The organism is Pseudomonas sp. LBUM1646 (genome assembly GCF_059716165.1).
In genome coordinates, this window is sequence record NZ_CP166810.1 from 4,504,542 (window position 1) to 4,619,884 (window position 115,343).

The 115,343-nt window shown below is 60.2% G+C and carries 93 protein-coding genes, 4 tRNA genes and 4 pseudogenes (2 of these 101 cut by a window edge); 50 read left to right on the top strand and 51 right to left on the bottom strand.

The features are described from left to right. Nucleotides 1–357: the 5' end (the start) of an oxidoreductase gene (locus tag ACA071_RS20610; protein WP_497640848.1), read on the bottom strand. Its footprint begins 1,683 nt before the window's first position; the window shows 357 of its 2,040 coding nt (coding positions 1–357); its start codon is at nucleotides 355–357; its stop codon lies beyond the left edge, outside the window. Nucleotides 358–567: 210 nt separating this feature from the next. Here ACA071_RS20610 and ACA071_RS20615 point away from each other — a divergent pair, with 210 nt between their 5' ends. After that, nucleotides 568–1,698, top strand: a complete 1,131-nt coding sequence (locus tag ACA071_RS20615; protein ID WP_497640849.1) for a carbon-nitrogen hydrolase family protein — start codon at nucleotides 568–570, stop codon at nucleotides 1,696–1,698. Nucleotides 1,699–1,701: 3 nt separating this feature from the next. Beyond that, nucleotides 1,702–2,742, top strand: coding sequence for an AraC family transcriptional regulator (locus ACA071_RS20620; RefSeq protein WP_497640850.1), 1,041 nt, complete (start codon nucleotides 1,702–1,704; stop codon nucleotides 2,740–2,742). A gap of 350 nt (nucleotides 2,743–3,092) precedes the next feature. On the opposite strand, the gene ACA071_RS20625 is transcribed toward ACA071_RS20620, so the two are convergent. The 11 genes from ACA071_RS20625 to ACA071_RS20675 form a co-directional block, all read right to left on the bottom strand. Beyond that, nucleotides 3,093–3,920: a DUF2242 domain-containing protein gene (locus ACA071_RS20625; protein ID WP_497640851.1), complete on the bottom strand. Its 828-nt coding sequence runs from the start codon at nucleotides 3,918–3,920 to the stop codon at nucleotides 3,093–3,095. Between the two features lie 294 nt (nucleotides 3,921–4,214). Then, nucleotides 4,215–6,086: a SurA N-terminal domain-containing protein gene (locus ACA071_RS20630; RefSeq protein ID WP_497640852.1), complete on the bottom strand. Its 1,872-nt coding sequence runs from the start codon at nucleotides 6,084–6,086 to the stop codon at nucleotides 4,215–4,217. 233 nt (nucleotides 6,087–6,319) lie between these two features. Further along, nucleotides 6,320–6,592 carry an HU family DNA-binding protein gene (locus ACA071_RS20635; protein WP_002552737.1) on the bottom strand — a complete coding sequence of 91 codons (273 nt, stop codon included), beginning with the start codon at nucleotides 6,590–6,592 and terminating at the stop codon, nucleotides 6,320–6,322. 148 nt (nucleotides 6,593–6,740) lie between these two features. After that, a complete protein-coding gene (lon, locus tag ACA071_RS20640; protein WP_497640853.1) occupies nucleotides 6,741–9,137 on the bottom strand; it encodes an endopeptidase La in 2,397 nt (798 codons plus the stop codon). Nucleotides 9,138–9,298: 161 nt separating this feature from the next. Then, the gene (clpX, locus tag ACA071_RS20645; RefSeq protein WP_497640854.1) at nucleotides 9,299–10,582 is read right to left on the bottom strand and encodes an ATP-dependent Clp protease ATP-binding subunit ClpX; all 1,284 of its coding nucleotides are present in this window, start codon (nucleotides 10,580–10,582) and stop codon (nucleotides 9,299–9,301) included. 111 nt (nucleotides 10,583–10,693) lie between these two features. Next, on the bottom strand, nucleotides 10,694–11,329 hold the full coding sequence (clpP, locus tag ACA071_RS20650) for an ATP-dependent Clp endopeptidase proteolytic subunit ClpP (RefSeq protein ID WP_008148423.1): 636 nt from the start codon (nucleotides 11,327–11,329) through the stop codon (nucleotides 10,694–10,696). Between the two features lie 93 nt (nucleotides 11,330–11,422). Then, nucleotides 11,423–12,733, bottom strand: coding sequence for a trigger factor (tig, locus tag ACA071_RS20655; protein WP_497640855.1), 1,311 nt, complete (start codon nucleotides 12,731–12,733; stop codon nucleotides 11,423–11,425). A 403-nt stretch (nucleotides 12,734–13,136) separates the two neighbouring features. Continuing rightward, nucleotides 13,137–13,212, bottom strand: a tRNA-His gene (locus tag ACA071_RS20660). A 78-nt stretch (nucleotides 13,213–13,290) separates the two neighbouring features. After that, nucleotides 13,291–13,375 (bottom strand) — tRNA-Leu (locus ACA071_RS20665). Nucleotides 13,376–13,431: 56 nt separating this feature from the next. Further along, nucleotides 13,432–13,507: transfer RNA gene (locus ACA071_RS20670), tRNA-His, on the bottom strand. 32 nt (nucleotides 13,508–13,539) lie between these two features. Continuing rightward, a tRNA-Arg gene (locus ACA071_RS20675) sits at nucleotides 13,540–13,616 on the bottom strand. 274 nt (nucleotides 13,617–13,890) lie between these two features. Between ACA071_RS20675 and folD the strand changes: the two genes are divergently transcribed. Then, nucleotides 13,891–14,745 (top strand): bifunctional methylenetetrahydrofolate dehydrogenase/methenyltetrahydrofolate cyclohydrolase FolD, encoded by an 855-nt coding sequence (gene folD, locus ACA071_RS20680; RefSeq protein WP_497640856.1) that lies wholly within the window; start codon nucleotides 13,891–13,893, stop codon nucleotides 14,743–14,745. 551 nt (nucleotides 14,746–15,296) lie between these two features. Continuing rightward, nucleotides 15,297–16,235: a D-alanyl-D-alanine endopeptidase gene (gene pbpG / locus ACA071_RS20685; protein WP_497640857.1), complete on the top strand. Its 939-nt coding sequence runs from the start codon at nucleotides 15,297–15,299 to the stop codon at nucleotides 16,233–16,235. A 63-nt stretch (nucleotides 16,236–16,298) separates the two neighbouring features. Here pbpG and ACA071_RS20690 read toward each other — a convergent pair whose 3' ends face one another. The 5 genes from ACA071_RS20690 to ACA071_RS20710 all read right to left on the bottom strand — a co-directional run bounded on the left by ACA071_RS20690 (nucleotide 16,299) and on the right by ACA071_RS20710 (nucleotide 19,004). Continuing rightward, a complete protein-coding gene (locus tag ACA071_RS20690; RefSeq protein ID WP_497640858.1) occupies nucleotides 16,299–16,514 on the bottom strand; it encodes a hypothetical protein in 216 nt (71 codons plus the stop codon). A gap of 17 nt (nucleotides 16,515–16,531) precedes the next feature. Then, nucleotides 16,532–16,738, bottom strand: a complete 207-nt coding sequence (locus ACA071_RS20695) for a DUF6021 family protein (protein WP_497640859.1) — start codon at nucleotides 16,736–16,738, stop codon at nucleotides 16,532–16,534. Between the two features lie 102 nt (nucleotides 16,739–16,840). Further along, nucleotides 16,841–17,569, bottom strand: coding sequence for a peptidase C39 family protein (locus ACA071_RS20700; protein ID WP_497640860.1), 729 nt, complete (start codon nucleotides 17,567–17,569; stop codon nucleotides 16,841–16,843). A 413-nt stretch (nucleotides 17,570–17,982) separates the two neighbouring features. Next, the gene (locus tag ACA071_RS20705; protein ID WP_497640861.1) at nucleotides 17,983–18,732 is read right to left on the bottom strand and encodes a TerC family protein; all 750 of its coding nucleotides are present in this window, start codon (nucleotides 18,730–18,732) and stop codon (nucleotides 17,983–17,985) included. Between the two features lie 29 nt (nucleotides 18,733–18,761). Continuing rightward, the gene (locus ACA071_RS20710) at nucleotides 18,762–19,004 is read right to left on the bottom strand and encodes a hypothetical protein (RefSeq protein WP_497640862.1); all 243 of its coding nucleotides are present in this window, start codon (nucleotides 19,002–19,004) and stop codon (nucleotides 18,762–18,764) included. A 134-nt stretch (nucleotides 19,005–19,138) separates the two neighbouring features. On the opposite strand from ACA071_RS20710, the gene nhaR reads away from it, so the two are divergent. Further along, nucleotides 19,139–20,038, top strand: coding sequence for a transcriptional activator NhaR (gene nhaR, locus ACA071_RS20715; RefSeq protein ID WP_497640863.1), 900 nt, complete (start codon nucleotides 19,139–19,141; stop codon nucleotides 20,036–20,038). On the opposite strand, the gene ACA071_RS20720 is transcribed toward nhaR, so the two are convergent. Further along, nucleotides 20,025–21,185: an MFS transporter gene (locus ACA071_RS20720; protein WP_497640864.1), complete on the bottom strand. Its 1,161-nt coding sequence runs from the start codon at nucleotides 21,183–21,185 to the stop codon at nucleotides 20,025–20,027. The genes nhaR and ACA071_RS20720 overlap by 14 nt on opposite strands. Before the next feature lie 331 nt (nucleotides 21,186–21,516). Between ACA071_RS20720 and sstT the strand changes: the two genes are divergently transcribed. Then, nucleotides 21,517–22,749 (top strand): serine/threonine transporter SstT, encoded by a 1,233-nt coding sequence (gene sstT / locus ACA071_RS20725; RefSeq protein WP_497640865.1) that lies wholly within the window; start codon nucleotides 21,517–21,519, stop codon nucleotides 22,747–22,749. A 117-nt stretch (nucleotides 22,750–22,866) separates the two neighbouring features. Here sstT and ACA071_RS20730 read toward each other — a convergent pair whose 3' ends face one another. Further along, on the bottom strand, nucleotides 22,867–23,376 hold the full coding sequence (locus ACA071_RS20730) for a DUF1993 domain-containing protein (RefSeq protein ID WP_497640866.1): 510 nt from the start codon (nucleotides 23,374–23,376) through the stop codon (nucleotides 22,867–22,869). Nucleotides 23,377–23,517: 141 nt separating this feature from the next. Here ACA071_RS20730 and ACA071_RS20735 point away from each other — a divergent pair, with 141 nt between their 5' ends. After that, on the top strand, nucleotides 23,518–24,165 hold the full coding sequence (locus ACA071_RS20735; RefSeq protein ID WP_497640867.1) for a YceH family protein: 648 nt from the start codon (nucleotides 23,518–23,520) through the stop codon (nucleotides 24,163–24,165). A gap of 181 nt (nucleotides 24,166–24,346) precedes the next feature. Here ACA071_RS20735 and ACA071_RS20740 read toward each other — a convergent pair whose 3' ends face one another. Continuing rightward, nucleotides 24,347–24,865, bottom strand: a complete 519-nt coding sequence (locus ACA071_RS20740) for a cupin domain-containing protein (RefSeq protein ID WP_497640868.1) — start codon at nucleotides 24,863–24,865, stop codon at nucleotides 24,347–24,349. Between the two features lie 164 nt (nucleotides 24,866–25,029). Continuing rightward, complete coding sequence (locus ACA071_RS20745) at nucleotides 25,030–25,848, bottom strand: shikimate 5-dehydrogenase (RefSeq protein WP_497640869.1); 819 nt, start codon at nucleotides 25,846–25,848, stop codon at nucleotides 25,030–25,032. A 245-nt stretch (nucleotides 25,849–26,093) separates the two neighbouring features. Here ACA071_RS20745 and ACA071_RS20750 point away from each other — a divergent pair, with 245 nt between their 5' ends. The 3 genes from ACA071_RS20750 (at nucleotide 26,094) to ACA071_RS20760 (ending at nucleotide 27,168) form a co-directional block, all read left to right on the top strand. Further along, nucleotides 26,094–26,453: a hypothetical protein gene (locus tag ACA071_RS20750; RefSeq protein ID WP_149662255.1), complete on the top strand. Its 360-nt coding sequence runs from the start codon at nucleotides 26,094–26,096 to the stop codon at nucleotides 26,451–26,453. Between the two features lie 236 nt (nucleotides 26,454–26,689). Then, nucleotides 26,690–26,884, top strand: coding sequence for a hypothetical protein (locus tag ACA071_RS20755; RefSeq protein WP_123409983.1), 195 nt, complete (start codon nucleotides 26,690–26,692; stop codon nucleotides 26,882–26,884). 101 nt (nucleotides 26,885–26,985) lie between these two features. Further along, nucleotides 26,986–27,168, top strand: coding sequence for a hypothetical protein (locus tag ACA071_RS20760; protein WP_497640870.1), 183 nt, complete (start codon nucleotides 26,986–26,988; stop codon nucleotides 27,166–27,168). Here ACA071_RS20760 and ACA071_RS20765 read toward each other — a convergent pair. Beyond that, entirely contained in the window at nucleotides 27,165–28,226 is a 1,062-nt protein-coding gene (locus tag ACA071_RS20765; protein ID WP_497640871.1) for an AI-2E family transporter, read from the bottom strand. The two genes, ACA071_RS20760 and ACA071_RS20765, sit on opposite strands and share 4 nt — an antisense overlap. A 178-nt stretch (nucleotides 28,227–28,404) precedes the next feature. Here ACA071_RS20765 and trhP point away from each other — a divergent pair, with 178 nt between their 5' ends. Further along, nucleotides 28,405–29,730, top strand: coding sequence for a prephenate-dependent tRNA uridine(34) hydroxylase TrhP (gene trhP / locus ACA071_RS20770; protein WP_497640872.1), 1,326 nt, complete (start codon nucleotides 28,405–28,407; stop codon nucleotides 29,728–29,730). 36 nt (nucleotides 29,731–29,766) lie between these two features. Here trhP and ACA071_RS20775 read toward each other — a convergent pair whose 3' ends face one another. Next, the gene (locus ACA071_RS20775) at nucleotides 29,767–30,630 is read right to left on the bottom strand and encodes a LysR family transcriptional regulator (RefSeq protein ID WP_497640873.1); all 864 of its coding nucleotides are present in this window, start codon (nucleotides 30,628–30,630) and stop codon (nucleotides 29,767–29,769) included. Between the two features lie 98 nt (nucleotides 30,631–30,728). On the opposite strand from ACA071_RS20775, the gene ACA071_RS20780 reads away from it, so the two are divergent. Then, nucleotides 30,729–31,628 (top strand): DMT family transporter, encoded by a 900-nt coding sequence (locus ACA071_RS20780; protein ID WP_497640874.1) that lies wholly within the window; start codon nucleotides 30,729–30,731, stop codon nucleotides 31,626–31,628. A gap of 201 nt (nucleotides 31,629–31,829) precedes the next feature. Here ACA071_RS20780 and ACA071_RS20785 read toward each other — a convergent pair whose 3' ends face one another. Continuing rightward, nucleotides 31,830–32,060 carry a hypothetical protein gene (locus tag ACA071_RS20785; RefSeq protein WP_497640875.1) on the bottom strand — a complete coding sequence of 77 codons (231 nt, stop codon included), beginning with the start codon at nucleotides 32,058–32,060 and terminating at the stop codon, nucleotides 31,830–31,832. 93 nt (nucleotides 32,061–32,153) lie between these two features. Beyond that, nucleotides 32,154–32,867: a FadR/GntR family transcriptional regulator gene (locus ACA071_RS20790; RefSeq protein WP_497640876.1), complete on the bottom strand. Its 714-nt coding sequence runs from the start codon at nucleotides 32,865–32,867 to the stop codon at nucleotides 32,154–32,156. Nucleotides 32,868–33,139: 272 nt separating this feature from the next. Between ACA071_RS20790 and ACA071_RS20795 the strand changes: the two genes are divergently transcribed. Both ACA071_RS20795 and gudD read left to right on the top strand, forming a co-directional pair. After that, nucleotides 33,140–34,483 carry an MFS transporter gene (locus tag ACA071_RS20795; protein WP_497640877.1) on the top strand — a complete coding sequence of 448 codons (1,344 nt, stop codon included), beginning with the start codon at nucleotides 33,140–33,142 and terminating at the stop codon, nucleotides 34,481–34,483. Between the two features lie 25 nt (nucleotides 34,484–34,508). Then, nucleotides 34,509–35,852, top strand: a complete 1,344-nt coding sequence (gudD, locus tag ACA071_RS20800) for a glucarate dehydratase (RefSeq protein ID WP_497640878.1) — start codon at nucleotides 34,509–34,511, stop codon at nucleotides 35,850–35,852. A 23-nt stretch (nucleotides 35,853–35,875) separates the two neighbouring features. Here gudD and ACA071_RS20805 read toward each other — a convergent pair whose 3' ends face one another. Beyond that, nucleotides 35,876–36,757 (bottom strand): LysR family transcriptional regulator, encoded by an 882-nt coding sequence (locus tag ACA071_RS20805; protein WP_497640879.1) that lies wholly within the window; start codon nucleotides 36,755–36,757, stop codon nucleotides 35,876–35,878. Between the two features lie 136 nt (nucleotides 36,758–36,893). On the opposite strand from ACA071_RS20805, the gene ampC reads away from it, so the two are divergent. Next, nucleotides 36,894–38,063 (top strand): class C beta-lactamase, encoded by a 1,170-nt coding sequence (gene ampC, locus ACA071_RS20810; protein WP_497640880.1) that lies wholly within the window; start codon nucleotides 36,894–36,896, stop codon nucleotides 38,061–38,063. 67 nt (nucleotides 38,064–38,130) lie between these two features. Here ampC and ACA071_RS20815 read toward each other — a convergent pair whose 3' ends face one another. Next, complete coding sequence (locus ACA071_RS20815; protein ID WP_497640881.1) at nucleotides 38,131–39,261, bottom strand: MFS transporter; 1,131 nt, start codon at nucleotides 39,259–39,261, stop codon at nucleotides 38,131–38,133. Nucleotides 39,262–39,456: 195 nt separating this feature from the next. Between ACA071_RS20815 and ACA071_RS20820 the strand changes: the two genes are divergently transcribed. The 4 genes from ACA071_RS20820 to ACA071_RS20835 all read left to right on the top strand — a co-directional run bounded on the left by ACA071_RS20820 (nucleotide 39,457) and on the right by ACA071_RS20835 (nucleotide 46,973). After that, nucleotides 39,457–40,251 carry an SDR family NAD(P)-dependent oxidoreductase gene (locus ACA071_RS20820; protein ID WP_497640882.1) on the top strand — a complete coding sequence of 265 codons (795 nt, stop codon included), beginning with the start codon at nucleotides 39,457–39,459 and terminating at the stop codon, nucleotides 40,249–40,251. Between the two features lie 234 nt (nucleotides 40,252–40,485). After that, nucleotides 40,486–41,109, top strand: a complete 624-nt coding sequence (locus ACA071_RS20825) for a response regulator (RefSeq protein ID WP_497640883.1) — start codon at nucleotides 40,486–40,488, stop codon at nucleotides 41,107–41,109. Nucleotides 41,110–41,112: 3 nt separating this feature from the next. Further along, a complete protein-coding gene (locus ACA071_RS20830) occupies nucleotides 41,113–44,673 on the top strand; it encodes an ATP-binding protein (RefSeq protein ID WP_497640884.1) in 3,561 nt (1,186 codons plus the stop codon). Nucleotides 44,674–44,777: 104 nt separating this feature from the next. After that, nucleotides 44,778–46,973 (top strand): autotransporter outer membrane beta-barrel domain-containing protein, encoded by a 2,196-nt coding sequence (locus ACA071_RS20835; RefSeq protein ID WP_497640885.1) that lies wholly within the window; start codon nucleotides 44,778–44,780, stop codon nucleotides 46,971–46,973. Between the two features lie 53 nt (nucleotides 46,974–47,026). Here the strand turns inward: ACA071_RS20835 and ACA071_RS20840 are convergent, their stop codons facing one another. Further along, nucleotides 47,027–47,590, bottom strand: coding sequence for a DUF4174 domain-containing protein (locus tag ACA071_RS20840; RefSeq protein ID WP_497640886.1), 564 nt, complete (start codon nucleotides 47,588–47,590; stop codon nucleotides 47,027–47,029). Nucleotides 47,591–47,824: 234 nt separating this feature from the next. Between ACA071_RS20840 and ACA071_RS20845 the strand changes: the two genes are divergently transcribed. Then, nucleotides 47,825–48,292: a GNAT family N-acetyltransferase gene (locus ACA071_RS20845; protein WP_497640887.1), complete on the top strand. Its 468-nt coding sequence runs from the start codon at nucleotides 47,825–47,827 to the stop codon at nucleotides 48,290–48,292. Between the two features lie 165 nt (nucleotides 48,293–48,457). Here ACA071_RS20845 and ACA071_RS20850 read toward each other — a convergent pair. The 5 genes and pseudogenes from ACA071_RS20850 to ACA071_RS20870 form a co-directional block, all read right to left on the bottom strand. Next, a pseudogene (locus ACA071_RS20850) lies at nucleotides 48,458–48,592 on the bottom strand (ATP-binding protein); the annotation flags it as partial. Between the two features lie 25 nt (nucleotides 48,593–48,617). Further along, nucleotides 48,618–48,686 (bottom strand): annotated as a pseudogene (locus tag ACA071_RS20855) (hypothetical protein); the annotation flags it as partial. 79 nt (nucleotides 48,687–48,765) lie between these two features. Next, on the bottom strand, nucleotides 48,766–49,365 hold the full coding sequence (locus ACA071_RS20860; RefSeq protein ID WP_497640888.1) for a biliverdin-producing heme oxygenase: 600 nt from the start codon (nucleotides 49,363–49,365) through the stop codon (nucleotides 48,766–48,768). A 381-nt stretch (nucleotides 49,366–49,746) separates the two neighbouring features. Continuing rightward, complete coding sequence (locus ACA071_RS20865; RefSeq protein WP_497640889.1) at nucleotides 49,747–50,532, bottom strand: sulfite exporter TauE/SafE family protein; 786 nt, start codon at nucleotides 50,530–50,532, stop codon at nucleotides 49,747–49,749. 222 nt (nucleotides 50,533–50,754) lie between these two features. Beyond that, nucleotides 50,755–51,492: a hypothetical protein gene (locus tag ACA071_RS20870; protein ID WP_497640890.1), complete on the bottom strand. Its 738-nt coding sequence runs from the start codon at nucleotides 51,490–51,492 to the stop codon at nucleotides 50,755–50,757. Nucleotides 51,493–51,728: 236 nt separating this feature from the next. Here ACA071_RS20870 and ACA071_RS20875 point away from each other — a divergent pair, with 236 nt between their 5' ends. The 3 genes from ACA071_RS20875 to ACA071_RS20885 all read left to right on the top strand — a co-directional run bounded on the left by ACA071_RS20875 (nucleotide 51,729) and on the right by ACA071_RS20885 (nucleotide 55,022). Continuing rightward, complete coding sequence (locus tag ACA071_RS20875) at nucleotides 51,729–52,877, top strand: aldose epimerase family protein (RefSeq protein ID WP_497640891.1); 1,149 nt, start codon at nucleotides 51,729–51,731, stop codon at nucleotides 52,875–52,877. Nucleotides 52,878–53,700: 823 nt separating this feature from the next. Continuing rightward, nucleotides 53,701–54,522: an aldo/keto reductase gene (locus tag ACA071_RS20880; protein ID WP_497640892.1), complete on the top strand. Its 822-nt coding sequence runs from the start codon at nucleotides 53,701–53,703 to the stop codon at nucleotides 54,520–54,522. 29 nt (nucleotides 54,523–54,551) lie between these two features. Further along, nucleotides 54,552–55,022 (top strand): DUF1810 domain-containing protein, encoded by a 471-nt coding sequence (locus tag ACA071_RS20885; protein ID WP_497640893.1) that lies wholly within the window; start codon nucleotides 54,552–54,554, stop codon nucleotides 55,020–55,022. On the opposite strand, the gene ACA071_RS20890 is transcribed toward ACA071_RS20885, so the two are convergent. Further along, complete coding sequence (locus ACA071_RS20890; RefSeq protein WP_497640894.1) at nucleotides 54,987–57,347, bottom strand: DNA polymerase II; 2,361 nt, start codon at nucleotides 57,345–57,347, stop codon at nucleotides 54,987–54,989. The two genes, ACA071_RS20885 and ACA071_RS20890, sit on opposite strands and share 36 nt — an antisense overlap. A 386-nt stretch (nucleotides 57,348–57,733) precedes the next feature. Between ACA071_RS20890 and ACA071_RS20895 the strand changes: the two genes are divergently transcribed. Next, on the top strand, nucleotides 57,734–58,174 hold the full coding sequence (locus tag ACA071_RS20895; protein ID WP_497640895.1) for a CBS domain-containing protein: 441 nt from the start codon (nucleotides 57,734–57,736) through the stop codon (nucleotides 58,172–58,174). Nucleotides 58,175–58,291: 117 nt separating this feature from the next. Here ACA071_RS20895 and ACA071_RS20900 read toward each other — a convergent pair whose 3' ends face one another. Beyond that, nucleotides 58,292–58,915, bottom strand: coding sequence for a glutathione S-transferase N-terminal domain-containing protein (locus tag ACA071_RS20900; protein ID WP_497640896.1), 624 nt, complete (start codon nucleotides 58,913–58,915; stop codon nucleotides 58,292–58,294). A gap of 146 nt (nucleotides 58,916–59,061) precedes the next feature. Here ACA071_RS20900 and ACA071_RS20905 point away from each other — a divergent pair, with 146 nt between their 5' ends. The 13 genes from ACA071_RS20905 to ACA071_RS20965 all read left to right on the top strand — a co-directional run bounded on the left by ACA071_RS20905 (nucleotide 59,062) and on the right by ACA071_RS20965 (nucleotide 74,385). Further along, nucleotides 59,062–59,856 carry a DUF4349 domain-containing protein gene (locus ACA071_RS20905; RefSeq protein WP_497640897.1) on the top strand — a complete coding sequence of 265 codons (795 nt, stop codon included), beginning with the start codon at nucleotides 59,062–59,064 and terminating at the stop codon, nucleotides 59,854–59,856. 14 nt (nucleotides 59,857–59,870) lie between these two features. Continuing rightward, nucleotides 59,871–60,470: a GNAT family N-acetyltransferase gene (locus tag ACA071_RS20910; protein WP_497640898.1), complete on the top strand. Its 600-nt coding sequence runs from the start codon at nucleotides 59,871–59,873 to the stop codon at nucleotides 60,468–60,470. Between the two features lie 1,272 nt (nucleotides 60,471–61,742). Further along, entirely contained in the window at nucleotides 61,743–62,558 is an 816-nt protein-coding gene (locus tag ACA071_RS20915; RefSeq protein ID WP_497640899.1) for an energy transducer TonB, read from the top strand. A 50-nt stretch (nucleotides 62,559–62,608) separates the two neighbouring features. Continuing rightward, nucleotides 62,609–63,313 (top strand): MotA/TolQ/ExbB proton channel family protein, encoded by a 705-nt coding sequence (locus tag ACA071_RS20920; RefSeq protein WP_497640900.1) that lies wholly within the window; start codon nucleotides 62,609–62,611, stop codon nucleotides 63,311–63,313. After that, nucleotides 63,313–63,714 (top strand): ExbD/TolR family protein, encoded by a 402-nt coding sequence (locus tag ACA071_RS20925; protein ID WP_497640901.1) that lies wholly within the window; start codon nucleotides 63,313–63,315, stop codon nucleotides 63,712–63,714. Before ACA071_RS20920 ends, ACA071_RS20925 begins: the two co-directional genes overlap by 1 nt. Nucleotides 63,715–63,921: 207 nt before the next feature. Continuing rightward, a complete protein-coding gene (locus ACA071_RS20930; RefSeq protein ID WP_497640902.1) occupies nucleotides 63,922–66,645 on the top strand; it encodes a TonB-dependent receptor in 2,724 nt (907 codons plus the stop codon). Nucleotides 66,646–66,758: 113 nt separating this feature from the next. Continuing rightward, the gene (locus ACA071_RS20935) at nucleotides 66,759–68,630 is read left to right on the top strand and encodes an extracellular solute-binding protein (RefSeq protein ID WP_497640903.1); all 1,872 of its coding nucleotides are present in this window, start codon (nucleotides 66,759–66,761) and stop codon (nucleotides 68,628–68,630) included. Between the two features lies 1 nt (nucleotide 68,631). Then, on the top strand, nucleotides 68,632–69,699 hold the full coding sequence (locus ACA071_RS20940) for a microcin C ABC transporter permease YejB (protein WP_497640904.1): 1,068 nt from the start codon (nucleotides 68,632–68,634) through the stop codon (nucleotides 69,697–69,699). Then, on the top strand, nucleotides 69,699–70,721 hold the full coding sequence (locus ACA071_RS20945; RefSeq protein WP_497640905.1) for an ABC transporter permease: 1,023 nt from the start codon (nucleotides 69,699–69,701) through the stop codon (nucleotides 70,719–70,721). Before ACA071_RS20940 ends, ACA071_RS20945 begins: the two co-directional genes overlap by 1 nt. A 1-nt stretch (nucleotide 70,722) precedes the next feature. Beyond that, complete coding sequence (locus ACA071_RS20950) at nucleotides 70,723–72,327, top strand: ABC transporter ATP-binding protein (RefSeq protein ID WP_497640906.1); 1,605 nt, start codon at nucleotides 70,723–70,725, stop codon at nucleotides 72,325–72,327. Between the two features lie 195 nt (nucleotides 72,328–72,522). Continuing rightward, the gene (locus ACA071_RS20955; RefSeq protein WP_497640907.1) at nucleotides 72,523–73,044 is read left to right on the top strand and encodes a DUF3455 domain-containing protein; all 522 of its coding nucleotides are present in this window, start codon (nucleotides 72,523–72,525) and stop codon (nucleotides 73,042–73,044) included. A 112-nt stretch (nucleotides 73,045–73,156) separates the two neighbouring features. Next, nucleotides 73,157–73,681 carry a sigma-70 family RNA polymerase sigma factor gene (locus tag ACA071_RS20960; protein ID WP_497640908.1) on the top strand — a complete coding sequence of 175 codons (525 nt, stop codon included), beginning with the start codon at nucleotides 73,157–73,159 and terminating at the stop codon, nucleotides 73,679–73,681. Next, nucleotides 73,678–74,385 carry an anti-sigma factor gene (locus ACA071_RS20965; protein WP_497640909.1) on the top strand — a complete coding sequence of 236 codons (708 nt, stop codon included), beginning with the start codon at nucleotides 73,678–73,680 and terminating at the stop codon, nucleotides 74,383–74,385. The genes ACA071_RS20960 and ACA071_RS20965 overlap by 4 nt, the downstream gene beginning before the upstream one ends. A gap of 5 nt (nucleotides 74,386–74,390) precedes the next feature. On the opposite strand, the gene ACA071_RS20970 is transcribed toward ACA071_RS20965, so the two are convergent. Beyond that, complete coding sequence (locus ACA071_RS20970) at nucleotides 74,391–75,011, bottom strand: cysteine hydrolase family protein (RefSeq protein ID WP_497640910.1); 621 nt, start codon at nucleotides 75,009–75,011, stop codon at nucleotides 74,391–74,393. Nucleotides 75,012–75,237: 226 nt separating this feature from the next. On the opposite strand from ACA071_RS20970, the gene ACA071_RS20975 reads away from it, so the two are divergent. Beyond that, nucleotides 75,238–75,678 carry a phage infection protein gene (locus ACA071_RS20975; RefSeq protein WP_497640911.1) on the top strand — a complete coding sequence of 147 codons (441 nt, stop codon included), beginning with the start codon at nucleotides 75,238–75,240 and terminating at the stop codon, nucleotides 75,676–75,678. Between the two features lie 79 nt (nucleotides 75,679–75,757). Here ACA071_RS20975 and ACA071_RS20980 read toward each other — a convergent pair whose 3' ends face one another. Next, the gene (locus ACA071_RS20980) at nucleotides 75,758–76,849 is read right to left on the bottom strand and encodes a DUF1615 domain-containing protein (protein ID WP_497640912.1); all 1,092 of its coding nucleotides are present in this window, start codon (nucleotides 76,847–76,849) and stop codon (nucleotides 75,758–75,760) included. A 387-nt stretch (nucleotides 76,850–77,236) separates the two neighbouring features. Between ACA071_RS20980 and ACA071_RS20985 the strand changes: the two genes are divergently transcribed. The 3 genes from ACA071_RS20985 (at nucleotide 77,237) to ACA071_RS20995 (ending at nucleotide 81,656) form a co-directional block, all read left to right on the top strand. Further along, nucleotides 77,237–79,435 carry a TonB-dependent receptor gene (locus tag ACA071_RS20985; protein ID WP_497640913.1) on the top strand — a complete coding sequence of 733 codons (2,199 nt, stop codon included), beginning with the start codon at nucleotides 77,237–77,239 and terminating at the stop codon, nucleotides 79,433–79,435. Nucleotides 79,436–79,528: 93 nt separating this feature from the next. Next, the gene (locus ACA071_RS20990) at nucleotides 79,529–81,052 is read left to right on the top strand and encodes an FAD-dependent oxidoreductase (RefSeq protein ID WP_497640914.1); all 1,524 of its coding nucleotides are present in this window, start codon (nucleotides 79,529–79,531) and stop codon (nucleotides 81,050–81,052) included. A 175-nt stretch (nucleotides 81,053–81,227) separates the two neighbouring features. Beyond that, nucleotides 81,228–81,656, top strand: coding sequence for a hypothetical protein (locus ACA071_RS20995; RefSeq protein WP_497640915.1), 429 nt, complete (start codon nucleotides 81,228–81,230; stop codon nucleotides 81,654–81,656). A 192-nt stretch (nucleotides 81,657–81,848) separates the two neighbouring features. Here the strand turns inward: ACA071_RS20995 and hemB are convergent, their stop codons facing one another. The 3 genes from hemB to ACA071_RS21010 all read right to left on the bottom strand — a co-directional run bounded on the left by hemB (nucleotide 81,849) and on the right by ACA071_RS21010 (nucleotide 84,568). After that, a complete protein-coding gene (gene hemB, locus ACA071_RS21000) occupies nucleotides 81,849–82,823 on the bottom strand; it encodes a porphobilinogen synthase (RefSeq protein ID WP_497640916.1) in 975 nt (324 codons plus the stop codon). 180 nt (nucleotides 82,824–83,003) lie between these two features. Beyond that, the gene (locus tag ACA071_RS21005) at nucleotides 83,004–83,846 is read right to left on the bottom strand and encodes a PhzF family phenazine biosynthesis protein (protein ID WP_497640917.1); all 843 of its coding nucleotides are present in this window, start codon (nucleotides 83,844–83,846) and stop codon (nucleotides 83,004–83,006) included. A 23-nt stretch (nucleotides 83,847–83,869) separates the two neighbouring features. Beyond that, on the bottom strand, nucleotides 83,870–84,568 hold the full coding sequence (locus ACA071_RS21010; protein ID WP_497640918.1) for a glutathione S-transferase family protein: 699 nt from the start codon (nucleotides 84,566–84,568) through the stop codon (nucleotides 83,870–83,872). A gap of 382 nt (nucleotides 84,569–84,950) precedes the next feature. Between ACA071_RS21010 and ACA071_RS21015 the strand changes: the two genes are divergently transcribed. After that, entirely contained in the window at nucleotides 84,951–85,625 is a 675-nt protein-coding gene (locus ACA071_RS21015) for a histidine phosphatase family protein (protein ID WP_497640919.1), read from the top strand. A gap of 92 nt (nucleotides 85,626–85,717) precedes the next feature. Continuing rightward, complete coding sequence (locus ACA071_RS21020) at nucleotides 85,718–86,773, top strand: permease (protein WP_497640920.1); 1,056 nt, start codon at nucleotides 85,718–85,720, stop codon at nucleotides 86,771–86,773. 138 nt (nucleotides 86,774–86,911) lie between these two features. Here the strand turns inward: ACA071_RS21020 and mnmH are convergent, their stop codons facing one another. From mnmH to ACA071_RS21035, 3 genes are all read right to left on the bottom strand, one after another. Beyond that, entirely contained in the window at nucleotides 86,912–88,015 is a 1,104-nt protein-coding gene (mnmH, locus tag ACA071_RS21025) for a tRNA 2-selenouridine(34) synthase MnmH (RefSeq protein ID WP_497640921.1), read from the bottom strand. After that, a complete protein-coding gene (gene selD, locus ACA071_RS21030; protein WP_497640922.1) occupies nucleotides 88,015–89,049 on the bottom strand; it encodes a selenide, water dikinase SelD in 1,035 nt (344 codons plus the stop codon). The genes mnmH and selD overlap by 1 nt, the downstream gene beginning before the upstream one ends. 264 nt (nucleotides 89,050–89,313) lie before the next feature. Beyond that, nucleotides 89,314–99,765, bottom strand: coding sequence for an autotransporter-associated beta strand repeat-containing protein (locus ACA071_RS21035; RefSeq protein WP_497645362.1), 10,452 nt, complete (start codon nucleotides 99,763–99,765; stop codon nucleotides 89,314–89,316). A gap of 471 nt (nucleotides 99,766–100,236) precedes the next feature. Between ACA071_RS21035 and ACA071_RS21040 the strand changes: the two genes are divergently transcribed. Further along, nucleotides 100,237–101,193, top strand: coding sequence for a nucleoside-specific channel-forming protein Tsx (locus ACA071_RS21040; protein WP_497640923.1), 957 nt, complete (start codon nucleotides 100,237–100,239; stop codon nucleotides 101,191–101,193). Nucleotides 101,194–101,255: 62 nt separating this feature from the next. Further along, on the top strand, nucleotides 101,256–102,290 hold the full coding sequence (locus tag ACA071_RS21045) for a purine-nucleoside phosphorylase (protein ID WP_497640924.1): 1,035 nt from the start codon (nucleotides 101,256–101,258) through the stop codon (nucleotides 102,288–102,290). An 84-nt stretch (nucleotides 102,291–102,374) separates the two neighbouring features. On the opposite strand, the gene ACA071_RS21050 is transcribed toward ACA071_RS21045, so the two are convergent. The 3 genes from ACA071_RS21050 to ACA071_RS21060 form a co-directional block, all read right to left on the bottom strand. Beyond that, complete coding sequence (locus ACA071_RS21050; protein ID WP_497640925.1) at nucleotides 102,375–103,331, bottom strand: quinone oxidoreductase family protein; 957 nt, start codon at nucleotides 103,329–103,331, stop codon at nucleotides 102,375–102,377. A gap of 31 nt (nucleotides 103,332–103,362) precedes the next feature. Beyond that, nucleotides 103,363–103,536: a DUF1427 family protein gene (locus ACA071_RS21055; RefSeq protein WP_497640926.1), complete on the bottom strand. Its 174-nt coding sequence runs from the start codon at nucleotides 103,534–103,536 to the stop codon at nucleotides 103,363–103,365. 294 nt (nucleotides 103,537–103,830) lie between these two features. Next, complete coding sequence (locus ACA071_RS21060; protein ID WP_497640927.1) at nucleotides 103,831–104,598, bottom strand: AraC family transcriptional regulator; 768 nt, start codon at nucleotides 104,596–104,598, stop codon at nucleotides 103,831–103,833. A 145-nt stretch (nucleotides 104,599–104,743) separates the two neighbouring features. On the opposite strand from ACA071_RS21060, the gene ACA071_RS21065 reads away from it, so the two are divergent. After that, on the top strand, nucleotides 104,744–104,971 hold the full coding sequence (locus tag ACA071_RS21065; RefSeq protein WP_497640928.1) for a DUF6555 family protein: 228 nt from the start codon (nucleotides 104,744–104,746) through the stop codon (nucleotides 104,969–104,971). 75 nt (nucleotides 104,972–105,046) lie between these two features. Here the strand turns inward: ACA071_RS21065 and ACA071_RS21070 are convergent, their stop codons facing one another. The 3 genes from ACA071_RS21070 to ACA071_RS21080 all read right to left on the bottom strand — a co-directional run bounded on the left by ACA071_RS21070 (nucleotide 105,047) and on the right by ACA071_RS21080 (nucleotide 106,389). Then, nucleotides 105,047–105,211, bottom strand: a complete 165-nt coding sequence (locus ACA071_RS21070; protein WP_497640929.1) for a metallothionein — start codon at nucleotides 105,209–105,211, stop codon at nucleotides 105,047–105,049. Between the two features lie 225 nt (nucleotides 105,212–105,436). Next, on the bottom strand, nucleotides 105,437–105,895 hold the full coding sequence (locus tag ACA071_RS21075) for a DMT family transporter (RefSeq protein WP_497640930.1): 459 nt from the start codon (nucleotides 105,893–105,895) through the stop codon (nucleotides 105,437–105,439). Further along, on the bottom strand, nucleotides 105,895–106,389 hold the full coding sequence (locus tag ACA071_RS21080; RefSeq protein WP_497640931.1) for a DMT family transporter: 495 nt from the start codon (nucleotides 106,387–106,389) through the stop codon (nucleotides 105,895–105,897). Before ACA071_RS21080 ends, ACA071_RS21075 begins: the two co-directional genes overlap by 1 nt. A 265-nt stretch (nucleotides 106,390–106,654) precedes the next feature. On the opposite strand from ACA071_RS21080, the gene ACA071_RS21085 reads away from it, so the two are divergent. Then, the gene (locus ACA071_RS21085) at nucleotides 106,655–107,590 is read left to right on the top strand and encodes a LysR family transcriptional regulator (protein ID WP_497640932.1); all 936 of its coding nucleotides are present in this window, start codon (nucleotides 106,655–106,657) and stop codon (nucleotides 107,588–107,590) included. A gap of 155 nt (nucleotides 107,591–107,745) precedes the next feature. Here the strand turns inward: ACA071_RS21085 and ctpM are convergent, their stop codons facing one another. Continuing rightward, nucleotides 107,746–109,428, bottom strand: coding sequence for a methyl-accepting chemotaxis protein CtpM (gene ctpM, locus ACA071_RS21090; RefSeq protein ID WP_497640933.1), 1,683 nt, complete (start codon nucleotides 109,426–109,428; stop codon nucleotides 107,746–107,748). A 154-nt stretch (nucleotides 109,429–109,582) separates the two neighbouring features. Continuing rightward, nucleotides 109,583–110,899 (bottom strand): Na+/H+ antiporter family protein, encoded by a 1,317-nt coding sequence (locus ACA071_RS21095; protein ID WP_497645363.1) that lies wholly within the window; start codon nucleotides 110,897–110,899, stop codon nucleotides 109,583–109,585. A 615-nt stretch (nucleotides 110,900–111,514) separates the two neighbouring features. Between ACA071_RS21095 and ACA071_RS21100 the strand changes: the two are divergent. The 3 genes and pseudogenes from ACA071_RS21100 to ACA071_RS21110 all read left to right on the top strand — a co-directional run. After that, a pseudogene (locus ACA071_RS21100) lies at nucleotides 111,515–112,585 on the top strand (cache domain-containing protein); the annotation flags it as partial. 264 nt (nucleotides 112,586–112,849) lie between these two features. Continuing rightward, nucleotides 112,850–113,443 (top strand): annotated as a pseudogene (locus ACA071_RS21105) (methyl-accepting chemotaxis protein); the annotation flags it as partial. A 324-nt stretch (nucleotides 113,444–113,767) separates the two neighbouring features. Further along, nucleotides 113,768–115,343, top strand: the 5' portion of a protein-coding gene (locus tag ACA071_RS21110; protein ID WP_497640934.1) for an MFS transporter. It continues 101 nt past the right edge of the window; 1,576 of the gene's 1,677 nt are visible here — the first part of the coding sequence; it begins with the start codon at nucleotides 113,768–113,770; its stop codon lies beyond the right edge, outside the window.

The window sequence follows — 115,343 nt, forward strand, 5'->3', positions numbered from 1 at the left end:
TGCTACCTGTTTCGGGCTGTAGGCATAACGCCCGGCATGAAGGATCTGCATGCAGATCTTGCCGCCCGCCTCGTGCACCGCGCGGGTGACGATCTGGTGCTTGAGCGCTTCTTCCTCGGTGGTCAGCTTGGCCGCGCCGGAGTAAACGCCGCCCTCATCGTTCGGACCAATGCCGCCGGTGACCATCAGGCCAACGCCGCCCAGGGCACGTTCGGCGAAATACGCCGCCATGCGCTCGAAGCCGCCGGGCTTTTCTTCCAGGCCGGTGTGCATCGAGCCCATCAGGGTGCGGTTGCGCAGCGTGGTAAAACCCAGGTCCAGCGGGGCCAACAGGTGCGGGTAATGAGCGGCGGCCATCGGTAACTCCACATCGAGCGATCACGGAAAAAGTGCAGGAGCTCTTCGGCCCCCGTCAGTCATGTTGGACAGACTAAGAGTCGCACCGCTGTCACTCAATGACCCAAACTGACAACTTATTGATCCAAATGCGCAGCGCCTCTTGGCAAGCGCCGACCGGGGCCCTACCCTAGTCGACGAATCCTGCACACGGCTGTTGACTGCTTTCCCATGCGCAAACTTTTGTACCTGACCTTTTCCATGGCGTTGATCGCCGCCCTCACGACCTACGCCATGTGGGCCGCGGACCGTCCGGTGGGTCATTACCTGTCGGACCTGCGGATCAATCTGGCGGTCGATCAAGGCACCCCGGCCGATCGCGGCAACCTGCTGGGCATCCAGCCCGAGTTGTTCCCCACCGATTACCAAAGCCCCGAGCGACTGCACCGCAAGCTCGCGGCCTATCTGCAAAAGGCCCAGGACCAAGGTCTGTTGAACGAAAAGACCATCGTCGTGCTGCCGGAACATGTCGGCACCTGGCTGATGGTCAGCGGTGAGAAAGATGAGCTGTACCAGGCCAGCACCCTCAAGGAAGCCATGAACTGGCTGGCGGCGAGCAATCCGTTGCAGTTTGTCCGCGCGTTGATCAGCGCCAAGGGTGCTAGTCGCCTCGACGACGCTCATCTGCGCATGAAGGCCAAAAGCATGGCCAAGGATTATCAGGCGCTGTTCGGCGGCCTGGCGAAAGAATTTCACGTGACCCTGGTGGCCGGTTCCATCGTGCTACCAGAGCCGAGCGTCAGCGACGGCACTTTGAAAATCGGTCACGGCGCGCTGTTCAACAGCACCGTGGTGTTCGGTCGCGACGGCTTGCCCATCGGCCAGCCCCAGCGCCAGATGCATCCGATCTTCGCGGAACAGGAGACCCTCGCCGCAAATACCGATCACACGGTTAACGTGATCGATACTCCGGCTGGACGTTTGGGCATCCTGATCGGCAGCGACAGTTGGTACCCGGACAACTACCGCAAACTCGATGAACAGGGCGCGCAGCTAGTGGCGGTCCCGGCGTTCGTCGTCGGGCGCGGGACCTGGGACAAACCGTGGCGCGGTTACAAAGGCTTGTCGACACCCGGCTCCGTCAGTCTCAAGGCCGGCGAACTCAGCGAAGGCCAGGCCTGGCATCGCCTGACCCTGATCGCCCAGCCACCCAGCAGCCAGGCGATTGCCGGCATGAGTGTGTTCCTGCGCGGGCAGTTCTGGGACAAGGGTAGCGCCGGCCAGAGCTTTCTCAGTCGCAACGGCCAACACTCCGGCGACGGCAATGACCGTGGCGCGCGTTTGTTGAACCTCTGGTTGTAAACCATGAAACCGCTGCCGATGCGCCTTGGGGATTTGTCGGTGGGCTTTGTTCATAGCCTGGCCGACGCGGTGCACAGCCACGGTGCCGACCCGCAGCCTTTGCTCGATCAGTACGGCCTCGACGCGGCGCGCCTGGGTGAGGCTGGCGCCCGACTGTCGATCCCGCGCTACATGCGCCTTGGCCACGGGGCGATTCAACTGACCGGCGACCCGGCACTGGGCTTGCGCATGGGCCAGCTCAGTCGCCTTAGTCAGGCAGGTTTAGCCGGCGTCACCGCGGCCCAGGCCCCGACAGTCCGAGAAGCGGCGCGTTGTCTGATCCGCTTTGAAGCCTTGTACGGTTCCAACTATCGCGGCCAGTCGAGCTTCCACGAAGATGCCCGCGGCGCGTGGCTGCGCTTCTATTCCATCAGCCCCTACAACGCGTACAACCGCTTCGTGGTCGACTCGATCATCGCTGGCTGGTTGCAGCAATTGTCCAGCCTGAGCCCTGCCCCATTGCGTGCCGAACGCATCGAGATCGAGTTCGAAGAGCCGGATTATCGGGATGCCTACAGTGTCTTGGGCGATTGTCCGATCCAGTTTGGCGCCGAACACAATCAACTGCGCCTGAGCCTGGCCAGTCTCGCCCAGCGCAACCCACAACACTGCCCGAGCACCTGGCGGCACCTGCTGCAATTGTGTGAACGGGAACTGGAACAGCTGACACGCACCCGCAGCCTGCGTGAACGCATCACTCAGTTGCTGGGGCCGTTGCTCAATGGTGGCCGGGAACCCGACCTGGAAGAAGTGGCGGCACGCCTGAAGCTGCCCACCTGGACCTTGCGTCGCAAACTCGCCGAGGAAGGCACGCAATTTCGCGCGATTCTCAACGACACTCGCCGCGACCTGGCCATGACTTACATTCGCGATACCGAACTGGCGTTCGGAGAAATCGCCTACCTGCTCGGCTTTGCCTCAGCCGAAGCCTTTCAACGGGCCTTCAAACGCTGGAACGGCCAGACACCCGGCGAGTTTCGCCGCAGTCATCGCCAATCCGCGTAAAGCCTTACAGCTCGGTGGCGTCTTCGGCTGGTTCCAGCGGATCCAGTTCAAACGCCGAATACTCGAGCAACTCTTCTTGATATTCGTCCATTGTGGTGTCCCCCATCGCTCATTAAAAATGGCCTGATCAAATGACCAGCGCCTTGAGCATAAAGTGCCCGCGTGAAAGAAAAATGACGCTCACACGACACTCTGCCGCTACTGAATAAAACGTAGCAGGTGGTCAGGAATTTATCACAGGATTTTTTCGATACAGGCCGTAGGACAACGGCCTGGTTTGACGTGGATCAATCTGGATGGCCGTTACGGGCGTCGTGCCGTCTGACACGCCCCCGTAACGCCTGGAGCGCTTACTGGGCCGGGATTGGTTCGCTTGGAGGTGGCATGTTGTCCGGGTGCGACGGTGGCGTGATGGTCTCGGTGGCTGGAGCTGGCTCGGAGGTTTCAACCGGCGTGATCGGGGTGGATTCCGGTGGTGGAGCGACGGGCTCTGAAGCGGCAGGGGCCGCTTCGACAGGTACCGGCGCCGCTACAGGCTCTGCGGCAGGTGCGGGCGCTGGCGTTGGCACCAGTGGTGCTGGTGCTGCCTTGGCTTCAGGCACGCCCAGATCAGTTTTCGGTTTTTCGACAATGTGCGCGGCTTTCTTCGCTTCCGGCGGCAGGAACAACTCCACCAAGGTAAAGAAGCGCTCGTAAAACTTGGCCGAGGACACGGTTTCGCTGGCCACCTTGACCATCGAATCATCGGACGAGCCGATCGGCATCGATACCGAGCCCAACACACCCACGCCCAGGCTGGCGGAGTTATTGGTCTTCTTCAGCGCATAGCGATCCTGCAAGGCGTTGGCGAACATGGTTGCATGGTGCCCTTCGGAGCCGTCATCGGCACAGACCACACTGAAGCTGATCTCCATGTGGGTCTCGCCGGTCTGCTGGAAGCTCTTGTGCCCGCTGACCAGTTTCGGATCGCTGCTGGTGATGATGTAGCCCTGGCTGAGCAAGGCACGTCGAGCGGCTTCGCAGGTCTGCGCGTCGGTCACCGGGTAGTTGCGCGAAAACGTTCCGGAATCGTCGAAGTTCTCATGCTCATAGATGGCGGCTTTTTTCGACGAACAACCGGCAGCAACGGCCAGCACCAGTGCCAGCCCGACAACACGCATGGGAATTGATCTAAACATTGAACATCCTGAGAGAAAACGGTCCGGGGCGTATTGTGCAACAGAACGATGCTTAGCGTCGCATCGATTAGTGTCTTAAAACGGTTACAGGTGTGTTGACCGTTATATGCGGGAAAAGTCGCACATCGTCGTTGTTTTCCGATGGGGGGGGGGAAAGCAAAAGATCGCAGCCTTCGGCGGCGCCCACAGGCGCGTAGGAGTTGCCGAAGGCTGCGATCTTTTGCTTTTTGCTCTCCCCAAAAAAAACCGGCCTTTCGGCCGGGTTTTTTGTGTAGCCAGAAACTCAGTCAGCCATCAAAAACGCTTGATGTCCGCTTCGCTTTCCAGCTGCTTGCGGTAGGCCGCAAAGTCTTGCTGGCCAATGCGCGAAGCGAGGAAGCGACGGTATTGAGCCTTCTCTTCATCGGTCGGCGCTGCGGCTTCGTTCACGCCGTTCAAGCGCACGATCACCAAGCTACCATCGGCCAGGGTCACGCTGCTGAAGGTCGGCTTGTCCTTGGCGGCAGGTTTTGGCATGCGGAACAGTGCTTGCAGCACGGCTGGGTCAACCCCTTCCTGCGCGCGAGTGGCCGCTGCGGTGACTTTCCAGTTCTGGCCGTCGATAGCCTTGTCCAGCGGTGTCTTGCCGTCACGCAGGCTGGCGATCAACTGATCAGCCTTGGTCTTGGCGGCAGCACTCGCGTGCTCCTTGGCCAATTGCGTGCGGATGCTGGCGGCCACGCTTTCGAGCGGCAACTGCGCAGGCTTCAAGTGCTCCTTGGCGCGCAGCACGATCACGGTTTCCGGATCGAGCTCGATGGCGGTGCTGTTGGCACCTTCATCCAGCACTTCAGGACTGAACGCTGCAGTGACCACGGCACGGTTGGCCGCAACACCTTCGCCACCTTCACGGCCAAACGGCGCGGAGGTGTGGACGGTCAGCTTCAAGTCTTGCGCCGGTTGGGCCAGGTCAGACGCTTCGAACGACGAATCTTCCAGTTGCTTGGTCGCCTCAACGAAACGCTGCTCAACCTGCTGGGTTTTCAGCTCACGGATCAGCTTGCCTTTGAGGCTGGCCAAAGTCGGGACTTCCGGTGCTTCAACGCCCAGCAGCTTGATCAGGTGAAAACCGAAGTCAGTGCGGATCGGCTCGGACACCTGATCCTTGTTCAACGAGTACAGCGCTTTTTCGAACGCTGGGTCGTAGACGCCAGGACCGGCGTAACCGAGATCACCGCCGTTGTTCGCCGAACCCGGATCCTGGGAGAATTCCTTGGCCAATGCCTCGAACTTCTCGCCCTTGGCCAGACGCGCCTGAACTTCTTCGATCTTCGCCTTGGCTTGCGCTTCGGTCACCTTGTCGTTCACTTCGATCAGAATGTGCGCAGCCCGGCGTTGTTCGGCCAGGTTGGCGGTTTCTTTCTGATACGCCGCTTGCAGGTCTTCGTCCTTGACGGCGACCTCATCAAAGAAGGAAGCCTTCTTCAATTCCAGGTAATCGATGACCACCTGATCCGGCGTCATGAATTCCTTGGCGTGTTCGTCGTAGTAAGCCTTGACCTCATCGTCGGTCAGCTTCACAGCCGCCGGGTCAACCTTGATGTTCAGGGCAGCGAAATCGCGGGTCTGCTTTTCCAGACGGGCGAAGGACAGCACCTGTGCATCGGTGACGAAACCACTGCCGGCCAGGCCAGCGCGCAACTGACCGATCAGCATTTCCTGAGCCAGCATCTGGCGGAATTGCATACGGCTGTAGCCCAGCTGACGGATCACCTGGTCGAAACGCTCAGGGCTGAACTTGCCGTCGGCCTGGAATTCAGGCGTCTGCAGGATCACCTGGTCCAAAGCGGCTTCGGAGAAAGCGAATTTCGATTTTTCTGCGCCTTGCAGCAGCAGTTTGCGATCGATCAGGCCTTTGAGGGCCGATTCGCGCAGCATTTTTTCGTCGAGCAAAGAAGCGTCGAAATCCTTGCCCAGCTGTTGCATCAGCTGACGGCGTTGCATGTCGACGGCCTGGCTCAGTTCGTTCTGGCTGATTTCTTCGCCGTTGACCTTGGCCGCATCCTGGCTGTTGGTCGTCGCCTGGAAAATGGCCTCGATACCGGTGAAAGCCATCAGTACAACGATGATTCCGATAATGGTCTTGGCAATCCAGCCTTGTGAATTGTCCCTGATATTCTGCAGCATGCGTCCCCCAGAAACGGTTGAACTTCAAAATTAGGCAACCGTGGAGCGTGGGTAGAATCCGGATAGAAGAAAGGCGCATCCGGGGATGCGCCTTCTCGTAACTGGCGGAACGGACCGAGGGTTCGAACTTGCGACCCTCGGTGTCTCAGATCAACGATGTGTTGGCTGGACTACCGCTCCGCTGCCAGGTCAGGCATGACCCCGACCCGGATAGGCAAAAACCTGAATCGAACTTAGTTGACAGCTTCTTTCAGTGCTTTACCGGCTTTGAAACCTGGTTTTTTGGCTGCAGCGATTTCCAGCGTCTTACCGGTCTGTGGGTTACGACCGATGCGAGCAGGACGATCGGTCACGGAGAACGTACCGAAACCAACCAGAACAACGGAGTCGCCAGCCTTGAGAGCGCCAGTGACGGATTCGATTACAGCGTCCAGCGCACGGCCAGCAGCAGCTTTCGGGATATCAGCGGATGCAGCGATAGCATCAATCAGTTCCGACTTGTTCACTCTAAGTCCCCTTATATCTATTTGAGTATGATTCTAAGTTTTTTGGTGAAAGCAAAAACGAGTGCTGAATGGCCTACAGACACTTAAGAGCCGCTTTATAACAAGGGCTCTAAAAAGCTGTCAAGGAAGCCCCCCAGGCAAATGCGTACTAATGCGTGCTAATTCTTTCCTTAGAGTCAGACTCGCGTTTTTCATCCTTTGCAACTATCTCCGGAGCCACATCCGGCAAGGGCTCCGGCGCGTATTGCAGCGCAATTTGCAGGACCTCGTCAATCCATTTAACTGGTTTAATCTGCAGATCTTGCTTGATGTTGTCAGGAATTTCCTTCAGATCGCGTACGTTCTCTTCAGGAATGATCACCGTCTTGATCCCGCCACGGTGAGCCGCCAGCAGTTTTTCCTTCAAACCGCCGATCGCCAGCACTTGGCCACGCAGGGTAATTTCGCCGGTCATGGCGACGTCCGCGCGTACAGGAATCCCGGTCAATGCCGACACCAGGGCCGTGCACATGCCTACACCAGCGCTAGGGCCGTCCTTCGGGGTCGCCCCTTCCGGCATATGGATGTGCGTGTCGCGCTTCTCGTGGAAGTCCAGGGGGATCCCCAGGCTCTTGGCACGGCTGCGGACCACGGTCAGGGCGGCGGTGATCGATTCGACCATGACATCGCCCAGGGAACCGGTCTTGATCAACTGGCCTTTACCCGGTACGACAGCGGCTTCGATGGTCAACAACTCGCCGCCCACCTGAGTCCAGGCCAGGCCGGTCACTTGACCAATCTGATCCTGCGATTCGGCCAGGCCGTAGCGGAATTTGCGCACACCCAGGAAGTGTTCCAGCATCTCGGCAGTGACCTTCACCGAGAAGCGTTTTTCCAGTGCGTGCTCTTTGACCGTCTTGCGGCATACCTTGGCAATCTGGCGCTCAAGCCCCCGTACACCGGCTTCGCGGGTGTAGTAGCGGATGATGTCGCGGATCGCTTCAGCTTCGAATTCCAGCTCGCCTTTCTTCAAGCCGTTGGCAGCAATCTGCTTCGGCGAGAGGTATTTGACGGCGATGTTGATCTTCTCGTCTTCGGTGTAGCCCGGCAGACGAATCACTTCCATCCGGTCCAGCAGCGCCGGTGGAATGTTCATAGAGTTGGAGGTGCAAAGGAACATCACATCGGACAGGTCGTAATCGACTTCCAGATAGTGATCGTTGAAGTTGTGGTTCTGCTCCGGATCGAGCACTTCCAGCAACGCCGACGCCGGGTCACCACGCATGTCGCTGCCCATTTTGTCGATTTCATCGAGCAGGAACAGCGGGTTACGAACCCCAACCTTTGTCATCTTTTGAATCAATCTTCCTGGCATCGAACCGATGTAAGTCCGGCGATGACCACGAATTTCCGCTTCATCGCGCACGCCACCGAGGGCCATACGGACGAATTTGCGGTTGGTGGCGTGAGCAATCGACTCCGCCAGGGAAGTTTTACCCACCCCAGGAGGACCGACAAGGCATAACACCGGACCACGAATTTTCTTCACGCGCTTTTGCACGGCGAGGTATTCGAGGATGCGTTCTTTGACTTCGTCCAGACCGTAGTGGTCGGCGTCGAGAATGTCTTCGGCACGGGCCAGATCCAGACGCACTTTGCTCTGAGCCTTCCACGGCACCTGAACCAACCAGTCGATGTACGAACGCACCACGGTCGCTTCCGCAGACATTGGCGACATTTGTTTCAGCTTGTTCAGTTCGCCCTGGGCTTTAGCCAAGGCATCTTTTGGCAGACCCGCGGCATCGATGCGCTTTTTCAGCTCTTCGATTTCGTTGTGGCCTTCCTCGCTGTCGCCGAGCTCTTTCTGAATGGCCTTCATCTGCTCATTCAGGTAGTACTCGCGCTGACTGCGCTCCATTTGTTTTTTGACACGACCGCGAATGCGTTTTTCGACCTGCAGCAGGTCGATTTCGGCATCCAGCAACGCCAGGACGTGCTCGACCCGGGCCGACAAATCGATGATTTCGAGGATTTCCTGCTTCTGCTCGATCTTCAGGGCCATGTGCGCGGCCATGGTGTCGACCAGACGCCCAGGCTCGTCGATGCTGTTGAGCGACGACAGGACTTCAGCCGGGACTTTCTTGCCCAACTGCACATACTGTTCGAACTGAGCCAGCAGGCTACGGACAAACACTTCCGACTCGCGCTCAGGCGCGTCGACTTCGTCGATCAGCGAGACTTCGGCACGGCAGTGGCCGTCCACTTCGCTGAAGCGCTCCACGGCGCCCCGCTGCTCGCCTTCGACCAGAACCTTGACGGTGCCGTCAGGCAGCTTGAGCAGTTGCAGAACGGTGGCGATGGTACCTACGCGATAAAGTGCTTCTTCACCGGGATCGTCGTCAGCAGGGTTCCGCTGAGCCAGCAGAAGGATCTGCTTGTCGCCCGTCATCGCAGCCTCGAGGGCTTCGATGGATTTCTCGCGCCCCACGAACAGCGGGATAACCATGTGCGGATAAACCACGACATCACGCAATGGCAAGAGAGGCAATTCGATGGTTGTCTTCATGATTTCGCCTCTACGGCGGCCATAAGGCCGTAAACAGATGGAAGTAAGCTTGAAACCAAGATGGGGGCTGCTTTCAAAAAAAACAAGCGCAAAGAGGGTGTTAAAACGCTTTAAAAGAAAAGGGGCCCGAAGGCCCCTTCTTTATTCCAGCTGCGTGACGCTTATGCGTCTGGCGCGGCCTTGGCTGCCGGTTCACTGTTTTCGTAGATATACAGTGGCTTGGACTTGCCTTCGATTACGCTTTCATCGATCACTACTTTGCTCACCTCGGACTGCGAGGGGATTTCATACATAGTGTCGAGCAATACACCTTCGAGAATCGAACGCAGTCCACGGGCACCGGTCTTGCGTTCCAGGGCACGTTTGGCGACCGATTTCAGTGCGTCCGCCCGGAATTCCAGGTCCACGCCTTCCATCTCGAACAGCTTGGCGTACTGCTTGGTCAGAGCATTTTTCGGCTCGGTAAGGATCTGCATCAACGCAGCCTCATCAAGCTCGTCCAGCGTGGCGAGGACCGGCAGACGACCGACGAATTCCGGGATCAGACCGAACTTGACCAGATCGTCAGGCTCGACTTCACGCAGGGATTCACCGACTTTCTTGCCTTCTTCCTTGCTGCGCACCTCGGCGTTGAAGCCGATGCCGCCACGGGTGGAGCGCTGTTGAATAACCTTCTCCAGACCGGAGAACGCGCCACCACAAATGAACAGGATGTTACGGGTGTCGACCTGAAGGAATTCCTGCTGCGGATGCTTACGACCACCTTGCGGTGGAACGGAAGCGACCGTGCCTTCGATCAACTTGAGCAAGGCCTGCTGCACGCCTTCACCGGAAACGTCCCGGGTGATCGACGGGTTGTCAGACTTGCGCGAAATCTTGTCGATCTCATCGATGTAAACAATGCCCATCTGGGCTTTTTCTACATCGTAATCGCACTTCTGCAACAGTTTCTGAATGATGTTCTCGACATCTTCACCTACATAACCCGCCTCGGTGAGGGTGGTTGCGTCGGCGATGGTGAACGGAACGTTCAGCAAACGGGCCAGTGTTTCGGCAAGCAGGGTTTTACCCGAGCCTGTCGGGCCGATCAGCAAGATGTTGCTTTTGCCGAGTTCGACGTCGTCATTCTTTTTGTCACGCTGGTTCAGGCGTTTGTAGTGGTTGTACACCGCTACGGCCAGAACCTTTTTCGCACGCTCTTGACCAATCACATACTGATCAAGGATGCCGCTGATTTCTTTAGGCGAAGGCAATTTATGCGCGCTGCTCTCGGCCTGGGCTTCCTGCACCTCCTCACGGATGATGTCATTGCACAGGTCGACGCACTCGTCGCAGATAAAGACCGAGGGGCCGGCAATCAATTTGCGCACTTCATGCTGGCTTTTGCCACAGAAGGAGCAATAGAGCAGCTTGCCGTTGTCCTCGCCGTTGCGGGTGTCAGTCATTCGTTCGATCCAAATCCGATAGGCTTGCAACACAAGATGAAGGCTATTGCGGGCTTTTTCAAGCCCGCTAGTGATCGGAGCGGCCGACCAAGCCTATTTTGTGCTGCTTATTTAAGCGGGGCGCTGGCTGATCACTTCATCGATCAACCCGTACTCACGCGCGGCTTCTGCACTCATGAAGTTATCGCGGTTGGTGTCGCGCTCGATTTCTTCAAGCGTGTGCCCGCTGTGCTTGGCCATCAGCGTGTTGAGACGCTCACGAATGAACAGGATTTCCTTGGCATGGATTTCGATATCCGATGCCTGGCCCTGGAAACCGCCCAATGGCTGGTGAATCATCACACGCGAGTTCGGCAGGCAGAAACGCTTGCCAGCGGCACCGGCCGTCAGCAGGAAAGCGCCCATGCTGCACGCTTGACCGATACAAGTAGTCGATACGTTGGGTTTGATGAATTGCATGGTGTCGTAGATCGACATGCCTGCTGTCACCGAACCGCCCGGGGAGTTGATATAGAGATGGATGTCCTTGTCCGGGTTTTCCGCTTCAAGGAACAGCAGTTGCGCACAGATCAGGTTGGCCATGTAGTCCTCTACTGGGCCAACCAGAAAGATCACTCGCTCCTTGAGAAGGCGCGAGTAAATGTCGTAAGCGCGCTCGCCACGAGCAGACTGCTCGACAACCATCGGGACCAGGCCGCCTGCGGCCTGGATATCAGAGTTCTGCTGAATATACGAATTACGGAACATGCTCTGCAGTCACTCCCAAATAGTTATGTCTTGAATACGCATAAGCCAGCACGAAGGCTGGCTTATGGTGATTACTTCTTAGCGTAAAAGCGATCAGTCGGCTTGTGGAGCTTCTACCGGCTTGACTGCTTCTTCGTAAGAGACCGCTTTGTCGGTCACGTTAGCCTTCTGCAGAACAGTATCCACAACTTGTTCTTCCAGCACAACCGAACGGACTTCGTTCAGTTGCTGGTCGTTCTTGTAGTACCAGGACACAACCTGCTCAGGCTCTTGGTAGGCCGAAGCCATTTCCTGAATCATTTCGCGAACGCGGGCTTCGTCAGGCTTGAGGTCGAATTGCTTGACCACTTCAGCCACGATCAGACCCAGCACAACGCGGCGCTTGGCTTGTTCTTCGAACAGCTCGGCCGGCAGTTGGTCAGGCTTGATGTTGCCGCCGAACTGCTGAACAGCCTGCACGCGCAGACGGTCAACTTCGTTGGACAGCAGAGCCTTTGGCACTTCGATCGGGTTGGTGGTCAGCAGACCGTCCATTACCTGATTCTTGACCTTGGATTTGATCGCCTGACGCAGCTCGCGCTCCATGTTCTTACGAACTTCGGTGCGGAAGCCTTCCAGACCGGTTTCCTTGATGCCGAATTGAGCGAAGAATTCTTCGGTCAGTTCTGGCAGTTTTGGCTCGGAAACAGTGTTCACGGTCACGGTGAACTCAGCAGTTTTACCTGCCAGGTCGAGGTTCTGGTAGTCCTCTGGGAAGGTCAGGTTCAGAACGTGCTCTTCGCCGGCTTTAGCGCCAACCAGACCGTCTTCGAAACCAGGGATCATACGGCCGGAACCCAGAACCAGCTGAGTACCTTTGGCGGAACCGCCAGCGAACACTTCGCCGTCAACCTTGCCAACGAAATCGATGTTCAGTTGGTCTTCGTTCTGGGCAGCACGATCGGCTACTTCAAAACGAGTGTTCTGCTTGCGCAGGATTTCGAGCATTTTGTCCAGGTCAGCGTCAGCCACGTCAGCGCTCAGGCGCTCAACGGTGATACCGTCGAAACCAGCAACAGTGAACTCCGGGAACACTTCGAAAATCGCGACATATTCCAGATCTTTGCCAGCTTCGATCGATTTAGGCTCGATCGAAGGAGCGCCAGCCGGGTTCAGCTTCTGCTCAACAACAGCTTCGTAGAAGGAGGACTGGATTACATCACCAACAGCTTCCTGACGTGCATCAGCGCCAAAGCGACGCTTGATTTCACTCATTGGCACTTTGCCTGGACGGAAGCCAGCAATCTTGGCCTTTTGGGCGGTCTGCTGCAGACGCTTGTTGACCTGAGTCTCGATGCGCTCAGCCGGCACAGTGATGCTCATGCGGCGCTCAAGAGCAGAAGTATTTTCAACAGAAACTTGCATGGATATTCCTCGTTGCACAGACGTTAGCCGGCCGTTTCCGACCCCAGAATCAAGGGCATGCATTCTAGTGGGTCAAACTCAAGAAGTCACCCTACTGAAAACGGGTAAAAAAGCAGCAGGCAATTTATAGGCGAGGGACAAACGGTTGTGCCTCGCCCTGTTAGCAAATACAGCCAGTGAAACCAGGGCTCTGCACCAACCCTTCTATATATAGAAGAAGTTGCCAATTATCTCCCTGACAGCCGATCTTGCGAGCAAGGCCGGCGGGCGGCGCGGCATCATCGAGAAACATAAATACGACGAAACACCCCACCCCGGCGACCCAGAACCTGCAGCCGCTGAACACTCGAACCGCTAAAACAAAAAAGGCGCCAGACTGTTAAATCTGGCGCCTCTCGAAATATGGGGTGGACGAAGGGGATCGAACCCTCGACAACGGGAGTCACAATCCCGTGCTCTACCAACTGAGCTACGCCCACCATATTGCCTTACAAAGAAGCCAAACAACTTCCTTGCTGCGCTCCAACCCTGGCCAATGGCCTGAGTGAAGCTTTATTTGGTGCGGATGAAGAGACTCGAACTCTTACACCTTTCGGCGCTGGAACCTAAATCCAGTGTGTCTACCAATTCCACCACATCCGCAGTTGAAGCTGTTAAAGCAAAGGCGCCAGACTGTTAATCTGGCGCCTTTTGAAATATGGGGTGGACGAAGGGGATCGAACCCTCGACAACGGGAGTCACAATCCCGTGCTCTACCAACTGAGCTACGCCCACCATATAACGCTACTTGTGCCAAAGCTGCCTAATGGCGCACCCGGCAGGACTCGAACCTGCGACCATCCGCTTAGAAGGCGGATGCTCTATCCAGCTGAGCTACGGGCGCCTTATTAATCTGTACTCTTGGAGGACTACAAACTAAGTGCTTCCAGCCTCACAGAACCGTAATCCTGCTTGACCTTCTCATCCAGTGCTAGGCTGTGCCCGACAAGTGCGACGAATAATATAGAGCGCCCCAAAGGCCGTCAAATCCTTTTTAAAAAAAATTCATTTAATTAAAGGGCTTAGAGGAATTTGCAGACCAAGCGCCTTTGCCCTTGCCGCCTGACATGCGAGAATGCGCCCTCTTTTTTTCCCCTCTCGATGGTTAATCACGCGCAATGACTGCACAACTAATCGACGGCAAATCGATCGCCGCCAGCCTGCGCCAGCAGCTCGCCAAACGAGTTACCGAGCGTCGCCAGCAAGGCCTGCGTACGCCCGGCCTTGCGGTGATCCTGGTCGGCAGCGATCCTGCCTCTCAGGTTTATGTCTCGCACAAGCGTAAAGACTGTGAAGAGGTCGGCTTCCTGTCCCAGGCCTACGACCTGCCTTCTGAAACCACTCAAGAAGCGCTGACCGAGCTGATCGATGGCCTGAACGACGACCCGGCAATCGACGGCGTCCTGCTTCAGCTTCCTTTGCCTGCCCACCTGGACGCCTCCAAATTGCTGGAGCGCATTCGTCCGGATAAAGATGTCGACGGGTTCCACCCTTATAACGTCGGTCGCCTGGCCCAACGCATTCCGCTGCTGCGCCCGTGCACACCCAAAGGCATCATGACCCTGCTGGAAAGCACCGGTGTTGATCTTTACGGGATGGATGCTGTGATTGTCGGCGCCTCCAACATTGTTGGCCGCCCGATGGCGATGGAATTGCTGCTGGCCGGCTGCACCGTCACCGTCACCCACCGCTTCACCAAGGATCTGGCCGGTCACGTCGGCCGCGCCGATCTGGTCGTGGTAGCCGCCGGCAAGCCGGGCCTGGTTAAAGGTGAGTGGATCAAGGAAGGTGCGATCGTGATCGACGTCGGCATCAACCGCCAGGAAGACGGCAAGCTGGTCGGTGACGTGATCTATGAAACCGCGCTGCCCCGCGCTGGCTGGATTACCCCGGTACCGGGGGGCGTCGGCCCGATGACCCGCGCCTGCCTGCTGGAAAACACGCTGTACGCCGCAGAAACGCTGCACGGCTGATTCCATCGGCTACGCCGAACAGACAAGAAACCCCGCCATTGGCGGGGTTTCTTGTTTTCAGACACGGGACACTCAACGCCTTTTATCCTGCCAGCCCCGAGAACCCCACCTTCAAATCCCCTTTAATCTACAAGCTAGTTTGCCACCCGTTGTACCTGAGGTTTCTGATGGCGCTCTGAGCGACACCGGACATGACGGCCGAACACTTTCTGTTTGCGCGGCTCGACACTCTTAACATCCTGATCGGGGCGCATTTTGAATAAAAAGAACTGTTAGATCCGTTTAGTGAACAAGACCGACGCGATCAGCAGAACGTCGCCATGCTGGCGCCCCTGATCAAACGCAAACCCGACCCGCGGCGAACGATCAAAAGTGAGTCACTCCGGCGCCTGCTCGGCAACGGCAGGCATCAAAAAACATTAAATTTTCTTCATATAAAGCGCTCGTCATACAGGCGCCTAGCACTTTCGTGGCTCATACTCATAAAATGCGTCGTTTTTAAGAAACAGCCCGTAACAAAACGGCATATCCACCCTTATGAGTCCGCCCGCGTGAAAATCCGTCTTTCCATCCTGAGCCTATTTTTTGCGTTGACAGGGACTGTTATCACGCCAATGACCCACGCTGCGGAAACCACCGCAGCACCACGCGACGCCTCGCAACTCAAGATTGCTTCCGGCAGCGCTCTGCTGATGGATCTGCAGACCAACAAAATCATTTATTCCAACAATCCCGACGTGGTGGTGCCCATCGCCTCGGTCAGTAAACTGATGACTGGTCTGGTGGTGGTTGAAGCCCATCAGAACATGGACGAATACATCAACGTCGACATCAGCCATACGCCGGAAATGAAAGGCGTGTTCTCCCGGGTCAAGCTCAATAGCGAGCTACCGCGCAAGAAGATGTTGCTGATTGCGCTGATGTCCTCGGAGAACCGCGCTGCCGCCACCCTCGCCCACCATTACCCAGGCGGCTACGTCGCGTTCATTGCAGCCATGAACGCCAAGGCCAAGGCGCTGGGCATGTCCAGCACCCACTTCGTTGAACCCACCGGGCTTTCCCCGCGCAACGTCTCGACGGCTCGCGACCTGAGCAAATTGCTGATCGCTGCGCACAAATACCCGCTACTGACCGAACTGACCACCACCAAAGAAACCACCGTGGCGTTCCGCAAACCCAACTACACCCTGGGCTTTCACAACACCGATCATTTGGTGAAAAAGGCCAATTGGGACATCAAGATCACCAAGACCGGCTTTACCAATGAGGCCGGTCATTGCCTCGTCCTGGTGACCAGCATGGGCAATCGTCCCGTGGCGCTGGTAATTCTCGATGCATTCGGCAAGTACACACACTTTGCCGACGCCAACCGAATCCGCAGCTGGGTCGAAACGGGTCGCAGCACCGATGCGCCCTCCGTTGCCTTGCAATACAAAGCCGCGAAGAATCTGAAGCATCGTCAGAGTGGTGTGGTTGAAGCCTCGAAATAGGCCGGCGCCAGCAATAACAAAGCCCCGATTTGTCGGGGCTTTTTTTTATCGCGGATCCGTGGACTAATCGTTGGGCAGCGGCATCTGGTCGTCATCTGGAATGCCGTCCCCGGCACTCGGGTCTTTGTGGCCTTGCGGATGCTCCGTCGGTACCACCATGGGACGCGCCAACGGATCCCTCAGCGGGCTGTCCGGATCCAGCACAGGGTCGATGTCATCTTCGGGGGTAGTCGGGACGCTGTCCGGACGTTTGTCGTCAAAACTCGAATCGGTAGACATAAACACCTCACTGCACGTCAGGGTTTGAGATCAGCCAGTGGGTCATACGGTTTCGCCGGCTTCTTGTCGTCGTCGCCCGGTTTGATATCCCTGGGCGCCTTGGCAGGACCGACGGGATCGACCTGAGGGTCAGCGAGGTCCGGCGAGTCGGGATCGAAACCCAGCTCATTGCCAGAAGAATGCTCGGAAGAATGCGGACCGTCTGGGGTGGTGGAATGTGCCATGGACGCCTCCTTGAGTCTGGCCCGGAGAAATCCGGGCCCTACCCATAAGAGGCCAAGGGCACGCGACGGTGCCCTGGAGATGACGAACGGAGCTCACGAGACTTACTGAGCCTTCAACGCCTTGGTCGCCCGCGCCGCAGCCTGCTCTTGACCCGCCTGCCCCAGATCGCTCGCGGCCTTGAGCCAGCGTTGTTCATCGACCCTGGCCGGAATCTGGTTCGGCTTCTGGATCAGCACGGCCCAGCCGCCAGCATCCTTGAAGGATGACTCAAACGAATTGAAACCCATCAACAAGCGACGGTTCATCCCGGACCGCAACAACACCGTCTGCTTTTGACGGTTGTATCCGGCGAGGATGGCGTAGCGCGGTTCGGCCCAGAACGCCGAGCCTTCCGTGAAACGCACCATGACCGGATAACCGGCGGCGACCTGGGTCAACAACGCCGGCAGATTGCTATCGAGGGGATACACCACCATGCCGTATTCGCGGGCCAGGTTCTGCATGTTCTGCTGCAACTGAGCCTCGGCGCCCGGCAAATGCAGGGGTTTTTCCAGCAGCCCCGGCGTAATCACCACGCCTTGCTGGGACAACATGCTGGCGAGGACTTGCGGCCCGCTTTGATTGGCCTGGCCGCGGTAGAACGTACCGCTGAGTTCGACACGTTCCGGCAGACGCTTGACCTCCGGCGCCACGCTGCCCGCGCAACCCGCCAACAGGCTGACGCAGCCCATCACCAGCACTGCAGAACGAATTCGAGAAAATACCCGCACCATCATCACTCTCTTGTTCAGACGCCAGGCAATCGTGCCCCCGGCTTGGCCATTGATCATAGGACGCCATGCGACAGCGGTATAGCCTTAACCGGCAGTTGTTTGCATTCGATAGAGCGAAGTGGTTGGTGACAGGCGACCTTTGGTCAATAGCCTGAAACACAGCAGCGACTAGACTGTCACTTGCATAGCGTGTGCGCCCGCAGCAGGGCAAAGAGGAGGCACCGATGAGCCTGACAATGACAATCGTAATGCTGATTTCCGGCTGGCTGGCCGTTGCCGCCGCCATGTTATGGGGAGTCCTGCGTATCACCCGCCGGCACCATCACCACCCGGTGCAATCGGCACCTGCGAAACCCGATCAACCAACGGCGCGCCCCGCCACAGCGCACTGACCGGCGCTTTCAGCCCGCCAAACAAAAACGGCCGCCTGGACTCTTTCGAGTGCAGGCGGCCGTTCTGTTTAGCGCCGGTTAAGCTTCAGCAGCGATTCGCTTCTGCTTGGCCCGCCGGGACATCATGTTCAACCCCTCGATCGTGGCCGAGAACGCCATCGCCGCATAAACGTAGCCTTTCGGTACGTGGGCACCGAAGCCTTCGGCGATCAGCGTCATGCCGATCATGATCAGGAAGCCCAAGGCCAGCATCACTACGGTCGGGTTGTCGTTGATGAACTTGGCCAGCGGATCAGCGGCCAGCAACATCACCAGTACCGACACCACCACCGCGATGATCATGATCGGCAAATGCTCGGTCATGCCGACGGCGGTAATGATGCTGTCGATGGAGAACACCATGTCGAGGATCAGGATCTGCCCGATCGCCGCCGCAAAACCCAGGCTGACGCCGGAGGTGGCCGACTTCGGATCGTCCGGCGCCGGGTCCATGCTGTGATGGATTTCAGTGGTCGCCTTCCACAACAGGAACAAGCCACCGGCGATCAAAATCATGTCCTTCCAGGAGAACGTCTGGCCGAGGATGTCGAGCACCGGTTCGGTCAGCTGGACGATGAAGGCGATGGTGCTCAACAGCGCCAATCGCAGGATCAGCGCCATGCCGATACCGATGCGGCGCGCTTTCTGCCGATGCTGTTCCGGCAGTTTATTAGTCAGGATCGAAATGAAGATCAAGTTATCGATGCCGAGCACGATTTCCATGACGATCAACGTGGCCAGGGCGACCCAGGCGGTGGGGCTGGCGGCTAGTTCTACAAGGTATTCCATGGGTCAGTCCTGACTCGCTGTAAGACGGATTAGATTTCCTGAGACGAAGATTCGGATTTCTCTTTATCTTCGCCCGCTTGCTCTTTCTTGCTGATCAGGCCGCCGGTGGCGTCGCTGAGGGCCTGTTCGGCGGCCTTATGGGTGTCGTCGATGGCCTGTTTGGCGGTCTCGGTGGCCTTGCCCATCAGTTGTTGGGCGCTCTTTTCGGCTTGGTCGCAACCGGCCAATACCAGTAAAGACGTGATTAACACTGCCGTAGCGGTAAGTTTCATGGGCTTTCCTCGTTAGAACGGACAGGCGCGAAAAGGCACCCCGTCGATAGCGAGGCATTCTATGCAGGCGAACACTTCAGGAAAATTCGTTTTTTTAACGGGTATACTTCGGGTTTAACGAAGTGTAGGTCGCCATGCTGAATTATCGACAGCTGCATTACTTCTGGGTGGTGGCCAAGACCGGCAGCATCGTCCGCGCCTGCGAGCAACTGAACCTGACGCCACAAACCATCAGCGGGCAGATTTCCCTGTTCGAGCAAACCTACGGCATCGAGTTGTTTCGCCGGGTCGGCCGTAATCTGGAACTCACCGAGGCCGGGCGCCAGACCCTGCCCTACGCCGAGCAGATGTTCCAGCTCGGTGGCGAACTGGAGCTGATGCTCCGCGCCCAGCCCAATGAGCAGCAGATTCTGTTCCGGGTCGGCGTAGCGGACGTGGTGCCAAAATCCATCGTCTATCGACTGATCGCGCCGACCATGGAATTGAGCGAGCCGCTGCGCATCACCTGCCGCGAGGACAAACTGGAACGTTTGCTCGCCGACCTGGCGATCCAGCGCCTGGACCTAGTGATCTCCGACAGCCCGATGCCGTCGCACCTGGACATCAAGGGCTACAGCCAGAAACTCGGTGAATGCGGGATCAGTTTTTTTGCGACAAAAGAATTGGCGGCGCAATACGGCCAGGATTTCCCGCGCAGCCTGCACGGCGCACCGCTGCTGATTCCCGGGCCGGAAACCGTGGTGCGCAGTCGTTTGCAGCGCTGGTTTGCCGAGCAGCAGATTCAGCCGCGGATCGTCGGTGAGTTCGACGATAGCGCGTTGATGCAGGCCTTCGGTCAATCCGGCAGCGGGATTTTCATTGGCCCGAGCGTGATTGCCGACGAGGTGAAACGCCAATACGGCGTGGAATTGATCGGCCAGACCGACGCAGTGACCGAGTCGTTCTATGCCATTTCAGTGGATCGCAAGGTCAAGCACCCCGGCATTGTCGCCATTACCGAAGGTGCCCGACGCGAGCTGTTTACTGAACTATGACCGGCTCACGCGGCTTCATGGTCATCAGCGCCATGGCTAGCAGGATCGAAGCCAGGATGAAAGCAGCCGCCGCAAAACCCAGGCCACTCAGGCCGACAGCGTTGATCACCCGACCGCCAACCATCGCGCCGAGGCCAATCCCGAGGTTGGCCCCGGCGATGTTCAGCGACGCGGCAAAGGCCGGCGCCTCGGGAGCGGCTTTCATCAAACGCACATGGCTGACCAAAAACAGGGCTGCTTGAGTGATCCCCCAAATGCCCATCGCCGCCGCCAGACCGAGCGGCGAATGAATGTTCGGCACCAACGCGATCATGCCGGCAATCAAGAACGCGCAGAACATCATCGACGCGATCAGCGGATGACGATCCACCGCACGGCCGCCCCACCAGTTGCCGATCAGCCCCACCGCACCGAAGCCCATCAGGCACCAGCCGACCAGTGTGCCATTGAAACCGGCCAGGCGTTCAAGAATGTCCGCCAGGTAGGTATAAGCGGTGAACATGCCGGTAAACACCAGAATCGACAGCAGCACATGACCGATCATCAACGGGCTGCGCAAGATTTTGAACTGTGAACGAAAGCTCACTTGATTCTGATGCAGGATGGTTCTCGGCAAGTAGATAAACAGCAGCAAAGCCTTGGCAAACGCGATCACCGCCAGAATGCCGAAGGCGCTGCGCCAGCCGAATGCATCGGAAATCAGCGTACCGACCGGAATGCCAAACACCATGGCGCAGACAATCCCGAACCCGATCTTGGAAATGGCCCGTCCAGCATGATCCGGTCCGACGATGTCCACCGCTGTTTCACTGGCCAGGGCCCAGAACACCGGTAAGCCTAGCGCTGGAATCAACCGGGCAAAGGCCATCACCCAGATATTTGGCGCTAACGCTGCGACGGTGTTGGCCACGCCAAACATGATCAGCACCGAGATGAACAGTTTGCGCCGCTCGAACCGGGCGAAGTACGCCGTCAGGAACGGGCCGAACGCGGCCACGGTAAAGGCGAACAAGGTCACCAGCAATCCTGCTTGGGGAATGCTGACCTCAAGGTCCCGAGCGAGCGCCGGCAACAGGCCGACGATGATGAATTCCGTGGTCAGCACCGTGAAACCGGCGGCCGACAACAGAAGAATGGGCAGCAGCATGTGGAACTCCAGAAAACGACGACAGCAGCGATAGCCCGAAGGCCCGCTGGCAGAACTTGAAAATGAGGAGGGCGAATCTTAACAGAGTGTTTCCGAACCGGGTTGCATGAACCTGCCTATTGCGTTGAAACCTGAGTGGCAGATCGTCACAGGTCTGAAGGATCGAGACGACCCTGTGATAAAGTCCGCGCCCTGCGATTCGTACACCCTGTTCATCGGCCAGTTGCTGGCATTGATGTCGCGATACCCCCTCGGTTCCTCCATGTAGCCTGCCCTGCTTACTGCTGCGTGACCTGCGGAACCCTGTACCTAAAAAATCAGAGATACCGTTATGAGCGCTTCATCCCCTTCCCTACTGCACCGTTTGAAACGCACCAGCCTGGTCACGCAAATCGTCATCGGCCTGATCGCCGGCATCGCCCTGGCCCTGTTCGCACCGGAAGTGGCGAAGTCCACCGCGTTCATCGGCAAAGTGTTTGTAGCGGCCCTTAAAGCCGTCGCACCGATCCTGGTGTTCGTGCTGGTCATGGCCTCGATCGCCAACCACAAACACGGCCAGGAAACCCACATCCGGCCGATTCTGTTTCTTTATCTATTGGGTACCTTTGCTGCCGCCGTGGTCGCGGTGGTTGCCAGCACGCTGTTCCCGTCGAGCCTGGTGCTGGCGACGCATGATGTTGCGGTAACTGCGCCGGGCGGTATCGGTGAAGTGCTGCAAAGTCTGCTGCTGAGCGTGGTCGACAACCCGGTCAGTGCGCTGATGAACGCCAACTTCATCGGCATTCTGGCGTGGGCAATCGGCATGGGCGTTGCCATTCGCCACGCCGGTGACACCACCCGCGAGGTACTGGGCGACTTGTCCAACGGCGTGACCTTGATCGTGCGTCTGGTGATTCGCTTTGCGCCACTGGGGATTTTCGGGCTGGTGGCTTCGACCCTGGCGACCTCGGGTTTTGGTGCCCTGATCGGCTACATGCACCTGCTGGCGGTATTGCTGGGCTGCATGGTGTTTGTGGCGCTGGTGATGAACCCGGCCATCGTGTTCTGGAAACTGCGGCGTAATCCTTATCCGCTGGTGCTGATGTGCCTGCGGGAAAGCGGCATCACCGCGTTCTTCACCCGCAGTTCGGCGGCGAACATTCCGGTCAATCTGGAATTGAGCAAGCGCCTGGGTTTGCATGAAGACACCTACTCGGTGTCGATCCCGCTCGGTGCGACCATCAACATGGCTGGTGCGGCGATCACCATCACCGTGTTGACCCTGGCGGCCGTGCATACGCTAGGGATTACTGTGGATATTCCGACGGCCATTTTGCTCAGCGTTGTCGCAGCAATTTGCGCCTGTGGCGCTTCGGGCGTGGCGGGTGGTTCGTTGTTGCTGATTCCACTGGCGTGCAGCCTGTTTGGCATTCCGAGTGAAATCGCCATGCAGGTGGTGGCGGTGGGTTTCATTATTGGTGTGTTGCAGGACTCGGCGGAGACGGCGTTGAATTCGTCTACCGATGTGTTGTTTACCGCCGCAGCGTGTTTGGGCGAAGACGAGAAAGCCCGGCGTTTGGTGTAAAAGATCAAAAGATCGCAGCCTCGTTTCACTCGACAGCTCCTACAGAGTGAAACGAGGCTGCGATTTTTTGACTCAAAAAAAATCCCGCCAAGGCGGGATTTTTTGTAGCCGGGTGTTTTAGAACGCGCCCATGTAATCGCGCTTGCCCACTTCTACACCGTTGTGACGCAGCAAGGCGTAGGTGGTGGTGACGTGGAAGAAGAACTGCGGCAGGCCGTAGCTCAGCAGGTAAGCCTGGCCGCTGAAGCGCTTCTCTTTCGGCGTGCCTGGACGGGTGACGATCTCGATGCCTTCCTTGCCATCGATCTGCTCAGGCTTGATCTCGCCGATGTAAGCCAGAACTTTGGTGATCAATGCTTGCAGCTCGGCGAAGGTGGTTTCGGTGTCTTCGTATTTCGGTACTTCGATCTCGGCCAGACGAGAAGAAACACCCTTGGCAAAATCAACGGCGATCTGCACCTGACGCACCAGGGGGAACATGTCAGGGTACAGACGGGCTTGCAGGAACGCGTTCGGGTCGATGTTCTTGGCGGTGGCGTGGGCTTCAGCCTTGTTCAGGACATCGCTCAGGGCGTTGAGCATTTGTTGGAAAACCGGGACGGAAGCGGCGTACAAAGAAATGGTCATGGCAGTCTCGTGTTGTGGCGGGTGTGAAAACGTGGAGCGATTATAGCCATGCTTGATGACCGGGCGGCTTGCCTTTTGTTTCGCAAGGATTAGGCTAGGCGGCTTCGACTGCACGCTTCGACAGCAAAGGGAAAAGCGCGAATGAGCACTGAGCAAGAGACGACCTTCGACGAGCCGCGCCTCAACAGCGCGGAAATCCGCATTCTGGGCTCCTTGATCGAGAAACAGGCCACCAGCCCGGAAACCTATCCGCTGACCCTCAATGCGCTGGTCATCGCCTGCAACCAGAAAACCAGCCGCGAACCGGTGATGAACCTCACCCAGGGCCAGGTCGGCCAGAGCCTGCGTGCCCTCGAAGGGCGCGGGTTTACCCGACTGGTGATGGGCAGCCGTGCCGATCGCTGGGAACACAAGGTGGACAAGGCGCTGGAGCTGGTGCCGGCCCAGGTGATCTTGACCGGGCTGTTGTTTTTGCGCGGCCCGCAAACGGTCAATGAACTGCTGACCCGCAGCGGCCGCATGCATGAGTTCGAAGATGCCGAGCAGGTGGTGCATCAGCTGGAACGCTTGATCGCTCGCGGTTTGGCGCTGTTGATTCCGCGTCAGGCGGGGCAGCGTGAAGACCGTTATATGCATGCATTGGGCGATCCGGCGGATATCGAAGTGATCCTCGCGGCCCGGCAGAACCCGGTGGAACGTGGCGCTGGCAGCGGCGTATCGGTGGAGCGGATCGAAGAGCTGGAAGCGCGGATTGCCGCACTGGAAGAACGACTGGCACGCCTCGAATAATGAGGCTGTTCGTAGCAGCTGCCGAGCCCGCGAGGCTGCGCTCGAGGACGAAGTCCTCGCAAATCCTGCGCTCGCGGTCTACCTGAAATGACCGTGGAGCCTGATTTTACGACTGCTCCGCAGCCGAACGCAGCCTCGCGGGCTCGGCAGCTGCTACAAAAAAATGGATCGATCGGGAATATTACTCGCCGTTCCAGTAGTCGATCCCGTCGGCCTGTCTGGCCACGGCGACGAAACCTGAAGTGTTGCCTTCAGCGTCGACCTTGAAATCATCCATCACCACGTACTTGCCTGAATCCGGGTACTCACAAATCTCCGGTGATTGCTGGGTGCTGACCGCCAAATAACGCAATTCGGCGTTGCTGCTATTGATGATCTGATGCGCCATTTCAGGACCGCCCGGCGGGCAGGCGATCACGTCACCGGCGCGGATCGGGAAGCGCTCGGCGCCGAGGCGGACCTCGCCTTCCCCGGCGACGACGTAAAACATCTCCTCATTGACCCGATGGCTATGAAACGGACTGCCACGCATCCCCGGCTCCAGCGCATACAAACGATAACCGAGCTTCTGCGCGCCCAGTTGCTGGCCGATGCGGGCCATGCGTTGTTGATAGCGGTCGGCGGTGTCGCCCTCCGGGGCCACCGCTTCAGGCAGCGGCAACAGCTCGGCCTGATCCAGATTAAGAATGGCAGGATGCATGGAGACCTCGATCACGGTGATGTGGGTGGCAAGTCTTTGCTTGCTGATGGCCAGTATAGAACCGGCCCAATGCAAAAGATCGCAGCCTTCGGCAGCTGCTACATGGATTGTGTACACCCTGTAGGAGCCGCCGGAGGCTGCGATCTTTTGACTTTTAGCCGTAATCAGCTCCGGGCAAACGCCACCGCCGCCTGGAACTGCTCAGCCGTCGGCCGCACACCGGTATAAAGCACAAACTGCTCCAGTGCCTGGATCGCAATCACTTCCAGCCCGGTAATCACCCGCTTGCCTTCGGCCCGACCGCGCACGATCAGCGGTGTTTCCGAGGGGATAGCTACTACATCGAATACAGTCTCTGCAGACTTGATCACCTCAGCGTCGAATGCCAGCTGATCGGCCTCCGGCCCGCCAGTCATGCCGATTGGCGTGACGTTGATCAGCATCTGCGGGCGCCTGGCGCCCAGTTCGGCTTGCCATTCATAGCCCAGCGACTCGGCCAAAGCCCGCCCGGCGCGCTCGTTTCGGGCCACGATCAAACCGTTTGCGTAACCGCCATCGCGCAAGGCACTGGCCACCGCTTTAGCCATGCCGCCGCTGCCGCGCAGGGCAAAGCTTGAGTCCTTGGGCACCTGGTGGGTTTCGAGTAATTGGGCGATGGCGATGTAATCGGTGTTGTAGGCCTTGAGGTGGCCATCGGTATTGACGATGGTGTTGATCGACTGAATGGCCGCGGCGGAGGCGTCCAGTTCATCGACCAGCGCGATACAGGCTTCCTTGAACGGCATCGACACGCCGCAACCGCGAATGCCCAAGGCGCGGATGCCACCGACCGCGCCGGTCAGGTCCTTACTGCTGAAGGCCTTGTAGTAAAAATTCAGCCCCAACTGTTCGTACAGATGATTGTGAAATCGCAGGCCAAAGTTCCCGGGGCGCCCTGAGAGCGACATGCACAGCTGGGTGTCTTTGTTGGGGTTCATCTGCATGAAACTTCTCCTTCCAATGTACTTTCGGATAGACGGGATTAGCCATGCCATCCTGTTCTGTTCGATCATAAGGCCTGTCTGCACGGGGCTTTGCAGGACCGTAAGGAAGCCGGTACAGACCTTACACAAAATTTACCTAACGGCCGTGCTGTTTTTCAAAAAAGCGCTGTCTTAGAAGTATCCCCGCGACAATCCTTGGGTCTATTGCAGATTCAAGCGCCGGGTCGAAGAACCGAGGAATTATCATGATCCGTAAAATCCCCACAGTAGCCTTGTTGATTGGTGTACTGGCTGTCGCAGGACAGGCAGAGGCCCATGGCGGTGGCGGTTGGCAAGGTCCAGCGGTGTTTGGTGCTATCGTTGGCTCGGCCATCGTCGGCTCGGCCCTCATCAACGCCAATCGGCCCGTCTATGTAGAGCAGGCGCCGGTTTACGTTCAGCCACAACCGGTTTACGTACAACAACCGCCACCACCGGTTTACTACCAGCCGGCCCCGGTGTACGTGCAGCAACCGGTCTACTACCGCCCGGCGCCGGTTTATTACGGCCCACCACGCGGCTATTACGGCCGTCCCCATGGTTACTATGGTGGCCCACGCTACTAACTGACTTATCAGGCCCCGCCTTAAAAGCGGGGCCTTTTTTATGCCCGCCACTCGGGCGAAGTCTGAATAAATCTCGTCAAGGTCGCTGTCGGGACAGTGTCGGCGGGTAAAGTAGGCAAGATTGACTGGACCGCCCTACCCTTACTTTGGGAAAAACGGTCATATTTATGTCATGACAGGTCCGCACAGTTGGAGCTGTCCGTAAACAACAGGTTGATAAAAACAAGGACGACCTCATGCCCACGCAAAACCCGCACCGCAATGTCGGCTTGTGCACATCCAGTAAGGTGTACAACGCATTGACCGAACTCAAGCACCTGGAAGGCCATCGCAGCGCCAAGTTTCTTTCGCTGCTGGCCGAAAACCTGGTACGTAAAGGCCTGCTCAACGAGCAGGAAGTCGTGCATATGCTCGATCTGGTCGTGGATTGACCGCCACACTCGCTGGCGTCAATGACCACTATCGAGAACGTTGATTATCCGTCGAACCGCTTGGTCCGTAAGGTAGCCCCCATAGATTGATGGAGGTACTTATGTCCCAGGTTCAGATCATGTCCGTTATCGGCAGCGCCGTTCCCGCATCACTCAGAGAGCTGGGATTGCTCGCCTGTTGGTATGTGATGCGCGACGGCGAACCGGTCAGCGGCCCGCTCACCTCGCTTCCCGCTGCCCAGGCCCTTTCGCAACGCATCGGCACCGTCCAGCTCATCGCCTAAGGTAGCTGCACCCGCGGTTTGGTTTCGACGAAGATCGCCCAGCTCGACATGAAGAGCGCGGCAATCAACGGCCCGATCACAAACCCGTTCAGACCGAAGACGGCCATGCCACCCAAGGTCGAGATCAGGATCATGTAATCGGGCATGCGAGTGTCTTTGCCCACCAGGATCGGCCGCAGCACGTTGTCCACCAGGCCAATCACAAACACCCCGAACAGCCCCAGCACCACGCCCTGCCAGATCGACCCGCTGAGCAGGAAGTACAAGGCCACCGGCGCCCAGACAATCCCCGCCCCGACCGCTGGCAACAACGACAGAAACGCCATCAACACCGCCCAGAGCAGCACACTGGGGATGTCCAGAAACCAGAAAATCAAACCACCCAACGCACCCTGCGTGATGGCCACCAGCAGGTTGCCTTTGACGGTGGCCCGCACCACGCGATTAAACTTGAGCTGCAAGCGGCGTTTCTGTTGTTCCTGCAACGGCACGGCGGTGCGGACTTTGCGCGCCAGCTCGGCACCGTCCCGCAGAAAGAAGAACAACAGGTACAGCATGATGAAAAAGCTGACGATAAACTCGAATGTCCCTTGGCCCACACTGAACACCTGCGTGGCAACGAATTGATTGCCCTGCATCGCGCCCTTGACGATTTTGTCCTGCACCCCCTTCAACTCACCCACGCCGAACCGATCAAGCAAATGCTGCAAATACGGCGGCAAGCCATGCTTGAACTGCGACACATACCCCGCGATATCCAGCTCACCGCTTTCGATGCGGTTGTACAACGACGTGCCCTCCTGAACCAGCAAGACGCTGATGATGATCACCGGCAAAATCGCGATCACCAGACAGATGCTCAACGTGCAGAGGGAGGTCACGTTGCGCTGCCAGCCGAACTTCAATTGCATCCGCCGCTGCAAGGGCGCGAAGACGATACCGAGGATCACGGCCCAGAACACCGCACCGTAAAACGGCAAGAGAATCCAAATAAAGGCGAGGGTCACTACCAGCAGTAATACGAGCAGCGATCTGTTTTGTAGCGTGATTTCTTTCATGTCCAATCCATGTCAGTGCGCAAAGGGACGCCTGCTCTTGTATTGAAGAGCCGTCCTGATGCTTAGTCCGCCACGGTTCGCGCGAGTGCCATCCGTTTATTCATCAAGCATAGATCCAGATCAGTAAACCCTTGGCGCAAGCCGCTTACCCTGCCGGGCTTTTGCGGTCGACCTCCTCATGCCCCTCATCGCCCCTGAACTGCTCGCCCCCGCCGGCACCCTGAAAAACATGCGTTATGCCTTCGCCTACGGTGCCGATGCGGTGTACGCCGGGCAGCCGCGCTACAGCCTGCGGGTGCGCAATAACGAATTCGACCACGCCAACCTCGCCCTCGGCATCCGCGAAGCCCAGGCGCAAGGCAAGCGCTTTTACGTGGTGGTGAACATCGCGCCGCACAACGCCAAACTCAAAACGTTTTTGAAAGACCTCGAACCGGTGATCGCCATGGCGCCGGACGCGCTGATCATGTCCGACCCTGGCCTGATCATGCTGGTACGCCGGCACTACCCGCAGATGCCGATACACCTGTCGGTGCAGGCCAATACGGTGAACTGGGCGAGTGTCGAGTTCTGGCAGCAACAGGGCTTGAGCCGGATCATCCTCTCGCGCGAATTGTCACTGGAAGAAATCGCCGAGATCCGCCAGCAAGTGCCCGCCATGGAGCTGGAAGTGTTCGTTCACGGTGCGTTGTGCATGGCCTATTCCGGCCGCTGCCTGCTGTCGGGCTACATGAACAAGCGCGACGCCAACCAGGGCAGCTGCACCAATGCCTGTCGCTGGAAGTATTCGGCACAAGCGGCCACGGAAAATCAGCTCGGCGAGATCGTCCAGCAGTTCCAGCCTGAGCCGACCCTGGGCATTGGCGCACCGACCGATCAGGTATTCCTGTTGCAGGAAGCCAATCGCCCGGACGAACTGATGCCGGCGTTCGAAGACGAACACGGCACCTACATCATGAACGCCAAGGACCTGCGCGCTGTGCAGCACGTCGAACGCCTGACGCAGATGGGCGTGCACTCATTAAAGATCGAAGGCCGAACCAAGTCCCACTTCTACTGTGCGCGCACCACCCAGGTGTATCGTCGGGCCATCGACGATGCGGCGGCGGGTCGGCCGTTCAACCGCAGTCTCATGACCGACCTGGAATCCCTGGCCCAGCGTGGCTACACCGAAGGCTTCCTGCGTCGGCATGTGCACGACGAATACCAGAACTACCAGAACGGCAGCTCGGTGTCGGAGCGCCAACAGTTTGTCGGGGAATTGACCGGTGAGCGGCGCGATCGACTGGCGGAAGTAAAGGTCAAGAACCGCTTTGGCCTGGGCGATCACATGGAGCTGATGACGCCCAAGGGCAACTTTCACTTTGACTTGCATCAGTTGCAGAACGTCCGCGGCGAGCCCATCGAGGTGGCGCCGGGGGATGGGCACACGGTGTATGTGCCGATCCCGGATGCGGTGGATTTACGGTTTGGATTGTTGATGCGCGATATCAGCGGGAGCTGAAGCGCTTCAAACAACTCAAAACCCTGTAAGGGCAGGCTAGGCGAACTCTTCGCGCAACATCCCCACAAACGCCTCCCGCGCCGGGTGAACCCCGGCGTTTTCATGCCAGTAGAACAAATTCTCCACCGCCGTCAGTTCGGGGAACTCATAACCCGCGCAACCGGCGCCTTTGGCGTACTGATCAAACACCCCTTTCGGCACCAGCGCCACCCCGGCCCCGGCACTGACACAACCAACAATCGCCCCATAACTGGCCAGGCTGACAATCGGCAACGCCTGCCCTTGGCGCAGCAACCAATGCTCCAGCGCCGCGCGATACGGACAGCCCGGCGGCCACATGAACACGGTTTTGTCCTGCAAATCGGCAATATCGCGTACCGGCCCCAGCGACGTCGAAGCAATCAGCAGCAGGTCTTCGCGGTACATCGGCGTGCGCTTGAGTTGTGAGCGCTCGACATCGACTGCGACGATCGCGCCGTCGAGACGGTGATTGGCGGTGTCGTCGAGCAATTGGCTCCAGGTGCCGGTGGTCAGTTCCAGGGCCACGCCGGGATAACGTTTGTGGAACTTGGCCAGCAACCGCGGCAAGCGCCCGGTGGCCGAGGATTCAATGGCGCCGATGCGCAACGGCCCGGACGGCTCGGCGGACGGGTCCACGGCACGTTTGGCTTCAGCCGTCAGCGCCAGAATCTTCGAGGCGTACACCAGAAAGGTTTGTCCCGACGGGCTGATTCGCAAGCCCCTGCCCTCGCGCAGGAACAGCGCCACTCCCAATTCGGCCTCCAGCGCTTTGATCCGCGCCGTGATATTCGACGGCACGCAGTGCAACAGCTCGGCCGCCCGGGCGATGCTGCCGACGTCGGCGACGGTCTTGAACATGCGAATCTGCGCCAGCTCCATAATGCTCACCAAAAGTGATGTATTGACGCAGTATAAGTCAGTTGTGGCGAATGGTTGGTGTTCTGATACTGGGCGCATCAACCTACAGGTACCTGACCATGCCGCGACTTTCGCCCGCCCTCAAAATCTTCCTCGCCATGGCGTTTGTTGTGGTGTGCTGGGGTTACTCTCCGACCGGCATCCACATTGGCCTGCAGGCGTACGAGCCCGGCCATCTGGCGCTGCTGCGGTTTCTGGTGGCGTCGGTGTTCATGGCGATGGTCGCGGTATGGCGAGGTATCAGCCTGCCAAAAATCCGCGATCTGCCGTTCTTGATTACCCTCGGTTTCTTTGCCGTGAGCCTGCACCATGTGTTGTTGAATTTCGGTCAGCAAGGCGTCAGTGCCGGGGCCTCCAGCGTATTGGCGCAATCGACGCCGTTGTTCAGCACGCTGCTGGCGCGGTTTGTGTTCAAGGATCGGGTGAGCGTCTGGCGTTGGGGTTGTGTGTTGCTGGGGCTGATTGGCGTGGTGATTGTGGTGGCCGGCGATAAAGGGTTAGGCAGCATTGATGCGCACGGCTTGCTGATCTTGCTGGCGGCGGTGTCTTGGAGTGTTTACTTCGCCCTGCAAAAGCACCACACCGGTCGTTATGACGGTTTGACGCTGACCTGCTATTCGGTGTGGTCCGGGACCGTGCTGTTGCTGGTTTATCTGCCGGGGTTGGCGGATCAGGTCGCGAAGGCGCCCGTCGATGTGCAGATGGCAGTGATTGGATTGGGCGTTTTTCCGAGCGCCCTGGCGTACCTGGCCTGGGCGTTTGTGCTGGCGCATGTGGATTTGAGTCGTGCGGCGATGACGCTGTATCTGGTGCCGCCGACGGCGATGGCGATTGCCTCGGTTGCATTGGGGGAACGGCCGGCGTTGATGGTGATCGTTGGTGCGGTGGTGGTATTGATCAGTGTGCTGGCGTTGAATCTTGAGCGCAGGCCGGCGGTGGTTCGCGTGATGGAGGTCTAAAGGAACCCCTGGCGCTCCGGGTACTTGTAGCAGCTGGCGAAGCCTGCGTTCGGCTGCGAAGCAGTCGTGAGATCAGCCGGCGCGGTGCTTCAGACAGACCGAGTGCTCAGGTTTTACGACTGCTTCGCAGCCGAACGCAGGCTTCGCCAGCTGCTACAAGTTACATTGCGGCTGGCTGACTGCATTCGGCATTTGGCTCATCTACCGCAGGTCATCCGATAGCGGTGTCTCTTCATCCGCTGCGGGTACATCTTCATCGGCAGCCGGGTCCTTCCAGTCTTCAGGACGATCAGCATCAGTCAAGGTCGGGTCTCGCGAAGGGTCCAAGCCGGATGGCGCATCCTGGTCCAGCGTCGGTTCGTCCGTGCCGGGCATGGGTCTGGTCGGGTCGGTATTGGGTGTTGCGCCCTGGAACATCGAATCGTTAGCCATGATGCACCTCACTGATGAGGTCCAGTAAATCTGGGCCGTACAGATTGGAAGCGGGGCGCAGGATCGGCGTGCTATCGACTAGACCAACGGTTGTCAGCCCTGGGCCAGAAACCGGTCGCGACTGTTGGTCAGGTGCAGCCACATCGCCGCTCGCGCCGCATCCGGGTCCTGGCGCTTAATGGCATTGAGGATCGCCTCGTGTTCCTGATTGGCCAATTGCCCGAGCTTGCTCAAATCCGTCGCACCGCGCTCGGCCGCATTGACCCGTGTCCGCGGGATCATCGCACCGCCCAGGTGCTGCATGATTTCGCTGAAGCACACATTGCCGGTGGCCTCGGCGATCAACAAATGAAAACGCTTGTCGGCATCCACGCAGCTGTCGTTGTTGGCCAGCAGGCGCTGATAGTCATCCAGCGCCTCGCGCATGTGCGCCAGTTGTTGTTCGCTGCGGCGGGTTGCAGCCAGGGCGGCGGCCTGGGTTTCCAGGCCCATGCGCAACTCCAGAATGCTGCGCACCCCTAGCGCAGTGTCGACGTTCAGCCGCAGTCCCTGCTCCGCCACGCGCTCAATCACAAACGTGCCGATGCCGTGCCGAGTCTCCACCAGCCCCGAGGCCTGCAACTTCGAGATCGCCTCGCGCACCACCGTGCGGCTGACGCCGTGCTCCTGAACAATCGTGTTTTCCGACGGCAGCTTGTCCCCCGGCAGCATCTGGCCGAGCAGGATGCTCTGGGTCAGTTTGGCCACCAGGTCATGGGCAAGGTTGTGGCTGCGCTTGCGGGCAGGTGCGTCGAGGTCTTCTTGCATGGCGATCATCCGAAAAGCAGGGCTATCGCGATCGTAGCACCGGTCACTGCAAAAAACAGCGGCCAACTTGTATGACAACACTCAAGAAAACCGTTGTAAACGCCTATAAAATCACTAAATCCAATCAAATAAAGAATAACAAACTGCCCTGCAAGCGCGATTTCACTGGATAACACCTCTTGCGCGACGAAAAACCGTAGTTGTATGATGTCTATCAACATCGCAGCACTCAGCCACACCCCGCATAAAAATAATCAGTGGGAGAAACGCAAGTGAATACATCCATATCCGGGATGAACGATGGCACCGATTCGGTCCTCAAGTCCGCCATCTCGAAAGTCAAACGTCATGTCCTGCCGCTGTTCGTGATCATGTTCATCGTCAACTACATTGACCGCGTGAACATCGGCTTCGTCCGCGCCCACATGGAGCAGGACCTGGGCATTGGCGCTGCCGCCTACGGCCTCGGTGCCGGCCTGTTCTTCATCGGTTACGCGCTGTTCGAAGTCCCTTCCAACATGCTTCTGCAAAAAGTCGGCGCGCGCATCTGGCTGACCCGCATCATGCTGACCTGGGGCCTGGTCGCCGCCGGCATGGCGTTCATCCAGAACGAAACCCACTTCTATATCCTGCGCTTTCTCTTGGGCGTGGCCGAAGCCGGTTTTTTCCCAGGGGTGATCTACTACTTCACTCGTTGGCTGCCAGGGGTCGAACGCGGCAAGGCGATTGCGATCTTCCTCAGCGGCTCGGCGATTGCGTCGCTGATCTCCGGTCCACTGTCCGGGATGCTCCTGCAAATCAACGGCCTGGGCCTGCACGGCTGGCAATGGATGTACTTCATTGAAGGCATGTTCTCGGTTGGCCTGTGCGTATTCGTCTGGTTCTGGCTTGACTCCAAACCCCACGACGCCAAGTGGCTGAGCCGCGAAGAACAGGACGCGCTGGTCAAGGCCATCGACGATGAACAACTGGCTCGCGAAGCCGCCACGCCGATCAAACCGTCGCTGGGCAAACTGCTCAAGGATCGCCAGATCATTCTGTTCTGCCTGATCTACTTCTTCATTCAGCTGACCATTTACGCCGCGACCTTCTGGCTGCCGAGCATCATCAAGAAGATGGGCGACCTCAGCGATATTCAGGTCGGGCTGTTCAACTCGATCCCATGGCTGCTGTCGATTGTCGGCATGTACGCCTTCGCCGCGTTCTCGGCCAAATGGAAACACCAACAAGCCTGGGTCGCTGCGGCGCTGCTGATTGCGGCCGCCGGGATGTTCATGTCCACCACCGGTGGACCGATCTTCGCCTTTGTAGCGATCTGCTTTGCGGCACTGGGTTTCAAATCGGCATCGTCGTTGTTCTGGCCGATTCCCCAGGCGTACCTGGATGCACGAATCGCTGCGGGTGTGATCGCGTTGATCAACTCTGTGGGCAACCTTGGTGGTTTCGTCGCGCCGACGACCTTCGGCCTGCTGGAAGAACACACCGGTTCGATTCAGGGCGGGCTTTATGGCTTGGCTGCAACCTCGATCATCGCCGCGATCATCGTCTTCTCTGCGCGCAATACGCCCAAACCAGCACCCGCCGTCGTCGGCCAAGCCACTTCCAGCCACGCCTGAATCTTAGTTTTCAAGGACAATAAAAATGAATGCACAAGACACTGCCAAAGCGCCGATCATCACTAGCATGCAGGTGGTTCCGGTGGCCGGCCACGACGGCATGCTGCTCAACCTGAGCGGCGCCCACGGGCCGTTTTTCACCCGCAACATCGTGATCCTCACCGACAACGCCGGGCACACTGGTGTCGGTGAAGTGCCGGGCGGCGAGCGTATTCGTCAGACCCTGGAAGATGCGCGTTCGCTGGTGGTCGGCAGCCCGATCGGCACCTACCAGAAGATCCTCAATCAAGTGCGCCAGACTTTCGCCGACCGCGATGCCGGTGGCCGTGGCCTGCAAACCTTCGACCTGCGCATCACCATTCACGCGGTCACCGGGCTGGAAGCCGCCCTGCTCGATTTGCTCGGCCAGCATCTGGACGTGCCGGTTGCCGCACTGCTCGGCGAAGGTCAGCAGCGTGATGAAGTAAAGATGCTCGGTTATCTGTTTTATGTGGGTGACCGCAACGAAACCGACCTCGCTTACCGCAGCGAAGCCGATGCCGACAACGACTGGTTCCGCGTCCGTCACGAGAAAGCCATGAGCGCCGACGCTGTGGTGCGCCTGGCCGAGGCCGCCCACGCGCGTTATGGCTTCAAGGACTTCAAGCTCAAGGGCGGCGTACTCAGCGGCGATGAAGAAATCGAAGCGGTTACCGCCCTGGCCGAACGCTTCCCGGATGCGCGCATCACCCTCGACCCGAATGGCGCCTGGTCACTGAAAGAAGCGATCCGCCTGTGCCGCGATCAGCATCATGTGCTGGCCTATGCCGAAGACCCGTGCGGTGCCGAAAACGGTTACTCCGGTCGTGAGGTCATGGCTGAATTTCGCCGCGCCACCGGCCTGAAAACTGCGACCAACATGATCGCTACCGACTGGCGGGAAATGGGTCACGCGATCCAGCTGCAATCGGTGGACATTCCGCTGGCCGACCCACACTTCTGGACCATGCAGGGTTCGGTGCGCGTGGCGCAGATGTGCCATGAATGGGGCCTGACCTGGGGCTCGCACTCCAACAACCATTTCGACATTTCCCTGGCCATGTTCACCCACGTCGCGGCGGCTGCGCCGGGTGAAATTACCGCCATCGACACCCACTGGATCTGGCAGGACGGCCAGCGTTTGACCAAGGCACCACTGCAGATTGTCGGCGGTTGCGTGCAAGTGCCGAAGAAGCCTGGGCTCGGCGTGGAACTGGACCTGGATCAACTGGCCAAGGCCCATGAATTGTATAAAGGCATGGGGTTGGGTGCGCGGGATGACAGCGTGGCGATGCAGTTCCTGATTCCGGGCTGGAAATTCGATAATAAGCGGCCGTGCCTGGTGCGCTAATCCCCGAGAACACCGCACCGCTCCTAAGGGGACTTATGGGCGGCTTGCAGTAACCACGCCTTGAACGCCGCCATGGCTGAGGTTTCCGGACGCGACTGCAAGCGGGTCAACCAGTAGCTGCCGGTGGTGATGTGAATGGCGAATGGTTGCTCGATGGCACCCGCCGCCAGTTGCCGGGCGAACATCAGTGGCGGCGCCAACGCCACCCCCGCACCTTGCAGCGCCGCCTCCATCATCGCCAACGACGAGTCGAAGACGATGCTCTGGGGCACTGCGGCGTGGGTCGAGAGGCCGGAAGCGGCGAACCAGTCCGGCCATTCATCGGTGCGATAAGAACGCAGCAGGGTTTGCCCAGACACATCGGCCGGCTCACGCAGTTGCCGGGCAATCTGGGGCACACACAACACCGACAGCGGCGCCTCGATCAGCCGCACCGCTTCAATCCCATGCCACGCCCCCGCACCGAAACGGATCGCGTAATCCAGCCCCTCAGCCGCCACATCCACCCGGTTGTTATTGGTCGACAGGCGCAAATCTATGAACGGATGTTTCCCCTGGAAGTCCGCCAGTCGCGGCAACAGCCAACCCACCGCAAACGTCCCCACAGCGCCCACCGTCAACACTTCCCGGTAATGTCCGCCTTCCAGTCGTTCGAGGGTTTCGGCTATTTGATCAAAGGATTCACGCAACACCGGCAACAGGGTTTCACCCTCGCTGGTCAGCATCAGGCCACGGGGCAGGCGTTTGAACAGGGTTACGTTAAGCTGCGCCTCAAGGCTCTTGACCTGATGACTCACCGCCGCCTGGGTGACGCACAACTCCACCGCAGCCCGAGTGAAGCTCAAATGGCGCGCCGAGGCTTCGAAGGCGCGCAGTGCGTTCAACGGTAATTGAGGCCGGATCATGCCCACTCCCAAATTTTTCTAATGGCTCGTGCGAATTATCATCGGTTGTCGATCAGCGGCAGACTGCCTAGATTTGCCACGCCGTTGACCGGGAAGTCTACCGGTCAGCCGCCTCAATTCGCAGGGAATAGAAGCAATGACGAACATAATCAACACAACCAAACGGACTGTTTTCGGGGCTTGCGTCGCATTGCTCAGCGCTGGCCCATGCCTGGCGCAGGGTCAGACCGATCAGCAGGTTCAAAGCGTTGTCGATGCCGCCATTAAACCCGTGATGCAAGCCCAAGGCGTTCCCGGCATGGCCGTGGCCGTCACCGTCAACGGCAAGCCACATTACTTTAACTACGGCGTCGCCGACAAAGAAAACGCCAAAGCGGTCACAGAAAACACCTTGTTTGAAATCGGCTCGGTGAGCAAAACCTTCACCGCCACCCTCGGCGGCTACGCTTACGCAACGGGCAAACTGTCCCTGACGGACAAGGCCAGCAAGGTCCTGCCAGATTTGCGCGGCAGTGCATTCGATAACGTCAGCGTGCTGCAACTGGGCACCTACACTGCCGGTGGTTTGCCGTTGCAGTTTCCTGTTGCCGCGGATCATGCGGACAAGATGCTCGGCTATTTCAAGCAGTGGAAACCGGTGTATGCGGCGGGCACGCAGCGGCAATATTCGAACCCCAGCATCGGGTTGTTCGGTTACTTGGCCGCTCATCAGCTAGGCATGCCGTTTGATGAGGCCATGGCGAAAACCTTGCTACCCAAACTCGGGCTGACACACACCTTCCTGCGGGTACCGCAGGATCAGATGAGCGTTTACGCCCAAGGCTACGACAAGAATGACAAACCCGTGCGGGTCGAGCCGGGGGCGCTGGATTCAGAGGCCTACGGCGTGAAAACCAGTGCGGCGGACATGATTCGCTACGTTCAGGCGAACCTGAAACCGACGTCACTGGAAAAACCGTTGCAGCAAGCCATCGCCACGACTCACACCGGTTACTACACCGTTGGCGACATGACTCAGGGCCTGGGCTGGGAGCGCTACACCTACCCGATCACTCTCGACAAATTGCTGGAGGGCAACTCGACGCCAATGGCGATGCAAGCGCATAAAGTGCAATGGCTGAACCCGCCGCAACCCGAGCCGAAAAGCGTGTTGCTCAACAAAACCGGTTCGACCGGTGGCTTCGGTACTTACGTGGCGTTTGTGCCCGCCAAAGACATCGGCATCGTGATCCTGGCCAACAAAAACTTCCCGATTCCGGAGCGGATCAAGGCGGCGCACCAGATTTTGAGCGCGTTGGCCGAGTAATCCCGCCTGGCTACAGGTGAAGAACCGGCATAAAAAATGGGCGACCCATTGAGGTCGCCCATTTTCGTCAGGGTCTTTCCACCGCACCCTTTTTGCGCTCCAGGCAAGCCAGCGCACTGGCCGCCAGACACAACGCGGCTACCGTATACACCCACTCCGACGGCGCCACTGGCAATAGAAACCCGGCCAACAACGGCCCCACGCCCGCCCCGATATCCCGCCACACCGCATTCCCCGCCAGCGCCCGCACCCGTCCGCTATCGGGATGACGTTGCGCGATGACGGTCACCACCAACGGCAGTTGCAACGCGCGCAACACCAGCACCAACGCCCCGCCGACCACCAGCCAGTGAAAGCCAAAGCCGATCAGCGCCATCGACGTCAGCAATGAGAAGACGATCAGCATCCGCGTCGCCCCCCAGCGCTGGGCCGCCATCCCGCCCAAGGGGCTGAGCAACAGCTCCGAGACATACCGCAACGCCAGCAGCGTCCCGGCGACCACCACAGCGTTGCCTGCCAGCAGGTGTTGCGCCAGCAACGAGAGGCCGATGATGAACAGTCCATCGAGGGTCAGCCCTTCAATAAACGACCACATCGCGACACTGTCGGGACGCTTGAAGCGGCGGGTCGACGCCGACATCGGATGCGGCGTCGACGGCAAACCCAACGCCAGCCACATCGCGATCAACGAGGTGGCGAACATCAGGAAAAAAATCACCCGCGGCCCATACGCCACGCTCAGCAGTGCCCCCAACGGCAACGCCAGCATCGGCCCCGCCGCAATCACCGCCCGCGAACGCCCGGTGCGACGCGCAGCGCCCAAGGGCTCAGCAGTCGCCATGACCTGCGTCGACAAATTCAGCGCGGCATAGGACAAACCCCAGCCCAGGCGCAACAGCAACAACCACCAAAATCCCGACAAGGTCGCGTAGCCCAATGCGCACAACGCGGCAGTCCCGGTGGCCAGCAACAACGCCGGGCGATCACCCTGGCGGGTATAAAACTCCATGACGTAGCGATAGCCGAAAATCCGCACCAACCGATTCGCCGCCAGCAAAATGCCCGCTTCAGCCAGGCTGATGCCAAACGCCTGCGGCTGCATCGGCAACAGCAGGTACAACAAGACGTCGCCAGGTAGACACAGGGCCAATACAGATGCGGCTCGGGCGGAGTGTTTGTCGGCGGTTTTTTCTGACATGGGGGCGGAAGGCCTTGGTAGAAATCGGCGGCCCCTCAGACTGGCGTGAAGAGATGCCGCTGACAAACTTTTTAACAACAAATGATCGGCCCCACCAATGTCGGGACAGGATGGAAAGTTGGGCGATCTTCTCTTGAACTAGGCTAACCGCCACGCAGTCCTCCCTCTTACCTCCCCTTCAAGAGCGCGATCCCCATGAACATCGATCTATCCAACAAAACTGCCCTGGTCACCGGGTCCACCCAAGGCATCGGTTTCGCCATCGCCAAAGGCCTGGCCCAGGCTGGCGCCGAGGTGGTAATCAACGGCCGCAAGCAGGACGCCGTGGATGCCGCCGTCACCCAACTCAAGCACCTGCTTCCATCAGCCAAGGTGCGGGGTGTCGCGGCCGATGTCGGCACCGCCGAGGGTTGCAAGGCAATGGTCGCCGCCCTGCCCCAAGTCGATATCCTGGTGAATAACGTTGGGATCTACGGCCCGCAGGATTTCTTCGAAACCGAAGACGACGTCTGGGAAAAATTCTTTGAAGTCAATGTGATGTCCGGTGTGAGGCTGTCCCGTGCCTACCTGCAAGACATGGCGAAGAACGGCTGGGGCCGGGTGGTATTCATTTCCTCGGAGTCGGCGCTGAACATCCCGGCGGACATGATTCATTACGGGTTTACCAAGACGTCCAACCTGTCGATTTCCCGGGGTCTGGCCAAGCGCATGGCCGGCACCGGGGTGACAGTGAATGCGATTCTGCCGGGGCCGACGCTGTCCGAGGGACTGCAGGATATGCTCAAGGACGAACAGCAGAAGTCCGGCGAGTCGATTGAAAAAGTGGCCGCCGACTTTGTCATGGCCAATCGTCCGACGTCGATTATTCAGCGGGCGGCGAACATGGAGGAAGTGGCCAACATGGTGGTTTATGTGGCTTCGCCGCAGGCATCGGCCACCACCGGTGCGGCCTTGCGAGTGGACGGTGGCGTCGTGGACACCCTCGCCTGACCGGACCCACACTCCCTGTGGCGAACCCCCTCGCCACAGACGGTGGCGGCGCCAGCTACTGATTTTCGCAAATGCCCCAGCGTTTCGCGCAATCGCTGCGCGCCCGCCCCTATCGCCCCGCCACGCAAACCGCGTAGGATCGCCCCCTTTTTTACCGTCCTCGCCACGCATCAGGCCCTCTGAGCCGTTTCTCAGCTCCGGGGCTATGCTGAATCTGGGCACGAGGGCTGACCGATGAAAGTATTACTGGTCGATGATCACGCAGTGGTGCGCATGGCAATCGGGATGATTCTGGCCCGTGAGGGCCATGAGATTGTCGGCGAATGCGACAACGGCGTGGATGCCCTGAGCAAGGCGTTCGAGCTCAAGCCGGACGCGATTGTGCTGGACCTGGACATCCCGCAGCTCGACGGCATGGCAGTGATCGACCGCTTGCGTATCGGCGGCAGCAAGGCCCATGTGTTGATCCACACCGGCCTGAAAAGTCAGGCCTATGCGGCGCAATGCATGCGGGCCGGTGCCTCGGCCTTTTTGTCGAAAGTCGACGACCCGGGAGAAATCGTCACAGCCCTTAAGGCCGTCGCCAGTGGCAAAACCTGGTTCCCCATCGGCACGTTCGCCTCGGTACGCCAAAGCGATTTCGCCCAGAACGATGCACAGTTGCTGAGCGCCATTACCCGTCGCGAACTCAAGGTGTTGCATGGCCTGGCCTTGGGTAAAAGCAACAAGCAGATTGCCGACGACATGCTGCTGAGCAACAAGACCGTCAGCACTTACAAAACCCGGCTGATGCAAAAGCTCAGCGCCTCCACGTTGCTGGAACTGATCGAATTCGCCAAACGCAACCATCTGGTCTGAACCATGATCCGTCGAATCCTGTTAGGCGTGCTGATGCTGACGTCGCTGATAGCGTCTGCCGAACCGCTGACGCTGCTCAGCCGCGCCTCCAACAGCAGCGTGACGCCCACACTCAGCGCCTCGCAACGGCAATGGCTGGCCAACAAAAGCGTGGTCAATGTCGGTATCTACCTGCCCGACCGACCGCCGCTGGACATGACATCCAACCAAAAAGACTACGAAGGCCTGTCCGCCGACTACCTCGATGTGTTGGCTCGTGGGCTGGGCGTACGCTTGCAAGTCAATCGCTATCCGACCCAGCAACAGGCGCTGGCCGCCCTGCAACAAGGGGAGGTCGATCTGGTGCCGCGCATCAATCACCTCGAACCGATCCACAGCGATATTGTGCTCAGTGCGCCGTATGCCTACGACCAAGCGGTGTTGATCAGCCGCTTTGGCACCCACTGGCCCAACGACAAATTGCCCCCCGGCACCACTGTGCTGTTTGACTCGGACTGGATTCAACAGGAACGCGTGACCACGCTGTTTCCCGACCGACCGGTGGAACCGGTGCTGTCCACCGAACAAGGCCTGGGTCGGGTGGCCTATGGCGAAAACAGGGTGTTGTTGACCGATGCAATTTCGGCGCAATACCTGCTGGAACGCAGCTACCAGCAAAGCCTGAAACAAACGATCCAACGCGATTCCGAAGGGCTTGGCTTCAGTTTCGCGCTGCGGCGCCAGGACCCTCAACTGCAAACCTTACTCAACAGCACCCTGGCGAAAATCTCCCTCCAGGAGCATGCCGTCATCGCCCGCCGCTGGGGCATCGGCGCCAATCCAAAACTGGGTTACAGCCGCTTGCAACTGACCGACGCCGAACAGCAATGGATCAAGGCCCATCCAGAGATCGAAGTGCTGGCCAACGATCTCTATTCGCCGTTCAGTTTTTTCAATGCCGATGGTCAACTGCGGGGAATGGCCGCCGATCTTTTGGAGATGATCAACGATCGCACCGGCCTGGTGTTTCGCCCGACCCAAATGACCTCGGTCGACGCCATGGCCAGCCGCGTCCAGCGCGACCCGGTCAGCCTGATCGGCGCACTGACCTACAGCGTCCAGCGTGATGAAAGCCTGGCGTTTACCCGCCCCTATGCGGTCAACCCGTTTGTGCTGGTGACCCGTACACAGCCCGAGCATGCCGGCCTGGTCAGCCTCAAAGGTCAGTCAGTGGCACTGGTCAAGGGCTCGGCCGCGGCTAACTGGCTCGAACGCGAGTGGCCGAGCATTCGACCGGTGGAAGTCGACACCCCGATTGAAACCTACGAACTGCTTGCCGAAGGCCAGGTCGATGGCGTGATCCAGCCACAATTGGGCGCGGCCTACCTGATCGACCGGTTTTTCCGAGGCCGGCTGCAAATCGATTCGGTGATTGGCTCGCAGCCCGCGCTGATCGGTTTTGCCACCGGGCAGCAGAACAGCGAACTGATCTCGATCCTCAACAAGGCCCTGCTGGACATCCCGCCGGACGAGTTCAGCGACCTGGCCAACCGCTGGCAAAGCCCACAGGAAAGCCCGGCCGGCTGGAACGCCTACAAGGACTGGTTCTACCGTGCCGTGGCCGGAGCGCTCGTGGTGCTGATGGGCGTTCTGGCGTGGAACCTCGGCCTGCGCCGGCAAATCGCCGAGCGCCTGAAAGCTCAGAAAGCCTTGAACGACCAATTGGTGTTCATGAAAGTGCTGGTCGACGGCACGCCCAACCCGATCTACGTGCGCGACCGCATAGGCCGGCTGCTGACCTGCAACCGCGCGTACTTGCAAACCATGGACGTCGAGCTTGAGCAAGTGCTGAACAAGGGGTTGATCGAAGCCGACATCATGGCCCTCGACGCCACCCATAGTTACAAGCGCATCCACCGCGCCACCCTTGAAAGTGGAGAACCGTCGTTCGACAACTTCGACCTGACGATCAAGGACAAGACCTACCATATCTACCACTGGGCCCTGCCCTACCGCGATTCCGACGGCACCATGACCGGGGTCATCGGTGGCTGGATCGACCTGACCGAGCAACAAAACCTGCAACATGCACTGCACCAGGCCAAGGACCTGGCCGAAGCCGCCAACCGTGGCAAAAGCCACTTCCTGGCCGTGATGAGCCATGAGATCCGCACGCCCATGAGCGCGCTGATCGGTGTGCTGGAACTGATGCGCGACACACGCCCCGACAGCGAGTTGATCGAGATTGCGCAGAAGTCGGCCAGCGGCATGATGGAGTTGATCGGCGAGATTCTCGACCTGTCGAAAATCGAGTCCGGCAAGTTCGAACTGCGCACCGGCGCCTGCCATCCCGAGCGGCTGGTGAGCACGGTGATCGAGGGTTTCGCCAGCCTCGCCCGGCAAAAAAACGTGGTGCTGGAATTCGTCAACCATGGCACGGACATCGCCGTTGCGCTGGACTCCCTGCGCGTGCGGCAGATTGTGTCGAACCTGATCAGCAACGGGATCAAGTTCACCCCTGAGGGCACGGTGAGTGTTGAATTGACGCTGGTGCCCGATGACGATCTCGTCCATTTGCGCCTGAGTGTTTGCGACACCGGTATTGGTATGGACGAACAGCAGCGCCAGCGCCTGTTCCAGCCCTACACGCAATTCGAGGCCAGCGACACCGAATTGCAGATCGGCACCGGCCTTGGCCTTGCGATCTGTCAGCAATTGACCGAGTTGATGGGCGGCCGTTTGACCTGCGTGAGCGAGCCGGGACAAGGGTCGTGTTTCACCTTGACCCTGGACGTTGCCATGCTGCAGGACGACGAGGCCGTGCCGTCATTTGACACACAAAATCTGCCGCCCCTGCCCGCGCGCAACGTCTTGATCGTCGAGGACCATGAGTTCAACCGGGTGGTGTTACAGCGTCAATTAGAGTCGTTGGGCATGCGGGTCACCTGCGCTGAGAACGGCCTGGAAGGGTTACGCATGTGGGCTCTGGAAGACTTCGACTATGTGTTGACCGACTGCAATATGCCGCAGATGAACGGCGATCAGATGACCCGTCAGTTGCGGGCGCTGGAAGCCAGCGAAGGACGCCCGCCCGCCCATGTGCTGGGCCTGACTGCCAATGCCCAGCCCCAGGAAATCCAGCGCTGCCTTGAGGCAGGCATGAACGACTGCCTGTTCAAACCGGTGACGCGCAGTGTGCTGGAACACTATCTGTGCGAGGTCGAAGCGGCGCGTCTTTGCAATGGGTGCTGCTTCGATATTGCCAAAGTCCATGACATCACCGCAGGCGACGCGGTGATGACCCGGCAGTTGCTGGACACGGTGCTGCGCACCAATCAGGAAGACTTCGATGCCCTGCAAGATTTGTATAGCGCCGGTGACTACAGCGGTGTGGGCCGGCGCTGTCACAAGATCCTCGGCAGTGCACGAATCATTCATGCGACGGCGCTGATCAGCGCTTGCGAGCAGTTGGAACACAGCTGCCAGGCGAACGCCGAGGGCCATGATTCGGGCCCTTTGCTCGACGTCTTCGTGACGCAAATGAATCGCCTGCAACAGCACATCCGCGCCAGTATTCAAGGCTGACCGCGTAGGACGTTTCCTACAAAAAAATCGGAACCCGCTGCGTTACCCGCCTTGTTGCCACCCGCAGAATTCGCCGCTCTTTTCCATGCAGTCGGCGGATCACTATGTTTGCGTTTGGTGTGCGGTTTTCTCGTATTTCGATGTCGGGTGCATTGCTGCTGTTAGGGGCCTCGCCATTGCTGGCAACTGCCGCATGCGAACCTGATTGCCTGACCACGGCGCAGGACAACCTGGTGCTGGACAATGGTTCGAATTTCAATGTCGGTACTGGCGGCAGACTCACCGACAGCACGGTTAACAACGGGCAACTGCAGCTCTGGGACTCGGGCGTTGCCGTCCGCACTACCGTCATGGACGCCGGCTGGCTGAAACTTCACGACAACAGCCAGGCCTACGACACCGTCATGGAAAACGGCGTAATGCTGGTGAGCGGCTCGGCCACCGCCCTGCGCACCACCGTCAGCGGCGGCGATCTGGAGGTCGTCGAAAACGCCGTGGTCAGTGACACCCTGCTCAATGGCGGCAGGATGTACGTGTACTTTGATGCCAAGGCAAAGAACACCACCGTCAACAAAAGTCAAATGACGGTTTATCAACAGGGCAACGCCGACCGCACCACCGTCAACGAGGGCGGCGTGTTGTCAGTCAATGATGACGCCACGACCACCGACACCGTGATCAATCAGGGTGGGAGGATGGAGAGCGTGGCCGGTACTTACGTGCACGCCACCACCGTCAATCAGGGCGGGATGATGGTGTTGGGTGACCGGGCTGAAGCCGGTGACACCACGATCAACCAGGGTGGCGTTCTACAGCTCAAGGGGGATGCGATTCTCGGTCACGCGAGCCAAGTGGACGGTCAAGTCGCCTTTGCCGACCCCGCCATCAACGGTTTCCATACCCTGTTGGTCAAAGGTCCGCTGAGTGGCAATGGGACGTTTGTAATGAACACTGACCTGGCTTCGCTGCAAGGCGACCGGCTTAACGTACTCGGCCCGATCACCGGCAGTCATACGCTGGTGGTCGCCGACTCGGGCAATGCCCCGACAAACGCGCGCCCTTTGACCCTGGTGGATGGCAATGGCGGCAACGGTAGTTTCAGGCTCTATGGCGAGACGGTAGATGCCGGAGCGTATCGTTATCAGTTGCAGAATATTGGCGAAGATTGGTACCTGATGAATTCGGCCGAGGTCGATCCGATAGACCAGCCGGATGGGCCGAACGAGCCGCAGCCGCCGGTTGATCCAGCTGATCCAATTGTTCCTGTCGATCCAGTTGTCCCAGTCGGTCCAATTGATCCGGCTGATCCCGCAATACCGGTTGAACCTGCAAAGCCCGTCGATCCTGTAGCACCCACGCCACGACCCGATTTTTCTCAGGCCGAAACCCTGAGCAAAGGCGCCAACGCCGCCGTCGGTATTCAGACCGCCAGCGCCGCTCTGATCAGCGCACAAATGAACGCTACCACCGGGCATTTCAACGCACTGCGCTCGGGCAAGGATCAGGGTGGTTTGTGGGCTCGCGGCTATGGTGCCGAACAACACCTGGACACCGGCACCAGCCGGGGTTTCCAGCAGCAACTCGATGGCCTGGAAATCGGTGCCGACACAGCCCTGTCCTTCGCCAACGGCACGTTGTTCGTCGGTGGTTTGCTCGGCAAGGGCCAGGGCCGGCAGCAATTCGGTGAGGCCAGCAAAGGCTCGATCGACAGTGCCACCCTCGGCGGTTATGCCAGCTACCTGGATCACAGCGGGCTGTACGTCGATGGCGCGTTGAAATACAGCCACCTCGACAACCAGATCAACATCACCAGCAATGTCGGTGACAGGGTCAAGGCGCGCTACAAGAACCACGCGGTGAGCGCCGATGTTCAAGTCGGCCAGTCCATCGATCTGGGCAAGGGCTGGTTTGTCGAACCGCAGGTGGGCGTTCAGGTGTCGCGTATCAGCGGCGGGCGCTACACGGCCAGCAATGGTTTGAGCGTCGAACAGGATTCGATGTTGTCGGTGCAAAGCCGTGTCGGCGGGATGTTCGGGCGCAATCTGACGCTGGATAACGGTATCGCGATGAAGCCTTACGCCAAGGCTACATGGGTGACCGAACACGCCGGGGACAGCCACGTGAAAGTCAGTGGTGCGCGACTGGACAGTCGCCTGCCGGGGTCGCGAGCGGAAATCGGTGGTGGGGTCATGGTGACGGCGGCGGACAAGCACACCTTCTACGTGGAAGGGGAATACACCAAGGGCCGCGAGATTGAGCAGCCTTGGGCGGTGACGGTGGGTTATCGCTATAACTGGTAACTGACGCGATTGAGGCCTGAACCCTGTAGGAGCTTGCTCCTACAGGGTATTAATCAATCATCTGGCATTTCAGGCGGTTTGGCTGGCTTGGCCGGTTTACCCGGTTTGGTGCCCTTGGCCCCTTTGGTCGTGGCCGGTTCGGCCGCTACCGGTGGCGGGGTCGGTGCTGCGACTTCCTTCTCCTCTGCCGGCAAGGCATCAATGGTGGCGAAGACTTTCTTCAGATCGACCGACTTCGATTCATCCCCCGAACTTTCGAGTTTCTTCTCGCCGTCCTTACCCAGCAAGATGACTTTGGGCAAGGCCCCGGCCCCGAGTTTCAGCGAACGGATCAGCGCCATGGTGTCCTGTTGCCCCATGTCCTTGCCGTCGAGCTGACCGGACATGTTCAGCACGCTGTAGACCTTGATGTTGCGCTCGGCGACCCCCTGTTTGTTAGCCGGTTCCTCGAGCGACTTTTTCAGTCCCAGCCAGACCGGGTCGATGGTACTGGACGTGATCACGATCAGCGGTCGCGCCCTGCCCTTATCGACATCCAGAGGGGAATCGCCATCTGCGGCGAGCAAGGGGCCGGCAAGCGCCAGCAAGGTTGTCAGGGTCAAAGACCTGATGAGCATGCGCATCTCCTTTTGATATCCACGCTCTAATGATTGCGCATTGCCGCGATCGTTCCGGGTGACGATCCGCAAATGTGTTTCGCTTAGCCCCAAGCTTAGGTCAGGGCCGACATTGCGCAACAAACTGTGAAGGATTGTGAGCGCTGTTTGATTAGCTTTTATGATCGTTTAGGGTGGGTCGTGATGCCCGCGAGCGAATCGCCAAGGGCCGCAATAAAGGAGCTTCAATCCACCATGGAAATCGACTACCTCTGTGACCATCCCGAGCTGATCAACGAATTGGCTGAATTGAATTTCAAGGAATGGGGCCACTTCCGGGCCGATGACACCGTAGAAGCACGCATCGAACATTTGCAGGCCAACGCCGGCAAAGGCTCGGTGCCCACGGTAATGGTAGCCATTGAGGACTCACAGTTGCTCGGCGGCGCCATGCTGCTGACCCGCGACATGGCAGCGCGCGCCGAACTGACCCCGTGGCTGGCCGGTGTCTACGTCAAAGACGAACATCGTGGCCGGGGCATCGCCTCGCAACTGGTGTCGCGCATCGTCCAGGAAGCGGCGGCGCTGGGCGTGCCTGAACTCTATTTGTACACCGACACGTCACAGACGCTATATGCGCGGCAAGGCTGGGAAGTGCTGGAGCAACGGGTTTACCAGGGGCTTGATGTAACGGTGATGAAGCGTGGGACTGCTGCCCCATAACACCCGTAACCCCGTAGCCCTCGTAGCAGCTGTCGAGCACCGCGAGGCAGCGTTCGGCGGCGAAGCCGTCGTGAAATCAGCCAACGCGGTGTTTCAGTGAGACCGCGTGTGCAGGTTTGACGACGGCTTCGCCGCCGAACGCTGCCTCGCGGTGCTCGTCAGCTGCTACAGGTGACCCATCGCCAGCAGGGAAGAGGTAAACACGCTGCCGACGCAGGGCTCGCTTTCAGCCCACAGGTCCCCGCCGTGGGCCTCGACGATGCTGCGGCAGATGTACAACCCCAGGCCGCTGCCGTTGGGATTGCCTTCGCGCGCCGGACATCGCTTAGCAGTTGCTGCTGATCTTGCCGATGATCAACCCCGATTCACTCAGGGTCAGCAGCACGCCATGGGGCTGATTGACCCCGGAATACGGATCGGCTCATTGACATATTGGGCGAGCGCGGCCTCCAGTTGCTCGGCGCTGAGACGGATCATTGCAACACCCCACAGCGCTCCAGCCAGTGCTCGAAAGCCTTGAAGGTCGCCTCGGCGGCTACCACCGATTGCGCCCGCTCGACCGGGTCGCGCACCTCATACAGGCACGCCAGAAAACCACGCCACATCATCAGGGTCGAGGTGCCGTACACGGCAAAAAACCGCCCGCCCTTGTGTTCATCAATCCCCAGGCGTGAGTACAACCCGTTGCGCAAGGATTGCCCGCCCAGGGTGGCGCCTTCAAGCACATACAACACGCCCAGCACATCGGCAGCGGAGTTGATCTGCAAGAAAAACGGGCACTGAGGAATCGTCGCAATCTCGGCTGCGTCCAGGCCCAGCGCATACAGGTCGGCCTCCAGGGACGGGGTTTTGCTGCGGATCAGCCAGTCCAGGTCAGGAATGGTCATGGCCCGCTGGCGCAGCAGGTTTTCCAGTGGCCGATAGAAACCGAAATAGGCTTCGATCAAACGGGTGTAGAGCACCTGATCGGCGGTGAAAAAAGGGATGCGCTTTTCCAGCATCTGGTGTTGCTGGGTGGTGGCGATGCGCAGCTCACTGAGAATCAGCGGCAGGCTTTTGGGCGGGACGGTCACGACAAGGTGTCGAGGCGATACCCGGCGGCGATGAGTTGATGCTTAGCGACATCGATTAACGCGTGCACGTGCCACCTCTTCCTTGTCGACCATGGGGAAATGCCGACAGGTCATTCACGAACGAATGAAAGGGTGGCTTTGCACCGTAGCACCTATGAGGAGGGAGAAGGGGTTTGTTTGCGTGTGGTTTCGAAGGCGCATTTGATTTGGCTCTGTGTAGCAGCTGTCGAGCAGCGCGAGGCAGCGTTCGGCGGCGAAGCCGTCGTGAAACCGGACAACACGGTGTATCAGATAGATCTCGCGTGTAGGGTTTGCGACGGCTTCGCCGTCGAACGCTGCCTCGCGGTGCTCGGCAGCTGCTACAGGGGGTGTGTTAGAGATTCAGAACGCGAGTTTATAGCCGATCAACACCAGCATCGTCGCCAGGCACGGGCGCAGCAGTTCGTCGGAGATGCGCCCGGTCAGGTGGCTGCCCAGCCAGATCCCCGGCAGCGAACCGATCAGCAGGAAACCCAGCACATGCCAGTCCATATTGCCCATGCTCGCGTGGCCAAGGCCGGCCACCAGGGTCAGGGGCACGGCGTGGGCGATTTCCGTGCCGACCAGGCGGCGGGTCGGCAGCAGTGGATAGAGGATAAACAGCGCCACCGTGCCCAGGGCGCCGGCACCGATGGAGGTCAGGGCGACCATGGTGCCGAGTATCAGGCCGGTGATGACGGTCAGTACATTGAGGCGCGTGCCGCTGGGGTTGTAGTTGCCACCGGCGCGTTTGTGGGCGAAGTCGAGCAGGCGTTTCTTGAAGAAAATCGCCATGGCTGTGGCAAACAGCACGAAGCCCAGGGCCTGTTTGATGATGGCGTTCATCGCCTCGGGCGCGGTGTGCAGGCTGCTGAGGAACCACAGCGTCATGGCCACCGCCGGCACGCTGCCCAAGGTCAGCCAACCGGTAATCGCCCAATCGATGTTCTTGTTTTTGCGGTGCACCAGCACGCCGCTGGATTTGGTAATGGCCGCGTACAGCAAGTCAGTGCCCACCGCAGTGGCCGGGTTGACGCCGAACCACAACAGGATCGGCGTCATCAGCGATCCGCCGCCCACGCCGGTCATGCCGACGATGAAGCCCACCACCAAGCCTGCAATGACTAACCCGAAATTACCGAAATCCATTAACACGCCCACAAAAACCGCATGAAAAATCTGGCCCGCAGCATAGCGATTTTTCTTATAACCACTTATATCGATACGGTCTATCGTTATTCCTTGAACAAATCTGCTGACACAGCGGAATCCCTGTAGGAGCTGCCGAAGGCTGCGATCTTTTGACGTTGCTTTTCAAGAGCAAGATCAAAAGATCGCAACCTTCGGCAGCTCCTACAGGGGATCCGGGGGCTACTGAACGGGGAGGAAATTGAGGAACAACAGGCTCTGCGCGTAATTCAAACCAATGCGCCGATACCGCTCATCCAGCATCTGCGTCAGCAAATCCAGCCTCGCAACAATCTTGCCGAACTCCACGGCGAAACTCAGGTTGCTGCCCTCCTCCGAGATTTCGTTGGAGAACAGCAAGGGCTCGCCATTCTTGTTTTGCCGCTGGCTAAGGATCCACGTGGCTTTCTCGATGTTGCGCGCGGCGTTGCTGACGAAGACCGGGTTGATCGCATCGGTCATGTAGAACTCCAGCCGATTGCCGTGGGCGGTGACCAACATGCTGCCGATGGCATAGATGAAGGCGCCGACCCGGTCGCCGAGAAACTCCGGGCTCATGGCGTAGCTCAACGCCGCCAGGTCTTTCTTGCCGCCGAGGGTCGGCAGCGGTTGTTGCATTTCGATGGCCTCGCGCACTTGTTTCTCGGCGGTGCGGGCATCGAGGAAGCCGGATTTCTTCAGTTCCTGGGGGTTGCGCAGGTACAGCTTGCTCATCAGCAGGTAGAGGCTTTCGAGGTTGTCGTGCATCGACAACGTGGCCATGCGATCGACGCTGGTCTGGAGGAATTCCTGGGGTTTGCCTTCGCGGAACTGACTGATGACGTCGCTGCCCTGCTGCTGGCTGCAACCGCTGGCGAACAGCAAGGTCAGGCACGCCAACAGGCGAATTCGGGATTGAAGCTGGGGTAACACTCGGGCCATGGGTTCTTGGGCTGACACATTCCTGTGCGGCGGGAGTCGCCGCAACCTGGCCATGGATAGAGCCGGTTAATCCGAAAAAGTGCAGTGCTGACGGTACTCGACCGATCACCGGCACGGTACCGCTCTTCATTTAGTCCGACTTTATTATGGAATAAATCGACTAATAGACTATAAATCTTCTTTCAATCGATATTTAGTATGACTACTGACCAAAACAACAAAAAGGAAGATCAACCATGCCTCAATCCCGCTACCTGCTCTCCGGCCTCGGACTGTCCCTGATGATCGCCACCCTTCCCGCCCACGCCGCCGGCCTGTCCAGCGAACACAAAGCCTTTGGCAAAACCAATGACGGCACGCCCGTCGAGCAATACATCCTGCGCAACAGCCATGGCCTGCAAGCCACGGTCATTACCTACGGCGCCACCTTGCAGTCATTGAAGGTGCCGGACAAAAGCGGCAAGGCCGAAGACATCGTCCTCGGTTTCGATGACGTCCAGGGTTATCAGGCCGGCACCGCGTACTTCGGTGCGACCATCGGCCGCTTCGGCAATCGTCTGGCCGGCGGCGCCTTCGAACTGGACGGCAAACGCTATCAAGTGCCAAAAAATGACGGCCCGAACTCACTGCACGGCGGCACCCAGGGTTTCGACAAGCATGTGTGGAAAGCTGAACCGAACAAAAGCAAGGATTCGGTGGGTGTGACCCTGACGTACTTGTCGAAGGACGGTGAAATGGGCTTCCCCGGCAATATGAAAACCGAAGTCACCTACAGCCTCACCGAGAACAATGAACTGCGTATCGAGTACAAGGCCAGCACCGACAAACCTACGGTGCTGAACCTGACCAACCACAGCTATTTCAACCTCGCCGGCGCCGGCAATGGCGACGTGCTGAAACAGCTCGCCACCCTGCACGCCAGCCATTACACGCCGATCAACGGCACGCTGATCCCGACCGGTGAATTGGCACCGGTGGCCGGCACGCCGATGGACTTCAGCCAACCGACCGCCATTGGCAAAAACATCAAGGCCGATCACCCGCAGCTGAAATTCGCCGAACCGAAACAGGGCGGCTTCGACTTCAACTGGGCGCTGGACGCCAAGGGTGACGTGAGCAAACTCGCCGCCGATGTCAGCGATCCGCAATCCGGCCGGCGCTTGCAGCTCTACACCAGCGAGCCCGGCGTGCAGTTCTACACCAGCAACTTCCTCGACGGCACGGTCAAGGGCAAGGCCGGCAAGGTTTACCCGCATTGGGGCGCATTCACGCTCGAGACCCAGCATTACCCGGACTCACCGAATCAGCCGAATTTCCCGAGTACGCGGTTGGATCCGGGCAAGACCTACACCCAGCACACCGTGTTCAAGTTCTCTGCCAAATAAAACGCTATCTGTAGCAGCTGCCGAGGCACGAGGCTGCGTCCGGCTGATGTAGCAGCTGTCGAGGTACGAGGCTGCGTCCGCTTGTAGCAGCTGTCGAGGTACGAGGCTGCGTTCGGCTGTAGCAGCTGTCGAGGTACGAGGCTGCGTTCGCTTGTAGCAGCTGTCGAGGTACGAGGCTGCGTTCGCTTGTAGCAGCTGTCGAGGTACGAGGCTGCGTCCGCTTGTAGCAGCTGTCGAGGTACGAGGCTGCGTCCGGCTGATGTAGCAGCTGTCGAGGTACGAGGCTGCGTCCGCTTGTAGCAGCTGTCGAGGTACGAGGCTGCGTCCGGCTGATGTAGCAGCTGTCGAGGTACGAGGCTGCGTCCGCTTGTAGCAGCTGTCGAGGTACGAGGCTGCGTTCGGCTGTAGCAGCTGTCGAGGTACGAGGCTGCGTTCGGCTGTAGCAGCTGTCGAGGTACGAGGCTGCGTTCGGCTGTAGCAGCTGTCGAGGTACGAGGCTGCGTCCGGCTGTAGCAGCTGTCGAGGTACGAGGCTGCGTTCGGCTGCGAAGCAGTCGTCAAATCAGGCGATGCGTTGTTTCAGGAAGACCGCATGCGCAGGTTTGACGACTGCTCCGCAGCCGAACGCAGCCTCGTACCTCGGCAGCTGCTACATCAGCCGAACGCAGCCTCGTACCTCGGCAGCTGCTACAAGCGGACGCAGCCTCGTGCCTTGGCAGCGGCTACAAGGTTGCGATCTTTTGATTTTGGCCATCATTTGAACCCCGCAAGCTATCCTGCTGCCCAAATGAAATACAGATCGCATTTCACACAGGAGGTTTTTCATGCGAACCCTTGAACTGGCCGGCGTTCAGGTACCGATCATCGGCCAGGGCACCTGGCGCATGGGCGAGGATCGCTCGGCGCACCGCAATGAAGTCGCCGCCCTGCGTCAGGGCGTCGAATTGGGCATGACCCTGATCGACACCGCCGAAATGTACGCCGAGGGCGGTGCCGAAGAGGTGGTGGGTGAAGCCATCGCCGGCCTGCGCGACCAAGTCTTTGTGGTCAGCAAGGTCTACCCGCACAACGCCAGCCGCAAAGGCATCCCTCAGGCTTGCGAGCGCAGCCTGCGGCGCTTGAACACTGATTACATCGATTTATACCTGCTGCACTGGCGTGGCCAATACCCCCTGGAAGAAACCGTCGAAGCCTTCGAACGCCTGCGCGAAGAAGGCAAGATCGGCCGCTGGGGCGTGTCCAATTTCGATGTCGACGACCTGCACGAACTGGCATCACCGGCCTGCGCCACTAATCAGGTGCTGTACAACCTGGAAGAGCGCGGCATCGAATTCGACCTGCTGCCCTGGTGCCAGCAACAGCAATTGCCGCTCATGGCCTACTGTCCCATCGGCCAGGGTGGGCATATGCTGGTGAACTCGACGCTCAAGCAAGTGGCCGCCCGTCACGGCGTGACACCGGCCCAGATTGCATTGGCATGGATACTGCGTCAGGACACCGTTATCGCCATTCCCAAAGCGGTCCGACCCGAGCACGTGACGCTCAATGCGCAAGCGGCGCAGTTGAAGCTGGAAGCTGCGGATCTGGAGGCGCTGGACCAAGCGTTTCGCGCGCCACAACGTAAGCAGCGATTGGCCATGGTCTGAGCCATCGCGCCCTGTCAGAGGGCTTCGGAATGAGAAGCACCGATCAGCTCGACTCGTTCAATCTGCCCCGCTTTGTCCAGGCACAGGACCCGGTGTTCGAGTGGGTCCAGGAGGAACTACGCGACGGCAAGAAGCGCCGGCACTGGATGTGGTTCATCTTTCCGCAGATTGGCGGGCTCGGTGGCAGCGAGATGTCGCGCTACTTCGCCATTCGTTCCGCCGAAGAAGCGGCGGCGTACCTGAATCACCCACTGTTGGGGCCACGTTTGCGCACCTGCACTCAATTAGTGTTGAACCTGAAAAAACGCTCGATCGCCGAGATCTTCGGCCACCCCGATGACCTCAAGTTTCACTCCTCCATGACCCTGTTCGCCCAGGTTGCTCCCGATGGCAGCCTGTTCCATCAAGCGCTGGAGCGCTATTTCCACGGCATTCAGGATGACTGGACGCTGTCACTGCTGGACTTAAAACAAGCCAAGCTGCCCACCGATCAGGGTTGAAAAATCGTCATCGACGAACGGCAGGATCGCATCGGCCACCGGTTGCAGTTGCCGGGTGACGTAGTGGTCGTAGTCGATTGGCGCACTGCGGATTTCCAGCGGTTCGGGCCCGGCGACAGTGATCACGTAGCTGATCCAGCCGCCATTCTGGTATTGCCGTGGGCGACCTTGCTCGTCGTTATAGGCGTCGGCCATCCGCGCCGCCCGCACATGCGGCGGCACGTTGCGTTCATAGTCATCGAGGGTGCGGCGCAGGCGCTTGCGATAGACCAGGCGCTCGTCGAACTCTCCGGCCAGGGTCTTGCGCACGTAGTCGCGCACATAGTCCTGATACGGCTGGCGGTGGAAGATCCGCGAGTACAACTCCTGCTGAAATTGCCGGGCCAGCAGCGACCAGTCGGTGCGCACGGTTTCCAGGCCTTTGTAGATCATTTCGTCAGTGCCGTCGGCGCGGGTGACCAGCCCGGCGTAGCGCTTCTTGCTGCCCTCCTCGGCCCCACGAATGGTCGGCATCAGAAAGCGTTTGTAGTGGGTTTCGAACTGCAGTTCCAGGGCGCTTTCGAGTCCGTATTCCTGCTTTACATGCTCGCGCCACCATTGGTTGACGTGATCCACCAGGGCGTGACCGATCTGCGCCGCTTCTTCCTGACCGTGAGCGCGACGCAGCCAGACGAAGGTCGAGTCGGTGTCGCCGTAAATCACCGCGTGGCCCTGGGCTTCGATCAACTGCCGGGTGCGCAGCATGATTTCGTGGCCGCGCAGGGTGATGGACGAGGCCAGCCGCGTATCGAAGAAGCGGCAGCCGCTGGACCCGAGAACGCCGTAGAAGGCGTTCATGATGATTTTCAGCGCTTGGGACAAAGGTGCGTTGTGTTCACGCTTGGCGGTTTCACGCCCCTCGGCAACCCGGGCGACGATGGCCGGCAGGCAATGCCGCGTCCGGGAAAACCGTGCGCCACGAAAGCCTGGCACCGATTTGCTGTCGTCGGGGTGCTTGAGGCCCTCAATCAGCCCCACAGGATCGATCAGGAAAGTGCGAATGATCGACGGATACAGGCTTTTGTAGTCGAGCACCAACACCGATTCGTACAGACCCGGTTGCGAGTCCATCACAAAACCACCGGGACTGGCCTCGGGTGGCTTGCCGCCGAGGTTCGGCGCAACGAAGCCCTGGCGGTGCATCAATGGCATATACAGGTGCGTGAACGCCGCCACCGAGCCGCCGCTGCGATCCGCCGGCAAACCGGTGACGCTGGCCCGCTCCAGCAGGAAGGTCAGCAACTCGGTCTTGGCGAAAATCCGCGTGACCAGTTCGCAGTCCTTGAGGTTGTAGGTAGCCAGCGCCGGTTTGTCCTCGGCGAACATGCGGTTGATTTCGTCCATGCGCTGGTACGGCGTGCTGATCGCCTTGCCCTCGCCGAGCAGGGTTTGTGCGACGTTTTCCAGGCTGAACGAAGGGAAGCTCCAGGTTGCCGACCGCAGGGATTCGATGCCGTCGATGATCAAGCGACCGGCGGCCGAGGCGAAGTAATGGTTGCGGCTGCCGTGTTCACGCCACTGCATTTCTTCGCCGCCACGCCCCAGTTTCAGCGGCACCGCGAGGCGCCGGGCGTGCTCGTGAAGGACCCGCAGGTCGAACTGCACGACGTTCCAGCCGATGATCGCGTCGGGGTCGTGGCGGGCGAACCACTCATTGAGTTTTTTCAGCAGCAGGGTTCGGCTGTCGCAGTACTCGAACTGGAAATCCACCGCACTGGCGTCACCGTTGGGTGGGCCGAGCATGTACACCTGACGCTCGCCACAGCCTTCCAGCGCGATGGAATAGAGTTCGCCCTGGGCGGTGGTTTCGATGTCGAGGGACACCAGGCGCAAATTCGGTCGGTAGCCGGGGGCCGGTTTCATTTGGGCGTCGAGCAGCAGGCCGTCGGCGCTGGGCGTGCCGCCGAACTGCACGGGGGCGGTGATGAAGCGCTCCATCATGTAGCGTTCCGGCGGGCGCACGTCGGCCTCGAACATCTCGACGCCGACCTTACGTAGCGCCGTTTCCAGGCGCATCAACTGACCGTGCTGCTGGCAATACAAACCGAGCACCGGGCGATGTTCGAAGTCCAGCAGGGCCAGGGGCCGTAGCTCGACGTTCTTTTCGCCGCGCAACACGGTTTCGGCCTGCTCGCGCTGCTCGGCCGGGATGAAGGCCACCGACGGTTGATGAGGCAGGCGGATGCGCCGGGGACCGGCATCGGTCGCCAGCCAGAACTCGACTTCGGTGCCAGCCGGGGTATCGCGCCAATGCCGGGTCAGGACGAAGCCCTGCTGTAAATCCACCACTGCAACCTCGAAACTGATTCAGGGCGCAATTCTACGCGTGATTGCGGGGGATAGCGCCCACGGCGATAGCGTTGATCACACCCTCTGTAGCAGCTGCCGAGCCCGCGAGGCTGCGTTCGAGGACGAAGTCCTCGCCAATGCGGTGTGCCTGAAGTCCGCGTTGCCTGACTTTACGACTGCTTCGCAGCCGAACGCAGCCTCGCAAGCTCGACAGCTGCTACAGGAGTCCGCTGTTTGCGAGGGTTTATGACCGGATACGTGAGGTTTACCGAAGAAAAACCGCCGAATGACGTTTTTTGCGTGTTATCTGACGCTTTGCGCCTTGCCCTGCGCGCTTGTGTCTACGATTCTTCAAGAACAACGACAACACCAGAGAAGCTGCCATGAAAACCGTCGCCCAACTGCTCAAGTTAAAGGCCAACGAAAACCAGGAAGTCCATACCATCGCACCACACCAAATGGTGCTGGAAGCGCTGATGGTCATGGCCGCGAAAAACGTCGGTGCGCTGCCGGTGCTGGCCAATGGCGAAGTCGTGGGCATCATCAGCGAGCGTGATTACGCACGCAAACTGGTGCTTAAGGGGCGCTCCTCGGTGGGTACGCCCGTCAGCGAAATCATGGTGTCGCCGGTGATTACCGTGGACACCCATCAAAGCGTCGAAACCTGCATGGGCATCATGTCCGACAAACGCCTGCGGCACTTGCCGGTGGTGGAGGGCGGCAAACTGCTGGGTTTGCTGTCGATTGGCGACCTGGTCAAAGAAGCGATTGCCGAACAGGCGGAGTTGATCAAGCAGCTGGAGCAGTACATTCGCGGGGAATAATGTTCCTCCTGTAGGCGCGAAGCTTGCTCGCGAAAGCGGTATGTCAGCTGGCATTGATTTGACTGACACACCGCTTTCGCGAGCAAGCTTCGCTCCTACAGGTGGTTGCGGTGTTCTTCAGGTAGGCCAATGCCGGGCGAAGACTGGCGCCAGCGTCGGATGCCGATCAATGCGCATCAACCAGGCATAAAACCCCGGCCGTGCATGGCGCAAATGTTCCCGAGTCCCGGCCCAGCGGGTCACCACCGCCGCCAGCACATCCAGCGCGCCGGGCGTCTCATCGTTCAGGTACAGCTCACCGGAAAACTGATCGGCAAACACTTCCCAACTCCAGTGCAAGCGCTGGCGCGCGCCGGCCATGAGGTTTTCCCGTGAAGGCTCGTCCGCCGCGACCAGCCAGCGCTCGGGGTAATCGATGATGCCGATGGCCGCATAACAATTGCTGACGATGTACACCAGGCCGCGAATCGCCTGATCCCGTTCTACCGGGTTTACCGGCAGCAGGTCCGACTTGGGAAACGTCAACCCCAAGTGAATCAGGATCGCCGCGCTTTCGGTGAGAATGCTGCCGTCGGGCAGTTCCAGCACCGGAATCTGCTTGAGCGGGTTGAGTTTTTCCAGCGCGTGAGCCGCTTCTGCCGACGCGGCAACATCAATGAAGCGATAAGGGATCTCGCAGAGTTCGAGGGCCGCTTCAATCGCCGCAGCGCCGGAATTCTGATGTCCGTAAAGCTGATACATGTCGCGCCCTCCCGGCGAACAAACAGTCAGTCGGTAGACGGCTGGCCATGGGAGCATGTTCCCTGCCATTTAGCCGATTGAAGCAGGTAAGATGCGCACCCCGGGGCGCACTGCTGACGTCCCGCTGCACACTTCAAGGAAAGATCATGCGCCAACCGGATGGCAAACCTGCCTCAATGCCTCGCGTCTATTGGTTTGTACTGGCCTGCCTGGCCCTGAGCGGCTGCTCGCCGAGCGAACGGTCGTCATCGGCCAGTCTAGCCGGTGAACAAGGGCGCGGCGGCGCAATGCTCGCCTATGAGCATGAGTTGCAGTTAATGCTGCCGCAAGCGCAAATAGCGCCGCGCTTGCAGGCCACCCGCGAAGCCTGCGAAACCGCGCGTTTTGGTGCCTGTAACGTGTTGCGCATCGAACAGGGTGCCGGCCGCGCCGAGATCACCTTGCGCATGGCCCCCGCCGGCGTCGAGCCGTTGGTCGCCATGGCCGCCGAGGGCGGCGAAATGGGCCAGCGGATCACCAGCGCCGAAGACCTGGCCGATGCCGTGGACGACACCCGCCGCCGTCAGGAGCGGCTCAAGGCCCAGCAACAGCGCCTGGACCAATTGGCCAGCCGCAAAGACATCAGCGTCACCGACCTGATCGCCTTGAGCAAAGAACAGGCCGGCATCGAAAACGAGCTGCAAGCCCTGGCCCAGGTCGCCGCCGGGCATCAGCGTCGACTCGACACCAACCGGGTCACGCTGTCCTTCCAGCCGACCGGCGCCAGCAGCCGCTCGTCGTACCTGAGCCGGGCGTTCAGCAACATGCTGGATAACCTGGCCGATGGTGCCGTCGATGCGTTGGAGAAAGGCAGCTACGCGTTGCCGTTCCTGATCCTGGCCTTCCCGCTGTTGATGTTGTGGGTCTGGTTGTGGCGCAAGTTTGTGCGTCGTCGCGTGTGAGCCGGGAGTCGAAAATGTCCGAATTATTACCTCCAACCTGTTCGGTGGCCGGTCTAGGCGTCCGCAAACTGACCCTGGAAGATGCCCCGTGTCTGTACGCATTTTTCGAGGCCAACCCAGACTACTTTATGCTCGTGGAAGGTGGACCGGCCACCCTCGAACAGGCGGAAGAGGAATTGCTCGGCGAGCTGCCGCCAGGCTGGAACTACAGCGAAAACTGGATGCTGGGCTATCAACCCGCCGATGCGCCGTTGGTGGCAGTGCTGCAATTCGTAACGGACTTGGTGGCGCCGAAGTTGTGGCACATCGGCAGGTTACTCGTGGCCACAGATCGGCACGACTCCGGCATCGCGCAGGCGATCTATCACGACTTTGAAACCTGGGCCCGCTCACAGGGCGCCGACTGGTTGCGCCTGGGTGTAATGCATAACAACCCACAAGCCGGGCGCTTCTGGCGTGCACAGGGTTTCACGCACGTTCGAACGAACGAAGGCGTACAGGTGGGCTGGCTGATCCATACCGCGGACATCCTGTTCAAACCGTTGAATGGCGGCACGCTTGAACAGTATTTGGCGTTGATCGAACAGAATCACCCCAAACAAAGCGATTTCTAACGCTCCACGTCCCTCGCGTAGCAGCTGTCGAGCACCGCGAGGCAGCGTTCGGCGGCGAAGCCGTCGTAAACCCTGAATGCGCGGTTTGCCTGATACACCGCGGTGCATGGTTTGACGACGGCTTCGCCGCCGAACGCTGCCTCGCGCTGCTCGACAGCTGCTACGGGGCTACGGGCACAGGGGTGTTGGGCACTTCTGTAGAAAATTTCTTACCTGTGTGTCCGTTTTGGCACGCCTTTTCCATGCACCCGCAGCTTGCGAATCCATAACTCGCAAAACAGCGCTTACGGTGCCCACCCCGCACCAAGAGCAATCATTGGACGCTATCCGCGTTCTTATAAGGTGCGATGCCGAACCAAAAGTTCGTGTATCCAGGCTGGCAATAAGGAAATCACAGCGTGAATCTTCAAACGTCATCAAGGCCTGTTCTGGCCACCCCTTCCAACGTCATGCCCTGTTTCCCTGCCAGTACACTTCGCGATTACTTTATTACCTGACTCGCGTCACCGCGCTCCTTGTTTGGCGATTGCACTCGCCGACAGGACAGTGCTATTTATTTTTTAAATATTACATGCCCGGTAAGTTAATGATCGACGGCCAGGTATTGTCCGACAATAACTTACCCCGCCCATTTACAGACACCCGTTGCACTCAACAGTTAGTTTTAACAAACGCACCAAAAGTGTTCCTGCGCGTTTAACTAACGTTATTGAGAGCTACCGATTACATGTGGACAAAAACAAGGAATAGCCCCTGTGACCCGCTAAAACACTGACACGCACCAAATCAAACCGTCGCGCACCATTGCGTGCATCGACGCACAGGCCCGTAGCCGCTCTGTTCCGCTGATTAACGGAACATAGCGACCGGCATCACTCGCCCCTGAAAAAGCACAGCTTTTAGAGGTGAACGGCCAGGCTTTGTCAGCAATAAGCGAGTCATCCCGCGAAACTTATATAAATGCGACATGCGTAACGTTGTTGAAATAATCGTCCAACCGGACAGCAATATTTGGCACAACGGTTGCTATGTACCAACTATGAGACAGCGTCGATACATCGACCGTCTCACCCAATAAGAGATCAACCAAGGACACGTTAATGAACACACGAAGTCGATGGCACTGAGCCAGTAACCCGCACAAGCCACTTCAATAGATAGTCCAACTATCGGCCTGCGCACACCCTTGAAAAAGTTGAAATAAAACACTCGAACATTACGCCAATGTTCGGACGGCACCTTATTGCCCTTCATCTACCCGAGGGAGCTTTAATGAACGATGCGGTAAAGCACAGAACCCTGCCGGGGCCGTTACGGGATGATCCGATCCTGCCGGTGTCGGGCAGTCTTCCCTATAAAGGCAACACGTCGAAACCCGGTGGGTTGAGCAAGCAACAGGTGCTGTTGCTGGTGGCGGTATCGGCGCTGATACACGGCGGCGCCTGGTGGTTTTTCCAGCAGGCCAAGGCCGAACCGCTGCCGACGCCACCCGAAATTCCGGAAATGACCGTCGAGCTCACCAGCCCGACGCCACCCGCGCCGCCGCCCCCGGAGCCACCGCCCCCGCCTCCACCGCCGGAACCCGAGCAACCGGTCGAGGACGAAGACGCGGTCAAACCGCCGCCCAAACCGGTGGAGAAGCCCAAGCCAATCGAAAAGCCGAAACCGCTGGAGAAACCCAAACCAGTGAAAAAGGTCGAGCCGCCGAAAGCCCCACCCGCCCCCGCTCAACCGGCAGCGCCCGCCGCGCCATCGACGCCGAGCGCGCCGCCGGCACCGGCGGCAGCCCCTGGTCCGGTGAAAGAGTCGGCGGCCGTTTCCGGCCTGGCCAGCCTCGGCAACCCGCCGCCGGAATACCCGTCCCTGGCGTTGCGCCGGAGCTGGGAAGGCACCGTTGTACTGCGTATTCAGGTGCTGGCCAACGGTCGTGCCGGCGCGGTGACGGTGACCAAATCCAGCGGCAAACCACAACTGGACGATGCAGCGGTCGCGGCGGTGAAAGCCTGGAAGTTTATTCCGGCCAAACGCGGCGACACGCCCATCGACGGCTTCGCCACCCAAACCATCGACTTCAAATTGCCCCAGTAACGGCGCAACGAACTGAACTCATAACCGATTAATGCAAGCGAGGTGTAGCCATGAACGATTCACTCTCTTCGATGATTGTCCCGGGCGTGCTCTGGGCCCTGGTGCTGTTTTCCGTGGTCAGCTGGGCGATTTTGCTGGTCAAGTCCGCGCAATACCTGCGGCAGAAATCCCAGAACAAACAGTTCAGCAAAGCCTTCTGGGGCGCGCCGGACCTGCTCACCGCCGCCGAGCACGCCAGCCAATACCCGGGCTCCCTGGCGCGGATCGCCAGCAGCGGTTTCGAAGCCTTGCTGGTGGATGAATCGCCGCGTACCACCCAGCAACTGGCCCACACCATCAACCGCTCTGATCGGCTGGAACGCAACTTGCGCCAGCAAATCCAGAAGGAGCGTCGTTCCCTGGAAAACGGCCAGGCAATCCTCGCCAGTATCGGCAGCACCGCGCCGTTCATTGGCCTGTTCGGCACCGTGTGGGGAATCATGGAAGCCCTGCAAAGCATCGGCGCCAGCGGTTCCGCCAGCCTGGAAACCGTGGCCGGGCCCATCGGTCACGCGCTGATCGCCACTGGCGTCGGTATCGCCGTCGCGGTGCCGGCGGTGCTGATTTACAACTTCTTCCTGCGTCGTTTGAAACTCGCCTCCGCCGACATGGATGACTTCGCCCACGACTTCGACGCCCTCGCCTCGCGCAGCGCGTTTTCCATCACCCGCCAGGCCATCGCCAAAACCACAGCCGCCGTGCGGGAGGCCAGCTGATGTCCTTTTCCACCCAAGACAGCGATGAAGTGCTCAGCGAAATGAACGTCACGCCACTGGTGGACGTGATGCTCGTGCTGTTAGTGGTGTTCATCGTCACCGCGCCACTGATGACCAATGCGATCAAGGTCAACCTGCCAAAAACCGACGCCGTGGCCCCCGCCGAAAAGAAAGACCCGGTGGTGGTCAGCGTCGATCAGGACGGCAAGTTCTACCTGGCCAAGACTGAGGTCGCGCCCGAGTCCCTGGAAGCCAGCCTCAAGGAGGTCAAGGCCAAGGACAACGAGGTGCGCGTGCAGCTGCAGGCCGACTCCGCCGTCAATTACGGCCAGGTGGCCAAAGCCATGGCCTCGATCGAGCGTTCGGGCATTACCAAAATATCGGTGATGACCACCCGCTGAGTCCGGTGCCGCGCGCGCAGTGAGGGAGTCGCCCGGCACCGTTCGTTGTATCCCGTCGCAATCAGCCGACCGAAAAACGCACCGCGTCTTCGGAGGGGATCGGCTTGCTTGAAGAAAGTGGTTTTCCGCGCGCGGTACCACCGATGCCGGAGCAATGAGGGCTCACAAGGCCATTTCGATAAACGTCTAATAAAGTCGGAAGTAACCATGCTGATGAACACTCCACGTTTCACGCTCAAGCCGTTGGTGGCGACGATTCAACGTCACCGTTTTGTTCCGTTGTACCTGGTGGCCATGGGGATGAGCGCCGGGTCGTTGCAAGCCGCTGAGGCCGGCACCGAGGACGACAGCAGTAAAGTCGTCCCGGCCGCCGTGGCACCGGCCACCACGCAACTGCAACGGGTGGAAGTGACGGGCTCGGCGATTCGTCGGGTCGATGCGGAAACGGCGGTGCCGATTACCGTGCTGCGTGCCGATGACTTGCGCAAACAAGGCGTGAGCACCACTGCCGAGTTGCTGCAACGGGTCACGGGTAGCCAGTCGGTGATCAACAGCTCCAGCTCCGTGGGCTCGGGCAGTGGCGGCGCGTCCTATGCCGACATGCGCGGCATCGGCGCGAACAAGACGCTGATCCTGCTAAACGGCCGACGCCTGGCGAACAACGCCCTGTCCGGCACCAACACCTCCAATGGCGCCGGGGTCGATCTGAACCTGATCCCCTTCGCGGCCATCGACCGGGTGGAGGTCCTGCGCGACGGCGCCTCGGCCCTTTACGGCACGGACGCCATCGGCGGCGTGATCAACTTCATCACCAAAAAAGCCATGACCGACGGCCAGTTGACCTTCGGCGGCGAAACCCCGACCCACAGCGGCGGTGGCAACAGCAAGGACATGAGCGCCAGTTGGGGCTTCGGCGATCTGGAGCAGGATCGCTTCAATGTGCTCGGGGTGTTCAACTACAACAAGCAGGAAAACCTGCAAGCCAAGGACCGCAGCTTCGCCACCTCTTACCGGCCTGAACGTGGCCTGGATCAAACGTCCGGCACGGCGTTCCCGGGCAACTACAGCCAGGGTGACAACGCCACCAACCCGCTGGCCAATAGCAACTGCAACGGTCCCAACCTGGTGTCGCGCCAAGGGGTGTGCCGCTTCGCGACGTCCTCCTACATCGACCTGGTTCCGCAAACCGAGAAGACCTCGTTCTTCGGCAAGGCCACCGGCAAACTGGCGGACGATCACAACGTCAACCTCGAATACTTCTGGGCCCGCAACAACAACGCCACAGCGGTGGCCCCGGCGCCGTTGACCGGCCAGACGCTCGACTCATCGTCGCCCTACTACCCGGGCAACGGGATCACTCCCGGGCCAACCGATTTCACCCTCGACCCGACGCAACCGGTCGACGTGAACTGGCGCGAAACGGCCGCCGGGGCTCGGGAATCCAAGGATCAGAACACCGCCCAGCGCTTCATCCTGAGTTTCGACGGCTTGGTCGGCGGCTGGGATTACAACGCGGGCGCCTCGTACAACCAGAACAAAGTCATCTCCAGCGTCACCAGCGGTTATGTCAGTGACTCGGCGATGACCGCCGGCCTGGCCAGCGGTTTGCTCAACCCGTTCGGCCCGCAAAGCAGTGCCGGGCAGGAATACATCGATCAGGCGATGTACCACGGGCCTTACACCTCGGCGGTCGGCCGGGTGATTGGCTTCGACGGTCGGGTCAGCCGCGAAATCGGTGACTGGTTTGGTGCGGGGCCTTCCGGCCTGGCGCTCGGGGGTGAATACCGCAAGGAAAAATTCCACCAGGACTACGAATCGTTCGTCGACGATATTTCCAGCCTCGGCGCTGACTCGGCCGGCAGCGTCGAAGGCGACCGCAGCGTGAAAGCCGCGTATGCCGAAATCAACGTGCCGGTGCTCGACAGCCTCGAACTGTCCGCCGCCGTGCGTCACGACAAATACAGCGACTTTGGCAGCACCACCAACCCGAAATACTCGTTCCGCTATCAGCCACTCAAGGAATTGGTGGTGCGTGGCGCCTACAGCGAAGGGTTCCGCGCACCGTCGCTGTACGAGCTGTACGCCCCGCAGAGCCTCACCTTTACCCAGGCCAACTACAACGACCCGGTGCTGTGTACCGGCGGTGTACTGCAAGCGGGCGGCAACGCCGGTCGTGACTGCGGTCAGCAGTTCCTCGCCAAGGGTGGCGGCAACCAGAGCCTGGCCCCGGAGAAGGCGCGCAACGTGACGCTGGGCTTTGTCTATCAACCGGTCCGCGACCTCTCGGTGGGCCTGGACTTCTGGTGGATTCATATCTCCAACCAGATCCAGCCGTTCCCTGAATCCACCGTGTTTGAGCAATCCGGCGCCTACACCGACCGCTTCGTGCGCAACGCCGACGGTTCACTGGACTACATCGTGACGGGCAACGCCAACCTGGGCATCGTCAAGACCAGCGGTGTCGATGTGTCCCTCGACTATCGCTTCCCGAACACACCCTATGGTCAGTTCGGTCTGGGGCTGCAAGGCACCTATGTCGACCGGTATGACTTCCAGAGCACCATCAAAGGCCCGTACACCGACAAGGTCGGCGACTTCGAAGGCGATGGCGTGATCGCGCGCTGGAAGCATGCCTTGAGCGGCACCTGGACCCTGGGCGCGGCGCGGGCGTCGTTGGTCAACCGCTTTACCACCGGCTACAACGACTACGACCGCACCACCTACGACCGCGTTGCCTCGTACTCGCTGTGGGACCTGTCGGCCGGCTACACCTTCGACAAAGTGCTGGACCTCGACGCCGGGGTGAAGAACGTCTTCGACCGCGATCCGCCGTTCTCCAACCAGGCCTACACCTTCCAGAGCGGCTATGACCCGCGTTACGCCGACCCGATGGGCCGCACGCTGTTTGCGCGCATGACGTACCACTTCTGAGTCAGGGTCGGGGGAGCGCAATACTCCGGCCTGCCCCGACCTCATTGCGAATTCGCGCCCCACGGTGGTCCCGCCGGCCGCCGTGGGTTTTTCAGGCTTTGAGGAAAGACTTCATGACATTCACGCGCAACGTGGCGGGTCTGCTGCTCGGTGCCGCCCTGCTCTGCAACGCGGCGTCCGCGCTGGCCGCCGGCAGCTATGCGATGACGGTGTACGGCGAGCCGCCGAAGTACCCGGCCAGTTTCCATCATTTCGATTTCGTCGATCCCAAGGCGCCCAAGGGCGGATCGCTCAGCCGCGCGTCCATGGAGATCGGCCAGTACAACTACATCACGCCGTATGCCGACCAGGGCATTTCGGTGGTGCAGGTCAACGATTGGGTCTACGCGCCCCTGGCCTTTCGCTCACTGGACGAGCCCTACACGGTCTACGGCCTTGTAGCGCAGCAAATGGAACGCGACCCTGAAGGCCTGTGGGTGCGTTTCACCCTTAATCCAAAGGCGCGTTTCGCCGACAACACGCCGATCACCGCCGAGGACGTGCGCTATACCTTCGAGCTGCTGATGACCAAGGGCAGCCTGAGTTATCGCCAGCAATACGCCGACGTCCAGGACGTGGTGATCGAAGGGCCCGAAACGGTGCGCTTCAATTTCAAGAACAACCTCAACCGCACATTGGCGCTGGATCTGGCGACGATGCGCGTGGTGCCGGAGCACTGGTGGAAAACCCGCGACTTCGCCAATGGCGGCGGTTTTGAACCGCCGCTGGGCAGCGGCCCGTACACGGTGAGCAAGGTCGACGCCGGGCGCAGCATCAGTTTTGCCCGCGACCCGAACTGGTGGGGCAAGGACCTGCCGGTCAGCCGCGGGCTGTACAACTTCGACACCCTCACGGTTAATTTTTACGGTGACACCGACGTCGCCCGGCAGCTGTTGCAGGCCGGCGCATTTGATTACAACCGCGAGTTCTCGTCGTCCGGTTACGTCGTCGGTTACGACAGCCCGGCCCTGCGCGATGGTCGTCTGCAACAGTCAATTCTGGCCCAGGAAAAACCGACGGCGGCCCAGGGTTTCGTGTTCAACCTGCAAAACCCGATCTTCCAGGACCGCCGCGTGCGCCAGGCCCTCACCTTGCTGTGGGATTTCGAGTGGACCAACAAGCAGATGATGCGCGGCTTCTACGTGCGGCAGAACAGCTACTGGCCGAAAAGTGAAATGGCCGCCACCGAACTGCCGGACGCCCGTGAACGGGAGATCCTCGAACCCTTGCGCGGACAGGTCCCGGACGAAGTGTTCACTCAGGTTTACCAGGCACCGAAAACCGATGGCAGCGGTTATATCCGCGACAAGCAATTGCAGGCGCTTCAGTTGTTGGCCGAGGCCGGCTGGACGCCGAAAAACAATCATTTGGTGAACGCCGCCGGCGAACCGATGGAGTTCACCTTTCTCGACGGCCAGGGCGGCTTCGACCGGATGTTGCTGCCGTTCAAGCGAACCCTGGCGCAGATCGGCATCACCCTGAACCTGCGACGCATCGATTCGGCGCAGTACGTCAACCGCCTCAACGCCCGGGACTACGACATGATCGTCACCAGTTTTCCACGCAGCGGCGACCCCATCGTCTCCCCCGGTCGCGAGCTCTACAGCCTCTACGCCTCGCAAAGTGCGACCCAGGTCGGCAGCTCCAATTCCATGGTGTTGGCCAACCCGGCGGTGGATCGGCTGATCGATGGCCTGGTCCAGTCCAACTCCCGCGACGACATGGTGCATTACGCCCGCGCCCTCGATCGGGTGCTGCAATGGGGTTACTACATGATTCCCAACTACTACTCCAAAGGTACGCCGACGGTGTATCAAAACCGCTTCGGCATGCCCGCCACCCAACCGGCCTACGACGAAGGCCTGAACACTTGGTGGGAAGTCGCCGCCAAACCGCTGGACAACCAACAGATGAGCGCCCTGCGCCAACTCGCAGGGGTGCAGTGACATGTGGCGCTATATGAGTCGTCGTTTGCTACTGATCATCCCGACATTGCTGTGCATTCTGGTGGTCAACTTTTTGATCGTGCAGGCCGCGCCGGGCGGTCCGGTGGAACAGGCCATCGCCCGCCTGCAAGGCTTTGGCGGGAACGTCATGGGTGGTGGCGGCGGCGAGGTTTCTGCCGTCGGCGGTGCCGGGCGCAGCAGCCGAGGGCTGGACCCGGCGCTGATCGAGGAGATCAAGCACCACTACGGTTTTGACAAACCGATGCACGAACGTCTGTGGCTGATGCTCAAGAACTATGCGCAACTGGACCTGGGCAACAGCTTCTTTCGCGGGGCCAAGGTCACCGACCTGATCCTGCAAAAACTGCCGACGTCGATCTCCCTCGGGCTCTGGGCGACCTTGATCACTTACCTGATCTCGATACCGCTGGGAGTGCGCAAGGCAATCAGGAACGGCAGCGCTTTCGACGTCTGGACCAGCACCGCGATCATCGTCGGTTACGCAATGCCGGCGTTCCTGTTTGCGATCCTGCTGATCGTGGTGTTTGCCGGCGGCAGTTACGTCAACTGGTTCCCGGTGCAAGGGTTGGTCTCGGACAATTTCGACAGCCTCAGCCCCTTGGGCAAGGTCGGCGATTATCTCTGGCACCTGGTGTTGCCGGTCACGGCGCTGGTGATCGGCGGCTTCGCGACGCTGACGATCCTGACTAAAAACAGTTTCCTCAATGAGATCAGCCGACAGTACGTAGTCACCGCGCGGGCCAAGGGTTTGACCGAGCGCCGCGTGCTTTACGGCCATGTGTTTCGCAACGCAATGCTGCTGGTGGTGGCCGGGATTCCTCAGGCGTTGATCGAGGTTTTTTTCGCTGGCTCCTTGTTGATCGAAACCATCTTCAACCTCGATGGCCTCGGGCGCATGAGCTACGAAGCGGCGGTGTCCCGGGACTATCCGGTGGTGTTCGGCGCGCTGTTTCTGTTCACCCTGTTCGGGCTGCTGATCAAATTGATCGGTGACCTCTGCTACACCCTGCTCGACCCGCGCATCGACTTCTCGGCGAGGACTGCCTGATGTTCACACTGTCGCCATTGGGCAAACGGCGCATCGCGCATTTCAAGGCCAACCGTCGCGGGCGCTGGTCGTTGTGGCTGTTCATCGGCCTGTGCCTGTTGTGCCTGGGCGGCGAGCTGATCGCCAACGACAAGCCGCTAATCGTGCAATACCACGGCGCCTGGTACTTCCCGATTATCGAGGATTACGACGAAATCACCTTCGGCGGTGAGCTGCCGTTCCAGCCGGATTACGCCAGTGCCTACGTGCACAACCTGATCGAAGGCCAGGGTGGCTGGATGCTGTTTCCGCCGATTCCGTTCAGCTATGACACGGTCAATTACGACCTTACGGAACCGGCGCCCAGTCCGCCGTCGGCGAGCAATTGGCTGGGCACCGATGACCAGGCCCGGGACGTATTGGCGCGGGTGATTTTCGGCACGCGGATTTCGATTCTGTTTGCTTTGATTCTGACCGCGATCAGTGCGGTGATCGGCATCGGTGCCGGGGCGTTGCAGGGGTATTACGGCGGCTGGGTTGATTTGATCGGTCAGCGCCTGCTGGAGATCTGGTCGGGGCTGCCGGTGTTGTACCTGCTGATTATTTTGTCGGGCTTCGTCTCGCCAAGTTTCTGGTGGTTATTGGGGATCATGGCGCTGTTCTCCTGGCTGGCGCTGGTGGACGTGGTACGCGCCGAGTTCCTTCGTGGCCGCAGTCTGGAGTACGTGAAAGCCGCGCGAGCCTTGGGTTTGACCGACAGCGAACTGATGCGCCGGCACATCCTGCCCAATGCCATGACCTCCACCCTCACCTACTTGCCGTTCATTTTGACCGGCGCCATCGCCACCCTGACGGCGCTGGATTTTCTCGGTTTCGGCATGCCCGCCGGCACGGCATCGCTGGGTGAGTTGATCGGCCAGGCCAAGCGCAATCTGCAAGCGCCGTGGCTAGGGCTGACGGCGTTTTTTGCCCTGGCGCTGATTCTTTCGTTGTTGGTATTTATCGGTGAGGCCTGCCGCGATGCGTTTGATCCAAGGAACTGAGATGAACGACAACCTGATCGAAATCCGCAACCTGCGCGTCGCCTTCGGCGACCGTGAAGTGGTGCATGGGCTGGACCTGGATATCCGTCGCGGCGAATGCCTGGCGCTGGTGGGTGAGTCGGGTTCGGGCAAGTCAGTAACGGCGCACTCGATCCTGCGGCTGCTGCCGGGTAAAACCGTCACGACCTCGGGCAGCATTCGCTACAACGGCGTGGATCTGGTGCATGCCAGCGAGGCGCAATTGCGTGGCTTGCGCGGTAACCGGATCGCGATGATTTTCCAGGAGCCGATGACCTCGCTGAACCCGCTGCACACCGTGGAAAAACAAGTCAGTGAAGTGCTGGAAATCCATAAGGGTTTGAAGGGCCGCGTCGCTCGGGCACGGACGCTGGAGTTGCTGGAACTGGTGGGCATTCGTGAGCCGCACAAACGGCTCAAGGCCTACCCGCATCAGTTGTCTGGCGGCCAGCGGCAGCGGGTGATGATCGCTATGGCGTTGGCCAACGAGCCGGAACTGCTGATCGCCGATGAACCGACCACCGCACTCGATGTGACGGTGCAGCAGAAGATTCTGGAGCTGCTGATCGAGTTGCAGCAGCGCCTCGGCATGTCGTTGTTGCTGATCAGTCATGACCTGAATCTGGTGCGGCGGATTGCCCAGCGAGTGTGCGTGATGCGCGAGGGCGAGATCGTCGAGCAGGCCACTTGCGAGACGCTGTTCCGCGCGCCGCAGCATCCCTACAGCCGTCTGCTGATCGAAGCCGAGCCAACGGGGGCGCCGGTGCCCAGCGAGTACAGCCATAACCTGCTGGAAGTGGACAACCTCAAGGTCTGGTTTCCCTTGCCCAAAGCGTTGTTCAGCCGCACGCAGGACTACATCAAAGCCGTGGACGGGGTCAGTTTGAGCCTGCATCGCGGCAAGACCCTGGGCATCGTCGGCGAGTCGGGCTCGGGCAAATCCACGCTGGGTCAGGCGATTCTGCGACTGGTGGAGTCCGAGGGCGGCATCCGCTTCGGCAACAAGGAACTGAGTATTCTCAATCAGCGCTTGATGCGGCCATTGCGTCGGCAGATGCAGGTGGTGTTTCAGGACCCGTTCGGTAGCCTGAGCCCGCGCATGTCGGTGGAGCAGATCATCGCTGAAGGGTTGCTGACCCATGGCATCGGCACCCCGGATGAGCGGGAAGCAGCGGTGATTCGGGTGCTGAAGGAAGTCGGCCTCGACCCGCAAAGCCGTCACCGCTATCCCCATGAGTTCTCCGGTGGCCAGCGCCAGCGCATCTCCATCGCCCGGGCGCTGGTGCTGGAACCGGCGCTGATCCTGCTGGATGAACCGACCTCGGCACTGGATCGCACGGTGCAAAAGCAAGTGGTGGCGTTGCTGCGTGAATTGCAGATCCGGCATGGCCTGACGTATTTGTTCATCAGCCATGACCTGGCGGTGGTGCATGCCCTGGCCCATGACTTGATCGTGATCAAGGACGGCAAAGTGGTGGAACAAGGCTCGTCGCGGGAGATTTTTTCGGCGCCGCAGCATCCGTATACCCAGGAATTGCTCGCCGCCTCCGGCCTCACAAAGGCAGACGCGCCATTGGAATTGGCGTAGGAGCTGCCGCAGGCTGCGATCTTTTGATTTTGCTTTTTAAGATCAAGATCAAAAGATCGCAGCCTGCGGCAGCTCCTATGGGGCAGGCGGTAATTTTATTTTTGGGGGGCTGCATCCAAATCCCTGCGTGGTGGGTAGTACCTGTAGCAGCCCCCTGAGCTGCCGAGCGGTTTACTCATTTACGGAGAGATGTTCATGAACGCCAAACAGCTGCTGTGCCTTGCCGGTGTGTTCGCCGCCATCCCTGTTGCCTTCGCCCAGTCCGAGTTGCCGGACAGTGTCAAAGTCCCGGCCGGGCATAAGGTCGCGATGGAAACCACCGGGGTCGGCGAGATTACCTATGAGTGCCGGGACAAGGCCAATGCGGTCGGCCAGACCGAATGGATTTTTGTCGGCCCCAAAGCGGTGCTCAACGATCGCAGCGGCAAGCAGGTCGGCACTTATTTCGGCCCACCCGCCACCTGGCAAGCCAAGGACGGGTCCAAGGTGACCGGCACGCAATTGGCGGTCGCGCCGTCGAGCCCGGGCAACCTGCCCTATCAACTGGTCAAGGCCAACCCGTCCGAAGGCAAAGGCGCCATGAGCGGCGTGAGTTACATCCAGCGCGTGGCCCTCAAGGGCGGCGTGGCCCCGAGTGCCGAGTGCACGGCGGCGAACAAGGGCAAGCAGGAAGTGGTGAAATACCAGGCGGACTATATTTTCTGGGCGGCCAGTTAAGGTCCATATTGGGTCGGCGCCGGTTTCGACTTGCGCCGGCGCATCTCGGGATTGTTTGCTAGATTGAATCCAGCGTGCCCCACGCTCTGACCGACGGCTGAGCACAGTGTCCTTGCCCGAACCCTTTTTCGATTACGAAGCCCATCTGGCCGCCTGCGGGCGTGGCGAGCGTGAGGCCCTGCAGGATTTATATGTGCAGGAAAGTCCACGTCTTTTAGGTGTGGCCAAACGTCTGGTGGGCGATACGGCGTTGGCCGAGGACATCGTCCACGATGCGTTTATCAAGATCTGGTCCGCCGCCAAGGGTTTCGATCCGGCGCGGGGTTCGGCGCGGGGCTGGATGTTCAGCATCACCCGGCACCTGGCGCTCAATGTCATTCGTGACCATCGCCGCGAGACGCCCATGACCGAGGACAACGAGCTCGCCCTCCACGACCCTTTTGAATCGCTGGACCACGCCGGGCGCATTCATCGCTGCCTGGAACAACTGGAACCGGAGCGACGCAGCTGCATCCTGCACGCTTACGTCGACGGCTATTCCCACGCGCAAATCTCACACCGGCTCGGCACCCCGCTGGGCACCGTGAAAGCCTGGATCAAACGCAGCCTGACGGCCTTGCGGGAGTGCATGGGATGACCGCCCGACCTGTGAATGAAACCCCGGAAGAACGGGACGAACTGGCCAGCGAATATGTGTTGGGCACGCTGTCGGCGGAGCTGCGCAATGAGGTTCAACAACGCCTGGGCGATGAACCTCAGTTGCAAGCAGCCGTGGACGCCTGGGAGCGTCGATTGCTGGGCCTGACCGATCTGGCCGAGCCGCACGCACCCTCCCCGCATCTGTGGCGGCGCATCGAGCGCAGCGTCAATGACTTGAGCCGGCCACCGACGTCGACGGCTTTCTGGTGGAACCTGCTGCCGCTGTGGCGCGGGCTCGCCGGGGCCGGTTTAGCCGCCAGTCTGTTGCTCGGCGCATTGCTGCTGACCCAGGCCACAGTCAAACCGACGTATTTGGTGGTGCTGGTCGCCCCGCAGGACAAGGCGCCGGGCTGGGTGATCCAGGCCAGCAACCCAAGGGAAATCCAGCTGATCCCCCTGGGCGTCGTCGAGGTCCCGGCCGACAAGGCGTTGGAGTTCTGGACCAAGGCTGACGGCTGGCAAGGCCCGGTGTCGCTGGGGCTGGTGAAACCGGGGCAAACCCTGTCGGTGCCGCTGGACAAACTGCCGCCCCTGCAACCCAACCAACTCTTCGAGCTGACGCTTGAAGGAGCGAACGGCTCACCGATCGGCAAGCCGACCGGGCCGATTCAGTTCATCGGGCGCGCGGTGAAAGTCATCTGAGCTGCTCACCCCAGCGCTGCGACCCACTCCGCTGTCGTGACAATCGAATGGGCATACGTCGGCCCGTTGATCTCATGGGCGGCGTGCATCGCTTCGGCGCTGAACGCCGCGGTGGCGTCGCGCACCAGGGTGACGTGGTAACCCAATTCAGAAGCGAATTTGCCAGTGGTTTCGATGCAGGTGTTGGCCAGCATGCCCACGATCACCACCCTGTCGATCCCATGCTGTTTGAGCAGGTAATCCAGATCGGTGTTGGCGAAACCGCTGCCGCCCCAGTGCTCCTTGACGATCACATCGCCGGCCTCGGGCTGGAAGTCCGGGTGCCATTCGCCGCCCCAGGTTCCGGCGGCAAAGACCTGGGCGTGGCTGGCGCCTTGTTGATAGGGGCTGGGGTGTTTCCAGCGCGCCAGTTCATTGGGCTCGGCACGGTGGTGCGGCACGTAGAACACCTGGATGCCGGCCTTGCGGACCGCCGCCACCACAGTCTTGAGATTGGCCAGGGTGCCGACGCTGTCGGCCACCGGTTTGGCGCGACTGTTGAGCTTGCCGCCTTCGCTGAGGAAGTCGTTGTACGGATCCACCAATAACAGGCCGGTGCTGGCGGGAACATAGGAACTGGCATTCATGATCGACTCCTCGGGGACAAAGGCACGCGCCAGCTAACCAGTGTAGAAGCCGCCATCGTCACCGCAGGGGCCAGCCGACGACCGCCCCATCAACTGCGCAAGGGGGACTACTTGCCAACCATCATTACTGTCGATGTTCACCATCACATCAATGAAGTTCTCATAAAAAATCCCCGGCGTAACATCCGCTCCATACCAACCAATAAACACCCCGGAGCACACCATCATGAAACGCCAAATCCTTCTCAGCATCGCTTTCTCGGTTTTTGCAGTTAACGCTTTCGCCGCTTCTTCTGCTCACCCGGTTGTCGCTGAAGGCGGCTCGGATCGTCTGATTGAAAGTCGTGTGGCTGAGGGTGGTTCGGATCGTTTGCAACAGAATCGCGTTGCTGAAGGTGGCTCCGATCGTCTGCAACAGAATCGCGTCGCTGAAGGTGGTTCTGATCGTCTGCAACAGAATCGCGTTGCTGAAGGTGGCTCCGATCGTCTGCAACAGAATCGCGTCGCTGAAGGTGGCTCCGATCGTCTGCAACAGAACCGCGTCGCTGAAGGTGGCTCGGATCGTCTGCAACAGAATCGCGTTGCCGAAGGTGGCTCGGATCGTCTGCAACAGAATCGCGTCGCTGAAGGTGGTTCCGATCGCCTGATCCAGAACCGCGTTGCCTGAATGAATGGCGTTACAGCGGTACTCAACGAAAAACCCGGCCTCATCCGCCGGGTTTTTTATGCCTGGGATCTTTTGATCTTCAACGCCCCTTCGCCATACACCGCTGATACCGCTCATCAACCCGCTTGGCAAACCACGCCGTGGTGAGTTTGCGGGTGATCTTCGGGCTTTCCAGCACTATCCCCGGCAACACCGCACGCGGCAACGTCCGGCCTTCAGCCTTGTCAGCCAGGGCGAAAACCTCCTGATAGAGCCGGGTTTCCTCGAATTCCAGGGTTTTGCCTTTCTCCAGTTGATCGCGAATGGTCGGATTGCGCATGCCCAGCCGCTTGCCGAGGGTGCGCACCGCCAGTTCCGTGGTGCCGGGCATGATCGAATCGTAGCGGATCAAATCACCGTCCAGCGCCAGCGGGATGCCCGACGCGCGGCTCAACGCGTTCTGAAACGCCGCATTGCGGCTGGCGTACCACCCGGCATTGAAATCGGCAAAGCGATACAGCGGCTGTGTATAGCTCACCGGATAACCGAGCAAATGGGCGATGCCGAAGTACATCCCGCCGCGACGGCTGAACACTTCATGACGAATCGTCCCCTGCACCGGGTAGGGATAATTGCTCGCCTGTTGCTCGGCGAATTCGATGCTGACCTGCATCGGCCCGGCGGTGTGCACCGGATTGAAACCACCAAACAGGGTCCGGCCCATGGGCACCATGCTAATGAAGTCATCGAAAATCGCGCTGAGTTCTTTTTCGCTGCGGGCGGCGTTAAGCCTGTCGCTATAGCTTTTTCCGTTGGACGAACGGACCTGTAAGGCACCGCTGACCAACAGGCTGGGAATATGCACCTTGGCGGCGCGGCGGTCGATCTCGTCCCGGGCGATCTTGCCCAGGCCCGGCACCGGCGGGTCGACCTGAAAAGTCGATTCCTGCTCGGTCACGGCCAGTACCGCGCAGAGGTTTTGCGTGGACGGCGAAATGTCCTGGGCAGCAAACGCGGCGTAGATGTCCGTCGCCCAACCCTCACGGTCGACGGTCTTGGCCGGCAACAGGCGCACGATCTGCGCCTTCACCTCGGCGGGCTTGCGGGGCGGTGCTTCCTGGGTTTGCCGAGTGCCGCAACCGGCCAGGACCAGCAAGGCAGCGAGGCTGATGATTAATCGGTGGGTGTGCACGTTGCTCCATGAAATCCGTTTAAGCCGGGGTAACCATACGATCAATGGTGGGACGCAGGCTATGACTCTCACCCTTCCACACTGTTCCGTAGTAGCAGCTGTCGAGCACCGCGAGGCAGCGTTCGGCGGCGCAGCCGTCGTAAAATCAGCCAACACGGTGTGTCAGGTAAACCGCGTGCGCAAGGTTTGCGACGGCTTCGCCGCCGGACGCTGCCTCGCGGTGCTCGACAGCTGCTACAGAGCGCCTTGTGCTGGTCGCTGATAACAAACTTATTGCAGAGCGTTACTGAGAAAACATATCATTTGCGCCTGGAGTCGCATTTGCGCAAGGAGTTCCCCGCGCCGTTATCTCTTTTTCTCATCGGCGGCGCGCCGTCAGGATCGAACATGCTCACTCCTCCCTTTCGCCCTGCCCTTCTTGCCTTGGTGTGCTCTCTGTCCGTCACCGCCCATGCCGCCACATCAGAAAATGACGACAAGGCGCTGGTGCTGGAGGATGTGAACGTCAACGCCCAGGCCCCGACAGCGACGAACGCCCTGCCCCCTGTGTTCGCCGGCGGTCAGGTGGCGCGCGGCGGTCAATTGGGCGTGCTGGGCAATCAGGACGTGATGGACGTGCCGTTCACCATGGCCGCCTACACCGAACAACTGATCCAGGATCAGCAGGCCGAAGACGTCGCCGACGTGCTGCTCAACGACTCGTCGGTGCGCCAGGCCTCCGGTTTTTCCAACCAGGCGCAGATCTTCATGATCCGCGGCTTGCCACTGACCGGCGACGATATTTCCTATAACGGCCTGTACGGCGTGTTGCCGCGCCAGATCATTTCCACCGACGCCCTGGAGCGCGTGGAAGTGTTCAAGGGCCCGAACGCCTTCATCAACGGCGTGACCCCGACCGGCTCCGGCATCGGCGGCGGCGTCAACCTGCAACCCAAGCGCGCCGGTGACGTGCCAACACGCCGCTTCACCACCGACATCAATGACGAAGGCCGCGTCGGTCAGCACCTGGATCTAGGTCAGCGCTTCGGTGAAGACAACCGTTTCGGCGCGCGGGTCAACCTGGCCCAGCGTGAAGGCGACACCGGCATCGACCACGAAAACCAGCGTTCGAAACTGTTCTCCATCGGCCTCGATTATCGCGGTGACGCCCTGCGTATTTCCGGTGATTTCGCCTACCAGAAAGAACGCGTCAACGGTGGCCGCAACACCGTGAACCTCGGCACTGCCACGCACATTCCGGATGCGCCGTCGGCGGATACCAACTACGCGCCGAAATGGGGTTACACCGACATCGAAGACACCTTCGGCATGCTGCGCGCCGAGTACGACCTGAACGACAACTGGACGGCCTACGCTGCGGGCGGCGCCAAGCACACCCGTGAAGTCGGGCGCTACAACTCGACCACGCTGGTGGGCAACGACGGTGCGTCCACCACCACCGGTTCGTTCATCCCCCACGACGAAGACAACACCAGCGTCATGACCGGCCTCAACGGCCGATTCGCCACCGGACCGGTCACCCACAAACTCAATTTCGGCCTGGCCGGGATCTGGACCGAACAGCGCAGCGCCTACGATTTCGACCTGACCCGCTACTCGAACAACATCTACCATCCGGTGGAAACCCCATCGCCGGTCGGCAATTTTTCGGGCGGCGACCTGAGCGACCCGGGCATCGTCGGCAAGACCTTCAACCGCAGCGCGGCTGTGTCCGACACCCTCGGTTTCTTCGATGACCGACTGTTGCTGACCGTCGGCCTGCGTCGCCAGCAATTGGTGGTGCAAGGCTACGGTTACGCGCCTTACGGTTCCGGCAGCCGCACCTCCTCCTATGACGAATCGATCACCACACCGGTCTACGGCATCGTCTTCAAGCCGTGGGAGCATGTGTCGTTCTACGCCAACCGCATTGAAGGCCTGGCGAAAGGCCCGATCTCGCCGACCACGTCCGGCAGCCGCATCGTCACCAACGGCAACCAGGCGTTCGCCCCGGCCCGTTCGAAACAGATCGAAGCCGGCGTCAAGGTCGACATGGGCACCTACGGCGCCAGCCTCGGCGTGTACCGCATCGAGCAACCGAGCGATGGCTACTCAGTGATCACCAGCGCGACCACCGCGGAGTTTGTGCGCCAGGGTGAACAGGTCAACAAAGGCGTCGAACTCAACGTCTTCGGCGAACCGATCGAAGGCCTGCGCCTGATCAGCGGCCTGACCCTGATGGACACCGAACTGAAGAACACCCAGAACGGCGCCACCGACGGCAACCGTGCCATCGGCGTACCGACCTTCCAGTTCAACGCTGGCGTGGATTGGGACGTGCCAGGCCTGCAAGGCGTAGCGCTGAACGCGCGGATGCTGCGCACCGGCGGCCAATACGCCGACGCGGCGAACAACCTCAACCTGCCGACGTGGAATCGCTTCGACGCCGGCGCTCGTTATGGTTTCAAAGTCGACCAGAAAGACATCACCCTGCGTCTGAACATTGAAAACCTGGCCAACGAGAAGTACTGGGAATCGGCCCAGGCCGGCTACCTGACCCAAGGCGAGCCACGGGTGGCGAAGTTGTCCGGCACCATCGACTTCTAAGCCCTTTGCTCAATGAAAAGGCCCCGCAGCTTTGCCGCTGCGGGGCCTTTTTTATTTGCCATACTGATTCCATACATCGCGGAGAACAGGCCCATGAACCGTAGCGACGTGTTGGTCATCGGTGCCGGCCCGACCGGCCTGGTGCTGGCGCTGTGGCTGAGCAAACTCGGCATCCACGTGCGCATCATCGACAAGACCCTGGCCGCCGGCACCACCTCACGGGCCCTGGCCGTGCAGGCGCGAACCCTGGAGTTGTACCGTCAACTCGACCTCGCCGATGCCATCGTGCAAAACGGCCATCGGGTGGCGGCAGCAAATTTCTGGGTCAAGGGCGAACCCGTGGCGCACCTGCCCTTGACCAGGATCGGCGAAGGCCTGACACCCTACGCGTTTCTGGAAATCTTTCCCCAGGACGAACACGAACAACTGCTGATCGAACGCCTCGAAACCTTCGGCATCCGCGTGGAGCGCAATACCGAACTGGAAAGTTTCACCGAAACCGGCGACGGCATCACCGCGCAATTACGCCTGCCCGATGGCCAGGAGGAAACCTGCCAGGCCTGCTACATCGCCGGGTGCGACGGCGCCCGGTCGATTGTGCGCAAAACCCTGGACAGCGGTTTCCCCGGCGGCACCTACCAACAGATTTTCTACGTCGCCGACGTGCAGGCCAGCGGCCCGGCGTTCAATGGCGAACTGCATGTGGACCTCGATGAAGCGGACTTCCTCGCTGTGTTCCCACTGGCCAGCGAAGGTCACGCGCGGCTCATCGGCACCGTACGCGACGAACGGGCCGATCACGCCGAAACCCTCAAATTCGAAGACGTCAGCAGCCGGGCCATCGAGCATTTGAAAGTGCAGGTCGAACAGGTGAACTGGTTCTCGACCTATCGCGTGCATCACCGGGTCGCGGAGTTCTTTCGCAGCGGTCGTGCGTTTTTGCTCGGCGACGCGGCCCATGTCCATAGCCCGGCGGGCGGCCAAGGCATGAACACCGGGATTGGCGACGCAATCAACCTGGCCTGGAAACTGGCCGCCGTCCTCACCGGCGGCGCCACCGCCAAACTGCTCGACAGCTACGAAACCGAACGCATCGCCTTCGCCCGGCGCCTGGTGTCCACCACCGACCGGGTATTCAGCTTCGTCACCGCCGAGGGCAAAGTCGCGGATCTGCTGCGCACGCGGCTGGCGCCATTCCTGATTCCAAAATTGACGAAGTTCGGGCCGGAGTTCCTGTTTCGCACTGTCTCGCAAATCACCCTCAACTATCGCGGCATGCCACTGAGCGAAGGCGTTACCGGGCACGTCCACGGCGGCGACCGCTTGCCCTGGGCGCATGATGGCGAAGGCGATAACTACGAATCCCTGAAAAACCTGACCTGGCAGGTGCATGTGTACGGCGACACCAGCGACGAAATGATCGCCTGGTGCATTGAGCATCACTTGCCATTACACGTGTTCGACTGGCGGCCGGCGTTTGAAACTGCAGGGTTGGCGCGTAACGGGTTCTATTTGCTACGGCCGGATACGTACGTGGCGATTGCTGATAACAGTGCGGATTCGAAGGTGATCGAGCGGTATTTCCGGGATCACGGGATACGGCTGTATTTTGGCTAAATCTGCTCCCAGTCAATAGGCAACAAACCGTAGAAACTTGGAGAAAGTTCAACACACCGTTCATCGAACACCGGTAAAAACCGAGACCAACCTGTCAACTTTGACAGTAGACGACCTGACGACCACCACCGTTTAATAAATTCGAAAATAAATTTATCAAATGGGAGGTTTAAACATGTCGCAGTCAACAATTGAGTCAGAACTCAACGCTATCGGTACTCTAAACGCCTTAATCAGCGGCGCCAACCACCAACCCTTTAAAAGCGAAACCGTAAAAATGCACTCCGAACCCTACTACCCGGTGGTTATCGAGTGGCTGATGCCTCAAGGAGAAACGGTGAGATCAATGACATTCAGATCCAGGGTCAAACTTGAAGACGGTGAAAAGGACTATCTCATTGGTCAATCATTCGTAAACATACGGTATATCAGTAACGGGAACTATTTTTGGAGTTCATTCGGCGGAACGTTAAAACTGAAAGTAAAAAACAATGGAAAACATATAACTGGAGAGTTTTCCAACGTAGGTTTTGCAAGAGACGAATACCCCGAACCGGACTTGAGCATAACGGCTAACTTTGTCGTAGAAGACGAAACCCCATAAGTTCCGAAAACAATACAGCCCATGCTGAATACAGTGCAGGAGGCGGAATTTGACCGTCTGGCAACTGAACCTCAAGACGCCACAGAAATGGCGAGCGGGCTTACTCCCGAAGACCGATGGGTCAGTCGCCATTTACATGGCCTGACCCATCGCCTTTGTGAGCAAGCCCACACACAGGGGTTTGGGGTGTTTTTAGATCCCGGCCAGAGCCAAATCCATCGCAAAGTAAGTAAAGATCAGGTCCGCCCCTGCCCGCTTGATCGCCCCAAGGCTTTCACGCACCACGCGATCTTCATCAATCGCCCCGGCCTGGGCCGCAAACTTGATCATCGCGTACTCGCCACTGACCTGATACGCCGACAGCGGCAACCGCGAAACCTCGCGGATGTCGCGGATGATGTCGAGGTAGGCGCCGGCTGGCTTGACCATCAGCGCGTCGGCGCCTTCCTGTTCGTCCAGCAGCGATTCGCGCACGGCTTCGCGGCGGTTCATCGGGTTCATCTGGTAGCTTTTGCGGTCGCCTTTCAAGGCACTGCCGCCCGCCTCACGGAACGGGCCGTAGAGCGCCGAGGCGAATTTGGTCGAGTAGGCCATGATCGCGGTCTGGGTGAAACCGGCTTCATCCAGCGCCCGGCGAATCGCCTGGACCTGTCCGTCCATCGCCGCTGACGGGGCGATCACGTCGGCGCCGGCACGGGCGGCGGCCACGGCTTGTTTGCCGAGATTGATCAGCGTCTGATCGTTGTCGACTTCGTGGTTATGCACCACGCCGCAGTGGCCGTGGTCGGTGTACTCGCAGAAGCAGGTGTCGGACATCACGATCATCTCCGGCACCGCGTCCTTGGCAATGCGTGACATGCGCGACACCAGGCCATTGTCGTTCCAGGTATCGCTGCCGCTGCTGTCCAGATGATGGGACACGCCGAAGGTCATCACCGACTTGATCCCGGCACGGGCATAACGCTCGATTTCACCGGCCAGTTTCGACTCGGGAATGCGCATCACACCGGGCATGCTTTTGATCGGCACGAAATCGTCGATTTCTTCCTCGACGAAAATTGGCAGCACCAGATCGTTCAGGCTGAACTCGGTTTCCTGGAACAGGCTGCGCAGGCTCGCATTGCGGCGCAGACGGCGTGGACGTGCTTCGGGGAACTGGCTGGACATGGATTTTCCTGAGACAAAAGTCGTAGGGGGCGAAGCTTATGCCCTGTGCGGCGCAGGACACAAACATCAGGTGAGGAACAAACCTTTACCGGGTTGGCAACAATCCCCGTTTGTCCCTGTAGGAACATGGCTTGCCCGCGATGGCGTTCTCAGAATTACCATCGCCAGCAAGCGTTGCTCCTACAGCGTCAGGGTCCCGTCGATGCACGTCACCACGGCGCCGCCGATCCAGATCTCGTCACCGACTTGATCCACCTGAATCCGCCCGGCGCGGCCCATGGTCAAGCCCTGGCTGACCACGTAGGGCGCCGGCGCCAGCCTTTCGCTGAGCAGCCATTGGGCGATCCCGGCGTTGAGGCTGCCGGTGGCCGGGTCTTCCGGCATGCCGTCGCCGGAGATGAACGCGCGCACTTCGAACTGCGCGTCATCGCCATCGCGCTCGGAGTGCCAAGGGGCGATAACCCCGACGGCCAGGCCGAGCATCTGCGAATGGTCCGGCTGCAAATCGAGCACCTGCTGCCGATCCTCGACCATCACCGCGAGCCACCCGGCACCGTTATCGACCCATTGCGCCCGAACGATGGCCCCCGCTGCCAACCCCAGCCCACGCCGGACCCGCTCCACCACATCGGCCTCTACCGGACCGGTCCTGAGCAGCGGCGGCGCCAGAAACGCCAATTCCGCGCCTTGCCGGCGAACCCGCACCAGCCCGACACCGCACTCCTGAATGATCTCCTCGCCCTTGGGCACGCCACCGGCCTCAAGCCAGGCGTGACACGTGCCCAGGGTCGGGTGACCGGCGAATGGCAGCTCTGACAGGGTGGTGAAAATTCGCACGCGGTAATCGGCCCGTGGGTCCTGGGGTTCGAGCACGAACGTGGTTTCACTGAGATTGGTCCAGCTCGCGAACGCCGCCAGGCGCTCATCGCTGAGTTCATCAGCGCCGAACACCACGGCCAGCGGATTGCCTTTGAGCGGCGTACGGCTGAAGACATCGACTTGCTTGAAGGGGAATGAACGCATGGCCTTCCTTGGTTCTAAAAGGCTTACTTGGGAATTTCCAGCCCACGCATCACCGCTGGCCGGGCCATGAAGCGCTCCAGCACCCGCGTGATGTTCGGGAAGTTCTTGATACCCACCAGATCACCGGCCTCATAGAAGCCGATCAGGTTGCGCACCCACGGAAACGTCGCGATGTCGGCGATGGTGTAGCGCTCGCCCATGATCCAGTCGCGTCCTTCCAGGCGTTCGTCGAGCACCTTCAACAGGCGTTTGCTTTCTTCGACGTAGCGCTCAAGGGGCCGTTTGTCCTCGTAGTCCTTGCCGCCGAATTTGTTGAAGAAACCGACCTGCCCGAACATCGGCCCGATACCGCCCATCTGAAACATCAACCATTGGATGGTCTCGTACCGCGCCGCCGATTCCTGGGCCAGCAACTGGCCACTCTTGTCGGCGAGGTAGATCAGAATCGCCCCGGACTCAAACAATGGCAGTGGCTGGTCCCCTGGACCGTGGGGGTCGATGATCGCCGGGATCTTGTTGTTGGGGTTCAACGACATGAACTCCGGCGACAGTTGATCGTTGGTCTCGAAGCCCACACGGTGCGGCTCGTACGGCAGGCCGATCTCTTCGAGCATAATCGAGACCTTGACGCCGTTGGGGGTCGGCAAGGAGTAGAGCTGAATCCACTCGGGGTACTGGGCCGGCCATTTTCCGGTAATCGGGAACGCAGAAAGATCGGTCATGGGGTGATCCGCGCAGACATTGGAGCGCTGATCATAATGTAGGAGCTGCCGGAGGCTGCGATCTTTTGATTGAGATTTTCTAAAAGCAAAATCAAAAGATCGCAGCCTCCGGCAGCGCCTACAGGGGCGATACGCCGTGAAAATGCAGCAACGTCCATAAATCCGCAACATCCTGTCGATAACCTTCGGCCAACCCGTCAAAGGTTGCGGCTAAAGTGCTGCGAACTCGCCGTCATCGAACCAAATGGGCTTCAGAGGACTCTGAGCATTGCCCTTTACGGAAACAGATCGGCTCAACGACATGGAAAACACCCGCTGCTGGGAGCGCGTGGTGTAAAGGTTTGTCAGCCTTAATCGAATGCGCTGAAGATCCCTTTATTCAATGATGAACCTTTCGAAATTCGCCCAACGCTTCAAACATCGTGCGTATATCTTTCTGCCCTCGTTATTGGCGGTCAGCGCGCTGTTCCTGTCGCTTGAGTCCAGCGAAAGCCGCGCCCAACCGGCAGACGGCACGCAGACCCTGGTATTTCTGCGCCATGCCGAAAAACCCGACGGTGGCCTAGGCCAGCTCAATTGCCAGGGTTTGAACCGCGCGATCAACCTGTCCACCTTGCTCCCCGAAAAATTCGGCAAGGCCGATTACGTGTTTGCCGCCAACCCGACGCGCAATGTCGAGGAAGGCGAACTGGACAATTCCTACAGCTACATCCGCCCCCTGATGACCATCAGCCCCAGCGCCATCAAGCTCGGCCTGCCGGTGAATATCGAGTACTCGGCCAACGACACCAGTGATCTGGCGGACGAATTGCTGCACGACAAGTATCACAACTCGATCATCTACACCGCCTGGTCCCACGGCTACCTGCCGGAGCTGATCAACAAGGTGGCCGGCGACGCGGTCGGCAAGAAACAGAACATCACTGAGGATTGGGAGTCCAGCGACTACGATTCGCTGTACGTGCTGACCCTGACCTGGCACAACGGCAAGGCCAGCCTGGTCAGCCACACCTATAAACAAGGGCTGGATAACGGCTCGCAGAACTGTCCTACATAAGAGGTCGGACAGGTCCCACGCACTGTTGGGACCACGAGGAACAAGGGGCTGGGCTATCATGAGCTCATCTTTCCATTGCCCGGAACCTCGCCATGTCGCTCTCATCCACAGCCGTCCCCGCCCGGGGTTGGTCGTTCTGGTGGAAACCCGCTTTGTTCGTACTGGTCGCCTGCGTCGGCCTCTACTACGTCAAGTGGTCGCCCTACTACCTCAAGGCCTTCGTTGCCGCTGACAACCACAGCATCGGCGCCTCGATCATCAATGACCAACTGTCCGATCCGCTGACCGCCGCCCTGGCGTATGCCAAGGTGTATTTCCTGGCAATCTGGAAAGCCGCGGTACTGGCGGTGATCCTCGGTTCCCTGCTGCAAGTATTGATTCCGCGAGACTGGCTATTGCGCCTGTTCGGTCGCGCCGGTTTTGCCTCGACCCTGCGCGGCGGCCTGTTCGCCCTGCCCGGCATGATGTGCTCGTGCTGCGCCGCCCCGGTGGCCGCCGGCATGCGTCGGCAGAACGTGTCGGTGGGTGCGGCGCTGGCCTTCTGGATCGGCAACCCGGTGCTCAACCCCGCCACACTGGTGTTCATGGGCTTCGTGCTCGGTTGGGGGTTCACGGCGTTGCGGCTGGTGGCGGGCATCGTGCTGGTGTTCGGTGTGTCGCTGGTTGCCCAGCGGATCGCCGGGCCCGAGGTCTTGCCTGAAGCCGCCGTCGAAGCCGTGGTCGAAGCCAGCGAAACCAACGCGCAACCGTTCCTGACCCGCTGGGGCCGGACGATCTGGCAACTGTTCTGGAGCACCATTCCGATCTACATCCTGGCGGTGCTGGTGCTGGGTGCGGTCCGGGTCTGGGTGTTTCCGCACATCGATGGCGCTATGGCCAACAGCCTGTTGTGGCTGGTGCCGCTGGCGATCATCGGTACGCTATTCGTGATTCCGACCGCTGCCGAAATCCCCATCGTGCAAACCATGATGACCCTGGGTATGGGCACCGCACCGGCGGTCGCGTTGCTGATGACCCTGCCGAGCATCAGCCTGCCGTCGCTGCTGATGCTGCGCAAGGATTTCGACACGCGGGTGCTGGTGAGCGTGGTGCTGATGACCATGGGGGTTGGGGTGATCAGCGGGTTGATCGGGGCTGCATTGCTTTAAGTCATTTGGCGTCTGTGAGGACCCCTTCGCGGGCAAGCCTCGCTCCCATAGTGGACCTGTGTCGTGCACAAAATTTGTGTTCACTGAAAATCTACTGTGGGAGCGGGCTTGTTCGCGAAAGGGCCGGCAAAAACAACATCACTGCAACTGACTGCCCCGCTCCTGCAGGTATTCAAGAACAGCCGCTTGCTCCCCGGTAAACTCGATCCGCGCGCCTTTCTTCTCGCGCTGAAACGCATACATCGGGTCGTAATACTCACGCAACAGCACTTCAATCCAGTCCCGAAATAATTCTACCGACCCTGAACGTGCCTGCTCCGCCAAGGCGTCTTCCATCTGTAAAAACATGCGTTGGTGACGCTCGCCACCCAGGCGTCGGTGAATGTTGTTCAGGCTTGAGATCAGCCGTTCGGCGTACAACGCAAAGCCGTGTTCGCCGTACAGAGCAACAAACTCGGCGTGCAGGTCGATCACGTAATCCTGAAGGATTCGCTCAACCCGGCCCTCAACGCTGTCCTCCAGCCAGACCATCGCAAACTGTTGCATGCCCTTGTACAACGGCAACGGCAAGGCGCAACTGCCGACCATTCGGCTCTCGTCTTCCAGCACGAATTGCTCGATACCGTTGGCGCGCTTCTTCAGCACATCCACAGCCAAGCGGTTTTCGAAATCGATGTTGGTCGGTTGGCCTGTGGCTCGTTTGCCAAAACTGGAACCACGATGATTGGCGTACCCTTCCAGATCCAGGCCGTTGCTCAATTGCGTGAGCACTTCAGTCTTGCCCGTACCGGTCATGCCGCCCAACAGGACGAAATCGCACTGCTCGACCGCCTGATCCACAGTCTCCAGCAGGAAAGTCCGCATCGCCTTGTAACCACCGCCAATGCGTGGATAGTCGATGCCGGTCTCTTCCTTGATCCATTGCTGGACAATCTGTGAACGCAAGCCGCCGCGAAAGCAATACAAGTAGCCATCGGGATGGGCTCGGGCAAACTCGGCCCAGGCTCGGATGCGCTGGTCCTTGACGGTGCCGGACACCAACTTTTGTCCCAGTGCGATTGCCGCCTGCTGGCCGTGTTGCTTGTAGCAGGTACCGATTTGTTCACGCTCGCTGTCGCTCATCAATGGCAAATTGACCACACCGGGGAACGAGCCCTTGATGAATTCAATCGGCGCACGAGCATCCATCATCGGCCGGTCGTTGAGAAAGATGTCGCGGTAATCGGTGTAGTCGATGGACATCAAAACACCTCGACCGCGTTGGTCTGTCGCTCAACCAGTTCACCGATTGGCTCAAGGCTCAAGCCCAATTCGGCGGCGGCGGCGAGGAACTGATCGTTGCCCTCAGGGGTGACCGCAATCAGCAGACCACCGCTGGTTTGTGGGTCGCACAGCACGCGTTTGTGCAATTCCTGCAAGCGCCCGAGTTTGCTGGCGTAGCTGTCGAAGTTACGCAAGGTGCCGCCGGGCACGCAGCCCTGTTCGAGGTAATACTCGACACCCGGCAGACGCGGCACCCGCTCATATTCGATGCGCGCGGTGAGTTGGCTGCCGTCGGCCATTTCCACCAGGTGCCCCAGCAAGCCGAAACCGGTGACGTCGGTCATCGCGGTCACGCCGTCGAGTTTGCCGAAACGGCTTCCGGGTTTGTTCAGGGTGCACATCCAGTCACGGGCCAGGCCGATGTCGGCGTTGCGCAACTTGCCCTTCTTCTCGGCGGTGGTGAGGATGCCGATGCCCAGGGGTTTGGTCAGGTACAACAGGCAGCCGGCGGTGGCGGTGTCGTTGCGCTTCATGTGGCGTTTTTGCACCAGTCCGGTGACGGCCAGGCCGAAGATCGGCTCCGGGGCGTCGATGGAGTGGCCGCCGGCCAGGGGGATGCCCGCCTCGTCGCAAATCGAGCGGCCGCCGCGAATCACTTCCCGGGCGATTTCCGGGGCCAGTACATTGACCGGCCAGCCGAGGATCGCAATCGCCATCAACGGATCGCCACCCATGGCGTAGATGTCGCTGATCGCATTGGTGGCGGCGATGCGGCCGAAGTCGAACGGGTCGTCGACGATCGGCATAAAGAAGTCGGTGGTCGAGACCACACCGCGCTCGTCGTCAATGGCATAAACCGCCGCGTCATCGCGCGAGGCGTTGCCGACCCAGAGCTTGGGGTCGAGGTTCTGCGCGCCGCTGCCGGCCAGAATCACTTCCAGGACCTGAGGCGAAATTTTGCAACCGCATCCTGCGCCGTGGCTGTATTGGGTCAGGCGAATCGGCTCGCTCATGGGGTGCACCTCGTGGGATCAATGCGGCCGATTCTAGCAGACGACTGATCGTTCCCACGCGCTGCGTGGGAATGCAGCCGGGGACGCTCCGCGTCCCATCAATACCGCAGGCAAAAAAAACCGCCCTTGCGGACGGCAAAAACACTTCGACCATGACCCTCGTTTAATTCCAGAGCCGAACGCGGAGCGTCCGTTGAGGCATTCCCACGCAGAGCGTGGGAACGATCACCGCCCTTGCGGACGGCTAAAACACTTGGACCGCGATCAGAACCCGAGGCTGAAGCTGATCGTCATCGCGTGGTCCTCGTTTTTGCTCGCGAGCTGGCCTGAGTAGCCGAGGCCGAGTTTGCCGGTCGGGCTGATCTGGAAGTCCACGCCGGCTTCAAGCAGCGCACTGTCCTTGGCAATCGGCACGCCCTGAGTGCTGAACGAGGCACCGCCGTCGATAAAGCTCAGGTCAGCGTCCGGTTTGGTGTCACCGAAGGCATGACGCCAGCCGATGGCCGCACGCGGGGTGAATTGCCCGCCGTTGGCCAGGGTGATGACTTTACCGGCGCGCAGGCCCAGGGTGGAGAAGGTGATGTCCTGATTGGAATCGGCCTTCAAGCGCCCTACTCCGCCTTTTTCATGGACGGTGTCGCTGTCGTAGTTGACGTAGGCCAGGCCGGCGAACGGTTCCAGCGCCAGGCCAGCCGCTTCGACGGTGTAACCCACCTCGCCGAACACTTGGGCACTGCGGGCGTCATAGTCACCTTTCAACCGATCGTTGTAGCTGCCGACGCTGACGTCACGTTTGGTTTCAATGTCGTGCCAGCTATACGCGGCGCCCAGGCGCACGGCCAAAGCGTCAAATTGCGAGTTGAGGTACGCGGACAGGTGGTAGCTGTCGACCGTAGCGTCGGAACGACGGTCATGGGCATCCAGGTCGCTGCGGGTGTAACCGGCGGCCATCCCGGCACGCCATTGATCGTCGATCTGTTTGTCAGTGCCGAGCATGAAGCCGCTGAGGTTGCGATCAAGCTTGGCGCTGTTGCTGTTGCCATCCATTTCGCCCCAGGCGCCGAGTGCGCGCATCCAGCCGACCATTTCGCCGTGGCAGCCGCCGCTGGTCAGGCGATTTTCGCTAGGTGCCAAGGCACGACGAGGATCGTCAGGCCCACTGCAGGACGGTTGGCGCATGCGATCGTTGACAGCGTCGCGGATGTAGCGCGAGTCCTCGAGGATTGCGCTGGCGGTGCTGGCGTGAATCTCGCCGGACAAGCTGTCGAAGGCCGCACGAGCACCGCCAGTGCTCAGGTTGATGATTTCGTTTTGCAACGCCGCACCGGCCACGCCATTGCGGTTCAGCGCGGACGCCGCCCCCCGTTGGTTACCCGTGGCCGCGACCGAGGCGAAGGACGTCTGGTTGCGACTGACGGCCAGATCGACTTCATTGGCGCTGTACACCAGTGACGTGTCGAGGAAGGCGCGCTCCGGAAGATCGGCGGCGCTGAAGGTACCGTTGACGCCGCCGTCCGCCGTAATCAACTTATAAGTGGTGTCGCCGCTGTACGGCAGCAGATTGGTCACCTGCAGAGCACCATCGAGGCTCGCGGTGCCGCCCACCACCAACGGTGTGATGGTCGGTGAGGTGAACGTCAGCGCCAGCAGACCGTCCGAGGCGTTGGTCATGTTGCCCACCACCCGCAGAATTTCTCCGTTAGCGCCGGTGGAAAACACCCCATGGTTGACCACGGAACCGACACTGCCGTTACCGGTCAGGGCAGCACCATTGAACACGGTGACCTGCCCGGCCAACGTCGCCGGTTGGTCACCGACTATCAACAGGCCCTGCTCTACTTCAACGGTGCCACTGAACGGATGATCGCCCTCTAACAGCAGCGCCCCGGCGCCTTGTTTGACCAAATCACCGGTGCCACTGAGTACGCCGTTGAAAAGCCCGTTGCTGGTTTGTGCAAACAACACCCGCGCATTGTTCGCGAGACGACCTTGCAGGCTGGTGGTGTTACCGACCAATGTACCGCCGCTGACGGTGGTGCCGCCGCTGTAGGTGTTGGCACCGCTCAGCACCAGGGTGCCGGAATCGAGTTTCTCGATCCCGCCCGTGCCCACCAACGGTGCCGAGATTTCCGTGGTCACGCCGCCGTTGATCCGTACCGGGGCCAGGCTGCCATCGGCGCCATTGACCGGGCTCAAGCTGCCGTCCGCACCTGCAACCAGGCGATACCCGCTGTCCAGGACCTGCAACCCGGTGAAGCCCTGGTTGCCAACCACCGTCACAGTGCCGCCCTGCCCACCAAATATCGCGAACCGACGAGCCGAACCCTGGCTTTCCGTACCACCGGCATTCGTCCAGTTGGTGCCCGAGCCCCAGATCCCGTCGCCGCCGCTGATCGTACCGTCAGCGTTGGTTTTACCACCGTTCCAGAACTGAGCTTCACCCTCGGCACTTTGCACCAGCAGGTTGATCTGATTGGCCAGCGCGGTTTGCAGAGTCAGACTCGCTGGCAATACACCGCCGGGCAACGTGCCGTAGGTCAGGCCGTTGTCGGTCAGGTCGCCGCCGTAGCGGAACAGTTGATAGACGCCGGTGCCGAAGCCGCCGGCATCGCTGACGTTCAGCGTGCCATCGAGGGTCAGGTTGCCGGCGACGTTGACCACGTTGGTGGAACTGGTCGCCGAGCCGAGGCTGAAGTCCAGGTCAGTGCCCGAAGACAAGGCGAGGGAGCCGACTGACAAAGGCGTGACGCTGCCACCGCCGACCAGGGTCGCGCCGCTGGCCAGTTGTACCGCGCCAGTGAGTTGGCCAGTGCCGCCGAGTTTTGCCCCGCTCGCCACATTCACATTCGCGCTGTTGAGCGTGCCGTTGACCAGCAATGAGCCGGCCTGGACGTTGGTGTCGCCAGTGAGGCCATTGGTGCCCGTGAGCAACAAATCGCCGGTGCCGTTTTTAGTCAGCGTACCGCTGCCGGTGAGATTGCCGGTGTAGCTGCCGTTGCTGGTTTGCTCGAAGGTCAGCGCGGCGTTGTTGAGGATCGCGCCTTGCAGACTGCTGGTATTGCCACTGGTGCTGCCGGCGTTGAGGGTGGTGCCGCCGCTGTAGGTATTGGTGCCGTTGAGCAACAGCGCACCGTTGCCGTTTTTCACCAGGCTGCCGGTACCGGCGATCACGCCGCTGAGGGTGGTGTCCTGGGTGCCGGCCAGGGTCAACTGCCCGCCGAGGTTGATGGCGTTGGCCAATTGCAGGGCCGCGGTGCTGTCCAGCTGCGCGCTGCCACCGACGCCGAGTGCACCGGTGCCAATCGCACTGTTGTTGCCGAGGATCAAAGAACCGGCATTCAACTGAGTACCACCCGCGTAGGTGTTGCTGCCGTTGAGGGTCAGGCTGGAAGCGCCGTTCTTGATCAGGCTGCCGGTGCCACTGACGACGCCACCGAGGGTCAACGCGTTGGAGCCGGCGACGCTCATCCCGCCGTTCAACACCACCGCGTTAGCCAGGCTGACCGCAGTGTTGCTGTCCAGCGTGGTGCCGTTGGCGGCGGTGAGTATACCGTTGCCCAGCGCCGCGTTATTGCCCACGACCAGGGTGCCGCCGTTCAGCGCGGTGCCGCCGGTATAACCGTTGGCGCCGTTGAGCACCAGGGTGCCGGTGTCGTATTTGCCCAACGTGCCAGCGCCGTTGATCGCCACGCCAATGGTCGCGGTGCTGTTCGGATCGACGCGGAATGTCGCGTTGCCCAAGCCACCGTTGACCAGGTTCAGTGCGCCCGCCGTGCCGTTAACCAAGCTGTAGCCGTCGCTGACGAACTGCATGCCGGTGATGCTTTGCGTGCCGTTGACCGTGACCGTGCCGGCCGTGCCCTGGAATACCGCGAAGCTGTTGGCCCAGCCCAGATTGACCGTGCCGTCGACATTGGTCCAGTTGGTGTTGCCACTGGCCCAGGTGCCGCTGCCGCCATCGATGGCGCCGTTGCCGACCGCTTGTGCGCCATCCCAGAATTGCACGGTGGTGTTCGGTGCGGTGACCAGCAGGTTGACCTGATTGCCCACGGCGGTCTGCACTTGCAGATCTCCCGGCGTTACGCTGCCCGGCACACTGCCGATCAACAGACCGTTGTCGGTCAAGGCACCGGTGTAGTTGATGATGCGATAGACACCGCTGCCGAAACCGCCGATGTCGCTGACGTTCAAGGCGCCGTCGAGGGTCAGGTTGCCGCCAACATTGATCAGCGCATTGCCGCCACCCGACACCGGCACACCGAGCCCGACATCAAGGTTGGAGTTGCCGCTCAAGGCCAGCGAGCCCACCGACAAGGTACTGCCGGTGGCCAGCGCGACGTGACCGCCATCGGCGACATTCACTGCGCCGACGAGGCTGCCGCTGCCGGCGAGGGTCCCGCCGCTGTTGACCGCGACGTTGGCGCTGGCCAACGAACCGCTGACATTGAGTGTGCCGCCGTTGACGCTGGTGTCGCCGGTCAGGCTGTTGATGCCGGTGAGGTTAAACGTGCCGCTGCCAAGTTTGTCCAGCAAGCCGCTGCCGCTCAGCACACCGTCAAAGGTACTGCTCGTGTTGCCGCCGCCGATGGTCAGCGTATTGCCGGCACCGACCAGTGCAGTACCGCTGCCGGTGAGGCTGGCGAGGCTGCCGGACGCACCGAGGTTGAGGCTGGTGCCCGCCCCCAGATTGACTCCGGCATTGTTGCCCAGGGCCGTGGCGCTGGTGGTGCTCAAGCTGCCGCCGAGAACGTTGAAGGTGCCGCTGAAGATGTTGTTGCCGCTGAGGGTCAGGTCCGCCGCACCATTTTTGCTCAGGGTTCCGGCACCGGCGACGACACCGCCCAGGGTCAGGTTATTGACACCGGCCACATTCAGCGCGGCGTTGACGTTGACGTTGTTGGCCAGGCTGAGCGCCGCGCTGTTATCCAGTGTCGAAGCACCAGCGACGGTCAATGCGCCAGTGCCCAGCGCCGCGGCGTTGCCGAGGGTCAGGGTACCGGCGTTGAGGGTCGTATCGCCCTGATAGGTGTTGACGCCATTGAGCGTCAGGTTGGCCGCGCCATTCTTGCTCAGGCCACCGGCGCCGCTGATCACACCACCGAGGGTCAGGTCATTGCTGCCGCCCACCGCCACGCTGGCGTTCAGGCCAACGTTGTTGGCCAGACTCAGCACCGTGTTGTTGTCCAGCGTCGAAGCACCACTGACGGTCAGGTTGCCCAGGCCCAGGCCTGAGGCATTGCCGACCGTCAGGGTCCCGGCGTTCAGGTCGACACCGCCGAGGAAGCCGTTGAAGCCATTCAGAACCAGATTGGCCGCGCCAGTTTTGCTCAGGCTACCGGCGCCATTGACGGCACCAGCGAGGGTCAGGTCAGCGGTGCCGGCGACGGTGAGGTTACCGGCCAGGTTCACCACGTTATTGACGGTCACCGCTGTAGCGGCATCCAGCGTTGTGGCGTTGGCGGCATTCAGCGCACCGGCGCCGAGTGCCGAGTTGGAGGCCAGCACCAGGCCGCCCGCACTCAGTGTCACCGGACCAAGGAAGCTGTTATTGCCACCGAGGGTCAGGTTGGCCCCACCCGCCTTGACCAGACCGCCTACGCCACTGATCGCGCCGTTGAGGGTCAATGCATTCGAACCACCGATATTCAGGTTACCGGCCAGATCCACGGCGTTGCCGAGGGTGACGGCGGCGTTGCTGTCCAGGGTGACGCCCGACGCGGTGGTCAGCAAACCGCTGCCCAGCGCCGTGTTGCTGCCCACGACGAGCGTGCCGCCATTGAGTAATGTGCCGCCGGTGTAGCTGTTGGCGCCGTTGAGCACCAGGGTGCCGCTGTCGAGTTTGGCCAGGGTTCCGGCACCGTCGATGCCGACGCTGATGGTCGCCGTGGAACCCGGATCAACCCGGATCGCGGTGTTGCCGCTGGTGCCATTGACGGCGGTCAGTTTCCCAGCCGCACCGGTCAACAGGTTGTAGCCATCAGTGACGAACTGCATGCCGGTGAAGGTCTGCGGACCCAGCACCGTCACGTTGCCCGCCGTGCCCTGGAAGATTGCGAAATCGCTGGCCCAAGTCTGATTGGTCAAACCATCGACCGAGGTCCAGTTGGTGCTGCCGGCATTCCAGGTGCCGCTGCCGCCGTCCACCGAACCGTTTGGTAGGGTCTGACTGCCGTCCCAGAAACGCAGGTTCGCGTTAGGCGCGGTCACCAGCAGGTTGATCTGGTTGCCGACCGCCGTTTGCAGCGCCAGGTCCGCCAGGCTGTAGCCGATCGGGATCGCGCCGACGTTCATGCCCAGGTTCAGCAGGCTGCCGGTGTAGTTGATCAAGCGATACACGCCGACGCCGAAACCACCGGCATCGCTGACGTTGAGCAGGCCGTCCAGGGTCAGGTTGCCGCCGATGTTCAGCAGCGAATTGGTGGACGGTGTGCCGAGAGCGACGTCCATATTGGAGGTGCTGTTCAAGGCCAGCGAACCGACCGACAACGTGTTGCCGCTGCTCAAGCCCAGGTGACCGCCGTTGACTACGTTCAACGCGCCCAGCACCGAACCAGTGCCGGTCAGGGTGGCGCCACTGTTGACGTTCACGTTGGCACTGCCCAGGGAACCGCTGAGGTCCAGGGTGCCGCCGTTGACTGCGGTGTCGCCGGTGAGGCCGTTGATACCGGTGAGGTTGAGGGTGCCGGTGCCGACTTTGGTCAAGCCGCCAGGACCGGCCAGGCCACCGTCGAAAGTGCTGGTGGTATTGATGCCGCCCACCGACAAGGTATTGCCCGAACCGATCAGCACACCACCACTGCCGTTGAGGCCGGCGAGGCTGGCATCAGTGCCCAGGTTGAGGCTGGCGCCAGCGTTGATGTTCGCGCCGGAGGTATTGCCCAACGCGCCAATGCTGGCCGCGGTGACGCTGCCGGAAAGAATGTTCAAGGCCCCGGTGAAGCTGTTGTTGCCAGTGAGGGTCAGGTCAGACAGGCCGTTTTTATTCAGCGCACCGGCGCCGTCGATGACGCCTCCGAGGTTCAGGTTGTTGTTGCCAGCCACGTTCAAGTCGGCATTCAGGGTCACGGCGTTAGCCACAGTGAAGGCCGCGCTGGTGTCGAGAGTCGAAGTGCCACCGACGATCAGCGCGCCAGTGCCCAGCGCTGCGCCGTTGCCCAAGGTCAGGGTGCCGGCGTTCAAGGTCGTGGCGCCCTGATAAGTGTTGACGCCATTGAGGGTCAGGTTGCCCGCGCCATTCTTGATCAGTTGATTGGTGCCGCTGACGACACCGCCCAATGTCAAGTTCGAGGTGCCGCCGACGGTCAGGTCGGCATTCAGCGCCACGGTGTTGCCCAGGCTGACCGGGGCATTGCTGTCCAGAGTCGCCGCGCCGCCGACGATCAAACCACCGAGGCCCAGTGCCGAGCCGTTGCCGACAGTCAGGGTACCGGCGTTCAGGGTAGTGCCACCGAGGAAGCCGTTGGCACCGCTGAGCACCAGATTGCCGACCCCGTTTTTCACCAGGTTGCCGGCGCCGTTGACCAGCCCGGTCAGGGTCAGGTCGGCCGTGCCGCCGACGTTAAAGGCACCGGCCAGGTTCACCTGGTTGCTGAGGCTGACGGCGGTGTTGCTGTCGAGGGTGGTGTTGGCCGCTGCGTTCAACGCACCGGCACCCAAGGCACCGCTGGCGCCGACGATCAATGTGCCGCTATTGAGCGCCGTAGCGCCCAGGTAATTATTGCTGCCGTTGAGGGTCAGGTCCGCCGCGCCGTTTTTGATCAGGCCGCCGATACCGCTGACGACGCCATTGAGGACCAATGCGTTGGTGCCACCGAGGGTCAGGTTGCCGCCCAGGTTGACCGCGTTGGCCAGGGTGGCCGCCGTGCTCGCATCGAGGGTGGTGCCGCCCGACGCGTTCAACGCGCCAGAGCCCAATGCGGTGTTGGAACCAACAATCAGCGAGCCGGCATTCAGCGCGGTGGTGCCTGCGTAGGTGTTGGCGCCGGTGAGGGTCAGGCTGGACGCGCCGGTTTTGATCAACCCGCCCAGACCGCCGATGGTGCCGCCGAGGGTCAACGCGTTGGCACCGCCGGTGGTCAGGTTGGCGTTGAGGTTGATGGCGTTGGTCAGGGCCAGGGCCGAACTGCCAGTGAGCGTGCTCGCGCCGGCCACGGTCAGGGCACCGGTGCTCAGTGCGTCGGCATTACCGACGGTGATGCTGCCGGCATTCAGCGTGGTGCCGCCCTGGAAGGTGTTGACGCCATTAAGCGCCAGGTTGGCCGCGCCGTTCTTGATCAACTGGTTGGTGCCGCTGAGCACGCCATCAAGGGTTAGCTGGTTGGTGCCGCCGACGGTCAGGTCGGCGTTCACCGCAATGTCGTTGCCGATGGCGACGCCGGCGCTGCTGTCCAGCGTCGAGGCACCGGCCACGGTCAGCACGCCGCTGCTCAAGGCATTGGCGTTACCCACTGTCAGCGTGCCCGCGTTCAGGGTGGTGCCACCGAGGAAGGCATTGGCGCCGTTGAGCGTCAGGTTGGAGGTGCCGTTCTTGATCAGGCCGCCCGTGCCGCCGACCACGCCACCGAGGGTCAGGTTGGCGGTACCGCCGATGTTCAGGTCACCGGTGGTGTTCACCGCATTGGTCACTGCAACGGTGGAACTGGCATCCAGTGTGGTGCCCGCCGCCGTGTTCAACGTGCCCAGGCCCAACGCCGTGTTGGAGCCGAGGATCAGCGTGCCGGCGTTCAGCGTGGTGTTGCCGGCGTAGCCGTTGTTGCCGCTGAGATTCAGTGCGGCGCTGCCGTTTTTGATCAGCCCGCCCGCGCCATTGATGGCGCCGGTCAGGCCCAACGCCTGGGTGCCACCAATGGTCAGGTCGCCGCCGATGTTGAGCGCGTTGGCCAACGTCACCGCAACGCTAGTGTCGAGGGACGTGCCGGCGGCCGCGTTCAGTGCGCCAGTGCCCAGCGCGGTGTTGGACGCCAGAATCAGTCCGCCGGCGTTCAGCGCGGTCGGGCCCAGATACGTATTGTTGCCGCCCAACGTCAGGGTCGACAGGCCATTCTTGATCAAGCCGCTGGAGCCGGAAATCAGGCCATTGAGGGTCAGCGCATTGCTGCCGACGACGGTCAGGTCGCCGTTCAGCGCAACCGAGTTATTCAGGGTCACACCGGTGGTGGTATTAAGACTCGCCGCCGCGCTGACGTTCAGCGAGCCGCTGCCGATCGCATTGTTGTTGCCCAGGCTCAGGGTGCCGGCGTTCAGGTCAGTGCTGCCGGTGTAGCCGGCATTGTTGCCGGTCAGCGCCAGGGTGCCACTGCCGTTTTTCGTAATACCGCCCGCGCCGCTGATCAGCCCGGCCAGGGTCAGGCTACCGACACCGGAAGTGCCGACGGCGGCGTTGAGCACAATGTTGTTGTTCAGGGTAATGGTGCCCGGCGCCTGCAAGACCGTCGAACCGCCCACGACCACTGTGCCGGTGCTGAACGCCAGGTTGTTGCCCAGTTGCACCGAGCCGCCGTTGAGGGCGGTGGCACCCAGGTAGGTGTTGGCGCCGTTGAGAATGAGTTGGAAGGTGCCATTCTTGGTGATGCCGCCACTGCCGCTGATCACGTTGCCAAGAGTGATGGCGTTGGTGCCCAGCAGTTGCATGCCGCTGGCGCCGAGGTTGATCAGGTTGCTCAACGACAAGCCGCCACTGCTGGCCTGCAACCCGCCGCCGTTGGAGGTCAGGACGCCGCTGCCGAAGGTCGCGCTGTTGTTGAACTGGGCGATACCGCCATTGAGCGTGGTGCTGCCGGTGACCAACGGACCTTGCAGGGTCCAGGTGCCGCTGTTGACCGTCAGGTTGTTGAAGTTGACGTAGTTGGCGCTGGAGACGACGCCCACGCCTGAAGTGCCGCCGCCGATGCCGATCGGGTTTTGCAGGATCAGCGAGTTGATGCCCCCGGCCCCGCCGTCGATCTGCCCGGTCGGAGCAAAGGTCAGGTTGACGCCGATCAACCCGCCCAGTGCCAGGCCAATACCGCCGCCGGCGGAAATGGTCGAACCGGTAATGGCGGTGAAGGTGTTGGTGCTGCCGACGCCCATCGATACGCCACCGGAGATAGTGCCGGAGTTGACGAACGTGTTGCCGCTGGCCGACGACTCGAAGGCCATCCGGCCGTTGATGGTGCCGGCGTTGATCACGTTGACCTGGGCGCCGCCCTGCGCCGCCACGATTGGAGTGTCGGCGGAGAACAGCGTCAAGTTCAGCAAAGCGGTCGAGCCGATCGTGCCGTTGTTGACGATGTTGGTGCTGCCGCCAGCGCCGTTGTTGAGGTTCAACGCCATGCCGTTGAGACTGGTCAGGTTGATGCTGAGCAAGTCGGCGGTGCCACGGATGATCCCGGTGGCGGCGTTGGTAACGTTCAATACCGAGGCGCCCGCGTTGCCGATCACCGCGCCCGCGCTCAGGGCCGTCACCGCGCCGAGCAGCGCAGGGTCAATCAACCCGGCGTTGTTCAGCGTGATGTTGTTACCCGTGAGGTTCAGCACCTGTCCGCCCAGCGTGGCATTCAACTGCGCGGCGGACCCGACGTTGACGGTCAGGTCGTTCACCGCACTGGAAAAGGTGTTGAGGAACAGCGGCAGCGAGGGCACGCCGCTACAGGTCACCGTCCCGCCCGCCGCTGGGCTGCCGGGCGTACAGGCGGCCATGGCTTGTGGGCTGACGAGGCCGACAAACACTCCAACCATACCGAGGCGAACAGCGAGAAAAAGAGGGGAGACGCGGAAAATCGGGGCGATGACGGCTCTCAAGTCCACGGGCAGTTCCTTTACGTGGTTAAACCTTCTTCCTTGAAAGGCGTGCTACAGGGCCACCCTGGCCGTGAATCCAACGACACGCAAATCAAGCTACGACGCTGTACGAAACAGTTACATTCTCGACACATTAGTAGATGCCCGTTAATGGGGCAGAAATCCGCGCGGGTTAATTAGCATTAATACTTTGGTGCACGCGCCCATAAGGGATCTGCGTTGTTTGAGCAATTGCATTCCTTGACCGAGTCGACAGAAATAAACCCGAATCCCCCGGTTTTTCATGGAATTGAAACAATTGGTATGGGATGTGCAAACGTTTGCGAGTCGCCGATAACGGCATTTTCGCTACCTAACCGCGCAAGCCCGAAAAACCGGGCCTTCGATCCGCACGAAAAGGGACTTTTAATGCACCGCACGTCCAGCCGCGTGACTTGCTCGCGCACCTTTGCTGTTTCCTTGCTACTGGCCAGCGTTACAGGACTACTCAGCAGCACCGTTTTGGCGCAACCGGCCCTCCCCGAAGAATCCGCCCAGGGCGAAGCCCTCAGTGTCGATGCCAGCCCGCCGAAAAAAGGCGCGTACCTGTCGGACTGGTTCAACCAGGACCTGACGGTCATCGGCAGCAAGGACATCAGCTTCGGCCCGCAACCCTCTGATGATGTGTACCTGGAATACGAGTACTTCGGCCGCAAAGGGCCGTTCGAGTTGTATGGCTACGTCGACATCCCGAAGATTTTCGACATCGGCAACAGCCATGACAAAGGCGCGTGGGACCACGGTTCGCCGCTGTTCATGGAGCACGAACCGCGGATCTCCATCGACTACCTGGCGGGTCGCAGCCTGGCCGTCGGGCCGTTTAAGGAATGGTACGTCGCCTTCGACTGGATCTATGACCACGGCAGCAACACCCGCAACCGTGCCAACACCCTGTACAGCGGTTTGGGTACCGACATCGACACTCACTCGCGGGTCAACCTGTCGGCGAACTTCTACGGGCGCTACCAGTGGGAAAACTACGGTGCGAGCAACGAATATTCCTGGGACGGCTACCGCGCCCAGCTGAAATACATCGTGCCCATCAGCAGCTTCAGCAATGGTGCGTCGCTGACCTACATCGGCTTCACCAACTTCGACTTCGGCTCGGACCTGCACAAGGACAACCCGGCCCGCACCGCCAACGCCACCGTGGCCACCAACGTGTTGCTGTACTCGTTTACTCATCTGCGTTTCACCCTGGTCGGCCGTTATTTCCACAACGGCGGCAACTGGGAGGATGGCAGCGAGTTGAATTTCGGCGACGGCGATTTCCGCGCCCGTTCCAACGGCTGGGGTTACTACGCCGGCATCGGGTATCAGTTTTAAGCGCCAAGGTTCAAGCGGCAAGCTGCAAGTGGTTTGTCTTGCGTTCAGTCATGGAGATTTTTATGCACGCAGTTACTCGTTATTCCCTGTCCGTTGGTTTGGCTTGCGGCGCTCTGTTCTCGTCCTCCGTATGGGCGACTGAAAAACCGATCCAGCCGAAAGTGATGCTGATCACCATGTTCGCCCCCGAAGCGCAGAACTGGATCGATCGCCTGGAACTCAAGCAGGAGGTTCGCGTACCAGGCCTGTCCGCCGAGTACCCGAGCATTCGTTGCAACACGCAGCAGGTGTGCCTGATGGTCACCGGCATGGGCCAGACCAACGCCGCAGCGTCGACCCTGGCGTTGGCGCTGTCGCCGAAATTCGACCTGCGCAAAAGTTATTTCCTGATCGCCGGAATCGCCGGCATCAGCCCGAAACACGGGACCATCGGCACCGCTGCGTGGGCGCACTATCTGGTGGAATTCGGTACCCAGTGGGAGATCGATTCCAGGGACGCGCCGAAAGACTGGCCAACCGGCTACATCGGCATCAACACCAAGGGGCCGAACGAAAAACCGCCGCTGGACTACCAGACCGAAGTCTTCGAACTCAACCCGAAGTTACAGGCCAAGGCGTTTGCCCTGTCGCATAAAGTCGAGCTGAGCGAGAGCAAGGAATCGGCGGCGTGGCGCCTGAAGTACCCGTCGGCCCCGGCTAATCAGCCACCGGTGGTGACGAAGTGCGACACGCTGGCGGGCAACACCTGGTACTCCGGGACGCGTTTGAGTGAGCGGGCCGAGGTCTGGACCAAGCTGCTGACAGATAACAAAGGTGAGTACTGCACCACTCAGCAAGAAGACAACTCCACCTACGAAGCGCTGCTGCGGGCCAGCCGTGAGGGCTTGGTCGATGTGCAACGTCTGGCGGTGGTACGCGCCGGTTCCGACTTCGACCGACCGGCACCAGGGCAGAGTGAGGTGGATAACCTGCTCAAGTATGCGGACCAGGGCGGGTTTGTGCCGGCGCTGGAAAATCTCTATCGCACCGGGAATCCGTTGGTGCAGGACATCTTGAAGAATTGGTCGGCTTGGGAAAAAGGTGTGCCTGAGGCGTAAAGCAGAATCAAAAGATCGTAGCCTTCGACAGCGCCCACAGGCGCGTAGGAGCTGCCGAAGGCTGCGATCTTTTGATCTTAATGTTCACGGCAACAAAATGACTTTATCGCCACCGCCCGCATTCACCTCGGCATAACGCTCCAATCCTTGCGCCAACGGCGATTCAACCAACCCCTCCGGCAACGGCAACAAATCCTGATCGAAGAACTGGCCAAACTGATCCAGCATCGCGGCACAGGCTTGAACGCCGTAAAGTAGCGAATTGATCCCCACCACCGACCCACCCTTGCGATACAACGCCAGCGCCGGCAATTGCACGTGACCGTCCCCCGGCGCGGCAATGATCGCGATGCGGCCGAATGCCGCCAGCGCCGGGACCGAGGCCGGTAGCCAGAAACCGGTGGTGTCGAAGATCACGTCTGCGCCGCCGGCATACACGGCATTCACCTGGGCGCCGAGGTCTTCGGGCTTGTCCAGTTGCAGCGTCTGATAACCCTGGGCCTGCAATTCCTTGACCTGCTCCACCCGCCGCGCCGCCGCCAGTACCTGGGCGCCACGGACTTTCGCCAGCGCCAGGGCCGCACTGCCCACCGCCCCACCACCGATCACCAGCAAGCGAGTGCCCGAGGTCACCAGGCTGCGTTCCAACGCATCCCACGCCGTGGTGTAGGGCACGCCGAGGCTGGCGGCCTGGGCGAAACTCAGGTGAGTCGGTTTCAGCGCCACGCCGTTGGCCGGCAACTTGACGAATTGCGCATGGGAGCCATCGGCGAAAAAGCCCAGCTCACGACCGGTGCCCCAGACATCCTGACCGATCAACGCCTGCGGCCCTTCCACCACCACCCCGGCGAAATCCCGACCGGGAATCCGTGGCAACGTGGTGTAGGGAAAACGCCCGAGCACGTTCTTCACATCGCTGGGGTTGAGGCCGGCAGCCTTGATTTGCACCAGTACTTCATCGGCGCCGGCCACAGGGGTCGGGACCTCAACGTAGCGCAGGGCCGAGAGGTCGCCGGTCTTGTCGAATTGCAGAGCTTTCATGGGGAGCTTCCGTTAAAGGGTTGAAGGGTTTTCAGGAGATCCAGCCAGCGATCAACTGCCGGCCCATGGGCCACAACTGCTCGCCGGCGAGCATGCCCAGCAACCCTACCAACGCGATGGCCGGTGGTGCCGGGGAGCGAAAATCCAGTGCGCCGTAGAGCAGACCGACGCCAAGGCCGATGGCCAGCGAGATGAGGTAGTTCATGACAGACTCCGTGGCACAGGGGGTATGCGCAGAGTCTAGAGAAAGGCCACGAAACCAATCGGCCAAGGGCTTCTGAATATCGGCCAAATAGTAGCCGTTGCGTAGGAGCTGCGTAGGAGCTGTCGAGAGAAACGAGGCTGCGATCTTTTGATCTTGATCTTGATCTTGATTTTTAAGGTCAAAAGATCGCAGCCTCGTTTCACTCGACAGCTCCTACAGAGGTTCGGGTTCGGGTTCGGGTCGTGATTGGGGTTGGGGTTGGGGTTGGGGTTGGGGTTGGGGTTGGGGTTGGGGTTACCCCACCAGGAATTGCGAAGGCGCGACACCCAATTCCCGGCGGAACATGTCGCTGAAACTGCTCGGCGAATAGCCCAGCTCACGGGCAATCGAGCTGACCGGCACCCCCTGGATCAACTCCGCCACCGCCGTCGCCAGTTGCACCTGTCGCCGCCACTCGGCGAAGCCCATGCCCAGGCCATCCTTGAACAGCCGCGCCAGAGTGCGCACGCTGGCTCCGGCGTTTTCGGCGTGCTGTTCGAACGCAATGTCCAGGGACGGCGCGACCATGACTGCCTGACACAGGTTCAACAAGCGTCGATCAGAATCGTCCGGCAACGGGATTTTCAGCATCGAGCGTTTGGCCCGTTTGAGTTCGAGCAAGGCCAGGCCGACCAGCGCCTCGTAATACTCAGGTGCACCGTCGTCGCCCTGCTCCACCAATCCAACGATCAATTCACGCAGCAACCCGCCGACTTCGATCACCTGCACGCTGTCATCCAGAGTCGCCGCCAACGCCGGTCGCAGGTAGATATTGCGCATCTGCAAGTCCGACACCACCCGAATCCCGTGGGGCACGCCCGGTGGCAACCACACCGCCCGTTGCGGCGGAACGACCAAGGCCTCATGCGGCGTCTCGACCCACATCACCCCGCTCATGGCATATAACAACTGGCCCCAGGCATGCTCATGAGGCTCGATAAACAAGCCGCGCGGATAGGTCCGCGCCAGCGGTTGCACGGGCACATCGGTGTCAGTCAGGTCGGGCGGTGCGGCAAGGGCCATGGGCAAGGATCATTGGGGTTCGGGGAGCTGCCATGGTAACGAGGCGCCCGGTTTGTCGCCAGTAACGGCCACCGTCTGCCAATTCGACTGAATTTTTAGTGGCGCCCGCGATCCCTGTATTACTACAGGGAGGAATACGGGCTTTATGAACAACGCAAAACTTTTCGTCATTGAATACACCCTTCATGGCGTCCCCAAGTCTTTCATTATCCGCCTCGACAAGATGGACAACGCGGAGGCTTGGCATTGGGCGAGTTGCGACGCAGGCGTGGGACGCATCCCGCGCTTCGGCCGTGAGAAGGTGCAAAAGACCAGCAAACCGCTGGCGGAGAAATTCGGCGTCGAGAACGTCAAATGGCGACCGACGAGCTAACGTTCATAAGGAGGACAGGGAACGTCTAAAACAAAAAATGGAGCCCCTGTGGCTCCACTTTTTTTGGGCGAGCGGTCAGCCGTGGGCACATTTGCAGCCCTTGCCGGAACATTCTTCACCGCCTGCGTGGTGCTTGGCGCAGGCTTCGCAGCAGTAGTGCTTGCCATGACGCGCGATCGGATGTTCTCCCAATTTGCAGGAGCATTTGGGGCAGTCGCAGATACTTTCGCTGTCAATCATGAGTCGGACTCCACTGTTATGGTCGTCCGGTGCGACGGATGCGCACCGTATACACCAGTGTAGTGAAAGTCTGTAGCAGCTGCCGAGCCTGCGAGGCTGCGTTCGGCCGCGAAGCGGTCGTAAATCAAGCGCCATGGTGGGTCAGGAAAACCGCATATAAGGATTGGCGAGGACTGCGTCCTCGAACGCAGCCTCGCAGGCTCGGCAGCTGCTACGGGATCGGTATTAAGCGGAAGTTCGAGTACTGCTGCGATACATAAACACCAACGCCAGCCCCAGACACACCATCGCCAGTACCCGGCTGCTGGATAACTCAATCGCCGGGTTGCCGAGCCAACCAAAGTTGTCGATCAGCATGCCCATGCCCAGTTGCCCGACGATTACCGCCACGGTCGCCACCGCCGTGCCGACCCGGGGTACCGCGCCGACCATGACCATCATGTACACCACGCCGAACAGCGCCCCGCTGAGTTGCCATTTCGGTACATCCAGCAGACTCACGGCATGGGCCGGTTCGAAAAACAGGATCAGTAACCCGCTAACCACCGCGCCAACCACAAAGGTGAGCAAGCTGCTGCGCAACACGCCGACCGTTTCCCCCAGACGTCCGTTGATCGCTGCCTGGACACTCAACACCGCGCCAGCCGCCACGACCACCGCCAACAAAATAATCAGATTCATCATCAACCCCGAGCGATCAAAACGAGTGCCGCAACAATCAGCAGCAAGGCCAGCCAACGTTCACCATTGACCTTTTTGCGCGTGGCACCGAACCAACCGAAGTGGTCGATCAGCACACTTTTGCCGACCTGCCCCGACAGGATCGCAATCATGGTCATGGCAATGCCGATGTACGGCGTGGCCAGGGTCAGCACCACCACGTAGATCGGCCCGAGAAAACCGCCGATCAACTGCCAGCGCGGCAACTCGCTCAGGGCCGGACCTTGCTGCGGGCCACTGAACAGCAACAGTAGAAACAGAATCGCCGAGCCGACACCGAAGATACTCAGGGTCGCCCAGAGGTGCCCGACCTGAACCCCGAGCGGCCCGAGCAGACCGGCCTCCACGGACAGGCCCATGCCGGCCAGGATGACCAGGGGCAGCAGCAATAGGCGCAGCCCCGGTTTGGTGGTCGGTATTGCGACACCGCCGACGTTATCGATTGAAGAAGATTGCATAGAGAGAACCTGCCAATGAGTTGAAGCGCAAACCTGCGAGAGTGGATTCACCCAAAACCTGTGGCGAGGGAGCTTGCTTCCGCTGGGCTGCGCAGCGGCCCCACATTTCTGTGAGCGTTGCGCACTCAAGCGGGAGCAAGCGCCCTCGCCACAAAAGCTCCACCCTCAGGATTTGCAGTGGCGCGCATTATCGGCTGGCGGTCCTTTGCGATAAATGGGAGCATCCAGACAACACTTTTGCGCAACTCGCACAATAGGAATGAACATGCACGGCCTCAACGAGCTGGGATTCAAGGCACTTCGGCTGTTTGTCGCGGTGCTCGACCACGGCAGCTTTTCCGAAGTCGCCCGTCGCGAAGGCCTGGCACCCTCTTCGATTTCCCGGCAAATCCAGTTGATGGAACAAGCGCTGAACCAGCAATTGCTCTACCGCCACACCCGCGCGGTCACGCCGACGGAAGCCGGACGCATGCTCGGCCATCACGCGCGGTTGGTGCTGGTGCAATTGGAAGAAGCCGAACAGGCCTTGCAGGAACAGCAAAGCGAACCCAGCGGCCTGGTGCGGATCAATGCGCCGGTGGTGTTTGGCCAACGGCATCTGACGCCATGGCTGGGGCAACTCTGCGAGCGTTACCCAAAGCTGCAACTGGATATCCAGCAGACCGACAGCTACGTTGACCCGCTGCAGGAAGGCGCCGACCTGTTGTTCCGCATCGGCCCGCTGCACGACTCAAGCATGCAGGCGCGGATTCTGGCGCCCCATCGCTTTCAGGTCGCGGCAAGTCCCGCGTATTTGAAACGCCACGGCGTCCCGCTACATCCTGAAGACCTCGCCGCCCATCAATGCCTGGCCTACAAAGGCGTGACTGGCCAGCAGCGCTGGTTCTTTCGTCAGGGTCAGCAAGACTGGACGCCCTATACGGTGAAAGGACCGATCACCGGCAACCACGCCGACACCCTCACCCAGGCCGCCGAACAGGGGCTGGGGCTGGTGATGTTTCCGTCGTGGTTGATTGGTGAAGCGGTGCGCGCCGGAACGCTGATGCCGGTGCTAAAGGACTATCAGGTGTCCAACAGCCTTGAGCCGCAACAGATTGCCGTGCTGTGGCCGGGTAGCCGACGGTTGTCGGTGAAGGTGCGCACAGTGATTGATTTCTATGTGGAATGCTTCGGCACCGTGCCGTATTGGGACAGACCATAGGGGCCTTGTCGCAGCTGGCGCAGCCTGCGTTCGGCTGCGAAGCAGTCGCGAAATCAGGCAGCGCGGTGGGTCAGGTAAACCGCGAGTATAGGGTTTACGACTGCTTCGCAGCCGAACGCAGGCTGCGCCAGCTGCTACAGGGAGTGCGTCGCGGTCTAGATGCGGAACTGACCGACCAGCTTACCAAGGCGCTGACCGAGGTCAGCCAGGCTGCGAGACGTCTGCGCACCGAGCTGGGTTTCATCCGCCACGCTGTCCACCGCCACCGCGATCTGATGCACGCTGCGGTTGATCTCTTCAGCCACGGCGGTCTGTTCTTCAGCCGCACTGGCAATCTGGGCGTTCATCGAATTGATAGTGCCGATCAACTGCGCCATGGTATCCAGCGAAGCACCCGCTTCATTGGCCTGGGCCGAGGTGCCGTCGCCGGCCTCGCTGGAACGACGCATCGCCTCCACTGCCGACTGAGTGCCAGCCTGCAAGCGGTCAATCATGCCCTGGATTTCCTGGGTGCTGATTTGCGTGCGACTGGCCAACGCCCGCACTTCGTCCGCCACCACGGCAAAACCACGACCGGCCTCACCAGCCCGGGCGGCTTCAATGGCGGCGTTCAGGGCCAACAGGTTGGTCTGCTCGGCAATCGAACGGATCACCCCGAGCACGCTGACAATCGACGACACGTCTTTCTGCAAGCTATCAAGCGATACACCGCTGGTGCGAATGTCATCCACCAACGCATGAATTTTCACGATGCTGCCGGCCACCACACGCTTGGCGGCCTGGCCTTCGGCGTCAGTCTGCTGGGCGGCGACCGCAGCGTTTTGGGCACTCTTGGCCACTTCCTGCGCGGCGGCGGACATTTCGTTGATCGCCGTGGCCACCTGATCGGTTTCGTGACGCTGGCGCTCCATCGCCTGATCCGAACGCTGGGCCTGATCGGACACCTGATTCACCAACCCGGTCAGTTGCGTGGTCATTTCAGTGATCTGCCTTACCAGGCCATGGATCTTGTCGACGAAACGGTTGAAGGAGCCGGCCAGTTGCCCGAGTTCGTCTTCGCTGGTGATGGTCAGGCGCCGAGTCAGGTCGCCCTCGCCTGCCGCGATGTCGTCGAGGTTGGCTTTCATCAGGTTCAGCGGTCGCAGAATCGCGTTGGCCAGCAGCATCCCCGCCGCCGCAATCACCAGCAACACCACCACGGCAATCCCGACGATGCTCAGCACCACGCCTTCCATCCGTTCGGTGACCTTGGCCTGGACCAGTGCAACCTGGGCTTCGATGCCATCGAGGTTGACCGAGGTGCCGACCGCCATGTCCCACTTGGGCAGGTATTCGGTGTAGCCGAGCTTGGGCACCAGCACCTGGCTGTTGCCGGGCAGCGGCGAGCTGTATTGCAAATAGTGGGTGCCGTCCTTCGCGACTTTCACCAGGTCGCGGTTGACGTAGACGCCGTTCGGATCGCGGTTGTCCTTAAAGCTCTGGCCCACGCCTTCAGGGCTGTTGGCCTTGAACAGGCGCACGGTGTTGGAGTCGTAGCCGAAGAAGTAGCCGTCCTTGCCGTAACTGATGCTCGACAGCAACTTGACCACTTGGGCACGCGCGGCGTCATCGCCGGGGGCGGCGGCGTCGTAGAGCGGCTTGATCGCGGTCATGGCCACGGCGACGTAACTTTGCAGGGTGGCCTTGGCGTCCTTGAGCAGGTTTTGGCGAGTGTCCTCGACCTCCTTGCGCGCCTGTTCCTGAAGAATGAATAGCGTGGTCAGGCTGATGACCAAGGCAAAGAGCAACACCGGGAGGACGGCAAGGGACAGGACTTTAGCCTTCAGGCTCATGCGCATGACGGTTCACTCTTTTGGTTTTTTTTGGCGTGGTTAAAGGCTTTAACGGCAGGCCAGATCAAAAGTTGAACCGCAAAAAAAAGATCGCAGCCTTCGGCAGCGCCTACGCCGATTATGTAGGAGTTGCCGAAGACTGCGATCTTTTGATCTTCAATCAAAGCACCATCGCCGCCACCCAGCCAAACGCCAGCAGCGGCAGGTTGTAATGCAGGAAGGTCGGGACGACCGTATCCCAGATGTGGTGATGCTGGCCGTCGATGTTCAAACCCGAGGTGGGGCCGAGGGTCGAGTCCGAGGCTGGGGAACCGGCGTCACCCAGGGCGCCGGCCGTGCCGACGATGCAGACGATCGCCATCGGGCTGAAACCCAATTGCACGCACAACGGCACGAAGATCGCCGCCAGGATCGGCACGGTGGAAAACGACGAGCCGATGCCCATGGTCACCAGCAGGCCGACCAGCAACATCAACAACGCGCCGACGCCTTTGCTGTGACCAATCCACGACGCCGAAGCCTGCACCAGCGACTGCACGTCACCGGTGGCTTTCATCACTTCGGCAAACCCCGAGGCGGCGATCATGATGAAGCCGATCATCGCCATCATCTTCATGCCTTCGGTGAACAGGTCGTCGGTGTCGCGCCACTTCACGATGCCCGACACCGAGAAGATCAGGAAACCCGCCAACGCACCGATGATCATCGAATCCAGCAGCAACTGAATGATGAACGCCGCCGCGATGGCCATGCCGGCGACCATCAGGCTCAGCGGGTTGTACTCCACCGCGACCTGCTCGACTTTCTCGATTTTTTCCAGGTCGTAGACGCGTTTTTTGCGGTAGCTGATGAACGCGACGGCCAGGCCCACCACCATGCCCAACGCCGGAATGCCCATGGCATGGGTGACGTTGATGCCACTGATGTCGACGCCGCTGCGGGCGACGTTGGCCAGCAGGATTTCATTCAGGAAGATGTTGCCGAAGCCCACCGGCAGGAACATATACGGCGTGATCAGGCCAAAGGTCATGACGCAAGCGATCAAGCGGCGATCCAGTTGCAGCTTGGTGAGTACATATAAAAGCGGCGGCACCAGCAACGGAATAAAGGCGATATGTATCGGCAGAATGTTCTGCGAAGCGATGGCCACCACCCACAGCAAGCCGATCAGCAGCCACTTGACCGAACCGCCACCGCTGGCATGTTGACGATCAACCATCGCCAAGGCTTTGTCCGCCAGCGCGTGGGCCAGGCCGGACTTGGCAATCGCCACTGCGAAGGCACCGAGCAGCGCATAAGACAAAGCCACCGTCGCCCCGCCGCCGAGGCCACTGTTGAACGCTTTGAGCGTCGCGTCGATGCCCAGGCCACCGGTCAAACCACCCACCAGTGCGCCGACAATCAGCGCGATCACTACGTGCACGCGGGACAGGCTGAGCACCAGCATGACGCCGACCGCGGCAATTACAGCATTAATCATCGTTACCTCAAGGCAAGCGGAATGAGCTCCGCCGGCAGTCTGCGAAGAGCCGCCAGCGAAATAAGGAATGGGTTTTATTAGAGGGCGCGCACTGTGCCGCACGGTCGCCACCTTGTCAAAGCCAACGCCGCTCCTTTTTCAACGCGAACGCCGCCCCTTGTAGCAGCTGCCGAAGGCTGCGTTCGACCGCGAAGCGGTCGTAAAACCTATGTGCACGCTCCTCCTGACACACCGCGTCAGCTGGATCACGACTGCTGCGCAGCCGAACGCAGGCTTCGCCAGCTGCTACAGGGTTTTGTGTGACTTCTTATTTAGTTGAACAGATAAAGAAAGCCGATTCGCAGCCGTTACAGTGCAAAGTCGCAGATAAATATCGAATAAGGACGTCTCTCCATGTCGCTCAGACAACTCTCCATCCAATGGAAAATCACCCTGCTGGCCGGGCTCTGCCTGGCGGGTATCGTGACGCTGCTGTTGGGTCTTTCGCTGTATCGCATGGAGCACAGCTCCGCGCTGGTGAAAGCGTCGAGCATGGAGATGCTCACCGAATCGGCCCAGGCGCGGATCGAATCCCAAGGCGAAAACCAGGCACTGGGGATTCGCCAGCAGTTTATGGACGCCTATCAATATGGCCACGGCTTTTCGCGCCAGGTGCTGTTCCTGCGGGATCAGGCCGAGAAGCGCTTTCTCGATGCCTTCGACCTGCGCGAAGACCTGACCCGGCAGGTCAAGTCGGCCCTGCAAGCCAACCCGGAACTGCTCGGCCTGTCCCTGGTGTTTGAAGCCAATGCGCTGGACGGCAAGGACGAACTGTTCGCCGGCCAGTCTGAACTCGGCAGCAACGACAAGGGCCGCTTTGCCCTGTATTGGTCGCAGCCGACAGCGGGCAAACTGACCTCGATGGCGCTGCCCGAAAGCGACATGGCCGACATCAGCACCGGCCCCAGCGGCGAGGCGGCCAACGCCTGGTTCACCTGCCCGCGCACCACGCTCAAGCCGTGCGTGATCGAACCCTACTTCTATGTGATCGACGGCCAGAACGTGCTGATGACCAGCATCGTCTTTCCGCTGATGGTCAACGGCAAAGTCATCGCCTCGCTGTCGGTGGACATCAACCTCAACAGCCTGCAAGCGATCAGCCAGGGCGCGAGCAAAAAGCTCTACGACGGCCAGACCAGCGTCAGCATCCTCAGCCCGGTCGGCCTGCTGGCCGGTTACAGCCCGGACGCCAGCAAACTCAGCCAGCGCCTGGATGCCGTGGACAAAACCAACGGCGCCGAGCTGATTCGTATGCTCGGCACCAACAGCAAAACCACCAGCCTGCACAGCAACGAGCAGTTGAAAGTGCTGTCGCCGTTCCAGCCAATTCCTGGCGGCAAGTCGTGGGGCGTGTTGCTCGACGTGCCGGAGAAAGTCCTGGTGGGTCCGGCCGAAGCGCTGAAAAAACAGCTGGATGAAAGCAACCGCGCTGGCACCCTGGTCGAACTCGGCCTGGGCGTACTCGCTGCGCTGATCGGCCTGTTGCTGGTGTGGCTGATGGCGCGCAGCGTGACCAAGCCAATCCTCGGCGTGGCCCACATGCTCGAAGACATCGCCAGCGGCGAAGGTGACCTGACCCGACGCCTGGCCTACGACAAACAGGACGAACTGGGTCAGTTGGCCGGTTGGTTCAACCGTTTCCTCGACAAGCTGCAACCGATCATCGCTGAAGTGAAACGCTCGGTGCAGGACGCGCGCAGCACCGCCGACCAATCCTCCGCCATCGCCACCCAGACCAGCGCCGGCATGGAGCAGCAATACCGTCAGGTCGATCAGGTGGCCACCGCGTCCCACGAAATGAGCGCCACCGCCCAGGACGTCGCCCGCAGCGCGGCCCAGGCGGCCCACGCCGCGCGCGATGCCGATCAGGCCACCCGTCAGGGCTTGACCGTGATCGACCGCACCACCACCAGCATCGATAACCTCGCCGCCGACATGAGCGCGGCGATGGTGCAAGTCGAAGGTCTGGCGGCGAACAGCGAGAAGATCGGTTCGGTGCTGGAAGTGATTCGTGCGATCGCCGAGCAAACCAACCTGTTGGCCCTCAACGCCGCCATCGAGGCGGCCCGTGCCGGTGAAGCCGGGCGTGGCTTTGCGGTGGTGGCCGATGAAGTGCGCAACTTGGCGCGGCGTACTCAGGAGTCGGTCGAGGAAACCCGTCAGGTGATCGAGCAATTGCAGAGCGGTACCCAGGACGTGGTCGGCTCGATGAATAACAGCCATCGCCAGGCCCAGAGCAGCGTCGAGCAAGTCAGCCAGGCCGTGACCGCGCTGCGCCAGATTGGTGATGCGGTGACGGTGATTACCGACATGAACCTGCAAATCGCCAGTGCGGCAGAGGAGCAGAGCGCGGTGGCCGAGGAGATCAATAACAACGTCGCGACCATTCGCGATGTGACTGAATCGTTGTCCGGGCAGGCGAATGAATCGGCGCGGGTGAGTCAGTCGCTTAACAGCCTGGCCAATCAGCAGCAGAGTTTGATGGATCAGTTCCGCGTTTGATCGGTGGCGGCCCGGATGATCGTTCCCACGCTCTGCGTGGGAATGCAGCCCGGGACGCTCCGCGTCCCAAAAGCGGACGCGGAGCGTCCGTTGAGGCATTCCCACGCGGAGCGTGGGAACGATCGGTGGGTGTAGACCCGGGTTTAAAGGCCCGCGAGTGGATATTTGCGCGAAGCTGATTATGCTTTAGGGAACCTTGCAGCGATGCGAGGCTGTCAGTTCCCCTGCTTTGCGCAATCCATGACATCAGCCCCAGGGCCTGGGTGCGACAATAAGAGTAATGAGGTGCTCCGGCCTACAACAAGAGCAAGACGGAGAAGACCCATGGCCGTAATCGACAGCACAACCACGGGCAGCGCGCCCCACCACGGCATCACCAAAGAGGAGCGCAAGGTCATTTTTGCCTCTTCACTGGGCACTGTGTTCGAGTGGTACGACTTTTACCTTTACGGCTCCCTCGCCGCGATCATCGCCAAGCACTTCTTCGCTGGCGTCAATGAGACCACCTCCTTCATCTTCGCCCTGCTCGCCTTCGCCGCGGGCTTCGCCGTTCGGCCCTTCGGCGCGATTGTGTTCGGCCGACTGGGCGACATGATCGGGCGCAAGCACACGTTCCTCATCACCATTGTCATCATGGGTATCTCCACGGCTGTGGTGGGCTTTTTGCCCGGATACGCGACCATTGGCGTCGCGGCACCAGTGATCCTGATCACCCTGCGCCTGTTGCAAGGCCTGGCCCTGGGCGGCGAGTACGGCGGCGCGGCAACCTACGTCGCCGAGCATGCGCCGAAAGGCAAACGCGGCTACTTCACATCATGGATTCAAACCACCGCGACCCTCGGTCTGTTCCTGTCGCTGCTGGTGATCCTCGCCTGCCGCACCGCGCTCGGCACCGAAGCGTTCGAGGCCTGGGGCTGGCGGATTCCGTTCTTGCTGTCGATCCTGCTGCTGATTGTCTCGGTGTACATCCGCCTGCAACTCAGCGAGTCGCCGGTGTTCCTGAAGATGAAGGCCGAAGGCAAATCCTCCAAGGCGCCGCTGACCGAATCCTTCGCCCGCTGGGACAACCTGAAAATCGTGATCATGGCCCTGCTCGGCGGCACCGCCGGCCAGGCGGTGGTCTGGTACACCGGGCAGTTCTATGCGCTGTTTTTCCTGCTGCAAACCCTGAAGATCGATCCGCAGACCGCCAACCTGCTGATTGCCGGCTCACTGCTGATCGGCACGCCGTTCTTCGTCATCTTCGGCAGTCTGTCTGACCGCATCGGCCGCAAAGGCATCATCATGGCCGGTTGCATTCTTGCGGCGCTGACCTACTTCCCGATCTTCCATGCGTTGACTCAGTACGGTAACCCCGACGTGTTCATCGCCCAAGAGAAGAACCCGGTGACGGTGATTGCCAATCCCGACCAATGCTCGTTCCAGTTCGACCCGGTGGGCAAGGCCAAATTCACCAGTTCCTGCGACCTCGCCAAGACCCTGCTGGCGAAGCGAGCCATCCCCTACAAGAATGAAAAAGCCGAACCGGGCACCGTCGCCCAGGTGCGCATCGGTGACAAAGTGATCCCGAGCTTCGAGGGCACCAGCCTGCCGGCCGCGGACTTCAAGACTCGCAACGACGCGTTCACCGCCACCCTCGGCACCGCCCTCAAGGACGCCGGTTACCCTGAAAAGGCTGACCCGGCCAAGACCAACTACCCGATGGTGCTGCTGCTGCTGACCATCCTGGTGATCTACGTGACCATGGTCTACGGCCCGATCGCCGCCTGGCTGGTGGAACTGTTCCCGGCGCGCATCCGCTACACCTCGATGTCGCTGCCCTATCACATTGGTAATGGCTGGTTTGGCGGGTTCCTGCCGACGGTGGCGTTTGCCATGGTCGCGGCCACGGGGGATATCT

Bases quoted from the DNA above. Each gene is read 5' to 3' on its own strand.
- ACA071_RS20815 (WP_497640881.1), bottom strand. From the start codon at position 39,261: ATGTCAGAAAAAACCGCCGACAAACACTCCGCCCGAGCCGCATCTGTA.
- ACA071_RS21070 (WP_497640929.1), bottom strand. From the start codon at position 105,211: ATGATTGACAGCGAAAGTATCTGCGACTGCCCCAAATGCTCCTGCAAA.
- ACA071_RS20875 (WP_497640891.1), top strand. From the start codon at position 51,729: ATGCCTCAATCCCGCTACCTGCTCTCCGGCCTCGGACTGTCCCTGATG.
- ACA071_RS21010 (WP_497640918.1), bottom strand. From the start codon at position 84,568: ATGACCGATCTTTCTGCGTTCCCGATTACCGGAAAATGGCCGGCCCAG.
- folD (WP_497640856.1), top strand. From the start codon at position 13,891: ATGACTGCACAACTAATCGACGGCAAATCGATCGCCGCCAGCCTGCGC.
- ACA071_RS20920 (WP_497640900.1), top strand. From the start codon at position 62,609: ATGAACGATTCACTCTCTTCGATGATTGTCCCGGGCGTGCTCTGGGCC.
- ACA071_RS20720 (WP_497640864.1), bottom strand. From the start codon at position 21,185: ATGCTGCTGCCCATTCTTCTGTTGTCGGCCGCCGGTTTCACGGTGCTG.
- ACA071_RS21005 (WP_497640917.1), bottom strand. From the start codon at position 83,846: ATGCGTTCATTCCCCTTCAAGCAAGTCGATGTCTTCAGCCGTACGCCG.
- sstT (WP_497640865.1), top strand. From the start codon at position 21,517: ATGAGCGCTTCATCCCCTTCCCTACTGCACCGTTTGAAACGCACCAGC.
- ACA071_RS20865 (WP_497640889.1), bottom strand. From the start codon at position 50,532: ATGGATTTCGGTAATTTCGGGTTAGTCATTGCAGGCTTGGTGGTGGGC.
- hemB (WP_497640916.1), bottom strand. From the start codon at position 82,823: ATGTCCAGCCAGTTCCCCGAAGCACGTCCACGCCGTCTGCGCCGCAAT.
- ACA071_RS20690 (WP_497640858.1), bottom strand. From the start codon at position 16,514: ATGTCTACCGATTCGAGTTTTGACGACAAACGTCCGGACAGCGTCCCG.
- ACA071_RS20790 (WP_497640876.1), bottom strand. From the start codon at position 32,867: ATGCAAGAAGACCTCGACGCACCTGCCCGCAAGCGCAGCCACAACCTT.
- ACA071_RS20985 (WP_497640913.1), top strand. From the start codon at position 77,237: ATGCTCACTCCTCCCTTTCGCCCTGCCCTTCTTGCCTTGGTGTGCTCT.
- ACA071_RS20935 (WP_497640903.1), top strand. From the start codon at position 66,759: ATGACATTCACGCGCAACGTGGCGGGTCTGCTGCTCGGTGCCGCCCTG.
- ACA071_RS21015 (WP_497640919.1), top strand. From the start codon at position 84,951: ATGATGAACCTTTCGAAATTCGCCCAACGCTTCAAACATCGTGCGTAT.
- ACA071_RS21050 (WP_497640925.1), bottom strand. From the start codon at position 103,331: ATGAAAGCTCTGCAATTCGACAAGACCGGCGACCTCTCGGCCCTGCGC.
- ACA071_RS20705 (WP_497640861.1), bottom strand. From the start codon at position 18,732: ATGGAATACCTTGTAGAACTAGCCGCCAGCCCCACCGCCTGGGTCGCC.
- ACA071_RS20955 (WP_497640907.1), top strand. From the start codon at position 72,523: ATGAACGCCAAACAGCTGCTGTGCCTTGCCGGTGTGTTCGCCGCCATC.
- ACA071_RS20990 (WP_497640914.1), top strand. From the start codon at position 79,529: ATGAACCGTAGCGACGTGTTGGTCATCGGTGCCGGCCCGACCGGCCTG.
- ACA071_RS20780 (WP_497640874.1), top strand. From the start codon at position 30,729: ATGCCGCGACTTTCGCCCGCCCTCAAAATCTTCCTCGCCATGGCGTTT.
- lon (WP_497640853.1), bottom strand. From the start codon at position 9,137: ATGAAGACAACCATCGAATTGCCTCTCTTGCCATTGCGTGATGTCGTG.
- ACA071_RS20835 (WP_497640885.1), top strand. From the start codon at position 44,778: ATGTTTGCGTTTGGTGTGCGGTTTTCTCGTATTTCGATGTCGGGTGCA.
- ACA071_RS20825 (WP_497640883.1), top strand. From the start codon at position 40,486: ATGAAAGTATTACTGGTCGATGATCACGCAGTGGTGCGCATGGCAATC.
- ACA071_RS20630 (WP_497640852.1), bottom strand. From the start codon at position 6,086: ATGCTGCAGAATATCAGGGACAATTCACAAGGCTGGATTGCCAAGACC.
- trhP (WP_497640872.1), top strand. From the start codon at position 28,405: ATGCCCCTCATCGCCCCTGAACTGCTCGCCCCCGCCGGCACCCTGAAA.
- ACA071_RS20710 (WP_497640862.1), bottom strand. From the start codon at position 19,004: ATGAAACTTACCGCTACGGCAGTGTTAATCACGTCTTTACTGGTATTG.
- ACA071_RS20820 (WP_497640882.1), top strand. From the start codon at position 39,457: ATGAACATCGATCTATCCAACAAAACTGCCCTGGTCACCGGGTCCACC.
- ACA071_RS20940 (WP_497640904.1), top strand. From the start codon at position 68,632: ATGTGGCGCTATATGAGTCGTCGTTTGCTACTGATCATCCCGACATTG.
- nhaR (WP_497640863.1), top strand. From the start codon at position 19,139: ATGCTGAATTATCGACAGCTGCATTACTTCTGGGTGGTGGCCAAGACC.
- ACA071_RS21040 (WP_497640923.1), top strand. From the start codon at position 100,237: ATGCACCGCACGTCCAGCCGCGTGACTTGCTCGCGCACCTTTGCTGTT.
- ACA071_RS20965 (WP_497640909.1), top strand. From the start codon at position 73,678: ATGACCGCCCGACCTGTGAATGAAACCCCGGAAGAACGGGACGAACTG.
- ACA071_RS20805 (WP_497640879.1), bottom strand. From the start codon at position 36,757: ATGATCCGGCCTCAATTACCGTTGAACGCACTGCGCGCCTTCGAAGCC.
- ACA071_RS21020 (WP_497640920.1), top strand. From the start codon at position 85,718: ATGTCGCTCTCATCCACAGCCGTCCCCGCCCGGGGTTGGTCGTTCTGG.
- ACA071_RS20785 (WP_497640875.1), bottom strand. From the start codon at position 32,060: ATGGCTAACGATTCGATGTTCCAGGGCGCAACACCCAATACCGACCCG.
- ACA071_RS20895 (WP_497640895.1), top strand. From the start codon at position 57,734: ATGAAAACCGTCGCCCAACTGCTCAAGTTAAAGGCCAACGAAAACCAG.
- ACA071_RS20755 (WP_123409983.1), top strand. From the start codon at position 26,690: ATGCCCACGCAAAACCCGCACCGCAATGTCGGCTTGTGCACATCCAGT.
- ACA071_RS20775 (WP_497640873.1), bottom strand. From the start codon at position 30,630: ATGGAGCTGGCGCAGATTCGCATGTTCAAGACCGTCGCCGACGTCGGC.
- mnmH (WP_497640921.1), bottom strand. From the start codon at position 88,015: ATGTCCATCGACTACACCGATTACCGCGACATCTTTCTCAACGACCGG.
- ACA071_RS20745 (WP_497640869.1), bottom strand. From the start codon at position 25,848: ATGCAGATGAACCCCAACAAAGACACCCAGCTGTGCATGTCGCTCTCA.
- ACA071_RS20735 (WP_497640867.1), top strand. From the start codon at position 23,518: ATGAGCACTGAGCAAGAGACGACCTTCGACGAGCCGCGCCTCAACAGC.
- ACA071_RS20695 (WP_497640859.1), bottom strand. From the start codon at position 16,738: ATGGCACATTCCACCACCCCAGACGGTCCGCATTCTTCCGAGCATTCT.
- tig (WP_497640855.1), bottom strand. From the start codon at position 12,733: ATGCAAGTTTCTGTTGAAAATACTTCTGCTCTTGAGCGCCGCATGAGC.
- ACA071_RS20925 (WP_497640901.1), top strand. From the start codon at position 63,313: ATGTCCTTTTCCACCCAAGACAGCGATGAAGTGCTCAGCGAAATGAAC.
- ACA071_RS20975 (WP_497640911.1), top strand. From the start codon at position 75,238: ATGAAACGCCAAATCCTTCTCAGCATCGCTTTCTCGGTTTTTGCAGTT.
- ACA071_RS20900 (WP_497640896.1), bottom strand. From the start codon at position 58,915: ATGTATCAGCTTTACGGACATCAGAATTCCGGCGCTGCGGCGATTGAA.
- ACA071_RS21055 (WP_497640926.1), bottom strand. From the start codon at position 103,536: ATGAACTACCTCATCTCGCTGGCCATCGGCCTTGGCGTCGGTCTGCTC.
- ctpM (WP_497640933.1), bottom strand. From the start codon at position 109,428: ATGCGCATGAGCCTGAAGGCTAAAGTCCTGTCCCTTGCCGTCCTCCCG.
- ACA071_RS21035 (WP_497645362.1), bottom strand. From the start codon at position 99,765: ATGGTTGGAGTGTTTGTCGGCCTCGTCAGCCCACAAGCCATGGCCGCC.
- selD (WP_497640922.1), bottom strand. From the start codon at position 89,049: ATGAGCGAGCCGATTCGCCTGACCCAATACAGCCACGGCGCAGGATGC.
- clpX (WP_497640854.1), bottom strand. From the start codon at position 10,582: ATGACTGACACCCGCAACGGCGAGGACAACGGCAAGCTGCTCTATTGC.
- ACA071_RS20995 (WP_497640915.1), top strand. From the start codon at position 81,228: ATGTCGCAGTCAACAATTGAGTCAGAACTCAACGCTATCGGTACTCTA.
- ACA071_RS20870 (WP_497640890.1), bottom strand. From the start codon at position 51,492: ATGGCCCGAGTGTTACCCCAGCTTCAATCCCGAATTCGCCTGTTGGCG.
- clpP (WP_008148423.1), bottom strand. From the start codon at position 11,329: ATGTTCCGTAATTCGTATATTCAGCAGAACTCTGATATCCAGGCCGCA.
- ACA071_RS20845 (WP_497640887.1), top strand. From the start codon at position 47,825: ATGGAAATCGACTACCTCTGTGACCATCCCGAGCTGATCAACGAATTG.
- ACA071_RS20730 (WP_497640866.1), bottom strand. From the start codon at position 23,376: ATGACCATTTCTTTGTACGCCGCTTCCGTCCCGGTTTTCCAACAAATG.
- ACA071_RS20930 (WP_497640902.1), top strand. From the start codon at position 63,922: ATGCTGATGAACACTCCACGTTTCACGCTCAAGCCGTTGGTGGCGACG.
- ACA071_RS20830 (WP_497640884.1), top strand. From the start codon at position 41,113: ATGATCCGTCGAATCCTGTTAGGCGTGCTGATGCTGACGTCGCTGATA.
- ACA071_RS20885 (WP_497640893.1), top strand. From the start codon at position 54,552: ATGAGAAGCACCGATCAGCTCGACTCGTTCAATCTGCCCCGCTTTGTC.
- ampC (WP_497640880.1), top strand. From the start codon at position 36,894: ATGACGAACATAATCAACACAACCAAACGGACTGTTTTCGGGGCTTGC.
- ACA071_RS20880 (WP_497640892.1), top strand. From the start codon at position 53,701: ATGCGAACCCTTGAACTGGCCGGCGTTCAGGTACCGATCATCGGCCAG.
- ACA071_RS20905 (WP_497640897.1), top strand. From the start codon at position 59,062: ATGCGCCAACCGGATGGCAAACCTGCCTCAATGCCTCGCGTCTATTGG.
- ACA071_RS20970 (WP_497640910.1), bottom strand. From the start codon at position 75,011: ATGAATGCCAGTTCCTATGTTCCCGCCAGCACCGGCCTGTTATTGGTG.
- ACA071_RS20750 (WP_149662255.1), top strand. From the start codon at position 26,094: ATGATCCGTAAAATCCCCACAGTAGCCTTGTTGATTGGTGTACTGGCT.
- ACA071_RS20760 (WP_497640870.1), top strand. From the start codon at position 26,986: ATGTCCCAGGTTCAGATCATGTCCGTTATCGGCAGCGCCGTTCCCGCA.
- ACA071_RS20620 (WP_497640850.1), top strand. From the start codon at position 1,702: ATGAAACCGCTGCCGATGCGCCTTGGGGATTTGTCGGTGGGCTTTGTT.
- ACA071_RS20945 (WP_497640905.1), top strand. From the start codon at position 69,699: ATGTTCACACTGTCGCCATTGGGCAAACGGCGCATCGCGCATTTCAAG.
- ACA071_RS20910 (WP_497640898.1), top strand. From the start codon at position 59,871: ATGTCCGAATTATTACCTCCAACCTGTTCGGTGGCCGGTCTAGGCGTC.
- gudD (WP_497640878.1), top strand. From the start codon at position 34,509: ATGAATGCACAAGACACTGCCAAAGCGCCGATCATCACTAGCATGCAG.
- ACA071_RS21085 (WP_497640932.1), top strand. From the start codon at position 106,655: ATGCACGGCCTCAACGAGCTGGGATTCAAGGCACTTCGGCTGTTTGTC.
- ACA071_RS20700 (WP_497640860.1), bottom strand. From the start codon at position 17,569: ATGATCAATGGCCAAGCCGGGGGCACGATTGCCTGGCGTCTGAACAAG.
- ACA071_RS20950 (WP_497640906.1), top strand. From the start codon at position 70,723: ATGAACGACAACCTGATCGAAATCCGCAACCTGCGCGTCGCCTTCGGC.
- ACA071_RS20740 (WP_497640868.1), bottom strand. From the start codon at position 24,865: ATGCATCCTGCCATTCTTAATCTGGATCAGGCCGAGCTGTTGCCGCTG.
- ACA071_RS21075 (WP_497640930.1), bottom strand. From the start codon at position 105,895: ATGATGAATCTGATTATTTTGTTGGCGGTGGTCGTGGCGGCTGGCGCG.
- ACA071_RS21065 (WP_497640928.1), top strand. From the start codon at position 104,744: ATGAACAACGCAAAACTTTTCGTCATTGAATACACCCTTCATGGCGTC.
- ACA071_RS21045 (WP_497640924.1), top strand. From the start codon at position 101,256: ATGCACGCAGTTACTCGTTATTCCCTGTCCGTTGGTTTGGCTTGCGGC.
- ACA071_RS20765 (WP_497640871.1), bottom strand. From the start codon at position 28,226: ATGAAAGAAATCACGCTACAAAACAGATCGCTGCTCGTATTACTGCTG.
- ACA071_RS21060 (WP_497640927.1), bottom strand. From the start codon at position 104,598: ATGGCCCTTGCCGCACCGCCCGACCTGACTGACACCGATGTGCCCGTG.
- ACA071_RS20625 (WP_497640851.1), bottom strand. From the start codon at position 3,920: ATGTTTAGATCAATTCCCATGCGTGTTGTCGGGCTGGCACTGGTGCTG.
- ACA071_RS20915 (WP_497640899.1), top strand. From the start codon at position 61,743: ATGAACGATGCGGTAAAGCACAGAACCCTGCCGGGGCCGTTACGGGAT.
- ACA071_RS20840 (WP_497640886.1), bottom strand. From the start codon at position 47,590: ATGCTCATCAGGTCTTTGACCCTGACAACCTTGCTGGCGCTTGCCGGC.
- ACA071_RS20615 (WP_497640849.1), top strand. From the start codon at position 568: ATGCGCAAACTTTTGTACCTGACCTTTTCCATGGCGTTGATCGCCGCC.
- ACA071_RS21080 (WP_497640931.1), bottom strand. From the start codon at position 106,389: ATGCAATCTTCTTCAATCGATAACGTCGGCGGTGTCGCAATACCGACC.